The organism is Pseudomonas sp. NY11955, assembly GCF_048068035.1.
In the GTDB taxonomy this organism is placed as follows: domain Bacteria; phylum Pseudomonadota; class Gammaproteobacteria; order Pseudomonadales; family Pseudomonadaceae; genus Aquipseudomonas.
This window is the reverse complement of record NZ_JBLUPS010000007.1, coordinates 115344-225690: the sequence shown is the minus strand read 5'-3', so window position 1 is coordinate 225690 and position 110347 is coordinate 115344. Positions and strand designations below refer to the sequence as shown.

General features: G+C 62.3%; 108 protein-coding genes, 1 tRNA gene and 1 pseudogene (1 of these 110 running past the window's edge). 59 read left to right on the top strand and 51 right to left on the bottom strand.

The genetic code is table 11. The features are described from left to right. Window positions 1-32: 32 nt before the first annotated feature. The 6 genes from ACNFBR_RS15700 to ACNFBR_RS15675 are packed head-to-tail and all read right to left on the bottom strand — an operon-like array spanning window position 33 to window position 2705. Window positions 33-473, bottom strand: coding sequence for a RusA family crossover junction endodeoxyribonuclease (locus ACNFBR_RS15700; RefSeq protein ID WP_416735749.1), 441 nt, complete (start codon window positions 471-473; stop codon window positions 33-35). Beyond that, a complete protein-coding gene (locus tag ACNFBR_RS15695; RefSeq protein WP_416735748.1) occupies window positions 466-762 on the bottom strand; it encodes a hypothetical protein in 297 nt (98 codons plus the stop codon). The genes ACNFBR_RS15700 and ACNFBR_RS15695 overlap by 8 nt, the downstream gene beginning before the upstream one ends. Next, window positions 759-1232, bottom strand: coding sequence for a hypothetical protein (locus ACNFBR_RS15690; protein ID WP_416735747.1), 474 nt, complete (start codon window positions 1230-1232; stop codon window positions 759-761). Before ACNFBR_RS15690 ends, ACNFBR_RS15695 begins: the two co-directional genes overlap by 4 nt. 34 nt (window positions 1233-1266) lie before the next feature. After that, window positions 1267-2169 (bottom strand): DUF1376 domain-containing protein, encoded by a 903-nt coding sequence (locus ACNFBR_RS15685; RefSeq protein ID WP_416735746.1) that lies wholly within the window; start codon window positions 2167-2169, stop codon window positions 1267-1269. A gap of 3 nt (window positions 2170-2172) precedes the next feature. Further along, window positions 2173-2481, bottom strand: a complete 309-nt coding sequence (locus ACNFBR_RS15680; protein ID WP_416735745.1) for a transcriptional regulator — start codon at window positions 2479-2481, stop codon at window positions 2173-2175. A gap of 2 nt (window positions 2482-2483) precedes the next feature. Beyond that, the gene (locus ACNFBR_RS15675; protein WP_416735744.1) at window positions 2484-2705 is read right to left on the bottom strand and encodes a transcriptional regulator; all 222 of its coding nucleotides are present in this window, start codon (window positions 2703-2705) and stop codon (window positions 2484-2486) included. 99 nt (window positions 2706-2804) lie between these two features. On the opposite strand from ACNFBR_RS15675, the gene ACNFBR_RS15670 reads away from it, so the two are divergent. From ACNFBR_RS15670 to ACNFBR_RS15605, 14 genes are all read left to right on the top strand, one after another. Then, window positions 2805-3530, top strand: a complete 726-nt coding sequence (locus ACNFBR_RS15670; protein WP_416735743.1) for a LexA family transcriptional regulator — start codon at window positions 2805-2807, stop codon at window positions 3528-3530. Continuing rightward, the gene (locus tag ACNFBR_RS15665; RefSeq protein WP_416735742.1) at window positions 3509-3994 is read left to right on the top strand and encodes a PA3611 family quorum-sensing-regulated virulence factor; all 486 of its coding nucleotides are present in this window, start codon (window positions 3509-3511) and stop codon (window positions 3992-3994) included. Before ACNFBR_RS15670 ends, ACNFBR_RS15665 begins: the two co-directional genes overlap by 22 nt. A 386-nt stretch (window positions 3995-4380) precedes the next feature. Then, the gene (locus ACNFBR_RS15660; RefSeq protein WP_416735741.1) at window positions 4381-4713 is read left to right on the top strand and encodes a hypothetical protein; all 333 of its coding nucleotides are present in this window, start codon (window positions 4381-4383) and stop codon (window positions 4711-4713) included. A 13-nt stretch (window positions 4714-4726) separates the two neighbouring features. Further along, window positions 4727-4969, top strand: a complete 243-nt coding sequence (locus tag ACNFBR_RS15655; RefSeq protein WP_416735740.1) for a hypothetical protein — start codon at window positions 4727-4729, stop codon at window positions 4967-4969. A 159-nt stretch (window positions 4970-5128) separates the two neighbouring features. Next, complete coding sequence (locus tag ACNFBR_RS15650) at window positions 5129-5548, top strand: hypothetical protein (RefSeq protein ID WP_416735739.1); 420 nt, start codon at window positions 5129-5131, stop codon at window positions 5546-5548. Window positions 5549-5595: 47 nt separating this feature from the next. After that, complete coding sequence (locus ACNFBR_RS15645; protein ID WP_416735738.1) at window positions 5596-5748, top strand: hypothetical protein; 153 nt, start codon at window positions 5596-5598, stop codon at window positions 5746-5748. Continuing rightward, window positions 5745-5894 (top strand): hypothetical protein, encoded by a 150-nt coding sequence (locus ACNFBR_RS15640; protein WP_012271389.1) that lies wholly within the window; start codon window positions 5745-5747, stop codon window positions 5892-5894. The genes ACNFBR_RS15645 and ACNFBR_RS15640 overlap by 4 nt, the downstream gene beginning before the upstream one ends. Continuing rightward, window positions 5891-6100 (top strand): hypothetical protein, encoded by a 210-nt coding sequence (locus tag ACNFBR_RS15635; protein ID WP_416735737.1) that lies wholly within the window; start codon window positions 5891-5893, stop codon window positions 6098-6100. The genes ACNFBR_RS15640 and ACNFBR_RS15635 overlap by 4 nt, the downstream gene beginning before the upstream one ends. Before the next feature lie 118 nt (window positions 6101-6218). Beyond that, the gene (locus ACNFBR_RS15630) at window positions 6219-7022 is read left to right on the top strand and encodes a PD-(D/E)XK nuclease family protein (RefSeq protein WP_416735736.1); all 804 of its coding nucleotides are present in this window, start codon (window positions 6219-6221) and stop codon (window positions 7020-7022) included. Between the two features lie 8 nt (window positions 7023-7030). Further along, window positions 7031-8050 (top strand): hypothetical protein, encoded by a 1020-nt coding sequence (locus tag ACNFBR_RS15625; protein WP_416735735.1) that lies wholly within the window; start codon window positions 7031-7033, stop codon window positions 8048-8050. A 6-nt stretch (window positions 8051-8056) separates the two neighbouring features. After that, window positions 8057-8257 carry a hypothetical protein gene (locus ACNFBR_RS15620; protein WP_371044467.1) on the top strand — a complete coding sequence of 67 codons (201 nt, stop codon included), beginning with the start codon at window positions 8057-8059 and terminating at the stop codon, window positions 8255-8257. A 9-nt stretch (window positions 8258-8266) separates the two neighbouring features. Beyond that, window positions 8267-9286, top strand: a complete 1020-nt coding sequence (locus ACNFBR_RS15615; RefSeq protein ID WP_416735734.1) for a DNA translocase FtsK — start codon at window positions 8267-8269, stop codon at window positions 9284-9286. A 4-nt stretch (window positions 9287-9290) separates the two neighbouring features. Then, window positions 9291-11033, top strand: a complete 1743-nt coding sequence (locus ACNFBR_RS15610) for an AAA family ATPase (protein ID WP_416735733.1) — start codon at window positions 9291-9293, stop codon at window positions 11031-11033. Window positions 11034-11097: 64 nt separating this feature from the next. Then, on the top strand, window positions 11098-11709 hold the full coding sequence (locus ACNFBR_RS15605) for a 3'-5' exonuclease (protein ID WP_416735732.1): 612 nt from the start codon (window positions 11098-11100) through the stop codon (window positions 11707-11709). A gap of 2 nt (window positions 11710-11711) precedes the next feature. On the opposite strand, the gene ACNFBR_RS15600 is transcribed toward ACNFBR_RS15605, so the two are convergent. Further along, window positions 11712-12245, bottom strand: a complete 534-nt coding sequence (locus ACNFBR_RS15600; RefSeq protein ID WP_416735731.1) for a hypothetical protein — start codon at window positions 12243-12245, stop codon at window positions 11712-11714. An 82-nt stretch (window positions 12246-12327) separates the two neighbouring features. Between ACNFBR_RS15600 and ACNFBR_RS15595 the strand changes: the two genes are divergently transcribed. Genes ACNFBR_RS15595 through ACNFBR_RS15575 form a run of 5 tightly spaced genes read left to right on the top strand, consistent with a single transcriptional unit; the run spans window position 12328 to window position 15140 of the window. Further along, window positions 12328-12645 carry a hypothetical protein gene (locus ACNFBR_RS15595; protein ID WP_416735730.1) on the top strand — a complete coding sequence of 106 codons (318 nt, stop codon included), beginning with the start codon at window positions 12328-12330 and terminating at the stop codon, window positions 12643-12645. Further along, window positions 12642-13244 carry a hypothetical protein gene (locus ACNFBR_RS15590; RefSeq protein WP_416735729.1) on the top strand — a complete coding sequence of 201 codons (603 nt, stop codon included), beginning with the start codon at window positions 12642-12644 and terminating at the stop codon, window positions 13242-13244. Before ACNFBR_RS15595 ends, ACNFBR_RS15590 begins: the two co-directional genes overlap by 4 nt. Continuing rightward, window positions 13241-14629, top strand: coding sequence for a hypothetical protein (locus ACNFBR_RS15585; RefSeq protein WP_416735728.1), 1389 nt, complete (start codon window positions 13241-13243; stop codon window positions 14627-14629). Before ACNFBR_RS15590 ends, ACNFBR_RS15585 begins: the two co-directional genes overlap by 4 nt. Before the next feature lie 10 nt (window positions 14630-14639). Then, the gene (locus ACNFBR_RS15580) at window positions 14640-14852 is read left to right on the top strand and encodes a hypothetical protein (RefSeq protein WP_416735727.1); all 213 of its coding nucleotides are present in this window, start codon (window positions 14640-14642) and stop codon (window positions 14850-14852) included. A 9-nt stretch (window positions 14853-14861) separates the two neighbouring features. Then, complete coding sequence (locus ACNFBR_RS15575) at window positions 14862-15140, top strand: pyocin activator PrtN family protein (protein WP_371040027.1); 279 nt, start codon at window positions 14862-14864, stop codon at window positions 15138-15140. Here the strand turns inward: ACNFBR_RS15575 and ACNFBR_RS15570 are convergent. Continuing rightward, the gene (locus ACNFBR_RS15570; RefSeq protein ID WP_416735726.1) at window positions 15109-16251 is read right to left on the bottom strand and encodes a site-specific integrase; all 1143 of its coding nucleotides are present in this window, start codon (window positions 16249-16251) and stop codon (window positions 15109-15111) included. The two genes, ACNFBR_RS15575 and ACNFBR_RS15570, sit on opposite strands and share 32 nt — an antisense overlap. A 100-nt stretch (window positions 16252-16351) precedes the next feature. Between ACNFBR_RS15570 and dusA the strand changes: the two genes are divergently transcribed. The 3 genes from dusA (at window position 16352) to ACNFBR_RS15555 (ending at window position 20592) form a co-directional block, all read left to right on the top strand. After that, a complete protein-coding gene (gene dusA / locus ACNFBR_RS15565) occupies window positions 16352-17362 on the top strand; it encodes a tRNA dihydrouridine(20/20a) synthase DusA (RefSeq protein ID WP_416735725.1) in 1011 nt (336 codons plus the stop codon). 330 nt (window positions 17363-17692) lie between these two features. Further along, window positions 17693-18619 carry a transaldolase gene (gene tal, locus ACNFBR_RS15560; RefSeq protein ID WP_416735724.1) on the top strand — a complete coding sequence of 309 codons (927 nt, stop codon included), beginning with the start codon at window positions 17693-17695 and terminating at the stop codon, window positions 18617-18619. 122 nt (window positions 18620-18741) lie between these two features. Next, window positions 18742-20592: an alkaline phosphatase D family protein gene (locus ACNFBR_RS15555; protein WP_416735723.1), complete on the top strand. Its 1851-nt coding sequence runs from the start codon at window positions 18742-18744 to the stop codon at window positions 20590-20592. A gap of 77 nt (window positions 20593-20669) precedes the next feature. On the opposite strand, the gene rssC is transcribed toward ACNFBR_RS15555, so the two are convergent. Together rssC and rssB are read right to left on the bottom strand one after the other, a co-directional pair. Then, window positions 20670-21152 (bottom strand): anti-sigma factor antagonist RssC, encoded by a 483-nt coding sequence (gene rssC, locus ACNFBR_RS15550; protein ID WP_009686305.1) that lies wholly within the window; start codon window positions 21150-21152, stop codon window positions 20670-20672. Continuing rightward, the gene (gene rssB / locus ACNFBR_RS15545) at window positions 21149-22330 is read right to left on the bottom strand and encodes a two-component system response regulator RssB (protein WP_416735722.1); all 1182 of its coding nucleotides are present in this window, start codon (window positions 22328-22330) and stop codon (window positions 21149-21151) included. Before rssB ends, rssC begins: the two co-directional genes overlap by 4 nt. 282 nt (window positions 22331-22612) lie before the next feature. Between rssB and ACNFBR_RS15540 the strand changes: the two genes are divergently transcribed. Continuing rightward, complete coding sequence (locus tag ACNFBR_RS15540) at window positions 22613-22912, top strand: PilZ domain-containing protein (protein WP_416735721.1); 300 nt, start codon at window positions 22613-22615, stop codon at window positions 22910-22912. Window positions 22913-22946: 34 nt separating this feature from the next. Here the strand turns inward: ACNFBR_RS15540 and ACNFBR_RS15535 are convergent, their stop codons facing one another. Beyond that, the gene (locus ACNFBR_RS15535; protein WP_416735720.1) at window positions 22947-23654 is read right to left on the bottom strand and encodes a VacJ family lipoprotein; all 708 of its coding nucleotides are present in this window, start codon (window positions 23652-23654) and stop codon (window positions 22947-22949) included. Window positions 23655-23854: 200 nt separating this feature from the next. Here ACNFBR_RS15535 and ACNFBR_RS15530 point away from each other — a divergent pair, with 200 nt between their 5' ends. Together ACNFBR_RS15530 and ACNFBR_RS15525 are read left to right on the top strand one after the other, a co-directional pair. After that, entirely contained in the window at window positions 23855-24418 is a 564-nt protein-coding gene (locus ACNFBR_RS15530) for a phosphonoacetaldehyde phosphonohydrolase-related protein (RefSeq protein ID WP_416735719.1), read from the top strand. A 122-nt stretch (window positions 24419-24540) separates the two neighbouring features. Beyond that, window positions 24541-24804 carry a DUF4404 family protein gene (locus ACNFBR_RS15525; RefSeq protein WP_051098863.1) on the top strand — a complete coding sequence of 88 codons (264 nt, stop codon included), beginning with the start codon at window positions 24541-24543 and terminating at the stop codon, window positions 24802-24804. Window positions 24805-24934: 130 nt separating this feature from the next. Here the strand turns inward: ACNFBR_RS15525 and queF are convergent, their stop codons facing one another. Together queF and ACNFBR_RS15515 are read right to left on the bottom strand one after the other, a co-directional pair. Further along, window positions 24935-25765 (bottom strand): NADPH-dependent 7-cyano-7-deazaguanine reductase QueF, encoded by an 831-nt coding sequence (queF, locus tag ACNFBR_RS15520; protein WP_416735718.1) that lies wholly within the window; start codon window positions 25763-25765, stop codon window positions 24935-24937. 68 nt (window positions 25766-25833) lie between these two features. Then, window positions 25834-26343 (bottom strand): cupredoxin domain-containing protein, encoded by a 510-nt coding sequence (locus ACNFBR_RS15515; RefSeq protein ID WP_416735717.1) that lies wholly within the window; start codon window positions 26341-26343, stop codon window positions 25834-25836. 182 nt (window positions 26344-26525) lie between these two features. Between ACNFBR_RS15515 and cinR the strand changes: the two genes are divergently transcribed. Beyond that, window positions 26526-27206 carry a two-component system response regulator CinR gene (gene cinR / locus ACNFBR_RS15510; RefSeq protein WP_416735716.1) on the top strand — a complete coding sequence of 227 codons (681 nt, stop codon included), beginning with the start codon at window positions 26526-26528 and terminating at the stop codon, window positions 27204-27206. Beyond that, the gene (locus ACNFBR_RS15505; protein WP_416735715.1) at window positions 27203-28555 is read left to right on the top strand and encodes a heavy metal sensor histidine kinase; all 1353 of its coding nucleotides are present in this window, start codon (window positions 27203-27205) and stop codon (window positions 28553-28555) included. Before cinR ends, ACNFBR_RS15505 begins: the two co-directional genes overlap by 4 nt. A gap of 118 nt (window positions 28556-28673) precedes the next feature. Here ACNFBR_RS15505 and ACNFBR_RS15500 read toward each other — a convergent pair whose 3' ends face one another. From ACNFBR_RS15500 to ACNFBR_RS15490, 3 genes are all read right to left on the bottom strand, one after another. After that, entirely contained in the window at window positions 28674-29915 is a 1242-nt protein-coding gene (locus tag ACNFBR_RS15500) for a lipoprotein-releasing ABC transporter permease subunit (protein ID WP_416735714.1), read from the bottom strand. 61 nt (window positions 29916-29976) lie between these two features. Next, window positions 29977-30660 carry a lipoprotein-releasing ABC transporter ATP-binding protein LolD gene (lolD, locus tag ACNFBR_RS15495; protein ID WP_416735713.1) on the bottom strand — a complete coding sequence of 228 codons (684 nt, stop codon included), beginning with the start codon at window positions 30658-30660 and terminating at the stop codon, window positions 29977-29979. Between the two features lie 7 nt (window positions 30661-30667). Beyond that, on the bottom strand, window positions 30668-31918 hold the full coding sequence (locus ACNFBR_RS15490; protein WP_416735712.1) for a lipoprotein-releasing ABC transporter permease subunit: 1251 nt from the start codon (window positions 31916-31918) through the stop codon (window positions 30668-30670). A gap of 93 nt (window positions 31919-32011) precedes the next feature. Between ACNFBR_RS15490 and ACNFBR_RS15485 the strand changes: the two genes are divergently transcribed. Both ACNFBR_RS15485 and ACNFBR_RS15480 read left to right on the top strand, forming a co-directional pair. Continuing rightward, window positions 32012-32596 (top strand): PilZ domain-containing protein, encoded by a 585-nt coding sequence (locus tag ACNFBR_RS15485; protein ID WP_416735711.1) that lies wholly within the window; start codon window positions 32012-32014, stop codon window positions 32594-32596. A gap of 31 nt (window positions 32597-32627) precedes the next feature. Beyond that, complete coding sequence (locus ACNFBR_RS15480) at window positions 32628-33344, top strand: glycerophosphodiester phosphodiesterase (RefSeq protein ID WP_416735710.1); 717 nt, start codon at window positions 32628-32630, stop codon at window positions 33342-33344. Between the two features lie 48 nt (window positions 33345-33392). On the opposite strand, the gene sthA is transcribed toward ACNFBR_RS15480, so the two are convergent. The 3 genes from sthA to ACNFBR_RS15465 form a co-directional block, all read right to left on the bottom strand. Next, the gene (gene sthA, locus ACNFBR_RS15475) at window positions 33393-34787 is read right to left on the bottom strand and encodes a Si-specific NAD(P)(+) transhydrogenase (protein WP_416735709.1); all 1395 of its coding nucleotides are present in this window, start codon (window positions 34785-34787) and stop codon (window positions 33393-33395) included. Between the two features lie 204 nt (window positions 34788-34991). Beyond that, window positions 34992-35990, bottom strand: coding sequence for an FAD:protein FMN transferase (locus tag ACNFBR_RS15470; RefSeq protein ID WP_416735708.1), 999 nt, complete (start codon window positions 35988-35990; stop codon window positions 34992-34994). 347 nt (window positions 35991-36337) lie between these two features. Beyond that, window positions 36338-37801: a glyceraldehyde-3-phosphate dehydrogenase gene (locus ACNFBR_RS15465; protein ID WP_416735707.1), complete on the bottom strand. Its 1464-nt coding sequence runs from the start codon at window positions 37799-37801 to the stop codon at window positions 36338-36340. 167 nt (window positions 37802-37968) lie between these two features. Here ACNFBR_RS15465 and mfd point away from each other — a divergent pair, with 167 nt between their 5' ends. Genes mfd through ACNFBR_RS15450 form a run of 3 tightly spaced genes read left to right on the top strand, consistent with a single transcriptional unit; the run spans window position 37969 to window position 45319 of the window. Beyond that, window positions 37969-41418 carry a transcription-repair coupling factor gene (gene mfd / locus ACNFBR_RS15460; protein WP_416735705.1) on the top strand — a complete coding sequence of 1150 codons (3450 nt, stop codon included), beginning with the start codon at window positions 37969-37971 and terminating at the stop codon, window positions 41416-41418. Window positions 41419-41427: 9 nt separating this feature from the next. Further along, window positions 41428-42000: a CsiV family protein gene (locus ACNFBR_RS15455; RefSeq protein ID WP_416735703.1), complete on the top strand. Its 573-nt coding sequence runs from the start codon at window positions 41428-41430 to the stop codon at window positions 41998-42000. Between the two features lies 1 nt (window position 42001). After that, complete coding sequence (locus ACNFBR_RS15450; RefSeq protein ID WP_416735701.1) at window positions 42002-45319, top strand: SNF2-related protein; 3318 nt, start codon at window positions 42002-42004, stop codon at window positions 45317-45319. A 105-nt stretch (window positions 45320-45424) separates the two neighbouring features. Here the strand turns inward: ACNFBR_RS15450 and nagZ are convergent, their stop codons facing one another. Genes nagZ through ACNFBR_RS15435 form a run of 3 tightly spaced genes read right to left on the bottom strand, consistent with a single transcriptional unit; the run spans window position 45425 to window position 47719 of the window. Beyond that, complete coding sequence (gene nagZ / locus ACNFBR_RS15445) at window positions 45425-46423, bottom strand: beta-N-acetylhexosaminidase (RefSeq protein WP_416735835.1); 999 nt, start codon at window positions 46421-46423, stop codon at window positions 45425-45427. Between the two features lie 8 nt (window positions 46424-46431). Next, window positions 46432-46971 carry a L,D-transpeptidase family protein gene (locus ACNFBR_RS15440; protein ID WP_416735700.1) on the bottom strand — a complete coding sequence of 180 codons (540 nt, stop codon included), beginning with the start codon at window positions 46969-46971 and terminating at the stop codon, window positions 46432-46434. Window positions 46972-47011: 40 nt separating this feature from the next. Then, window positions 47012-47719 (bottom strand): TetR/AcrR family transcriptional regulator, encoded by a 708-nt coding sequence (locus ACNFBR_RS15435; protein ID WP_416735698.1) that lies wholly within the window; start codon window positions 47717-47719, stop codon window positions 47012-47014. A gap of 206 nt (window positions 47720-47925) precedes the next feature. Between ACNFBR_RS15435 and lexA the strand changes: the two genes are divergently transcribed. Together lexA and sulA are read left to right on the top strand one after the other, a co-directional pair. Next, complete coding sequence (gene lexA, locus ACNFBR_RS15430; RefSeq protein ID WP_416735697.1) at window positions 47926-48534, top strand: transcriptional repressor LexA; 609 nt, start codon at window positions 47926-47928, stop codon at window positions 48532-48534. Between the two features lie 13 nt (window positions 48535-48547). Further along, on the top strand, window positions 48548-49024 hold the full coding sequence (sulA, locus tag ACNFBR_RS15425; RefSeq protein WP_416735695.1) for an SOS-induced cell division inhibitor SulA: 477 nt from the start codon (window positions 48548-48550) through the stop codon (window positions 49022-49024). A gap of 50 nt (window positions 49025-49074) precedes the next feature. Here the strand turns inward: sulA and ACNFBR_RS15420 are convergent, their stop codons facing one another. The 7 genes from ACNFBR_RS15420 to ACNFBR_RS15390 all read right to left on the bottom strand — a co-directional run bounded on the left by ACNFBR_RS15420 (window position 49075) and on the right by ACNFBR_RS15390 (window position 57416). Then, window positions 49075-49308, bottom strand: a complete 234-nt coding sequence (locus ACNFBR_RS15420) for a hypothetical protein (protein WP_003248777.1) — start codon at window positions 49306-49308, stop codon at window positions 49075-49077. Between the two features lie 50 nt (window positions 49309-49358). After that, the gene (locus ACNFBR_RS15415) at window positions 49359-49874 is read right to left on the bottom strand and encodes a DUF6586 family protein (protein ID WP_416735694.1); all 516 of its coding nucleotides are present in this window, start codon (window positions 49872-49874) and stop codon (window positions 49359-49361) included. 89 nt (window positions 49875-49963) lie between these two features. Then, window positions 49964-52573 carry a type I DNA topoisomerase gene (topA, locus tag ACNFBR_RS15410; RefSeq protein WP_416735692.1) on the bottom strand — a complete coding sequence of 870 codons (2610 nt, stop codon included), beginning with the start codon at window positions 52571-52573 and terminating at the stop codon, window positions 49964-49966. Window positions 52574-52673: 100 nt separating this feature from the next. Then, entirely contained in the window at window positions 52674-52925 is a 252-nt protein-coding gene (locus ACNFBR_RS15405) for a DUF1653 domain-containing protein (RefSeq protein WP_023661154.1), read from the bottom strand. 78 nt (window positions 52926-53003) lie between these two features. Next, window positions 53004-54179, bottom strand: a complete 1176-nt coding sequence (fadA, locus tag ACNFBR_RS15400; protein ID WP_003248768.1) for an acetyl-CoA C-acyltransferase FadA — start codon at window positions 54177-54179, stop codon at window positions 53004-53006. A 31-nt stretch (window positions 54180-54210) separates the two neighbouring features. Continuing rightward, complete coding sequence (gene fadB, locus ACNFBR_RS15395) at window positions 54211-56358, bottom strand: fatty acid oxidation complex subunit alpha FadB (protein WP_416735690.1); 2148 nt, start codon at window positions 56356-56358, stop codon at window positions 54211-54213. Window positions 56359-56978: 620 nt separating this feature from the next. Further along, window positions 56979-57416, bottom strand: coding sequence for a hypothetical protein (locus tag ACNFBR_RS15390; protein ID WP_416735689.1), 438 nt, complete (start codon window positions 57414-57416; stop codon window positions 56979-56981). Window positions 57417-57526: 110 nt separating this feature from the next. Here ACNFBR_RS15390 and ACNFBR_RS15385 point away from each other — a divergent pair, with 110 nt between their 5' ends. Then, window positions 57527-57967 (top strand): universal stress protein, encoded by a 441-nt coding sequence (locus tag ACNFBR_RS15385; protein ID WP_133970875.1) that lies wholly within the window; start codon window positions 57527-57529, stop codon window positions 57965-57967. A gap of 125 nt (window positions 57968-58092) precedes the next feature. Here ACNFBR_RS15385 and ACNFBR_RS15380 read toward each other — a convergent pair whose 3' ends face one another. Then, entirely contained in the window at window positions 58093-60021 is a 1929-nt protein-coding gene (locus ACNFBR_RS15380) for an ATP-binding cassette domain-containing protein (protein WP_416735688.1), read from the bottom strand. A gap of 210 nt (window positions 60022-60231) precedes the next feature. Here ACNFBR_RS15380 and ACNFBR_RS15375 point away from each other — a divergent pair, with 210 nt between their 5' ends. After that, window positions 60232-62157, top strand: a complete 1926-nt coding sequence (locus ACNFBR_RS15375; protein ID WP_416735686.1) for a transglycosylase SLT domain-containing protein — start codon at window positions 60232-60234, stop codon at window positions 62155-62157. A 158-nt stretch (window positions 62158-62315) separates the two neighbouring features. Here the strand turns inward: ACNFBR_RS15375 and ACNFBR_RS15370 are convergent, their stop codons facing one another. Beyond that, a complete protein-coding gene (locus ACNFBR_RS15370) occupies window positions 62316-63119 on the bottom strand; it encodes an MOSC domain-containing protein (RefSeq protein ID WP_416735685.1) in 804 nt (267 codons plus the stop codon). A 56-nt stretch (window positions 63120-63175) separates the two neighbouring features. Continuing rightward, complete coding sequence (locus ACNFBR_RS15365) at window positions 63176-64111, bottom strand: chemotaxis protein CheV (protein ID WP_416735684.1); 936 nt, start codon at window positions 64109-64111, stop codon at window positions 63176-63178. Between the two features lie 351 nt (window positions 64112-64462). On the opposite strand from ACNFBR_RS15365, the gene ACNFBR_RS15360 reads away from it, so the two are divergent. The 3 genes from ACNFBR_RS15360 (at window position 64463) to ACNFBR_RS15350 (ending at window position 66883) form a co-directional block, all read left to right on the top strand. Beyond that, window positions 64463-64972 carry a histidine kinase gene (locus ACNFBR_RS15360; protein ID WP_416735683.1) on the top strand — a complete coding sequence of 170 codons (510 nt, stop codon included), beginning with the start codon at window positions 64463-64465 and terminating at the stop codon, window positions 64970-64972. A 365-nt stretch (window positions 64973-65337) separates the two neighbouring features. Continuing rightward, window positions 65338-66234, top strand: a complete 897-nt coding sequence (locus ACNFBR_RS15355) for a sensor histidine kinase (protein ID WP_416735834.1) — start codon at window positions 65338-65340, stop codon at window positions 66232-66234. Beyond that, the gene (locus tag ACNFBR_RS15350) at window positions 66224-66883 is read left to right on the top strand and encodes a response regulator (RefSeq protein WP_416735680.1); all 660 of its coding nucleotides are present in this window, start codon (window positions 66224-66226) and stop codon (window positions 66881-66883) included. The genes ACNFBR_RS15355 and ACNFBR_RS15350 overlap by 11 nt, the downstream gene beginning before the upstream one ends. Here ACNFBR_RS15350 and yegS read toward each other — a convergent pair. Next, complete coding sequence (gene yegS / locus ACNFBR_RS15345) at window positions 66867-67754, bottom strand: lipid kinase YegS (RefSeq protein WP_416735677.1); 888 nt, start codon at window positions 67752-67754, stop codon at window positions 66867-66869. The genes ACNFBR_RS15350 and yegS overlap by 17 nt on opposite strands. Window positions 67755-67983: 229 nt before the next feature. Here yegS and ACNFBR_RS15340 point away from each other — a divergent pair, with 229 nt between their 5' ends. Next, a complete protein-coding gene (locus ACNFBR_RS15340; RefSeq protein WP_416735676.1) occupies window positions 67984-69231 on the top strand; it encodes a glycosyltransferase family 4 protein in 1248 nt (415 codons plus the stop codon). Here ACNFBR_RS15340 and glp read toward each other — a convergent pair. After that, window positions 69220-70446: a gephyrin-like molybdotransferase Glp gene (glp, locus tag ACNFBR_RS15335; RefSeq protein ID WP_416735674.1), complete on the bottom strand. Its 1227-nt coding sequence runs from the start codon at window positions 70444-70446 to the stop codon at window positions 69220-69222. The genes ACNFBR_RS15340 and glp overlap by 12 nt on opposite strands. After that, on the bottom strand, window positions 70430-70969 hold the full coding sequence (moaB, locus tag ACNFBR_RS15330; RefSeq protein ID WP_416735672.1) for a molybdenum cofactor biosynthesis protein B: 540 nt from the start codon (window positions 70967-70969) through the stop codon (window positions 70430-70432). The genes glp and moaB overlap by 17 nt, the downstream gene beginning before the upstream one ends. 187 nt (window positions 70970-71156) lie before the next feature. Between moaB and ACNFBR_RS15325 the strand changes: the two genes are divergently transcribed. The 4 genes from ACNFBR_RS15325 to ACNFBR_RS15310 all read left to right on the top strand — a co-directional run bounded on the left by ACNFBR_RS15325 (window position 71157) and on the right by ACNFBR_RS15310 (window position 72963). Then, window positions 71157-71378 carry a YgdI/YgdR family lipoprotein gene (locus tag ACNFBR_RS15325; protein ID WP_416735670.1) on the top strand — a complete coding sequence of 74 codons (222 nt, stop codon included), beginning with the start codon at window positions 71157-71159 and terminating at the stop codon, window positions 71376-71378. 80 nt (window positions 71379-71458) lie between these two features. Then, window positions 71459-71535, top strand: a tRNA-Pro gene (locus ACNFBR_RS15320). Between the two features lie 417 nt (window positions 71536-71952). Further along, complete coding sequence (locus ACNFBR_RS15315; RefSeq protein WP_416735668.1) at window positions 71953-72138, top strand: hypothetical protein; 186 nt, start codon at window positions 71953-71955, stop codon at window positions 72136-72138. A gap of 39 nt (window positions 72139-72177) precedes the next feature. Further along, window positions 72178-72963 (top strand): hypothetical protein, encoded by a 786-nt coding sequence (locus ACNFBR_RS15310; RefSeq protein ID WP_416735667.1) that lies wholly within the window; start codon window positions 72178-72180, stop codon window positions 72961-72963. 243 nt (window positions 72964-73206) lie between these two features. On the opposite strand, the gene ACNFBR_RS15305 is transcribed toward ACNFBR_RS15310, so the two are convergent. The 5 genes and pseudogenes from ACNFBR_RS15305 to ACNFBR_RS15285 all read right to left on the bottom strand — a co-directional run bounded on the left by ACNFBR_RS15305 (window position 73207) and on the right by ACNFBR_RS15285 (window position 79320). Continuing rightward, on the bottom strand, window positions 73207-73722 hold the full coding sequence (locus ACNFBR_RS15305; RefSeq protein ID WP_416735665.1) for a hypothetical protein: 516 nt from the start codon (window positions 73720-73722) through the stop codon (window positions 73207-73209). 284 nt (window positions 73723-74006) lie between these two features. Next, window positions 74007-75581 carry a malate dehydrogenase (quinone) gene (mqo, locus tag ACNFBR_RS15300; RefSeq protein WP_416735664.1) on the bottom strand — a complete coding sequence of 525 codons (1575 nt, stop codon included), beginning with the start codon at window positions 75579-75581 and terminating at the stop codon, window positions 74007-74009. 187 nt (window positions 75582-75768) lie between these two features. Then, window positions 75769-76482, bottom strand: a complete 714-nt coding sequence (locus ACNFBR_RS15295) for a methyl-accepting chemotaxis protein (RefSeq protein ID WP_416735833.1) — start codon at window positions 76480-76482, stop codon at window positions 75769-75771. 171 nt (window positions 76483-76653) lie between these two features. Further along, window positions 76654-76812 (bottom strand): annotated as a pseudogene (locus ACNFBR_RS15290) (HAMP domain-containing protein); the annotation flags it as partial. A gap of 744 nt (window positions 76813-77556) precedes the next feature. Next, a complete protein-coding gene (locus ACNFBR_RS15285; RefSeq protein WP_416735663.1) occupies window positions 77557-79320 on the bottom strand; it encodes an ABC transporter transmembrane domain-containing protein in 1764 nt (587 codons plus the stop codon). A 212-nt stretch (window positions 79321-79532) separates the two neighbouring features. Here ACNFBR_RS15285 and ACNFBR_RS15280 point away from each other — a divergent pair, with 212 nt between their 5' ends. Continuing rightward, entirely contained in the window at window positions 79533-79706 is a 174-nt protein-coding gene (locus tag ACNFBR_RS15280; RefSeq protein WP_416735662.1) for a PA1571 family protein, read from the top strand. 164 nt (window positions 79707-79870) lie between these two features. Here the strand turns inward: ACNFBR_RS15280 and pdxB are convergent, their stop codons facing one another. The 3 genes from pdxB to rlmM all read right to left on the bottom strand — a co-directional run bounded on the left by pdxB (window position 79871) and on the right by rlmM (window position 82725). Next, entirely contained in the window at window positions 79871-81013 is a 1143-nt protein-coding gene (pdxB, locus tag ACNFBR_RS15275) for a 4-phosphoerythronate dehydrogenase PdxB (protein WP_416735661.1), read from the bottom strand. A 60-nt stretch (window positions 81014-81073) separates the two neighbouring features. Further along, window positions 81074-81316, bottom strand: coding sequence for a sulfurtransferase TusA (gene tusA, locus ACNFBR_RS15270; RefSeq protein WP_012271322.1), 243 nt, complete (start codon window positions 81314-81316; stop codon window positions 81074-81076). Window positions 81317-81660: 344 nt separating this feature from the next. Further along, window positions 81661-82725, bottom strand: coding sequence for a 23S rRNA (cytidine(2498)-2'-O)-methyltransferase RlmM (gene rlmM, locus ACNFBR_RS15265; protein WP_416735660.1), 1065 nt, complete (start codon window positions 82723-82725; stop codon window positions 81661-81663). A 225-nt stretch (window positions 82726-82950) separates the two neighbouring features. Between rlmM and acnA the strand changes: the two genes are divergently transcribed. Beyond that, a complete protein-coding gene (acnA, locus tag ACNFBR_RS15260) occupies window positions 82951-85692 on the top strand; it encodes an aconitate hydratase AcnA (RefSeq protein WP_416735659.1) in 2742 nt (913 codons plus the stop codon). Window positions 85693-85868: 176 nt separating this feature from the next. Then, window positions 85869-87434 (top strand): methyl-accepting chemotaxis protein, encoded by a 1566-nt coding sequence (locus tag ACNFBR_RS15255; RefSeq protein ID WP_104962217.1) that lies wholly within the window; start codon window positions 85869-85871, stop codon window positions 87432-87434. Window positions 87435-87587: 153 nt separating this feature from the next. Here the strand turns inward: ACNFBR_RS15255 and ACNFBR_RS15250 are convergent, their stop codons facing one another. From ACNFBR_RS15250 to ACNFBR_RS15230, 5 genes are all read right to left on the bottom strand, one after another. Further along, window positions 87588-88472, bottom strand: a complete 885-nt coding sequence (locus ACNFBR_RS15250) for a pseudouridine synthase (RefSeq protein WP_416735658.1) — start codon at window positions 88470-88472, stop codon at window positions 87588-87590. A gap of 51 nt (window positions 88473-88523) precedes the next feature. Beyond that, window positions 88524-88832 carry a transcriptional regulator gene (locus tag ACNFBR_RS15245; RefSeq protein WP_416735657.1) on the bottom strand — a complete coding sequence of 103 codons (309 nt, stop codon included), beginning with the start codon at window positions 88830-88832 and terminating at the stop codon, window positions 88524-88526. A 65-nt stretch (window positions 88833-88897) separates the two neighbouring features. Further along, entirely contained in the window at window positions 88898-89329 is a 432-nt protein-coding gene (locus ACNFBR_RS15240) for a D-Ala-D-Ala carboxypeptidase family metallohydrolase (protein WP_416735656.1), read from the bottom strand. A 108-nt stretch (window positions 89330-89437) separates the two neighbouring features. After that, window positions 89438-89677, bottom strand: a complete 240-nt coding sequence (locus ACNFBR_RS15235) for a glutaredoxin family protein (RefSeq protein WP_051098820.1) — start codon at window positions 89675-89677, stop codon at window positions 89438-89440. Between the two features lie 73 nt (window positions 89678-89750). Then, window positions 89751-90959: an ammonium transporter gene (locus ACNFBR_RS15230; RefSeq protein ID WP_416735655.1), complete on the bottom strand. Its 1209-nt coding sequence runs from the start codon at window positions 90957-90959 to the stop codon at window positions 89751-89753. A 313-nt stretch (window positions 90960-91272) separates the two neighbouring features. Here ACNFBR_RS15230 and ACNFBR_RS15225 point away from each other — a divergent pair, with 313 nt between their 5' ends. The 8 genes from ACNFBR_RS15225 to dacB all read left to right on the top strand — a co-directional run bounded on the left by ACNFBR_RS15225 (window position 91273) and on the right by dacB (window position 100257). Further along, a complete protein-coding gene (locus ACNFBR_RS15225) occupies window positions 91273-91587 on the top strand; it encodes a DUF883 family protein (protein WP_198750075.1) in 315 nt (104 codons plus the stop codon). A gap of 9 nt (window positions 91588-91596) precedes the next feature. Next, window positions 91597-91971, top strand: coding sequence for a phage holin family protein (locus ACNFBR_RS15220; RefSeq protein WP_416735654.1), 375 nt, complete (start codon window positions 91597-91599; stop codon window positions 91969-91971). After that, a complete protein-coding gene (locus ACNFBR_RS15215; protein ID WP_416735653.1) occupies window positions 91968-92297 on the top strand; it encodes a hypothetical protein in 330 nt (109 codons plus the stop codon). The genes ACNFBR_RS15220 and ACNFBR_RS15215 overlap by 4 nt, the downstream gene beginning before the upstream one ends. A gap of 43 nt (window positions 92298-92340) precedes the next feature. After that, entirely contained in the window at window positions 92341-93672 is a 1332-nt protein-coding gene (locus ACNFBR_RS15210; protein WP_416735652.1) for a deoxyguanosinetriphosphate triphosphohydrolase, read from the top strand. A gap of 283 nt (window positions 93673-93955) precedes the next feature. Next, window positions 93956-94573 (top strand): response regulator, encoded by a 618-nt coding sequence (locus ACNFBR_RS15205; RefSeq protein WP_416735651.1) that lies wholly within the window; start codon window positions 93956-93958, stop codon window positions 94571-94573. Between the two features lie 8 nt (window positions 94574-94581). Next, complete coding sequence (locus ACNFBR_RS15200; protein ID WP_416735650.1) at window positions 94582-98214, top strand: transporter substrate-binding domain-containing protein; 3633 nt, start codon at window positions 94582-94584, stop codon at window positions 98212-98214. 41 nt (window positions 98215-98255) lie between these two features. Then, a complete protein-coding gene (locus tag ACNFBR_RS15195; protein ID WP_003248695.1) occupies window positions 98256-98600 on the top strand; it encodes a YggL family protein in 345 nt (114 codons plus the stop codon). Between the two features lie 199 nt (window positions 98601-98799). After that, window positions 98800-100257, top strand: coding sequence for a D-alanyl-D-alanine carboxypeptidase/D-alanyl-D-alanine-endopeptidase (dacB, locus tag ACNFBR_RS15190; protein WP_416735649.1), 1458 nt, complete (start codon window positions 98800-98802; stop codon window positions 100255-100257). Between the two features lie 81 nt (window positions 100258-100338). On the opposite strand, the gene ACNFBR_RS15185 is transcribed toward dacB, so the two are convergent. Both ACNFBR_RS15185 and rlmKL read right to left on the bottom strand, forming a co-directional pair. Then, a complete protein-coding gene (locus ACNFBR_RS15185; RefSeq protein WP_416735648.1) occupies window positions 100339-102729 on the bottom strand; it encodes a diguanylate cyclase in 2391 nt (796 codons plus the stop codon). Window positions 102730-102823: 94 nt separating this feature from the next. Then, window positions 102824-105016: a bifunctional 23S rRNA (guanine(2069)-N(7))-methyltransferase RlmK/23S rRNA (guanine(2445)-N(2))-methyltransferase RlmL gene (rlmKL, locus tag ACNFBR_RS15180; protein WP_416735647.1), complete on the bottom strand. Its 2193-nt coding sequence runs from the start codon at window positions 105014-105016 to the stop codon at window positions 102824-102826. A gap of 561 nt (window positions 105017-105577) precedes the next feature. On the opposite strand from rlmKL, the gene rmf reads away from it, so the two are divergent. Then, window positions 105578-105793 carry a ribosome modulation factor gene (gene rmf, locus ACNFBR_RS15175; RefSeq protein WP_003248687.1) on the top strand — a complete coding sequence of 72 codons (216 nt, stop codon included), beginning with the start codon at window positions 105578-105580 and terminating at the stop codon, window positions 105791-105793. Window positions 105794-105890: 97 nt separating this feature from the next. On the opposite strand, the gene ACNFBR_RS15170 is transcribed toward rmf, so the two are convergent. Beyond that, window positions 105891-106916 (bottom strand): quinone-dependent dihydroorotate dehydrogenase, encoded by a 1026-nt coding sequence (locus ACNFBR_RS15170; protein WP_416735646.1) that lies wholly within the window; start codon window positions 106914-106916, stop codon window positions 105891-105893. 138 nt (window positions 106917-107054) lie between these two features. On the opposite strand from ACNFBR_RS15170, the gene ACNFBR_RS15165 reads away from it, so the two are divergent. From ACNFBR_RS15165 to ACNFBR_RS15155, 3 genes are all read left to right on the top strand, one after another. Further along, entirely contained in the window at window positions 107055-108269 is a 1215-nt protein-coding gene (locus ACNFBR_RS15165) for a CmpA/NrtA family ABC transporter substrate-binding protein (RefSeq protein ID WP_416735645.1), read from the top strand. Window positions 108270-108280: 11 nt separating this feature from the next. After that, window positions 108281-108856 (top strand): ANTAR domain-containing response regulator, encoded by a 576-nt coding sequence (locus tag ACNFBR_RS15160; protein WP_025338289.1) that lies wholly within the window; start codon window positions 108281-108283, stop codon window positions 108854-108856. Window positions 108857-109296: 440 nt separating this feature from the next. After that, window positions 109297-110347, top strand: the 5' portion of a protein-coding gene (locus ACNFBR_RS15155) for a nitrate/nitrite transporter (protein ID WP_416735644.1). It continues 161 nt past the right edge of the window; 1051 of the gene's 1212 nt are visible here — the first part of the coding sequence; the start codon lies at window positions 109297-109299; its stop codon lies beyond the right edge, outside the window.

Here is a 110347-nt window from a genome sequence, read left to right as displayed (position 1 = left end):
GCGTAGTTCCGCGTAGATCGTTGTGTTACGGGTCAAGCTGCGGCCTCCAGCGCCACGATGCGCACGTGCACGCCTGGCACTTCGCCGTAGCGCTTGCGCACGAATGCGTCGACCACCTGCACGTCGTCTTTCCAGACAACACCGTTGAGGCCGTCGTAGATCGCCTTGATGACGTTGTCCATGTCGGGCTTCTTGGTCGGGAACAGCTCGCCGGCAATTGCCATGGCCTTCCGCTTTTTCGACATGGATTGAGGGATGGCCAGGACGATGCGCATCTCGACCATGACGGCGCCTTCCAGCAGCGTGCGGCCGGCCATGGCTTCGGTACCGGCCAGCGCGATGAGGCCTTCGTAGCTGGCGGTCTTCTGCGGGGTGAACATGCGTGCGTGCCCACCGACGGTGCTGACGCGTGGCCTGCCCTTCCCCACGGGTTCGCCCGGGACCAGGAACTGAACTGGCTTGAGGTCAGACATCGTCAGCGCCTCCACCAATGGCCTGCTGCAGCACCAGCACATGGCAGCCCCTGCAGGTGTTGCCCATCATCGAGTCAATGCGGAATGAGCCACGGCACTGCACGCACTTGACCTTCCTGTCGCCCTCGGGCTCTTTCCAGCGAACAAAGCCAGCGGCCTGGCGGGCCTTCGAGCATTTGTCGTGCTTGTGATGTGCACGGGAGCGGTTGCAAACGTCGCAGCGCCCGCTCTGGTGGCGGACCTGGGGGTCGACGCCGCGTGGCGATCGAACTTGAGGTTCGTAGTTCATGCCGGCCTCCGAATGCCGAGCTTGGCCAGCAGCAGCTCACGTGCTGCCTTGCCGTCAGTGGGGATGTTCTGTGCAGTGACCAGGTCGCGTGCTTCCTGGTGGGAGCGAGCAAGCTGGGCCTTCATGCCGCTGTCGTGCTCGATGCCCTGGGCGATCTTGCCGCCGAGGGGCTGGGCGTTCTGGGCGCGGCGCTGGACGATGGCGTAGTTACGCTCGAATCGCTGACGCAGGGCCTTGTCGCTGTGCTTGGCCGATCTCAGGTCGAACGTGCTCGTGGCTTCGGCTGCGACCCTCACCGCTTCGTGGCTATACTTGCCAATCAGGGCCTCGGTCCATGCCTGGTCAATCGGTGGCAGGCCGGGCACGTGCAGGCACATGGCGCGGAATACATGAGCAGGCGGTGGCCAATCGAACTCATCACCACGCGCTACCAGGGCATTGAGCCCGTGGGCCAGCTGGTCCTTGTTCAACCCGCCAAGCACCGTTGCCCAGGAGTGATCAGGGTCAGCTGATACGCCGAAACTCGACGTCCAACGGTGGCCGTAGAGTTCCGTCATCTTCACCCAGAGCTTGTCCAGACCCTTCTGCGGCAGCTTCTCGGGCTTCTCGGTCTGCAATGGCAGCCTTGACGCGGTCGACGGCTGACATTGGAGCTTGGCGACCAGGTCGATTACCTGCGCCGGTGTTTGCTGATCCATGGGTGTTCCCCCCGGCTTGCGCCTGGCGAAGATTGCGTTTCAGGTGGCTGGCCAGTGCGTGTTCCCACTTGGCCTGGGTGCGGTGGTCATCGGGCGATGCACACCAGAACGAGCGAAATTCCAGGAACTGGTCCTGGTCGATCGCCTGCTGCGTGATGCCCATCTGGAGCAACACGGCTTGGAAGGTCTTCTGGCTGGGCTGCCAATCGGCAGTCATGGCGAAGCGGACGCGGGAATCGAAATCGTCCTCGCGCGCTGGTGGTGGTGTTTCTTTTAGATCTGTATCTGTATCTGTATCTATTATCGTTGGATTCTGTTCAAACGAACCTTCAACGGAATTTGAACGGTCGTTGCCTTCCCGTTGAGGTTCCGTTTGTTTTTTCCTCTTTCTCGCCTGTGCCGAGGCCTTTCCGGCTGCTGCCTTCTGCTCTTGGGCGGCATGAACGGCTGCCAGGTCGCGGTCAATGCGGTCGTGCTCCCACTCTGTGCCGTTGTCGTTGAAAAACTCTTTCAACGAGTCTTCAACGGAAATCCAACGGTCGTTGGTCAGCCGTGCAATACGTGCAAGCCTGACTTTCGGGATCGGCTTCCCTGTTTGCCAGTAGTTGAAGATCAGCAGCAGGTAAGCGCCATGCTCCTCAGTCGAGAGGTGCATGGTGTCGGCGAGGTAGTCAGCGACATAGAGCTGCATGTACGGCAGAGCGGCCATGGCTCAGCCCTCCTCGAGCTGGTCCAGGCCCTGGACGTGTTCCATCCAGCGCTTCGAACCGTGGATGAACATTTCGATGTCGCGCTCGTTGAAGCAGCGCATCTCGCTGGGCACGACCTTGAGGCCGAGCACCGCAAGGATCTGCGCGAACTGCTCGAACTTCTCCGGGCGCATGCGGCTGACAGTCGCCTCATCGCAACCGATTGCAAGCGCGATCGGCGCATTACCGACGGATGTCACGCGCTGCAAGATGAAGTGCAGATTCTTGCGGGCCCTTGCAGCCTGTTCCGGGCTTAATTGGGTCGTCGACATGATCAGGCCGCCGCCCCAGCCCACGGGAACGATGGGCACAGGGCCTCACGCTTCACCTGGCCTTTAGTCAGGGTTTCGATCTGGATGGCTCGCGCCGGGGGAATTGGGCGAACACCGGAACACCATTGGTTCACGGTTGGGGGGCGGACATCGAGCAGCTTGGCCATCTTGGCCTTGTTGCCCAGGATGCCGGCTGCCTTGGTGGCGGCCTCTGCAGGGTTCATGGCGAGGGTTCTCCGTTGAGTGACGGAGAAAAAATAAGGCATTGGCTAATTTATGTAAAGCCATTGCCTACTCAAATGGTCGATAGGCTTAATTAGGCAATGCTTACAGGAAAAGAATTAGGCGAAGCGATCGAAGCCGCTCGCATCGCCAAAGGGATCTCAAAAAAGAAACTCGCCGATGACTTCGGCGTGGCGCCTCCCTCTGTCCAGGGATGGGTGAAAAATGGGCGAATCGACAAGGCAAAGCTCATGCAGTTGATGGAGTATTTCTCATCGACTGTCGGGCCCAAGCACTGGGGGCTGACTGCTACTCCTGCCCAGGTCGCTAGCGGAAAAGGGGCGAGCTTGTCGATTGACGACATGATTATTGTTGATGAGGCGCACAGGTCACATGCCTATCTGACTATTCCCCAACTCGATGTCGCAGCGTCGATGGGACCTGGCATGGACGCACCTGGTCATGTCGATACGATCCGTGACATCACTGTCCGCATAGAGTGGTTGCGCGAGCAAGGCCTCTCTTACTCCAAGATAGAGAACCTGGCTATCATCACGGGCGACGGCGACAGCATGGCCGGAACCTTCAATGATGGCGACTCTCTGCTGGTTGACCGCGGTATCACCGAGATCCGTACCGATGCCATCTACGTCTTCACCCTTGACGGCCAGCTGTTCATCAAGAGGCTGCAGAGAATGGCAGGTGGTAACCTGCGCATGATCTCCGACAACCCGATCTACCCGGCCATGGTCATCGAAGGTGAGCAGCTGGAGCGCATTCACATCCAGGCTCGGGTGCTGTTGGCATGGAACGCGAGGAAGCTATGAAGCTCGAGACCATTTGGTTGAGGATCAAAAAACCTCTGTGGTGGATCATGATGCTGTTCGTAGTCTGCATAGCCAGTGCAGTCGGCAAGTTGATTGCAGGAATTGCAACCCAACCTGATCACTCGAAAATGCTATCTGAAATCGTTACCAAAGCTGCCCAGCAGATCAACGCCCAGGCACCCAAACAGATTGATGAAATCACGGTCTTGACTAAGGCTGAGGCAGTCGACGGTAAGATCCTGGCCACGCACTACACCCTTAAGAATTTTTCGTCGTACGAAAAAAACTTCGACTTCCAAGCTGCTAGGAAGTCGATTGTCGCCATGGTCTGCGGCAAGCAGGGGACGAAAAAGCAATCACCGCTCGCAAATGGAATGATCCATCAGTACATCTACGAGCGCGAGAACGGGCAACCCATCACTCGCTTCGAGGTTACAAAGAGGGATTGCCCAGGCCTGATGTAACAGTTTCATTCTTGCCAAGCCCGCCACCGTGCGGGCTTTTTCATGCCTGCAAGAAAAAAGTTAGGCATTACCTATTTACAGATATTAGGCGATGGCTTATTTTTGCCTCATCCGAACCTAACTGAGCGAAACCGGAAGGAATCGGATGGCAGCGAGCCGAAGCCAATTCGGTACAGGGGAAGCCTCACCCCGGGTGCGCAGCGTCGAGCACCGCATAAAAGAGAGCCGACAGCATGCAGAGCGTGGTCGGCTGTTGGGCCCACAGGGCCCCCGAACCAAGTCATCGCCCAGCCGGATGTGGCGCGTAACACCGGCCAGCTCCACGGAACATTTCACTTCTGCACCTGGTGACGGGTGCAGCGGGAAATCGACCGAGGATCACCCACATGAACACCAACTACACCGTCATCCGCCCGGATGGCAGCGAGACAACCCTGAACATCAACCTGCCGGCGGCGCCGACGCTACAGACGCTGCGCAGCCTGATCGTGCCTCACCTGGACGGCGGCGACCTGGAGCAGGTCGGCGTGCTGCACAACGGCAAGGGCACGGACATGTTCGTCGACGAAGAAGGCCTGCTAAAGCGCCTGCCCCGCAACGACAAGGCCACTGACATCTACCGCGCTCACTACCTCAAGCAGAACCCGGGCATTCAACCGGAAGAGCTTGGCTTCATCGCCGGCACCGCGGTCATCTTCGATCGCCGCGTCTGGTTCTGACAGGAGAACAGCCATGGTCACTCCTGAGATCGCTGAGCGCATGTGCAACAAGCTGGTTGAGGCCTACATCAACGCCTGCAAGCCCCGAGATCTGGACGATGTTCTTGGCCTGACCTTGAAGCTGATCAGCATGGCTGGTCTGTCGCTGGCAGCCACCCACGGCAAGGACGAGGCCGTGGCCCTGATCCACAGCGTTGCCGAACACGTCGGCGAAAACGCCCATCGCAGCCATGCGGAAATCATCAGCCGCCACTGATTTCCCTGACAGCCGGAAAGACGGCCCGGTGCACCTGGTTCCCCATCGCCAGGCTGTATCGGTCGTGACGCTCACCCTCCCCTGGTCCGGGAGGTTTACGGCTTAGAGCGTCACGACCCATGCAGAACCCATCCCACACCCACAATCACGGAGGCCGCCATGGGCGCACTTCGCAAAGCACAGTACCTGTACGACAACGCTGAGCCTGCGCCGGATGACGGCCAGGCCGAGGCTGAACGCATCTGGATCGACAATGGCGTGGCCGAGCTGATGGCTCGCCGCGACTACCAGTTTGCAATCCATGGGAAGTTGGTCGGTGTGACTTACGAGCGCTTCGCGCAAGCCGTGGACGAACACGCTATGAGCGAGTTGGGTCGCTCTGGCATCAGTGAGTCGGTGTTGGGGCGACTGATGCTCGCCGCACTTTTCAAGGTGCCCGGCGATGCCGCTGCTGCGGCTGAGGAAATCATGGCCTGTGCCAAGCCGGCAGCGGTGCTCGAGCAGCTGGCCCGCGACCTCCTGGCGCCCTTCGCTCTGCCAGGCACTCAGGCCGCATCCGAAGAGGCCCGCGAGCTATGAGCCCGCACAGCATTGCTGTGAGCGCGATTGAGGGAGCCATCGAAACGATGCTGCTCCCCAGCGCCGGCCCGGTCGAAGACGCCAAGGCCGAAACCCTGGTGGTGGCCTACTTCTCGCTGCTGGCCATCGATTCCGACGAGTTCAAACACTACTGCGAACGCATCCGGCGCATTGCCGAGCGCCGCAAGGAGGCCGCGTGACCAATAAATGCCGGGGCGTCATAGCCCCCACTTTCCCGCTCATCGTCGAAGCCCTGCACCGTCAGGGCTTTTTCTTGTTCCGCGATCTGCCACTGGGCACCACGATCCGCTTTCGCGGCGAGATGGTGGTTGTGAGGTTTCCATGAGCACCGGTACCGGAAAGCGATATCCCATAGAGGTCATGGGAAAGACATTCTCCCAAAGTGCTGAATTCCACGACTGGATCGACTCTCTGCATGACAAGCAAATGCTCAACACGCAAGAGCATGCGGCCGTTCAACACACCTACGACAGCGGCTTCCTGGCTCACTGGGATTACAAGCAGCTGATGAAAAAGCCTGTTCAACCATGACCGCCGCCCAACGCCGGCGCCGCCACCTGATCTGGCGCGGCGCCTTTCAATCCCTTCTTGGTTGGGCAGGCTGGCTGACGCTGGTTGCCCTGGCCGACCTCATCACACGGTAACAGCCATGTCCGTCACAACCATCCGGGCCTCTTCGTGGGGCTCGCTGTTTGACTGTGCCTACAAGTGGGAATACATCCACATCCTCAAGCACCGGTCGCCCAGCAGCGGTCGCTCGCATCTGGGCACAGCCATTCACGCCAGCACGGCTGCTTTCGACGTTTCCCGCATGAACGGCAGCAACCTGTCGGCCTTCGACACCGCCGAGCTCCTGGTGCACACGCTGCGCAACCCTGACCAGGACATCGACTGGAAAGCCGACAAGCTGACCCTGGCCGAGGCCGAGCGCATCGCCCTTCCCTTGCACACCCGCTACTGCAACGAAATCAGCCCGCGTTACGAGTTCGTGGCCGTTGAACGAACCACCGAGCCGCTGGAGATCGACTGTGGTGGGGGCACCATCATTCGCCTGACCGGTCAGCTCGACCGGTCACGGATCTGCAAAGCCGGTGACGGCAAGGGTATTGCCGACGTGAAGACCGGCGGCGCTGCCGTCGTGGACGGGGTCGCCAAGACCAAAGGCCACTGGGCCCAGATTGGCACCTACGAAATCCTCGAAGAGCACACCACCGGCGAGCCCTGCACCGCACCGGCCCACATCATCGGGCTCAAGACCAAGGGCAAGCCCGAAACCGGCATCGGCGAGATCGTCGGCGCCAAGCAAATGATGGTCGGCACCGAGGATTTCCCCGGGCTGATCCAGATCGGCGCCGACATGCTGCGCTCAGGCCTGTTCCCGCCAAACCCCCAGAGCTTCCTTTGCAGCGCGAAGTATTGCCCGCGCTGGTCCACCTGCCCTTACCACCAATGAGGTCCACCATGTCGCAACCCACCAACCTGGCGCAGATGCAGACCAGCGCTGTCGCCAAGCCTAACGATGCCCCTATGTCGCTGCTGACCGGTCAAGGCTTTGACCAGATCCAGCGTGTTGCCAAGGCCCTGTCGGCTTCCACCCTGGTGCCGGTGCAGTACCGCGCCTTCGCCGAGGTCAAGGAATACGGGAAGGTCGTCGGCCACAACCCGAACCCGGCCGGACTGCCCAACTGCATCGTCGCGCTCAACATGGCCCAGCGCATGGGCGCCGACCCGCTGATGGTTATGCAGAACCTGTACGTGATCGAGGGGCGCCCGTCCTGGTCCAGCCAGTTCATCATCGCCTCGATCAACAGCTGCGGCAGATTCAGCCCGCTGCGCTTCGACCTCAGCGAGCCAGCCAAAGAGCAGGAGATCACCTACAGCGCCACGGTCTGGAAGAACAAGCAGAAGGTGGAAGAGCAGCGCAAGGTGAAGATCCGACACCAAACCTGCCGCGCCTGGGTGATCGAGAAGGAAACCGGCGACCGCTTGGATGGGCCGCTGGTGTCCATCCAGATGGCGATTGACGAAGGCTGGCTCACCAAGAACGGCAGCAAGTGGCTGACCATGCCCGAGATTATGCTGCGTTACCGAGCCGCCAGCCTGCTGGGCCGACTGTATGCACCCGAACTGCTGATGGGCCTGCAAACCCGTGAAGAGGTCGAGGACTACATCGACGCTTCGCCTGACGGCGCCGGCAACTACGCGGTCGACATCAATGACCTGCGAAACAAGGAACCTGAACCGCCGGCGATCATCGAGGGTGATGATGATGCCGGCCTGGTTGTTGATGACGGTCCAGTCGACGAACAGGGCGAAGTGGTAACCGAAACTCCCAGAAAAGGTAAGAAAACTGCCGATTCTGTAAAGGAAAACGCCGAAAACGTCCGGGGAGAGCAGGAACCTGACCAGGTTTCCGACCCTGAACCGGATGCCGAAGATGACGCCCAGCCGGGCGATACCAGCAACCTGCAGTTCGAGTAAATCGCCATGGCCGCCCAGACCGTGGAAGAACTGTACGACCGGGTCGAGGAATTCACCTCTCTGCTCGCCGCCGCGGATCTCCACGCGTCGGGGGCCTGGGAACAAGAGTTCGTCGAAAACCTGCGGGCCAGCTTCAAGCGCTATGGCCCGCGCACCCTCCTGACATTCACCCAGCAGAAAAAGCTGGAAGAAATCGCCAAGTACTGAGGATCCCCAATGAAAGCTGAACACAAAGAGTTCATCGACCGCGCCTATCTGCACGGCGTTTCGCCAATGGTCCTGGCACATGAGCTGATGGTGCACGACCTGGTCGAAGCGGCGCTGTTCGAACTGCGCAACATCAAGATGCCCTTCACCCGCCTGGGCGAAGACGACCAGCAGGAAGTGATCGACCGCATCACCACGAAGGCAAGCGATGTGGTGCGGTCGGCGGTGAGCATCATTGCTGCGCGTGGCGCCACCACCATTGAACTGACCATGAAAGAGGTCAAGTTCGACGCCAAGAAGCTGACCGCCACCGGGATCATTGATGCCAAGGCTCCGAACCGAAAAGAGCTGATCGACAGCGCCGGCCACCTCTGCCTGCTGGTGATGGCGCCGGATGACTACCACGAAGGCACCGACTTCGTAAAACCAGAGCGCGATCAGCATGAACTGCCGTTGAGCGCTTCCGAGATCGTGGCCGGCATGGGTCTGGAGCGCCAGCAAGAGGAAGACGAACTGCAGGACGGCCCGGACCCGCTCTACCAGGAGGCAATCATCTTCGTGCGAGAAACCCGTCGCGCTTCAACCACGGCGATCCAGCGCCACTTGAAGGTCGGCTACAACCGGGCAACCCGGATGATCGAGCAGATGGAAGCCGAGGGCGTGGTTACCCCCATCAACTCCAACGGTGGCCGTGAGGTGATCGCCCAACGGCAAGAACTTCCGCCAGCCCAGGACGACAGCGACATTGTCGACGCTGAGTGGCCTGGCGACAGCCAGCAGATAAGTAAGGAGTTCGGTGATTTTGATTACAGCGAGGCTGCGCAGATCGTCTCCCTGCACGGCCAGGTCATCGACGCCGCCTGGCTGCAGCGCCGCCTGAGCATCGATAGTGACCGCGCCGCCTCGCTGCTGCTGCGCCTGCTGGAAAGCAACGTTATCCAGCTGGAAGCCGAGGGCGAATCTTCGCTCGAACACACCTACCGCGTCGTCGGCACCCTTGAACAGGCTGTCGACCTCAACCTGGAGTAACGCCATGCATCTCGAACACATCTTCGTCGAGAACTTCCAGGGCCTGCGCAGCGCCAGCCTGGACCTTGCCACGCCGATCACCCTGGTGGCCGGCTTCAACGGTGCCGGTAAATCGTCCTTGCGTGAAGCCATTGGCTTCGCCCTGGGCGGCTCGGGCCGCGTCCAGCACAAGAAGGACTACGGCAAGCTGGTCACCGAGGGTGAGAAGAAAGCCCAGATCATCGTGAGCCACGACGGCGCGGCAAGCAGCTTTTCCCTGCCCAAGGGCACAGCCGAGCGCCACAGCGTGCCCGGCGATGACTACCTGCCGTTCGTACTGACGCCCGGGGCCTTCGCGGCCCTAGACGAGAAAGCCCGACGCGCCCTGCTGTTCAAGCTAACCAAGTCCAGCGCCAAGCCCGACGTTGTTGTGGGCATGCTGGCCAAGCGCAAGGCCAACGCTGCCAAGGTCGAGAAAATCAAGCCGCTGCTGTTGAGCGGCTTCGGCGCTGCCCAGGAGCAGGCAAAGGCCTACGCCGCCGAGTCGCGTGGCGCTTGGAAAGCCATCACTGGCGAGCAGTACGGCAGCGAGAAGGCGGAGGACTGGGCGGTAGAGGTACCGGAAAACATCGCCGACGAAGCGGCACGCGAAGAGGTCTTCAAGAAGCACGCGAAGGTCCAGGCCGATATCGACAACGGCAATCGCTTCATTGGTGAACAGGACGCCAAGCGCCAAGCAGCGCAAGGCCTTGGCCAGCGTAAAGCCGAACTGGAGGAAGCCGCCGGCCTCTACGAACGCGCCTTAGCAAAGCGCACCACCACTGAGCAGGACCTGGCCAAGCTGGAACAGCAGCTGCCTGACCTTCAGGCCCAGTTGAAAGACCAGCAGGCCGGCTCTGGCGGTTGCGAATGCCCGGCTTGCGGAGTTGGGCTCAAGATCGTTGGCAGCAAGCTGGAGTTGTACAAGGGCCTCAAGCAGGACACCGCTTCCACCAGCACACTGGCGCTCGATATCACCAACATGCAGAAGAGCGTCGAAATGCTGCGCCGCACCCTGCAGAACGACATGGCGGCGGTGGCCAAGGCCGAAGCTGCTCGCAACGATCTGCAACAGCTCGAAGGCCAGCAGGCCGAAGCCTTTGACCAAGCCAAGTACGACCGGTCAATTGAATCGCTGAACGCCCTGCGCAAGTTGGAAGGCGAGCTGCGCGCCCAGTACAACGCGCTGTGTGATGCCGCGACCGAAGCCAAGAACGCCGAAGCCAATACCCAGAAGGCCGCCGGCTACCACCTCGACGTTCTGGAATGGGTGCTGATCGAGAAGGCCCTGGCACCTGATGGCATCCCTGGCGAGATCCTGGCCGGCGCACTGCAGCCCTTCAATGCCAGCCTGACCAGAACCTCGAAGCTCACCGGTTGGCCGGTCGTGCAGGTGTCCACCGAAATGGACATCACCGCCGGCGGCCGTCTGTACCAGCTGCTGAGCGAGTCGGAACAGTGGCGCTGCGACACGCTGCTGGCATTGGCCATCGCTGTGCACTCGGGCTTGAAGTTAGTGATGCTCGATCGCTTCGACGTTCTGGACCTGCCGGCGCGCGGCCAACTGCTCGGCATGTTGGTCAGCCTGGCCAAGGCTGGCGAGATCGAAAGCGCCATCGTGCTGGGCACCCTCAAGGCCAAGCCCGCCAAGCTGCCGCCCGAGATCAGCGCGGTATGGATCGAAGGTGGCGTCGCCCAGCAAGACCAGCCGATGCAGCAAGCCGGCTGACCCCATCCCCAGCAAGACCACAGGCGCCTCCGGGCGCCTTCTTTTCGCCTACAGGAAACCCGCCATGTCCGATCTGATCTGCGTCTTCGACACCGAAACAACTGGCTTCCCGAACTTCAAAGCCCCCAGCGACCACCCGGACCAGCCCCACATCGTTGATATCTGCGCCCTGCTCTACACCCCCGAGGGTGAGCTGGTCGACAGCTTCGAAGCCATGGTCCGCCCGGACGGCTGGAGCATCCCCAACGAAGTCGCCGTAATCCACGGCATCACCAACGAACTCGCCCTGGAGCACGGCATTCCCGAGGCCGTGGCCATCGAAGGCTTCTTGAGCATCTGGAACCAGGCCGGCCTGCGCGTGGCGCACAACTTGTCATTCGACGACCGAATCATGCGCATCGGCCTCAAGCGCTTCCAGGATGCATGGGTGGCCGAGGCATACCGCGAAGCCCCGAAGTTCTGCACCTGCACCTCTACCACCAGCATCGTGAAGTGTCCACCCACCGAGAAAATGATCGCCGCTGGCCGCGGGAAGCAGCACAAGCCGCCAACCGTCACTGAAGCATTGAAATTCTTCACCGGTGAGGACCTGGTCGGCGGGCACCGCGCCCGCCCAGATGCCGAGGCTTGCGCCCGCGTGTATTTCGCCCTTCAGGCCTTCCAGTCGGTGGCGTAGATTTACCTGCCCCCGGAAGGCTCCACCGCAATGGGCAGCTTGCCTGCCCGAATGTTCAAAAACAGCCCTTCAACCACCGGCCTAAACGCTGGATCTTTAAACATGCTGGTCAGGGTGCCCAGGGCCTGACCAGCTGGACCAATGAAAGTGAACCGTGGGTCATGGAATTCACAGCTATCGAAGTCAAACCGGTCTTGGCCATCAAGAACCATTTCACTGTGGTGGAATTTGCATTTTACAAAACGCTTACCGCTGACTACGACCTGCTCAGTCCCAAAAGTCTTATCTGCCACCAAAACCAACTCTTTTGCTTGAGTCCGATTGATTCGAGTTCCGTACAAGATCCACCCAAAAAAAGCAGAAATCACAATTAGAACAATGAGCCACGCGGGGACGCTTAACGATTTTGACAAATAGTCTCGATAGAGCACCTCCCATCCAAGAATAAGGCCAGCGATTGCTGAAAGCAGGGTAAGCACGAACATACCCACCACAACAATGGGATTGGTCATCAGGAAATTCGAAAGTCGCTTCATCCATCGGTCCTCATATGCCGGCCCCATGCCAGCACGCCAGTCATAGCCCAACTCACTGAACTTATCCAGCTGAGGTAGCACCATGAACCCAACCGCCCAGGCGGCCCTTGACCGGGCTCGCCGCTCTACCCCTGCGCCAGTTCCAGCCTATTCCACCGAAACCGCCATCCGCCCCAAGCCCATCCCGGTGCTGGTGGTACATGGCCCCATCAACGAATACATGCGCCAGCAGGCACGCAAGGAAGCCACCGACACGGTTCTGGCCATGCACCGCACGCTGGCCGCCACCAACGGCGTGGCCCTGGTGGTGGAACACCTCAAGCGCACCGCCGCCGACAAGCCCGGCAGCCATATCGCCGGTTACCTGGACGTCATTCAACTACTGGAGCAAGGGCAATGAAGAAACCACCACTGGCCGAGCGCGCGGTTGCCGCAGTTGCCCGGTACGAGCGCGCGGCCGCAGAGCTGACCAACATTAAAAGGGCCATCGTGGCGGCTCTGGACAAGTGCCCGATCACCATCGAGGCCTTCAGCGATTCTGGGATGGAGTCTTTCGACCGCGGGCATTCGCTGCTGTGGGATGGCACTCGCCCTAACACCCACCTGCACAGGGCTCTGACCAATACCGTCAGCGATTACTGCTCTGAGCGGCGCCTTGATCAAGAAGAGATAAGCGACCAGCTCACTGGTTGGGACGATGACGATCCAGACGCCTGCCCACACTGCCTTGCGGCCTGGAACCTGATCCTGTCGCGGAAAGCTGCTCGGGCAGAGCTCGGTCAAGCCAAACGGCTGGTCCGCGCCCTGGGCAAGTTGGCCATCAAATCAGAGCCCGCTGAGCCGGAGCGGTCCTGTGCTGCCAAGGAATGCCAGCAACCCCGCGTCGACGGGACGATGTTTTGCGGCGAGCACCAGTCGGTTAAAGGCCGGAGGCCGCAGCGCCATATCACCAACGAGCATCTCTCCCACATGATGCAACAGGATGGGTATCAGCAATGAGCATCTTATTCAAAGGCGACAACAAGGCCTTGATCATCAGTATCAACGCGCTGCTTGCGCTGGACGCCAAGGGAGCCCTGGCACCGCATGGCATAGGAGGGATGGCCCGGGATCTTCTGGAGACCTGCGCAGCACGACTGCCAACCGAGCAGCACAATGGCGAGCTGGTGGAACTACCAGTCTGCAACGCCAAGCTGAGCTATTCCCACGACTGGGACCAAGGCTATCGCGGCGGCTGGAGGGCCTGCCTCGACGAGGTCGCCAAGCTCGGCCCGCTCTACAACCACGCCGATCCAAGCGACATCCGCGCGACGAAGCAGGCGCTGGAGAGCCTAAAGGGTGAAGCCAGTGACTTGCGCACCCAGTTGGCCGAGCGCACTGCTGATCGCGATGAAAGACTTCGCAAGAACCTGAATTATCGGGATTTGCTCCGCGCGGTAATCAACGGTAAGTCTCGCACGCAGTTCGATGGCGATCTAATGCATCGAATCCTGATGGCCCTATCCGCCAGCGCAGAGCCGAGCTCGGCGAAATGCGAAGCCTGCAAAGGCAATGGCGTGATCGGATGGACCCGTGGACAGACTGCCGAATCCTTCGAACAGGGCGAGTCGCCCTGTGAAGACTGCAACGCTACCGGTTACGCCCACTCGAACGGTATGGCCGTTTCGGGGACATGCGCCACCTGCAATGGCCTCGGTACTGTGCCAGACGGTGAGATCAGTGGTCTGGATGGCATTGCGTTTGAGAACGGTCCTGTTGAATGCGTCAAGGACTGCCCGGATTGTGGATCTGGCCCTGATGCTCTAACCGACCTCGCCACCTGGAAGCGCCGCGCAATCGAGGCCGAGTCCAAGCTGCGTACCTATGACCCGAAGGTCCTGGAGCTGAGCCAGCAAGAGGTGGCATCGCTGCTGGCGGAACCCCGGCCGAGCGAGGTTGTGCTGATGAAGTGCGTGCTGTGCGACCAGTTGCAGGCCGACCTGACGGAGCGGGATCAACAGATAGACGCGTTGAGCATGGACGCCGGCCGTTACCGCTGGCTGCGCTCCCGCGATCTGGAAACGATCAGCAAGGGCGGCGTGTTCGCAGGCCTGACTCCGGACAACCTGGTGCTCAATGAGGAAACACTCGATCACGCCATTGATGCCGCAATGGCGAAGCCCAAGTGCCGGCATTGTGGCGACACCGGCCAGATCATGGTGGGCCGTAGCGGACAGGCTGAGGATGGCAACGCACCAATCATGGAGCCGTGCGAAGACTGCGACCGTGGCATGCCGGATCTGGCCAGCCGACCCGAAGAACGCGGGACGCCGGAAACCGAACCCTGCTCAGGCTGCGGAACACCCGGTTGGACCGGAGCCTGCAACAAGTGCGTTCCTTACTGAGGCCGGTGCCATGCGACCAGTTACCGTCTTCTGGGCCTGCCTCACCGCAGCAGCCTTTGCCTTCCTGATCGGCGTGGTGCTCACCATCTACGCCACCAACCAGCGCGTTACCCAGGCCGATGACCAGCACCCGCCACCACCCGCCGGCGACCAGTTCGATGAAGGCCCGGTGCTGGCCCGGTTGCCGGCCGCACACCTTGCCCCTGTCCGTTACATTTTCTGAGAGGTCAACATGAATACCGCCTTCCTGCTGATGGCCCAGTACAACGGCCAGGCCATCATCCCCATCGAGCTGGTCTGCAAAGACTACTTCGACATCACCCCCACCAAGCTCAAGGCCAAGGTGGCCAAGGGCGAAATCAACCTGCCGCTGGTCTGGATGGAGTCGAGCCAGAAGGGTGCACGCGGTGTGCACCTGAGCGATCTGGCTTCCTACATCGACAGCCAGCACGCGAAAGCCAAGGCCGAGCAGGACAAGCTCATGGGCCAGGGTTCTCGCCGCGCCTCTTGATTCGCCTCTGGGCCTCGATAACGGGGCCCGTTACCACCTCCTCCAGCATCTCCCACCCTTCATAAGGGTCTCCCTTCCCCCGCAGGTGCGTATAGCGCCGCATCGAGTTCCAATCCCGGTGGCCCGACACGCTGGCCACGCGCGGAATATCCCACCCTTTTTCGAACAAGCGGCTTACGCCATCGTGGCGCAGGTCGTGGAAGTGCAGGTCATCGATCTGCAAGAAGTGGCACGCCCTGGTAAAGGACGCCGATATCGACCTGGAGTTGTACGGGAACACCTCGTCGGCAACCCGCGGCATTGACTCCAGGATGCGCCAGGCCTCATCAGGCATATGGCACCACACGTCGTTGCCATACTTCTGGCCAGGGTTCTTCATGTCGGTGATGAGAGCCGACTGCTCCTGGTCGTTGAGCGCATCCCAGCGGATCCGCGTGATCTCTTCCTGGCGCCGGGTCGAGAAAAGCGCGAAGACCACCACCCGCACCATGTCGATCTCCTGCTTGCGGCGGTCGCGCATCTCCTGGAAGTACTTGATGATGCGTTGCAGCTCATCCATGGTCGGCCGGCGGTTGCGCTCCACGCTCTTGGTGACAGCGCCCATCTTCTTTAATACGCGCCGGGCATCAGGCATGGCCTGCGGATCAACCTCATAGCCCCAAGCCGGCCGGGCCACGGACAACACAGCGCCGAGGTGGGCAAGGTCGTTGCCGACCGTCTGCGGCTGGATGCCGTCCTTTTCGATCCGGTCCATGGCGTAGTCAACCAGCTTCTGGCTGGTCAGCTGTTGGTCTTCCAATTCTCCAAGCCAGCTTTCACCAATAGCCTTGAGGGTCGCGCGCTTGGTCTTGCCCAGCGGCCGCAGCTTCTCGTACTCCACCAGGTACTTGTCGATCATCTGCTTGATCGTTACGCCCTTGCGGTTGGCCTTCTCGATGGCACCCGGCTCGTACAGTTCGGCCTCACGCTTCCTGATCCAGGCCTGCGCCGTCGCCTTCCGGTCGAAGGTCTGGCTTTCCTGATAAACTGCCTTCCCTTCAATCATGATACGGATCTGGGCTGTAAAGCCGGATGACCCGTCCTTGCGCTTGCGCTGCGTGATGGTTCCCATGGTTTTGCTACATGACCGATTTGATTTGCTACATTGTAGCAACGCTTGTAGCAAAACCAGCAAAAACCGGAAAAAAGCGGCATCAAACAGAGAGCCACAAATGCTACAGAAACAAGCGGAAAACCCCGGAACCTCAGGCGATACGGTAGTTAGGAGGTTTTCTGTTGCACCGATGATGGACTGGACTGACCGCCACTGCCGGTTCTTCCTGCGCCTGCTCTCCAAGCAAACCCTGCTCTACACCGAAATGGTCACCACCGGCGCCCTGCTGCACAACGACGCCCACCGTTTCCTTCGCCACGATGCCTCCGAGCACCCGCTGGCGCTGCAGCTGGGCGGCAGTGTGCCAGCCGACCTGGCTGCCTGCGCGCGCCTGGCTGAAGAAGCGGGCTACGACGAAGTCAACCTCAACGTCGGCTGCCCGAGCGACCGGGTGCAGAACAACATGATCGGCGCCTGCCTGATGGCTCACCCGGCATTGGTGGCCGATTGCGTGAAGGCCATGCGCGATGCGGTGTCGACCCCGGTGACGGTGAAGCACCGCATTGGCATCAATGGCCGCGACAGCTACGCCGAACTGTGCGACTTCGTCGGCCAAGTGCGCGAGGCCGGCTGCCGGAGTTTTACCGTGCATGCGCGTATCGCGATTCTGGAAGGGTTGTCGCCAAAGGAAAACCGCGAAATCCCCCCCCTGCGCTACGACGTGGCTGCGCAGTTGAAGGCGGACTTCCCAGACCTGGAGATCGTGCTCAACGGCGGGATCAAGACCTTGGACGAATGCCAGACGCACCTTGAAACCTTCGATGGCGTGATGCTGGGGCGTGAGGCGTATCACAACCCTTATCTGCTGGCCGAAGTGGACCAGCAGCTGTTTGCCAGCGATGCGCCGGTGGTCAGCCGTAGCGAGGCGCTGGCGCAGTTGCGGCCTTATATCGTGGCGCACATGGAAGCTGGTGGCGCGATGCACCACGTTACCCGGCATATTCTGGGGCTGGCCCAAGGGTTCAAGGGGGCACGGCGCTTCCGCCAGTTGCTGTCGGCGGACATTCACAAGGCGGCTGAACCGTTGGCGGTGTTCGACCAAGCGGTGGAGCTGTTGCAGGGGCGGTGACTTGGCATGGCGGGCGCGATGGGCCAACGCCTGCGCGATACCTGTGGGAGCGGGCTTGCCCGCGAAGCATCCAACACGGTGAATGGCACCGGCTGCGCCGGTGTTCGCGGGCTCGCCCGCTCCCACAGTGATCGCGTGGATTTCTAGATTTTGAGCAAGCCAGCTGCATCCACAACGGCCCATGCCAGCAGATACGGAACCTCATGGCGGCTTGCGACTCGAATAATCACCTTTCGCACCGCCCTTGGCGGGCAAGCCCGTACCTACAGCCCTTGAGCGGCTGTCGGGGCTCGGGTAATGTCGAGTAAATGCACAGGACAGAGCACGCCCATGACCTCCAAGCTGGAACAACTCAAGCAGTTCACCACCGTGGTCGCCGACACCGGGGACCTGGACGCCATCACCCGCCTGAAGCCGGTCGATGCCACCACCAACCCGTCGCTGTTGCTCAAGGCCGCCGCCATCCCGGGCTACGCCGACTTGCTCAAGCAGGTGAAGGCCGACGCCAAGGGTAATGTCGACCTGGCCTGCGACCAGTTTGCGGTGGCCGTGGGCTCGGGCATTCTCAAGGTCATCCCGGGGCGCATCTCGACCGAGGTGGATGCACGCCTGTCGTTCGATGAGCCAGCCCTGCTGAACAAGGCACGCCAGCTGATCGCCCTGTACGAAGCTGCCGGGGTGCCAAAAGACCGCGTACTGATCAAGCTGGCCTCCACCTGGGAAGGCATTCGCGCCGCCGAGAAGCTGGAGAAGGAGGGCATCCAGACCAACCTCACCCTGCTGTTCTCCTTCGCCCAGGCCCAGGCCTGCGCCGATGCCGGGGTGTTCCTGATTTCGCCATTCGTGGGCCGTATCTACGACTGGTACAAGAAGAGCACCGGCCAGGAATACGTAGGCGCCGAGGACCCAGGCGTGCAGTCGGTCACGCGCATCTACAACTACTACAAGGCCAATGGCTACAACACCGTGGTCATGGGCGCCAGCTTCCGCAATATTGGCCAGATCGAACAACTGGCCGGCTGCGACCGCCTGACCATCAGCCCGGAACTGCTGCAGCAGCTCAGCGATGACCAAGGTGAGCTGCCGCAGGTGCTGAAGCCAGGCAATGCCGGTGAAGCCAAGCAGCAGCTGAACGAAAGCCAGTTCCGCTGGGCGATGAACGAAGACGCCATGGGCACCGAGAAGCTGGCCGAGGGCATCCGCCAGTTTGCGCGGGACCAGGAGAAGCTGGAGAAGTTGATGGCTGAAAAGGCCTGATACAGTTCTGGTTTGCCCGACGGGCGGAAAGTGTTCAGCATTTTCCGCCCGTTTTTCGTCTGGCACCCAGTAAGTGCCCGGCCTTAGCAGTTTGTTGATTTCACCGGCCCTCAGAGCTGTCGATGACCTCCTCCGCATCCTTACCTCTCGTTCTCGCCGGCCCGGTATTGCGCCGCCTGGAACCCCAGCGCCTGGCCATCTGGCTGGTCGCCACCCAACCGCTGCAACCCGAGTTCATTTGCCCGGCCAGCGAAACCCAGGTCGACTGCCAGGTAGTCGCGATCGGCCAGCACGCGTTCATCCACCTGCTGGATATCCAGTTCGCCACCCCTCTGCCGTGCAACCAGCAGCTCGACTATGACCTGCTCATCAACGGCCGAGGCATCGCAGACTGGGCAGCGCACCTGCTCTACCCCGGCACCCAACGTCCAAACCTGGTGCTACGCGAGCGCCTCGACCACTTGCTGCACGGCTCCTGCCGCAAACCGCATCATCCCGCTGCCGACGGCCTGCTGTGCGCCGATCGGCTGCTGCAGGCCTGCGCCAAGCCCGAAGACCGCCCCGCCGTGCTGCTGATGACCGGCGACCAGGTGTACGCCGATGATGTCGCCGGCCCCATGCTGCGGGCCATCCATAGCCTGATCACGCGCCTGGGCCTGTTCGACGAGCAGCTGGAGGGTGCCGTGGTAGCCGACAGCCAAGCGCTCTACCAGCACCCGGCCAGCTACTACCACCGCGCCGACCTGCTGCCGGCGCAAGCACTGAACGACACCCTGCGCGAACGCTTTTTCGGCGGCAAGCGCAAGCCAATCTTCTCCTCCAGCAATGCCGACAACCACCTGGTGACCTTCGCCGAAGTCATGGCCATGTACCTGCTGGTGTGGTCGCCCGTGCCCTGGCAACTGGTGAACATGGACATGCCCGGCGGGCTCAGCGACGAGCAGCAAGCCCGCTATCGACAGGAGTTGCCGCACATCCAGGCGTTTGCCGACAACCTCGGCCAGGTGGCGCGGGTGATGGCCCACCTGCCCTGCCTGATGATCTTCGACGACCATGACATCACCGATGACTGGAACCTCTCCGCGCAGTGGGAAGAAACCGCCTACGGCCACCCGTTCTCGCGCAGAATCATCGGCAATGCCCTGCTCGGCTACCTGCTCTGCCAGGCCTGGGGTAACCACCCGGACGGCTGCAAACCACTGATCGAACAGTGCCAGGCAACGACCAGCCACAACCCGGATGAACTGATTGACGCTCTGCTGCGCTTCCAGGGCTGGCAGTTCAGCCTGCCTACCGAACCGCCGCTGCTGGTACTGGACACCCGCACCCGCCGCTGGCGCAGCGAAAGTAACCTGGCCAAGCCTTCCGGCCTGCTTGATTGGGAGGCGCTGAGCGAGTTGCAGCACGCGCTGCTCGACCATCCGTCGGCGATCATCGTGTCGCCTGCGCCGATTTTCGGCGTGAAGTTAATCGAAACGGTACAAAAGGTGTTCAGCTGGCTGGGCTACCCGCTGCTGGTGGATGCCGAGAACTGGATGGCCCACCGCGGTGCGGCGCAGGTCATCCTGAATATCTTCCGCCACTCGCGTACACCGGGGCACTACGTGGTGCTGTCCGGGGATGTGCATTACTCGTTCGTCTACGAGGTGCTGATTCGCCATCGCCAACGCAGCCCACATCTGTGGCAGGTGACCAGCAGCGGGATCAAGAACGAGTTCCCCCGGCGCTTGCTGGATGTGCTCGACCGGCTCAACCGCTGGCTGTATGCGCCACGCTCACCGCTCAACTGGTTTACCAAGCGCCGCGAGATGCAGGTGGTGCCGCGTACGCCCAGCCATAGCAAGGCTGGCGAGCGGTTATGGAACGGCGCAGGGTTGGGGCAGGTGTTCTTTGATGAACTAGGGCGGCCGGCGCGGGTGTACCAGCTGGATGCGAGCGGGGGCGAGGCAACCGAGTTTGTTGGCAGGCACTAGTTCGGTAGGGGTATTACTGCTGCCTGCCCCGGCCTCTTCGCGTGGTTACCCGAGAAGAGGCCAACACACTCTCAGGGTCAGCTGCGCTCCAGCGCATTGACCAGGTCATGGAAGGCTTCGCGGTTGGAGTCGTTCAGCCCCATGAGGATCTTGTGCGCCTCCAGCACCTTGGAGCGCACCACGTCTTCGTTCTGGTCCTGCGACGGCAGGTCGGTCAGGCATTCAGGGCAAGGTATAGGCCGATCGACGATGTTGAACACCTGATCGAAGCCCATCGACTGCAACAGCCGGGAAATGTCCGGGTTGGTGGTGACCACGGTTGGCAGCAGACCCACTTTCTGCCGCGACAGAATCGACAGCTTGGCCAGCAGCCCCAGGGTGGTGCTGTCGATACTTTCGGTTTCGGTCAGGTCGATGACAATCGCCGAGAAGTTCAGCGCGGTGAAAATCTTCTCGATCGTCGCATCCAGCGCCGAACACAGGGTCAGGCGCACTTCACCGACGAATTTCAGTACGAAGGTACCGCTCTGCTCGGCGAACTGGATTCTACCGGTACTCATTGAAGGTTCCTGCTCAACACCAATAGGGCGATATCATCCGGCATCTCCCCAAGCGTAGCCAATCCAAATCGTTGACGCAGCCCATCCAGGCTGCCACCTGCTGCCTTGACGATCTCCGGCAAGGCGGCTTCTTTATCTTTGAGCGTATCACCCGGCAAAAGGTCCAGAATGCCATCGGACATCAAGCTGAGGCTGAACTGCGGGGGCAGCTCTACCACCAGGTCCTGGTAGGTGGCCTCGTCGAACAGCCCCACCGGCAGGCCACGGCCTTCCAGGTAGTGGGTGTGCTCGGGGGTGTGCAGCACTGGCAGCGGCAAGTGGCCGCCGACGGCGTAGGTCAGCAGCCCCGACTCTTCGTCGATCACCCCGCCGACCATGGTGACGTGTTTGCCCAGCTTGCTATTGATCAGGCCGCGGTTGATGTGGCTGAGCACTTCCGACGGCTTGAACTCACGCATCTTGCTGCGTTTGAGCTCGAACATGAGCCGCGTGGTCATGAACTTCAACAGCACGGTAACAAAGGCCGACGACGCGCCATGCCCGGAAACATCGGCAAGGTAGAAGGCAATACGCCGTTCGTCCACGCGGAAGTAATCGACGAAATCACCCGACAGGTACAACGACGGGATGATTTGGTGCTCGAAGGCGAACTCGCCGGCTGCCCAAGGGCTCTCCGGCAGCATGTTCATCTGCACCTGGCGACCGGCGGTCTGGTCCTCCTGCAACAGGTGCAGGCTAGCCTCCAGTTCGCGATTGGCAGCTTCGAGCTTGTCACGGTAGCGCTGGTTTTCCAGCACCAGCCGCGAGCGATCGAGCGCGCGACGCACCGAATGCTCGAGTACGGCCAGGTCTTCCAGCGGCTTGATCAGGTAGTCGGCGGCGCCCAGGCGCAACGCTTCCACCGCATCACTCATGACGCCGGCTCCCGACACCACGATCACCGGCAACTGCGGCGCGCGCTCGCTGACCTGACGGATCAGTTCGAGGCCGCCCATCTGCGGCATGCGCAGATCGCAGATCACGAGGTCGGGCTGGTGTTCTTCGAAGACCTGAAGCCCCTGCTGGCCATTGCCGGCCTGGAGGACGCTGAAGCCACTGTCTTCAAGGTAGGCGGCGAGGCTTGCACGGACCACGTCGTCGTCATCGATGATCAGCAGCGTTGCACTGGTTTTCTGCATGTGGGCGAACGGCGCCGATTTGGGTTGGTGCAGCGGTGTCGGCAAGGCAGACGGCCAGCTACGGGAATTCTTTATGGTCACACTCTACTTTGAGTTGTAGGACAAGAACACCTGCCCGGCAACTGTCCGGCAACTGTGAGAGCTACCTTGTAAGGCGCAGACGGTACTCCCATCCGCCAAGCGTTTCAAGCATGCAAGGGTCGACCTCGCTGCTCTTTACAGGGCAAATCACCGGGAGTTATAAGAAAGTCGACCAGCGCAACCCGATGGGAAGGATGCAGCATGCCCCACACGCCCTCCAGCCACAGCGAGAAACGCGACTTCATTCGCATGCGCATCGATACCGAGGTCAGCCTTTTGCACGAAGGCCAGGTGATTGCGGCGGTGTGCCTGGACCTGTCCAGCGGCGGCATGCAGGTGCAGGCGCAGCAGCATTTTCTGGTAGGGGATCATATCGAGGTGCGGATCGACTCCGACCACCCGGCGCTGAAGGGGCTGCATGCCAGCACCGAAGTGGTATGGATTGCCGACCAGCCGGGTGGGCAGCAGAAGTTCGGGCTGCGGATTCTGGCCATGCATTGAACCAGGGGCCGCATTGCGGCCCCCTGTTCATGCATCAGAAGTCGTCTTCGACCTCGCCATCCTTGACCTTGAACTCGCGGTTCTGCAGGTAGGCATTGCGGATGAAGATGTACTTGTCACCCTGAATCAGCTTCTCGGCCGAGAGCAAGCTGGCGCGGGTATCGATCACGTCCAGGGCGAAGATCGAGTTGCGCGTTGGCACATGGTCGATGTAACGGTAGGGTTCGGTATAGGTGTCCGGGTACTTGGCCACGCCATCACGCACGGTGCTTGGGCCCAGTAGCGGGATGACCACGTACGGGCCGCTCGGCACGCCCCAGTAGCCCAAGGTCTGGCCAAAGTCCTCGTCGTTGCGCTGCAGGCCCATCTTGGTACCCACATCGAAGAAGCCACCCAGGCCGAAGGTGGTGTTGACGATCAGCCGCGCAGTATCCACGCCCGCCGCATGGGGCTTGAGCTGCAGCAGGTCGTTGGCCAGGTTGGTCACGTCGCCCAGGTTGCGGAAGATGTTGTGGATGCCATCTTCGAGGAACTGCGGAGTGACTGCCTGGTAACCCTTGGCCAATGGCTTGAGGGCATAAGTGTCGAGGGTGTCGTTGAAGCGGAAGATCGGGCGGTTGACCGCTTCCCAGGGATCTTCCTCGGTGGCGGCCTGGGTGGCTGCCACGGGCGCCAGCAGCATGCTGGCGCAGACACAGGCCTGGGTGACTCGTTCGATCACACTGGCACCGATCCTACGCATAGGTGTTTCTCCATCGAATTTCTCGGTCGCAAGCGCAACGGGTCGCGCCGCTATCAAGGCGGCAGTATAGAGGCTTGCGGGCTGATAAACAGCTTTACACATTTTTGCTCAATATTTTGTGAACATCTGTTGCCAGGGGCCAGTGTCACAGGGCGGTAACAAACAGCGCTTAGCCTGCGGACTATTTGGGGGAATTTGCCATGGACGCTGCACCCGCCTTCACTGCTGTGTTGTTCGGCTTGCGCGGCTGCCTGGTGCAGGCCGCCAATGGCGCCCCCTCGCCCGCCCCCGGCGCCTTGGCCACCCTCGCCAGCCTGCACCAGCGCCAGGTGCCGTGCATCTGGCTGGACGACCTCAATACCACGCAAAGCAAGCGCCTGGCGCATGTGCTTCCCGAGTGGCTGCCGGGGCATTCGGTCAATGGTGTGCGCTGGCCTGCGCCAAATGCCTGCTGGCAGGCGCTGATGACCCTGGACAGCGAACGCCTGGACGGCTGCGTACTGGTCAGCGGCGACCCACGCTTACTGCAGTCGGGCCTGAACGCAGGGCTATGGACGGTGGGCCTGGCCGCCTGCAGCCCGTTCTGCGACCGCAGCTCCGAGCAATGGCAAGCCATGACTTCGCAAGAACAGGACCTGGCCCGCGGCAAGGCGACGCTGGAGCTGTTCGGCCTGGGCGTGCATTCGGTGATCGACCACCTGGAAGCACTGGACACCTGCCTGCAGGACATCGCCCAGCGCCGGCGCAAGGGTGAAAAACCCTGATACAGCACCTTTGACGCGGATCATGCAAATCGGCGGCAGGTGGATTACGCTGAAGGCAGGCCAGAACCTTTGCCGCTTCGCTGAGGTCCATGGCTTGCCAAGCCATTGATGGAGAAATGCCAATGCCTGCCCGCGAATTGCAAGAGCGCCTGAACAGCTTGCGCGAGCAACTGGACCGCAACGTACCGCTTTCGGAAGAAGAGCTGGCCGCACTGCACGAAGAAGCGCGCCAGATCGAGGCGCAACTGAAACTTGAGGAAGCCACGCCGGACCACAACCTGGTGGACGGCGTTAACCTGGCGATCGAACGCTTCGAGGCCGACCACCCCGACCTCACCGCCACCCTGCGCAGCATTGCCAACTCGCTGCATAGCATGGGGATTTGAAATAGCGGGGGGCTGCTTTGCAGCCCATTCGCAGCACAAGGCTGCTCCTACAGAGAGAACGCATGACCTCTGTAGGAGCAGCCTTGTGCTGCGAATGGGCCGCAAAGCGGCCCCCGCCTAAACGTGCCGCTTACTGCCGAACCAACCGCGTGTTATCCGGGCTGATTGCCCCGGTGCTGCGGTACGGGTTGATATCCAGCCCCCCTCGGCGCACATAACGCGCATACACCGTCAGGTGCTCCGGCTGCAGCAGGTTCTTCAAATCCAGGTATATCCGTTCCACGCACTGCTCATGGAAGTCGGCATGCTGGCGGAAGCTGACCAGGTAGGTGAGCAGGCTGGCGTGGTCCAGCGCCCTGCCCTTGTACTCGACCACCACGCTACCCCAGTCCGGCTGGCCGGTGACCGGGCAGTTGGACTTGAGCAAATGGCTGTGCAAGGTTTCTTCCACCACCTGCTCCGGGTTGCAGCGCAGCAGCTTTGGCTGCGGCTGCTCGTAATTGCTGATGGCCACGTCCAGCCCATCGATACACAGCCCCGGCAAGGCCACCACACCCTGGGCTTCAACCTCGGCCAGCGTGCGCACCTTCACGCCCACCGGCTTGCCGGCAGCGGCGGACAGGTCTTTCTCCAGGCAGGCCTGCAACTCGCCCAACGAGGCGAACACCGTCTGGTTCAGTGAGTTGAGATACAGCTTGAACGACTTGGACTCGATGATGTTCGGCGAGTCGGCCGGGATGGCGAACTCGCCGATCGCCACCACCGGCTTGCCCGAAGGCAGCAGCCAGCTCAACTCGAAGCAGTTCCAGTAATCCACGCCCTGCCAGGGCAAGGTCTGTGCAGTGACGCCCAGCTCGGCCCACTTGGCAGTACGCGGAATCGGGAACAACTGCTCCGGGGAATAGGTGGCGATGTATTCGCTGGATTTGCCCAGCGGGGAGTGTTCGGCAGCGGGATGCATGGAAACTGACCTGAAGGTTCGAAATTGCTCCTAGTCTACCGGTTTTGCACCCCGCCTTGCAGGGCCAGTCACTCGATGGTCAATGGCCCGACCATGCCGGCCTGGTAATGCCCCGGCACGTTGCAGGCAAACTCGATAGGCGCCGACTTGCGGAAGGTCCAGGTCAACTCGGCGCGCTGGCCGGGCATTACCAGCACAGTGTTGCCGCCACCGTGGCCGTGGCCACCGCCGTGCTCCATCATCTGGCCGTGGTCCATGCCATCGTGGTTCATGGCCTGGGAGAACATCTTGCCTTGCATCGCGACCATTTCCTTCTGGTGCTCGGTATGCATGGCCTTGTCGCCCAGGTTGAACTCGTGCGGCAGCTTGCCCTCGTTGACCAGCACGAAGCGCACCGTCTCACCGGCTTTTACCTGCAGGCTCTTGGGCTCGAAAGCAATGTCCTTGAGCACAACGTTGACCGTGCGGTTGGCCTTGGCCGCCGGGGCCGGCTCGCCAAAGGCGAAGGTTTGCGCCTCGCCAGCAAAGGTTGGCAGGCTGACCAGGGCAAGGGTGGCGGCGATAAACAGGCGTTTCATGATGACTCCGGGAATACACAACAGGATGGGGCCACCTTAGTCAGAGGCGACTGGCAGCTACCTGACAGGAAGATTACAACTTTGTCAGCTTGGGCGAGTCGGCATATCGTCACGTATCATTTGCGCCAAAGCCCTGCGCGATCCCTGTGGGAGCGCGATACACTCCGGAGCTGTACCCCTTCATGAAACTGCTGATCGTCGAAGACCAGGCCCGCACCGGCCAATACCTGAGCCAGGGGCTGAGCGAAGCCGGCTTCGCCACCGAGCTGGCCACCGATGGCGAGACCGGGCAGTTCCTCGCCCTGACCGGCGACCACGACCTGCTGATCCTCGACGTGATGCTGCCCGGTCGCGACGGCTGGCAGATCCTTCAAGCCGTGCGCCACGCCGGCCTGGACACACCCGTGCTGTTCCTGACCGCCCGCGACGCCGTCGAGGATCGCGTGCATGGCCTGGAGCTGGGCGCCGATGATTACCTGGTCAAACCGTTCGCCTTTTCCGAATTGCTGGCCCGCGTACGCAGCCTGCTGCGCCGTGGCGCCAGCCCGAGCCAGGACACGACCCTGAGCCTGGCCGACCTGCGCCTGGACCTGATCCGCCGCCGCGCCGAGCGCGCCGGACAGCGCATCGACCTGACCGCCAAGGAGTTCGCCCTGCTCGAACTGCTGCTACGCCGTCAGGGCGAAGTGCTGCCTAAGTCGCTGATCGCCTCGCAGGTGTGGGACATGAACTTCGACAGCGACACCAACGTGATCGAAGTGGCCATCCGCCGGCTGCGCCTGAAGATCGACGACCCGCACTCCAACAAGCTGATCCACACCGTACGTGGCATGGGTTACGTACTTGAAGAGCGCGCCGAGTGATGCGCCGGGTTTCGCTCGGCAGCCGCTTGGCCCTGCTGTTCGCCGCCTGCACCGCCGCCGTTTCGCTGGGCGCCGGCCTGTTGTTCAGCCGCGCCAGCGAGCAGCACTTCGTGGAACTTGACCAGCAACTGCTGGAATCGCGCCTGTCGCTGTTTCGTACGCAATTGGCCGGCATCTCCACCCCAACCGAGCTGCAGGCGCGCCTGCCCGCCCTGCGCGATGAGCTGAGCCACCAGGCCGACCTGGCCCTGCGCATCAACGGCAGCGACGGCGCCAGCTGGTTCGAAAGCCGCAACGGACTACCGCAGGCATCGCTGCCCACAGGCCTCGCCACCCTGCATGCGCAAGGCACCGACTACCGCAGCCTGGCTGTACCCCTGGCACAAGGCACCGTGCAGTCGCCACAGCTGACCCTGTACCTCGACATCACCCACCACCAGCACTTCCTGCAGGGCATGCAACGGTTGATCTGGCTGACTGTCGGCCTGTCGGCGCTAGCCACGGCGCTGCTTGGCGCCTGGGCCGTGCGCAGCGGCCTGCGGCCTTTGCGGCAGATGGGCCAGGTGGCCGCCAGCGTGTCAGCCCGCTCGCTCACCACCCGCCTGCCAGTGGCGCAGATGCCCGAAGAGCTGGCCGAGCTGGCCAGCAGCATGAATGCGATGCTGCAGCGCCTGGACGATGCTTTCCAACGCCTGTCAGCGTTTTCTGCCGATATCGCCCACGAGCTGCGCACGCCGTTGTCCAACCTGTTGACCCACACCCAGGTCACCCTCACCCGCCCACGCAGCCTGGAGGAGTACCGCGAGGCGCTGCATGGCAACCTGGAAGAACTGCAATGGATGGCGCAGATGATCAACGACATGCTGTTTCTGGCCAAGGCCGACCACGGCCTGCTGGTACCGGGCCAAGCGCCGTTGGCGCTGCATGACGAGGTGGATGCACTGCTGGAGTACTACGCGCCGCTGGCCGAAGACGGCGAAGTACACATGCTGCGTGAGGGTGAGGCCATGCTGCACGGTGACCGGCATATGCTGCGCCGGGCGCTGTCAAACCTGCTGGATAACGCCCTGCGCTTTACCCCGGCGGGTGGGCAGATAAGGGTGATGCTGGAGCCGGGGCCGAAAATCACCGTGGCCAATACCGGGCTGGCTATCGACCCGGCTGCATTACCCCGGCTGTTCGACCGCTTCTACCGGGTTGACCCAGCACGGCGCGAAGGCAGTAGCGAGCATGCGGGGTTAGGTTTGGCGATTACCCGCTCGATCGTGCAAGCCCATGGCGGACGCATACAGGCAGCGTGCAAAGATGGGTGGACCCAATTCATGATCGAGTTCACTGAAGACAGGTGAAATCAGGGCCCGATCCCTGTAGGAGCGGGCTTGCCCGCGAACACGGGCAAAGCCCGTGCCATGCACCGCGGTGCTTGCTTCACGGGCAAGCCCGCCGCCCTGGAATCTCAGGCAAGCATCAAACCGCCAGGCCGATCGCCGGCTGCACCTGGGACGCGCGGTAAGCGGGATAGATGGTCGCCAGGAAACTCATCACCAGGCCGGCCGTGCAAATAATCGCCACATCGCCCCACTGCAACTGCGACGGCAAGCTGCTGATGAAGTACACATCCGACGTGAAGATGTGCTGCCCACTCACACGCTCCAGCCATCCAACGATCTGGCTGACATTGAACGCCGCGATCACCCCCAGCACGCCGCCGATCAGCGTGCCGACAACGCCGATCAGGCTGCCCTGGACCATGAACGTGCCCATGATCTGCGCCGGCGTGGCGCCCAAGGTGCGCAGGATAGCAATGTCCGGCCCCTTGTCGTTCACTACCATCACCAAGGTGGCGATGATGTTGAATGCCGCCACCGCGATGATCATCATCAGCAGCAGGCCGATCATGGTCTTTTCCATCTTCATGGCGCTGAACAGGCTGCCCTGGGTGTGTGACCAGTCATCGGCGCGGTAAGCATCACCGAGCCCTGCGGCAATTGCCTTGGACACCTGCGGCGCAGCATACAGGTCATGCAGTTTCAGGCGTACACCCTGCACCTGGCCTGGCGCCCAGCGTTGCATCTCGGCGGCATCGGCCATGTGGATGTAGGCCTGCGAACCATCCAGCTCGGCGCCGACCTTGAAGATACCGACCACCGTCAGGCGCTGCATACGCGGGGTGATGCCACCCGGCTCCTTGCTGATTTCCGGCACGATCAAGGTCAGCTTGTCGCCAGTGTTCAGGCGAAAACGGCGTGCCGTCAGCTCGCCGATGACCACGCCGAACTCACCTGGCTGCAAGTCCTGCAGGCGGCCCTGGACGATGTGCTGGCCAACGATCGAGACCTTGCCCTCTTCGGCCGGGTCGATACCACCCACCTGAATCGGCTGCATCGCACCCTTGTACGACAGCATGCCTTCCATTTCGGTGATCGGTGCAGCAGCCATCACCGCCGGGTTCTGCATGGCCACGTCGGCCACCTTGTGCCAGTCATCCAGTGGCTGCACGCCAAGGATGGCGGCATGTGGCACCAGGCCGAGAATGCGCGAGCTCATTTCGCGCTGGAAGCCGTTCATCACCGACAGCACCACGATCATCGCCAGCACGCCCAGCGACAGGCCGATCATCGAGGTCATCGAGATGAACGAGATGAAGTGGTTGCGGCGCTTGGCTCGGGTGTAGCGCGCGCCGATAAAGATGGGCAAGGGTCTGAACATGTACTAAATCACCCAATGAAAACAGGAAAACGGGGCGGCACCAGCCACCCCGAGCAGTCGATCAGATCGCCACCAGGTGGCCGTCGTCGAGCTTCAATACACGGTCCATCTGCCGCGCCAGGTTGAGGTCGTGGGTGACCACCAGGAATGCCGTGCGCGAAGCGCTGGACAGCTCCTGCATCAACTCCTGGATGCCCTGGGCAGTATGGTGGTCGAGGTTGCCCGTCGGCTCGTCGAGCATCACCAGGCCAGGGCGGTTGACCAAGGCCCGGGCAATCGCCACGCGCTGGCGCTCGCCGCCGGAGAGCTCGGCCGGTTTGTGGTTCAAGCGGTGGCCCAGGCCCACACGCTTGAGCAGCGCCTCGGCCCGCTCACGGGCCTCGGGAATGGGCGTGCGGCCGATCAGCAGCGGCATGCACACGTTCTCCATGGCGGTGAACTCCGGCAGCAGGTGGTGGAACTGGTAGACAAAGCCCAGCTCACGGTTGCGCAGCAGGCCACGGGCACGCTCGCCCAGCGCCGACAGCTCTTCGCCAGCCAGCCACACACTGCCCTGGGTCGGCCGGTCGAGGCCGCCCAACAGGTTGAGCAAGGTGCTCTTGCCAGAGCCCGAGCTACCGACGATGGCGATACGCTCACCGGCATGCAGCTCCAGGTTGAGGCCGGACAGCACCTGCACCGACTCCGGGCCCTCGTCGTAGGACTTGCCCAGGTTGCGGCAACTCAGAACGGCTTTATCACTCATGCGCGACTCACTCATAACGTAGCGCCTCTGCAGGCTGGGTGCGGGCCGCACGCCAGGCCGGGTACAGGGTGGCGAAGAAACTCAGGACCAGTGCCGCGCCGCAGACCATGTACACGTCCTGGGCCTGGATCTGCGACGGCAGGTAATCGATGAAGTAGACGTCGGCATTGAGGAACTTGTGCCCGATCAGTTTCTCGATGCCGGCAATCGCCGCGCTCACGTACAGCGCGGCGACGATCCCGACCACGGCGCCGATCAAGGTGCCGATCACCCCGATCACCGTGCCCTGGACCATGAAGATGAGCATGATCTGCCCCGGCGTGGCCCCCAGCGTGCGCAGGATGGCGATGTCGCCGCGCTTGTCGTTGACCACCATCACCAGGGTGGAAATGATGTTGAACGCCGCCACCGCCACGATCAGCAGCAACAGCAGGCCGATCATGGCCTTTTCCATGCGGATCGCCTGGTACAGGTTGCCGTGGGTACGGGTCCAGTCACGGCTGTAGAACTCCTGGTCGCCCAACTGCTGGGCGATGCTCCAGGCTACTCGCGGCGCCTGGAACAAGTCGTCGAACTTCAGGCGCAGGCCCTGCACCTGGTCGGGCTTCCAGCGGTGCAGGCGGGACAGGTCGCTGATGTTGGTCAGGCCCAGGTAGCCGTCGATCTCACCCGCGCCAACGTGGAAAGTGCCAACCACGGTGAAGCGTTTCATGCGCGGGAACATGCCGGCGGGGGTCACACTGACCTCGGGGGCGACGAAGGTGAGCTTGTCGCCGATGGCCACGCCCAGCTTGGCTGCGGCCTTGTCGCCGATCATGATGCCCCACTCGCCCGGCGCCAGCTGGTCCAGGCGGCCTTGCTGGACGAAGTTGTCGATGATCGACACCTCGCGCTCGCGAGCCGGGTCGATGCCGTTTAGCAGCACCTTCTGCACCTTGCCATCGTGGGTCAGCAGGCCCTGCATCTGGGTGAACGGCGCTACCGCCACCACCTGCGGATTCTGCTTTACTTGTTGGGCAAGGGCCGGCCAGTCGGCAATGGGCTGGCCGCTCTCCAGCGTGGCATGGGGGATCATGCCCAACACGCGGGTGCGCATCTCGTGGTCGAAACCGTTCATCACCGACAGCACCACGATCATCACCACCACGCCCAGGGCGAGGCCGATCATCGAGGTCAGGGAAATGAACGAGACGAAGTGATTGCGACGTTTGGCACGGGTGTAACGCGTACCGATGAATGCGAAAAGAGGTCTGAACATGTCGGGGCTTGTTCGGATGAAAGGGAACGTCCTTGTGGCGAGGCGCCTACGGCGGCTTTACACTCGGACCACCGCCGCTACCTTGGGTTCGCCATGACGACATTAGACGAAGAAGATCGCCGCGAATACTACCGCATCGAAGATCGGATCGCACTTCAAATCAGCCCCCTCAGCGCGGCCGAAGCCCTTGACCCAGATGTATTGCAAGATGATTCCCCGCTGTTCAACCTGCTCAGCGAGCTGCACCTGTCCGACTTCGAGTCGCAGCACCTGCTGCGCCAGCTGAGCGACAAGGACCGCACCCTCGCCGCCTTCCTGCGAGCACAAAACAAACGCCTCGACCTGCTTAGCGCAGTGGTTGCGCAAACCTTGCTCGGTGAAGTCGGCCAGCCGCTGCCGGTGGTCATTTCGGAAGGCGGCATCGAATTCGCCCAGGCCACGCAGATTGCCCCCGGCACCCGGGTGAAGGTGAAAATGGTGCTGATGCCGCGCGCCCACGGCCTGCTGCTACGCGCCAGGGTGACCCATTGCGACCCACGCCCGGAGGGCGGCTTCGAGGTCGGCACCGAATTCATCGACATGACCGACGCCCAACGGCAACTGCTGGCTCGCTATATCCTGCAGCGCCAGCAGCAACAACGGCGCCAGCAGCTGGGGCAGACCGACCCCGCCTCCTAAGCCCATTTCTCTTTGATTTGAAGGAACGAACGTGACCCTGATCTACGGCCATCGCGGCGCCAAGGGCGAAGCGCCCGAGAACACCCTGACCAGCTTCCGCCAGTGCTTGTCGCACGGCGTCAACCGTTGCGAGCTGGACCTGCACCTGTCGGCCGACAACGAGCTGATGGTGATTCACGACCCCACCCTCAAACGCACCACCGGCAAACGCGGCAAGGTGGTCGAGCACCCGGCCGCCGACCTGGTGAAGATCGACGCCCGCAAAGGCGGCCCGGGCCACGTACAGCCCTGCCCCATTCCCAAGCTTGAAGAGCTGTTCGAGAAATGCCCGTTCGAGCACTGGCAGCTGGAAGTCAAGAGCGCTTCGCGCACCCGCGCCGCCACCACCGTGCTGGCGATCCGCGAACTGGCTCAGCAATATGGCCTGCTGGACAAGGTAACCATCACCTCCAGCTCACGGGAAGTACTGGGCGCCGCCCTGGAACTGGTGCCGGACGTGAAACGCGGGCTGGTGGCCGAATACGCCTGGCTCGACCCGCTGAAGGTGGCCCAGAACTACGGCTGCGAGCTGCTGGCACTGAACTGGACACTGTGCACCCCCGAGCGCCTGCTCAAAGCACAGGGCCAGGGTTTGCACGTGTCGGTATGGACGGTCAACGAACCGGCACTGATGCGCCGGCTCGCTGACTTTGGTGCGGACAGCCTGATTACAGACTTTCCCGGTTTGGCCAAGACCACCCTCGGGTAGGGTTGAAATCGGTCTCTCCGACCGGCTCAGGCCACCGGTCGGAGCCGCTCAAAAAAGCCGGTTCAGGCCGTCGTAGGCAGCTACCCGATAGGCTTCGGCCATGGTCGGGTAGTTGAACGTGGTGTTGACGAAGTACTTCAGGTTGTTGTGCTCACCCGGCTGGTTCATGATCGCCTGGCCGATGTGGACAATTTCCGAAGCCTGGTAGCCGAAGCAGTGCACGCCGAGGATTTCCAGGGTTTCGCGGTGGAACAGGATCTTCAGCATGCCTTGCGGCTCGCCGGCGATCTGCGCACGCGCCATGCCCTTGAAGAAAGCCTTGCCCACTTCGTACGGCACCTTGGCCTGAGTCAGCTCCTGCTCGTTCTTGCCGATCGAGCTGATCTCCGGAATGGTGTAGATGCCGGTTGGCACGTCATTGACGAAGCGCCAGCTGCCATTGTCGACGATGCTGCCAGCGGCCGAGCGGCCCTGGTCATGGGCAGCACTGGCCAGGCTTGGCCAGCCGATCACGTCACCGGCACCGTAGATGTTCGGCACGCTGGTGCGGTAGGCCTCGTCGACCTCGATCTGGCCACGGCTGTTGACCTTGATGCCGATGTTTTCCAGGCCCAGCTTGTCGGTGTTGCCAGTACGGCCGTTGCACCACAGCAAGGCGTCGGCCTTGATCTTCTTGCCCGACTTCAGGTGCAGGATCACCCCGTTGTCCAGGCCCTCGACGCGCTCATACTCTTCGTTGTGGCGCACGGTGATGTTGTTGTTGCTGAAGTGGTAGCTCAGCGCCTGGGAAATTTCCGAGTCGAGGAAGCTCAGCAGTTGGCCGCGGTTGTCCACCAGCTCCACCAGCACGCCCAGGCCGCTGAAGATCGAAGCGTATTCGCAACCGATCACGCCGGCGCCGTAAACGATCAGCTTACGCGGGGTGTGGCTGAGGCTGAGGATGGTATCGCTGTCGTACACGCGCGGGTGGTGGAAGTCGATATCGGCCGGGCGGTACGGGCGCGAGCCGGTGGCGATGATGATGTGCTTGGCGTTGAGCTTCTCGACCACGCCGTTGGGGCACACCACTTCCACGGTTTGCTCGTCGGCGAAGCTGCCGGTGCCGAAGAACACGTCGACGCGGTTACGGGCGTAGTAGCCAGTACGCGACGCCACCTGCTTGGCGATGACCTTCTCGGCGCTTTTCAGCACGTCCGGGAACGAGAACCAGCGTGGCTCGCCGATGGCCCGGAACATCGGGTTGGTGTTGAACTGCATGATCTGCCGCACCGAGTGACGCAGTGCCTTGGACGGAATGGTGCCCAGGTGGGTGCAGTTGCCACCGACTTGGCGACGGTCATCGACCATCGCTACCTTGCGCCCTGCTTTGGCGGCGTTCATTGCCGCGCCTTCACCGGCCGGGCCGGAACCCAGCACCACTACGTCGTAGTTGTAGACAGCCATGCGTACTCCTTCAGAACTGGCCCGCAAGCCACGGTCGCTCGCGGGGCGCGATCATGCCGCCGGGGCGTCATGAGAAAATTCGGGTGCAGTCTAATCAAGCGTGAACGCCGCGCACATTAACCCTTGGTCGCGTCGTAGGCCAATTTCGCCCGCACTACATATGGTTCACCCATTCCCTGGCGGCAATCATCCCTGCTTGTGCTTTCACTCGCCTTTCACCGCCCGTTCGAACGCAGGCGTAGCTCGGGAGACGAAGCCACCCTCGGCTCGAGTCACCAATACCGCGGCCAAGCCATGCGCCACGGCAAAATCCCAGCCACGCTCAGGGCCAAGGATCAACAGCAGCGTCGAATAGCCGTCGGCCTGCAGCGCCGAGGCGCTCAGCACTGTAACGGCCGCCAGGTCATGCTCGACCGGGCGCCCCAGGCGGGCATCGAAGGTGTGCGAATAGCGCCGGCCATTCTCCTCGAAATAGTGCCGATAGTCACCCGAGGTCGATACTGAAAGGCCATTGACCGGGATGATCTGGCGGGCGATCTGGCGGTCTTCGCGGGGCAGCTCCAGGGCAATGCGCCAGGGGCTGCCATCGGGCTTGCGGCCGACCGCTTTCAATTCGCCGGTAGCCTCGGCGACGAAGCTGACCACGCCCATGGCCTGAAGGCGTGCGGCGATCAGGTCGACAGCATGGCCGGCGGCGATGCTGTTGAAGTCGAGCTGTACCGGGGCGTCCTTGCACAGAGACTGGCCTTTGACGTGCAGGTGCTGGTAACCCACGCGCAGGCGTACCTGGGCCAGGGCTTGCGGGTCGGGCACCTGCTCGTGGCGGGCCTGGGGGCCAAAGCCCCACAAGTCGAGCAGCGGCTCGACGGTGAGGTCGAAGGCGCCATCGCTCTGCTCGGCCAGTTGTTGGCCAAGGGCTACCAGTTCGAGCATGTCGGGCGGCAGGGCCAGGCACTGATTGGCCGGTAACTGGTTGAAAAGGCTGACGACGGAGTCGCCGCGATAGGTCGAATAGTGCTGGTCGATGTCGCTCAGGATGGCTTCGACCGCTGCCTGCACCTGGGCCGGTGCCGGGCCGCCGGGCTCGCGGACGTATTGGATGCTGTAGCTGCTGCCCATGGTCGGGCCGCCCAGGCGCTCCAGGGTGGGGCCTTGGTTGCAGGCGGTCAGCAGCAGGAAGATGAACAGTAAGGCTGTGCGCAAAAATTCGGTTCCTGGGTGCTTGGCTTGAGTTTTTTGGTGTGGCACATATCGAGCGCCGCCCGCGCGGCGCATCGCGAGCAAGCTCGCTCCTACATTTGTTTCGGGCCAGTTATTCCTGAGGCAGAGGCGCGCGGCCTTTTGGCGTCCACCTCGATATTGTGTGGAACAAAAAATGGCGGTCGCGCGCGTAGGCACAGGCGATACTGGCCCGAAACAGATGTAGGAGCGAGCTTGCTCGCGATGCGCCGCGCGGGCGGCGCTCGATCTCACAGGCGCCACACAACTTACTCCAGGCAAAAAAAACGGGAACCCGAAGGTTCCCGTTTTTTCATTGCCTTACAAGCGAATCAGCGTGGAAACGCTGGCGGGTTCACACCGGCCATGTCTTCCATCACGCGAACCACCTGGCAGCTGTAACCGAATTCGTTGTCGTACCAGACGTACAGGACAACGCGGTTGTCGTTGGCGATGGTCGCCTCTGCGTCAACCACACCGGCGTGGCGCGAGCCCACGAAGTCGGTCGAAACCACTTCCTGCGAAGCCACGTAGTCGATCTGCTTGTGCAGTTCCGAGTGCATGGCGGTCTGGCGCAGGTACTCGTTGATCTCGTCGCGAGTCGTGGCCTTTTCCAGGTTCAGGTTCAGGATGGCCATCGAAACGTTCGGCGTCGGTACGCGAATGGCGTTGCCGGTCAGCTTGCCCTTGAGCACTGGCAGTGCCTTGGCAGCGGCGGTGGCGGCGCCAGTTTCGGTGATGACCATGTTCAGCGGCGCGGCACGGCCACGGCGGCTGCCCTTGTGGAAGTTGTCGATCAAGTTCTGGTCGTTGGTGAACGAGTGAACGGTTTCGACGTGGCCGTTAACGATACCGTATTGGTCGTTGATAGCCTTGAGCACCGGCACGATGGCGTTGGTGGTGCAGGAAGCAGCCGAGATGATCTTGTCATCGGCAGCGATGTCACCGTGGTTGATGCCGTGCACGATGTTCTTCAGCGCGCCCTTGCCAGGTGCGGTGAGGATCACGCGGGCAGCGCCCGGGCAGGCCAGGTGCTGGCCCAGGCCGTCGGCATCACGCCATACGCCGGTGTTGTCGACGATCAGCGCGTTCTCGATGCCGTACTGGGTGTAGTCGACTTCGCTCGGGCTCTTGGCGTAGATAACCTGGATCAGGTTGCCGTTGGCGGTAATGGTGTTGTTGGCTTCGTCGATGGTGATGGTGCCATCGAACGGGCCGTGCACCGAGTCACGGCGCAGCAGGCTGGCGCGCTTGACCAGGTCGTTCTCGGCGCCTTTGCGCACGACGATGGCACGCAGGCGCAGGCCGTCGCCACCACCGGTCTTCTCGATCAGGATGCGCGCCAGCAGGCGGCCGATGCGGCCGAAACCGTACAGCACAACGTCGGTGCCTTTGCGCGCCGAAGCGTTCTGCTGGCCAACCACGTCGGCCAGTTCTTCACGCACGAACTGCTCGGCAGTGCGGCCATTGCCTTCCTGCTTGAACTTGTTGGCCAGCTTGCCCAGGTCGACCGAAGCGGCGCCCAGTTTCAGCTCGCTCATGGCCTTGAGCAGGGGGAATGTCTCGTGGACGGACAGTTCGGTTTCGTCGGTTTGACGATGACGCGCAAAGCGGTGCGCCTTGAGGATCGAGATAACCGAACGGTTGATCAGGCTACGGCCATAAATCGAGCTCACCACGTTGTTGTTGCGGTAGAGCTGACCGATAAGCGGGATCATCGCTTCAGCCAGAGCTTCACGATCAATCCACTCACCAAGACACTGGTCGGGCTTCTGAGTCACGGGAACCTTCCACATGTAGGGACAGAAAAAAGGGGCTACATTATGACGCCCCAACGCGGAACCGGCAATGAGCGCCTGTCGCAGCGACGCAAGCCAGCGTTCACGCCCTTTCGAGCCTGACAGCCGGCACCGTCACCGGTACAATCGGTCTCTTTGCCGCAACGCTTGGAGTGCAATCTCCCGTGTCAGTTCTGCGCCTACCGCAAATGTCGGCCACGGCCGGCAAACAAACCTGGGGCAACCTGCCCGGTGCCGCCCTCAGCCTTGCCATCGCCGAGGCCGCCAGCAGCGCTGGCCGCTTCACCCTGCTGCTGACGGCCGACAGCCAGGCCGCCGACCGTCTGGAACAGGAGCTGCGCTTCTTTGCCCCGGACCTGCCGGTGCTGCCGTTCCCCGATTGGGAAACCCTGCCCTACGACCTGTTCTCGCCGCACCAGGACATCATCTCCCAGCGCATCGCCAGCCTGTACCGCCTGCCGGAGCTGAGCCACGGCATCCTCGTGGTGCCGGTCACCACTGCCCTGCACCGCCTCGCCCCCACGCGCTTCCTGCTGGGCAGCAGCCTGGTGCTGGATGTGGGCCAGACCATCGACGTGGAACAGATGCGCACGCGCCTGGAGGCCAGCGGCTACCGCTGCGTCGACACTGTCTACGAGCATGGCGAGTTCGCCGTGCGCGGCGCGCTGATCGACCTGTTCCCGATGGGCAGCAAGCTGCCCTACCGCATCGACCTGTTCGATGACGAGATCGAGACGCTGCGCACCTTCGACCCCGAGACCCAGCGCTCGATCGACAAGGTGGATTCGGTGCGCCTGCTGCCGGCGCGCGAATTCCCGATGCAAAAAGAGGAAGTGACCCGCTTCAAGGCACGCTTTCGCGAACGCTTCGACGTCGACTTCCGCCGCAGCGCGATCTTCCAGGACCTGGCCAGCGGCATCATTCCCGCTGGCATCGAGTATTACCTGCCGCTGTTCTTCGAAGAAACCTCGACCCTGTTCGACTACCTGCCAGCCGACACCCAGGTGTTCTCGCTGCCCGGCGTGGAACAGGCCGCCGAACACTTCTGGAACGACGTGCGCGGGCGCTATGAAGACCGCCGCGGCGACCTCAGCCGGCCGCTGCTGCCGCCAGCCGAGCTGTTCCTGCCGGTGGAAGACTGCTTTGCCCAGCTCAAACAGTGGCCACGGGTGGTGGTCAGCAGCGAAGACCTCGACCCAGGCGTGGGCCGCGAGCGCTTCCCGGCACGCGCCCTGCCCAACCTGGCCATCGAGGCCAAGGCCAACCAGCCGTTGGCCGAACTGGCCAACTTCCTCGACCAGTTCCCCGGCCGCGTGCTGTTCACCGCTGAATCGGCGGGCCGCCGTGAAGTGCTGCTGGAACTGCTCGAACGGTTGAAGTTGCGCCCGCATACCGTCGACGGCTGGGACGATTTCATTACCGGCAACGAGCGCCTGGCAATCACCATCGCCCCGCTGGACGACGGCCTGCTGCTGGACGACCCAGGCTTGGCCCTGATCGCCGAAAGCCCGCTGTTCGGCCAGCGGGTGATGCAGCGCCGGCGCCGTGACAAGCGCGGCGAAACCGCCAACGACGCGGTCATCAAGAACCTCACCGAGCTGCGCGAAGGCGCACCGGTGGTGCACATCGACCATGGCGTTGGCCGCTACCTGGGCCTGGCCACGCTGGAAATCGACGGCCAGGCCGCCGAATTCCTGACCCTGGAATACGCCGAGAACGCCAAGCTCTACGTGCCGGTGGCCAACCTGCACCTGATCGCCCGCTACACCGGCAGCGACGACGCCCTGGCACCGCTGCACCGGCTGGGCTCGGAGGCCTGGCAGAAGGCCAAGCGCAAGGCCGCCGAACAGGTGCGCGACGTGGCCGCCGAGCTGCTCGACATCTATGCCCGCCGCGCCGCGCGCAAGGGCTATGCGTTTGCCGACCCATCCGCCGACTACGCCACCTTCAGCGCCGGTTTCCCGTTCGAGGAAACCCCGGACCAACAGGCCGCCATCGAAGCCGTGCGCGCCGACATGCTGGCGCCCAAGCCGATGGACCGCCTGGTCTGCGGCGACGTGGGCTTCGGCAAGACCGAAGTGGCCATGCGCGCCGCCTTCATCGCCGTGCACAGCGGCCGCCAGGTGGCCGTGCTGGTGCCCACTACCCTGCTTGCCCAGCAGCACTACAACAGCTTCCGCGACCGTTTTGCCGACTGGCCGGTAACCGTGGAGGTGATGAGCCGCTTCAAGTCGGCCAAGGAAGTGGCCGCCGCCGCCGCCGACCTGGCCGAGGGCAAGATCGACATCCTCATCGGCACCCACAAGCTGCTGCAGGACGATGTGCGTTTCAAAGACCTGGGCCTGGCCATCATCGACGAAGAGCACCGCTTTGGCGTGCGCCAGAAAGAGCAGTTGAAAGCGCTGCGCAGCGAAGTCGACATCCTGACCCTGACCGCCACGCCAATTCCGCGCACACTGAACATGGCTGTGGCGGGCATGCGTGACCTGTCGATCATCGCCACACCACCGGCGCGCCGCCTGTCGGTACGCACCTTCGTCATGGAACAGAACAAGAGCACGGTCAAGGAGGCACTGCTGCGCGAACTGCTGCGCGGCGGCCAGGTGTACTACCTGCACAACGATGTGAAAACCATCGAGAAATGCGCCGCCGACCTGGCCGAACTGGTGCCCGAGGCACGTATCGGCATCGGCCACGGGCAAATGCGCGAGCGCGAGCTGGAACAGGTGATGAGCGATTTCTACCACAAGCGCTTCAACGTGCTGGTGGCCTCGACCATCATTGAAACCGGCATCGACGTGCCCAGCGCCAACACCATCGTCATCGAGCGCGCCGACAAGTTCGGCCTGGCGCAGCTGCACCAGCTGCGTGGCCGGGTCGGCCGCAGCCACCACCAGGCCTACGCCTACTTGCTCACGCCAACCCGGCAAAAAGTCAGCGCCGATGCCGAAAAGCGCCTGGAGGCCATCGCCAACACCCAGGACCTGGGCGCCGGCTTCGTGCTGGCCACCAACGACCTGGAAATCCGCGGCGCGGGCGAACTGCTGGGCGAAGGCCAGAGCGGGCAGATCCAGGCGGTGGGCTTCACGCTGTACATGGAAATGCTCGAACGTGCGGTGAAGGCGATTCGCAAAGGCACCCAGCCAAACCTCGAACAGCCACTGGGCGGCGGCCCGGAGATCAACCTGCGCCTGCCGGCACTGATCCCCGAGGACTACCTGCCCGACGTGCATGCGCGGTTGATCCTGTACAAGCGCATTGCCTCGGCCGCCGACGAAGAAGGCCTCAAAGACCTGCAAGTCGAGATGATCGACCGCTTCGGCCTGCTGCCAGAACCGACCAAGAACCTGATGCGCCTGACTTCGCTCAAGCTGCTTGCAGAAAAGCTCGGCATCAAGAAAGTCGACGCCGGCCCCAATGGCGGCAAGCTCGAGTTCGAAGCCGAAACCCCGGTCGACCCGCTGACCCTGATCAAGCTGATCCAGGGCCAGCCCAAACGCTACAAGTTCGAAGGCGCGACCCAGTTCCGTTTCCTGGTGCCAATGGAACGCCCCGACGAACGCTTCAACACCCTGGAGGCGCTGTTCGAGCGCCTGACCCCACAGCCTGCCTAAGGAAGATCCATGCGTGCCATCCGTTGCCTGACCCTGCTGCTGGCGCTGTTCGCCCCAGCCGCCTTCGCCGAAGGCCTCTATCAGGTAGAAATGATTCTGGTGCGGCAGAACAGCGTGCCCGCCTTCACCAGCCCGTTCGCCCCGGAAAACTGGAGCGCTGGCGCCCCACGCCTGGAAAAGGACGCCGAACGCCGCCTGGCGCTGGAAGACGAAGCCACCCGCCTGGAGGCCACCGCCGACTACACCGTGCTGCTGCACAAGGCCTGGCAACAACAGGTGGGCAGCGAACCCAGCCGCATCGCCCTGGGCGAAGGCACCGAGCAATTCGGCCACTTCCCTATCGAGGGCAACCTCAGCATCGCTGAAGGCCGCTTCATCGCGGTCGAGGCCAACTTCTGGGTCAACCAGCTGGACAGCAACGGCAACGTGCTGCAAAGCGAGCAGTTCAAACAAAGCAACAGCAACGTCAAAGGCAGCCAGCTGACCTTCCTCGACGGCGGTCACCTGGCCGTGCTGCTGAAGGTGACACCGCCGGGCACGCCGAAAATGCCGGTGATGGACCCGGAGATGATGGAGCAGTGATGTGAGCGACAGCGATGCGCAGCAGCTGCTGAGGGCCTATCCGGGCTGGGTCGACTTCATCGAGGCCGGCACGATGGCACGAGGCCGCAGCTATGCTGCGCAAGCGCGGGCACGCATTCTGTCGCAGCATGGCGCAACGATCGAAGCCATCTGCAAGGGCTCGCGAGGCGAGACTTACCAGCAAGACATCCGACTGGTCGTCAACCACGGGGACCTGCGCGTGTTTGGGCGCTGTACCTGCCCAGTTGCACTCAACTGCAAACACTGCGTTGCGGCACTGCTGCAACTGCAAGACGGCCTCGACGCCACAGCCCCCCAAGAGCAATCCGCCCTTTCACTGCCGCCGGACCTCAACCTGTGGGTTGAAGCCCTTGAGTCCCCCTCCCAACCTGCAACGCCTCAAGGGCCAGCGCGCAAAGGTCCGGCAATCTACTACCGCATTCACGTGGATCACGGACTTTGGCGAATCGAGCCGATCAAAGGTACCCGCCAGGCAGATGACACGCTGAAGACCGGCCGCATCACCTCAATGCCCGAAATGCTCTACTACACGCCTCGCTACGTCACAGAGGACGATGCGCGGCTGTTGCGCCTGATCGATGCTCGCAGCGAAACGACTGCGCCCACGGCGCAACTGGATGGCAAACAGGGCGGGGAGCTCTACAGCTATGCCCTGGCCACTGGCCGCCTGCTATTTGAAGACGACTTGGCGCCACTGTCTCCCGGGCCGGAGCTACATGCCGAATTCCGCTGGGTCAGGCTGGACAATGGCAGCTACCGTGGAGCCTGGTACCACAATGGCCACGAACAGTTGCAGGCGGTGCCCATCGAACCCATGCACTATGTCGACCGACAGCAGCATTTGACCGGCAAGCTGCGCCACGACCTCGACCCTTTCATTGCCAGCCAGCTTGCGCGCGCGCCTATTGTCCCCGAACACCTGATCATCCCCTTGAGTCATCGACTGAACGCCTTGAACCGCCACGTCCCCACGCCCACCAACGTGAGCACCGAGCACATCGAACACATCGCGCCAAGAGGGCGGCTGACCCTTGGCAGCCTCGAATTCAGCGCCTACATGCCCAAGACCGGCCGCATGCAGCGGCAGATGCAACACCGTGCCGCACTGGCGTTCGACTACGATGGCCTGTGCGCCACCGGCAACGAAGACAAGCCGCTGACACGCCTGATCGGCAATACCAGCCAGCGCATCCGCCGTCAGCCGCAGGCCGAGCAGGCGCTTCGCAAGGTACTGCGCGATCTCGGTTTCAAGGCCGCCACCCGGCAGAGCAAGGCCCTGCCCGACAGTGCCGGCGAAATGCACCAGCTGCCCGACGACGAAGCCTGGCTGCGCTTTGCCCGCGAAGGCCTGCCGCGCTTGCGCGAAGCCGGTTGGGACATCGACGTTCACCGCGACTTCGCCTTCAATCTGCATGAGGTGGACGACTGGTACGCCAGCATCGACGAAGCCCCCGGCCATGAATGGTTCGACCTGGAGTTGGGCATCGTGGTCGATGGTCAGCGCCATAGCCTGCTGCCGATCGTGCTGCAACTGCTGCGCAGCAACCCGGAACTGCTGCGCCCCAGCGAACTGGCCCGACGCAGCGACGACGAACACCTGCTGATCGACCTCAACCGCGGTCGCCTGGACGCCCCGGCCCTGCGCGTTGCCCTGCCCTACGGCCGCATCAAGGCAGTCATGGGTACTTTGGGCGAGTTGTACCTGCACGAAGACACCGCAGGCCCGAGCCTACGCATGGAGCGTGCCGACGCTGCACGCCTGAACGACATCGAAGGCCTGCCCCTGCACTGGGAAGGTGGCGAGCACGTACGTGACCTGGGCCGCCGTCTGCGCGATGCCCGCGACCTGCAAGTGGCCCCACCAACCGGGCTGCAGGCCAGCTTGCGCCCCTATCAGCAACAAGGCCTGAACTGGCTGCAAGCGCTGCGCGAGATGGGCACCGGTGGCATCCTTGGCGACGACATGGGCCTGGGCAAGACCCTGCAGGCCTTGGCCCACCTGTTACTGGAAAAAGAGTCTGGGCGCCTGAGCGCTCCGGCCCTGGCGGTGATGCCCACCAGCCTGATACCCAACTGGCTGGACGAAGCCCAGCGCTTCGCCCCCGACCTGCGCGTGCTGGCCTTGCAAGGCCCGGGGCGTAGCAAGCATTTTGCCAAGCTGCATGAATACGACCTGGTACTGACCACCTATGCCCTGCTGCCGCGCGACCTCGAACACCTGCGCAGCCAGCCCTGGCACGCACTGGTGCTGGACGAGGCGCAGAACATCAAGAGCAGCACCAGCAAGGCCGCCCTCGCCGCCTGCGAGCTTCAGGCCGGCCAACGCCTGTGCCTGACCGGCACGCCGATGGAAAACAACCTGGGCGAGCTGTGGTCGATCTTCCACTTCCTCATGCCCGGTTGGCTGGGCGACCTGAAGCGCTTCAACCAGGATTACCGCACCCCGATCGAACGCCACGGCGACACCGAGCGCCTGGCCCACCTGGTCACACGCATCCGCCCATTTCTGCTGCGCCGCACCAAGGAACAAGTGGCTACCGAGTTGCCGGCCAAGACCGAGATGGTGCACTGGGTCGAACTCAGTGATGCCCAGCGCGATACCTACGAGGCCGTGCGAGTGGCCATGGACCAGAAGGTCCGCGACGAAATCGCCCGCAATGGCGCCGCACGCAGCCAGATCGTGATCCTCGACGCACTGCTCAAGCTGCGCCAGGTGTGCTGCGACCTGCGCCTGGTCAAGGGCGTGGAAAGCAAAGGCAACCAGGCCGACAAGGGCAAGTTGGGCGCACTGCTGGAAATGCTCGAAGAGCTGCTCAGCGAAGGCCGCCGGGTGCTGTTGTTCTCGCAGTTCACCTCGATGCTGGCGCTGATCGAGCAGGAGCTGGAGAAGCGCAAGATCCGCTACAGCCTGCTGACCGGTGACACCCGCGACCGTCGCACGCCCGTGCAGCAGTTCCAGCAGGGAGACAGCGAAGTGTTCCTGATCAGCCTCAAGGCGGGTGGCGTGGGCTTGAACCTGACGGCCGCGGACACCGTGATCCACTTCGACCCCTGGTGGAACCCGGCCAGCGAAAACCAGGCTACCGACCGCGCCTACCGCATTGGCCAGGACAAGCCGGTGTTCGTGTTCAAGCTGATTACCCGGGGCACGGTGGAAGAGAAAATCCAGGTGTTGCAGCAGGAGAAGGCAGCGCTGGCGGCCAGCTTGCTGGACGGCGGCCAGGCCGGGCAGTGGCGGCTTGGCGACGAAGAAATCGAGGCGCTGTTTGCGCCACTGCCTGGAAAGCGCGGGCGTTGAAGCCTGCTGCCTGAACCGGCCTCTTCGCGGGCATGCCCGCTTCCACAGGGATACCAATGCCCTGTACCTGTGGGAGCGGGCGTGCCCGCGAAGAGGCCAGCGCGGTCAATCGACCAGCTGAGCATCCTTCAACGCACCCAACGCCTCCAGCCAGCGCGACTGCTGGCGATAATCGGTTCGCGCAAACCCTTGCCCACGCATCCGCGCAATCCGCGGCGACGGCTTGACCTTCATGCGCTGCGCCGCACTCAGCGCCAACTCCGCCGCTGCCCGGTCATTGCACACCAGGCCCATGTCACAGCCGGCGCTCAACGCCGCCTCGATACGGCTAGCCGCGTCACCCACCACATGCGCCCCGGCCATCGACAGGTCATCGCTGAAGATCACCCCGTCAAAGCCCAGCTCACCACGCAGGATGTCCTGCAGCCAACGCCGCGAGAAGCCAGCCGGTTGGTTGTCGACCTGCGGGTAGATGACATGCGCCGGCATCACCGCCGCCAACTGCCCACTCAGACGGGTGAACGGCACCAGGTCGGCCTGGCGCAATTGCTCCAGGCTGCGCTCGTCGGTAGGAATGGCCACATGCGAGTCCGCCTCGGCCCAGCCATGCCCCGGGAAGTGCTTGCCACAGGCCGCCATGCCCGCCGCATTCATCCCGCGAATGAACGCCCCGGCCAATTGCGTGGCACGCAGCGGGTCACCCTCGAAAGCGCGGCTGCCAACCACGGCGCTGCGCTGGTGATCCAGGTCGAGCACCGGGGCAAAGCTGAGGTCCAGGCCAACCGCCAACACCTCGGTCGCCATCAGCCAGCCGCACTGCTCGGCCAGGTATTCGGCATTGTCATTGTCGGCCAGCGCGCGCATGGCTGGCAGGCGCACAAAGCCCTGGCGCAGGCGCTGCACGCGGCCGCCTTCCTGGTCCACCGCCAGGATCAGCTCGGGGCGAATAGCACGGATCGATGCGCACAGCTCGCGCACCTGGCGCGGGCTGTCGATGTTGCGGGCAAAGATGATCAGGCCAGCCACTTCGGGCTGACGCAACAGGTGACGGTCTTCGGCGGTCAGCCATTTACCGGCGATGTCCACCATCAGGGAGCCTTGCAGGCTGACGGTCATGGGTAATCCTTCATTGAAGACTTCAGAGAAGCCCACTGGGGGCAGGCGGCCTGTTCGATGCGGACCGGGCAATGGACCGGCACCCGCTCGAACAGGCTCAGCAAGTCGGTGTTGCGCAGGCGTATGCAGCCATGGGACAACGCTATGCCCATGGGTTCCGTGTCCGGGGTGCCGTGCAGGTAGATATAGCGGCGAAACGTATCGACCGCGCCCAGGCGGTTGACGCCGGGTTCGCAGCCGCTGAGCCAGAGGATGCGGGTGAGGATCCAGTCGCGATCGGGATGCCGTGCGTGCAGCTCCGGCGACCACACCTCGCCAGTCCAGCGCCGCCCGGACAATACCGCATTCAGCGGCAGGCCCGCGCCGATCTTCGCCCGCACCTGATGCATGCCACATGGCGTGCAGCCCGAGCCATTGCGCTGACCAGCACCGTTGCGCGCCGTGGAAACCGGCAGGCGCACGCGCAGCTGGCCACGGGCAAAACCGTACAGGCATTGGTCGGCAAGGGAGATGTGCAGCAGATCGAGATCGGGCATGGGCGCTAGCTTAGCGGAAGCGCCCTGCCTCGCCCAGCCTTCAGGCCTTCGCCGTGGCGGTACTGGTCTTGGTGCGCGGGCGCAGTTGCGCAGTGGCCATGGCATCGTCGGTGACACCGCTGTCAGCACGCATGCCTGCCGCCAGGAACGGCACCATCAGGCGCATCACCTGCTCGATCGAGGTGTTGATGCCAAAGTCGGTCTCGGCGATCGCCCGCAGGGCCTTGATACCGGACATGCTGAAGGCCGCGGCACCGAGCATGAAGTGGACGCGCCAGAACAGCTCCAGTGGCGGAATGCGTGGTGCAGCCTCGTTGACCAGCAGCATGTAGCGGCGGAACACCTTGCCGTACATGTCTTCAAGGTAGCGCCGCAGGTGACCCTGGCTCTGGCTGAATGCCAGGCCCAGCAGGCGCATGAAGATCGACAGGTCATTGTTGCTGCGCGGCTGCACGGCCAACGCCTGCTCTACCAGCATTTCCAGCAGCTCTTCGAGGGTCGGCTTGTGCTCCGGCTTGGCCTGGCGCCGCTCCAGCTCACGCTCGAGGCTGGCGCAAAACGGGCCGAGGAAGCGCGAGAACACCGCCTGGATCAGTGCCTTCTTGGAGCCGAAATGATAGTTGACGGCCGCCAGGTTGACCCCGGCCTTGCTGGTAATCAGCCGCAACGAGGTTTCGGCGAACCCCCTTTCCGCGAACAGCTGCTCGGCAGCATCGAGAATGCGTTCAACGGTTTCCGATTGGGCCATGACTACTCCGCCAGACAAACAAGTGTTTGAAACATACGTTTCAGCCCTGCTTCTGTCAAGGCTCGGTGACCGGGCGGTCGCCATTTAAAAGTGCCAGAGGACAGGCTGCAAGCGCCACTTCTGTTGTTTGATGCGCCTTTTGGCTTGCAGCGCATCCAGTACTGTATATAATTCCAGTCACTGTACAAAAAGACAGAGCGCTCACCATGTTGAAACTGACGCCACGCCAAGCCGAAATTCTCGCGTTCATCAAGCGCTGCCTGGAAGACAACGGCTTCCCGCCGACTCGTGCCGAGATCGCTCAGGAGCTGGGCTTCAGGTCGCCCAATGCCGCCGAAGAACACCTCAAGGCCCTCGCCCGCAAGGGCGCGATCGAAATGACGCCGGGCGCTTCCCGCGGCATACGCATCCCTGGCCTTGAAGCCAAGGCCGAAGAAAGCGGCCTGCCAATCATCGGCCGGGTCGCTGCCGGTGCGCCGATTCTTGCCGAACAGCACATCGAGCAATCCTGCAACATCAACCCCGCCTTCTTCCACCCCCAGGCCGACTATTTGCTGCGCGTACACGGCATGAGCATGAAGGACGTCGGCATCTTCGACGGCGACCTGCTGGCGGTACACACCTGCCGCGAAGCCCGCAACGGCCAGATCGTGGTGGCGCGCATCGGCGACGAAGTCACCGTCAAACGCTTCAAGCGCGAAGGCAGCAAGGTCTGGCTGCTTGCCGAAAACCCCGAATTCGCCCCCATCGAAGTCGACCTGAAAGAACAGGAGCTGGTGATCGAGGGCTTGAGCGTCGGCGTCATTCGCCGCTGATCCAGGAGGCGTCATGCAGCAGTTCATTCACGCACCCGAGCAAGCCCAGTTGCCCCTGTTCGAAGCATTCCTTGCCCAACCCGTGCTACCTGGCCTGAAAACCAGCGAACTGGCGCGCAAAAGCAACCAGCCCGAACTGTTCAGCGAGCTGTCGCTGCGCGGCGCCCCTGGGCACTGCCAAAGCCTGCTGGCACCGGTGCTGCGCGAGCTTAGCGAAGAGGACGAGGCCCGCTGGCTGACCCTGATCGCCCCACCGTCGAGCCTGACCCAGGCCTGGCTTCGCGATGCAGGGCTCAACCGTGAACGTATTCTGCTGCTGCAACCGCGCAGCAATCAAAGCCCGCTGCAACTGGCCTGCGAGGCTTTGCGCCTGGGTCTCAGCCACACCGTGGTCAGCTGGTTGGGCAACGTCAATGCCACTGCACGCCAACAACTTCTACGTGCAGCCAGTGCCGGAAACGCACAAAGCCTGAACATCCGCCTTGGCTGATGTTCAGGCTTCGCCTGACACTTCAAAAAGCCTGATACGCTGCTGCACCCTCAGTGCAGCACGCGCGGCCCTTCATCACGTTCGAGCTCGCCATCCATAAGGCGGCCGGCCATCTGCACGCCCACACTGAGCATGGCTTTGGCCACTTCCACATGCTGCCCCTGCAGGAACACCTTGGCGTCTTCCGAGAAATCCAGGGTTACCAGAGAGCCCTCATCCTCGGCGCGACGCAGTTCGATGCGGCCATCAGGCAACTCGACAATTTCCAGAAAAGACGTAGACATAAATGGCAGTTCTCCGCGAAAGGCCGTTATTGTACCAGCCGTTGCGGCTATCAGCACTCACTCAACGCGTCGCGGAAACGTCTCACCAAGCCCTTGAGGTTGTTGCGCCAGCTTTCCAGCTCGGCACGGGACAGCGCAGGATGCTCGGGCTCATCGAGATTGACGGCTTGGATCAGGGGCTGAGTAACGTCAGTTTTCGGCGCCTTCTTCGCGACAGGTGGTCGGAACAAATCGGCATATGCACCCAGCATTTGCGCCAGCCAGGTCTCGCGCTGGCGGGCCAGCTCCAGCAACTCGGCCACTTCAGGGATGGCGATGCCGTTCAAGGCATCGTCGGCCAGGGCTTGCTCGACCGTTGCAACAACCGGCAGCCGATAGAAGCCGCCGATTTCATGGCACAGGCCCAGCAGTGCGCCATACAGGTGAAACAGCGACGACTCGCGTTCAGCCTGGACCAGGCCCTGAGCGTTCATCGCCTGGCTTTGTTCGGCCTTGGCCATGGACTCCAGGGCGAGACCGGCGAAGAACAGTTTCTGGTTGGTGCGGGTGTAGAGTTCCTGGGCCATATCATTGCCCTCCCATGAGGCTGCAAGGCGAATACATGCATCATAAATGATTGGGGCCGCAAAGCGGCCCCAATTACTGCACTGAAGAGTCAGCGCTTGTCTTCAACCTTCCACGCACCACCGTCGTAGAACGCCTTCCAGCCGGTCGGCTTGCCATCGACCTCGGACTGCACATACTGCTCTTTAGTCTTGCGGCTGTAGCGGATGACCGCCGGGCGGCCATCTGGGTCCTTCTGCGGCGCATCGCACAAGAAGTGATACTTCGGGTCGATCTCATGCTTGTGCGGCACGATCTCCAGCACCAACGGCGCACGGGTTTCGCGGTTTTTAGGGAACTGGCTGGCCGCCAGGAACAGCCCCGAAGCACCGTCGCGCAGCACGTAGGTGTCGTCGACCTTCTCGCACTTGAGCTCCGGCATGTCCACCTTGTCCATCTTCGGTGGCGCCGCCTCGCCGCTCTTGAGCAGCTTGCGGGTGTTCTTGCACGTCGGGTTGGTGCAGCCGAAGAACTTGCCGAAACGACCCGTCTTCAATTGCATCTCGCTACCGCACTTGTCGCACTCCAGGCTCGGCCCTTCGTAGCCCTTGATGCGGTAGTTGCCTTCCTCGATCTCATAACCCGCACAATCCGGGTTGTTACCGCAGATATGCAGCTTGTGCTTTTCGTCCAGCAGGTAGGCATCCATGGCCGTGGCGCAGATCGGGCAACGGTGTTTACCCAACAGCACCCGCGATTCCGACTCGCCCTCGTCGTCAGCGGCAATCTCGTCACCCGGCACCAGGTTGACGGTTGCCTTGCAGCGCTCTTTCGGCGGCAGGCTGTAGCCCGAGCAACCGAGGAACACACCCGTGGAGGCGGTGCGAATCATCATCGGCCGGCCGCATTCCTTGCACGGAATGTTGGTCATGGTCGGCTGGTTGGCGCGCATACCGTCTTCGTTGGACTCGGCAGTCTGCAGCTTCTTGCTGAAGTCGCCGTAGAACTCGTCGAGCACGTTCTTCCAGTCACGCTCGCCCTGAGCCACGTCGTCGAGGTTCTCTTCCATATCGGCGGTAAAGCCGTAGTCCATCAGATTGGAGAAGCTCTCCGACAGGCGTTCGGTGACGATGTCGCCCATCTTCTCGGAATAGAAGCGGCGGTTGTGCAGGGTCACATAGCCACGGTCCTGGATGGTGGAAATGATCGCCGCGTAGGTCGACGGGCGGCCAATGCCACGCTTTTCCATTTCCTTGACCAGGCTGGCTTCGGTGAAGCGTGCCGGCGGCTTGGTGAAGTGCTGGCTCGGGTCGATCTGGATCAGCTTCAGCGCTTCACCTTGAACCATCTCTGGCAGCACGTCATCTTCGCCCGGTTTGCTCTGCTGTGGCAGCACACGGGTGTAACCGTCGAACTTGAGGATACGGCCCTTGGCACGCAGCTCGAAATCGCCGGCGGCCACGGTAACGCTGGTAGACAGGTACTGCGCAGGCGGCATCTGGCAAGCCAGGAACTGGCGCCAGATCAGCTCGTACAGGCGCTCGGCGTCACGCTCCATGCCACTGAGCTTGGTCGGGTGGGTATTCACGTCAGAAGGACGAATCGCTTCGTGCGCCTCCTGGGCGCCTTCCTTGCTGCCGTATACCAGCGGCGCATCCGGCAAGTACTGTTTGCCGAATTCGCGCTCGATGTAGCTGCGCGCCATGTCCAGCGCATCGGCCGACAGGTTGGTCGAGTCGGTACGCATGTAAGTGATGTAGCCGGCCTCGTACAAGCGCTGGGCCATCATCATGGTTTTCTTCACGCCAAAGCCCAGACGGTTACTGGCCGCTTGCTGCAGGGTGGAGGTAATGAACGGTGCCGACGGCTTGCTGCTGGTCGGGCGGTCTTCGCGCTTGACCACGCTGTAGCTGGAAGCCTTGAGCTTCTCCAGCGCAGCCATGGCCTGGGCTTCGTTCAGCGGTTTGAAGGCCTCACCCTTCTCGCGCGCCACCTCGAAACGTACCTTGGCGTTCTTGGCGGTGCCGAGGTCGGCGTGGATCTCCCAGTATTCTTCCGGGATGAACGCACGGATTTCACGCTCGCGCTCAACCACCAGCTTTACCGCTACCGATTGCACACGGCCAGCGGACAGGCCACGGGCAATCTTGGCCCACAGCAGCGGCGAAACCATGTAACCGACCACGCGGTCGAGGAAACGCCGCGCCTGTTGGGCGTTGACCCGGTCGATGTCGAGCTCGCCCGGCTGCGAGAACGCCTCCTGAATGGCCTTCTTGGTAATTTCGTTGAACACCACGCGCTTGTAGCGGGTGTCGTCGCCGCCGATGGCCTCGCGCAGGTGCCAGGCAATGGCTTCCCCCTCGCGGTCCAAGTCGGTTGCGAGATAGATGGTGTCGGCGTCCTTGGCCAGGCGGCGCAGCTCTTCGATCACCTTTTCCTTGCCAGGCAGGATCTCGTACTTGGCCTTCCAACCATGATCAGGGTCGACACCCATGCGAGCCACCAGCTGGCGGCGAGCCTTTTCTTTCGGCGAAAGCGCCGGCGCCTCACCCGCGGCCTTGCCACGCTTGGCGGCCGGCTCTTTGCTCGCGCTGGCCGAACCGCTGGTGGGGAGGTCTCGGATATGGCCGATACTCGACTTCACCACGTACTGGTTGCCCAGGTACTTGTTGATGGTCTTGGCCTTGGCCGGGGATTCCACAATGACCAGCGATTTGCCCATGGATCGGAGTATTCCTGAATCTGAAGATGAAAAACGCGTCAGGTGCCAGACGCGGCACCGCTATATATAGTGGCAAAAGTGTGAGGTCAAGCTCGGACGATCACTCGTGCGACTTGCCCAGCAACCCAGGCAGCCCCTCTTCGGCCTTGACCAAAGCAAAGCGTGGCACCTGCTCGCCGTCAACCTCGACAGACTCCTGGAACATCGAAAGGGGGCGTACCCAGAAGCTGTAATCACCATACAGGCACTGGTAGAACACCATCCACTCTTCGCTTTCGGAGTGCCGCGCAACACTGAAGACACGGTACTCAGGCCCTTTGTAATGCCGGTATACGCCTGGTTGTATCTGCATGTTGCACACCCTCTTGAATAAAACCTGAAAAAAACAAAAACCGGGGCACAAGGCCCCGGCTGCTGTCCCGCTACGCGATCAGACGCGTTCGAAGACAGTGGTGATACCTTGGCCCAGGCCGACGCACATGGTCGCCACGCCCAGCGTACCGCCATTCTGCTTCATGACGTTGAGCAGGGTGCCGGAAATCCGCGCCCCGGAGCAACCGAACGGGTGGCCCAAGGCAATCGCGCCGCCGTGCAGGTTAACCTTCTCATCCATCTTGTCGAGCACTTTCAAGTCTTTCAGCACCGGCAGGGCCTGTGCGGCAAAGGCTTCGTTGAGCTCGATGAAGTCGATGTCGGCCATGGTCAAGCCGGCACGCTTGAGGGCTTTCTGGGTCGATGGCACCGGGCCGTAGCCCATGATCGCCGGGTCGACACCAGCCACCGCCATCGAGCGAATCACCGCCAATGGCTGGATACCGAGGTCCATGGCACGCTGGCCGGACATGACGATCATGCACGACGCACCGTCGGTGATCTGCGACGAAGTACCGGCCGTGACAGTGCCCCCTTTCGGGTTGAACGCCGGCTTGAGCGACGCCAGGCCTTCGAGGGTGGTTTCCGGGCGAATGGTTTCGTCGAAATCGAACACCTTCAGGAAGCCGTTCTCGTCATAGCCCTGCATCGGGATGATCTCGTCCTTGAACTTGCCTTCGACCGTGGCCTTGTGGGCCAGCTGGTGCGAACGCAGGCCGAACAGGTCCTGCTGCTCACGGGTGATGCCGTGCATTTTGCCGAGCATTTCCGCAGTCAGGCCCATCATCCCGGAAGCCTTGGCGGCATGCAAGGACAGGTGCGGGTTGGGGTCGACGCCGTGCATCATGCTGACGTGGCCCATGTGCTCCACACCACCGACCACGAACACATCACCGTTGCCGGTCATGATCGCCTGGGCGGCGGTGTGCAGCGCGCTCATCGACGAACCGCACAGGCGGCTGACGGTCTGCGCCGCGGAGGTGTGCGGGATCTGGGTCATCAGCGAAGCCATGCGGGCGATGTTCCAGCCCTGCTCCAGGGTCTGGTTGACGCAGCCCCAGATCACGTCCTCGACTTCTTTCGGGTCGACTTTGCCGTTGCGTTCCAGCAGTTTGCTGATCAGGTGCGCCGACATGTCTTCGGCGCGGGTATTGCGGTGCATGCCACCCTTGGAGCGGCCCATTGGCGTGCGACCGAAGTCGACAATCACCACGTCTCTTGGATTCAGGCTCATATCAAATCTCTCGCTCTAGCTCGTTGACCGCTCAGTTGAAGAAGCGCTGGCCGTTCTTGGCCATTTCACGCAGCTTGGCGGTCGGGTGGTACAGCGGCCCCAGGTCGGCGTACTGATCGGCCAGGGCGACGAATTCGGCCACACCGATCGAGTCGATGTAACGCAACGCACCACCGCGGAAGGGAGGGAAACCAATGCCGTAGACCAGGCCCATGTCAGCTTCGGCAGCGGTTTCGACGATGCCGTCTTCCAGGCAACGCACAGTCTCCAGGCACAGCGGGACCATCATCCAGTTGATGATGTCTTCGTCGGTGACTTCACGCTGCTCGAACACCACAGGCTTGAGCACATCGAGCACAGTGGCGTCGAAGACCTTCTTCGGCTTGCCGCGCTTGTCGGTTTCGTAGGCGTAGAAGCCTTTGCCGTTCTTCTGGCCCAGACGGTTGGCCTCGTACAGCGCATCGACGGCCGAGCGGCGCTCGTCCTTCATGCGGTCAGGGAAGCCTTCAGCCATCACGTCGCGACCATGGTGGCCGGTGTCGATGCCGACCACGTCCATCAGGTAGGCCGGGCCCATCGGCCAGCCGAACTTTTCCATGACCTTGTCGATGCGCACGAAGTCGACACCGGCGCTGACCAGCTTGGCGAAACCGCCGAAGTAAGGGAACAGCACGCGGTTGACCAAAAAGCCTGGGCAGTCATTGACCACGATCGGGTTCTTGCCCATTTTCTTGGCATAGGCAACGGTGGTGGCAACCGCCACTTCACTGGACTTCTCGCCACGGATCACTTCCACCAGCGGCATCATGTGCACCGGGTTGAAGAAGTGCATGCCGACGAAGTTTTCCGGGCGCTTGAGCGCCTTGGCCAACAGGTTGATGGAGATGGTCGAGGTGTTGGAGGCGAGGATCGCGTCGTCCTTCACCTGGCCTTCCACTTCAGCCAGTACCGCCTGCTTGACTTTCGGGTTCTCGACCACGGCCTCGACGACGATGTCGACATGGGCGAAATCGCCGTAGGACAGGGTCGGGCGAATGGCGTTGAGTGCCTCGGCCATCTTGGCCGGGGTCAGGCGGCCCTTCTCGACGCGGTTGCCGAGCAGCTTGGAGGCTTCGTTCAGGCCCAGCTGGATGGCTTCTTCGCGGATGTCCTTCATCAGGATCGGGGTGCCCTTGACCGCCGACTGATAGGCGATGCCACCCCCCATGATACCGGCGCCAAGTACGGCGGCCTGCTTCACGTCATGGGCGATTTCGTCATGCGCCTTGGCCTTGCGCTTGAGTTCCTGATCGTTCAGGAACAGGCCGATCAGGCTCTCGGCGACCGAGGTCTTGGCCAGCTTGGCAAAGCCTGCGGCTTCGACTTCCAGCGCCTTGTCGCGGCCAAAGTTGGCGGCTTTCTGGATGGACTTGATGGCTTCAACCGGGGCCGGGTAGTTCGGCCCGGCCTGGCCGGCGACGAAGCCCTTGGCGGTTTCGAAGGCCATCATCTGCTCGATGGCATTGAGCTTGAGCTTTTCCAGCTTGGGCTGGCGCTTGGCCTTGTAATCCAGCTCGCCACTGATGGCGCGCTTGATCAGGTCGAGAGCGCCGGCCAGCAGCAGCTCAGGGGCGACCACGGCGTCGACGGCACCCACTTTCAGGGCGTCTTCGGCACGGTTTTCCTTGCCGGCGGCAATCCACTCGATGGCGTTGTCCGAGCCAATCAGGCGCGGCAGACGCACGGTGCCACCGAAGCCTGGGTAGATACCCAGCTTGACTTCCGGCAGGCCGATCTTGGCGCTGCTGGACATGACCCGGTAGTCGGCCGCCAGGCACATTTCCAGGCCGCCGCCCAGGGCGATACCGTTGATGGCGGCAACGGTCGGCACTTCGAGGTCTTCGAAGGCGTTGAAGATGCGGTTGGCTTCCAGGTTGCCAGCGACCAGTTCGGCCTCGGGCAGCTTGAAGTTGTCGACGAACTCGGTGATGTCGGCGCCGACGATGAACACGTCCTTGCCACTGCTGACGATCACGCCCTTGACCGAGGCGTCGGCCTGGATGGCTTCGACGGCCTGGCGCAGCTCGTTCAGGGTCAGGCGGTTGAACTTGTTGACGGACTCACCCTTGAGGTCGAACTTGAGCTCGACGATGCCACTTTCAAGAGCCTTAACCGTGATGGCTTTACCTTCGTAAATCATCAACTGATCTCCACGATATGGAAGCTGAACTGTACACGCCGATCGCTGCAGCAAAAGCAGGCCAAGCTGCCCTGCCCCAGGCACACCCGTCAGCGCGCTAGTCGGAAGTATGGCTTGGCGTCATGACATACAAACGCTCAATTCATACGCCCGTTTGATTTGGGTGTGCACACATTCTCCGAAAAGATCGGCGTTGTCAAATGCTCACGAGCGTGTCGAAAATGCGACTTTCCAGTCATTTTGTATCGGCTGGGTACAAAACATGATGACAGTGATCGCCGCCCATTCATGTCAGCGATTGACCACAAGCATTGCCAGTGTGCTGCAACTTTGCGCTTGCGCAGCAAGCACAGGCGGCTACACTGGCACTTGCTTGAATGAATACCCGGCCTGCCTGGCCTTTTCTGCGCAGCAGAACGCAAAGCGGCGACTTGGCACCCCACCCCTTCAGGGTTCTGCCAAGCCGCCGCTTTGTCGTTTCAGGCCGTTAATGGTTACGCCATACCTGTAGGAGCAGCCTTGCGCTGCGAAAGGGCCGGCAAATCTGGCAATGCTCTATCAGGCATACCGACCTCTTCGCAGCACAAGGCTGCGCCTACAGACACCGTTAACCCATGAGTTCAGGCCAGGGTTTCGAGGACGTAGGCAACATCCTGCAATACCGCCGTATCGCCCCGCTCGGTCCAGTAAAGGGCAATCATCCGCGCATCGGCCTCGACCTTGTACACGCTTGCCGGCAAGCGCGCCAAGGCGTCCATGAAGCGCGGGTCTTCGCAAGGTTCGCGCCACTGGTTGCACCACACCCCCGGGCTGACCTGCCAGAAACTGAAGCTGTCCTCATGCCCACGCCGCCGGGCTCGATGGTACTGCGGGCAAGGGCTTGGCGGCTCCTTTTCCAGCCAGTGAGGCCACTGCTGCGGCGCGAGTTGCATGGCCAGACCCATGCGCCGAGCCTCCAGGCGCAGCTTCATCTGCTCGCTCTGCTTGCGCGAGCTGCGCAGCCAGGAAAGCGGGCTGAGAATCAGCGCAAGGATTGACACCACCAGCAATACCGTCATATCAGTAGTTCCCATAAAGCGTTGCAAATGAGCTGGTTAGCCATTTTTCACGGTAGACCCGCCCGAAAGCGACCATACTTCTTCTATCGCGATTGTCAGGAGTACCGCTCATGTCCTACGAACATCTTCTGGTTGCCGTCGACCTGACCGAAGAATGCGACCCGGTGATCAAGCGCGCCATGGCGCTGGCCGCACCGTCGAATGCCAAGGTTTCACTGGTGCATATCGTCGAGCCTATGGCCATGGCATTTGGCGGTGACGTGCCAATGGACCTGTCGCAACTGCAACAACAGCAGTTCGACCAGGCCAAGGAGCGCATGGACCGCCTGTTCAACAAGTACCCGGACATCCACCGCGGCGACTCGCACCTGACCTACGGCCAACCGCGCCAGGAAATCCACCAACTGGCCAAGGACCAGAAGTGCGACCTGATCGTGGTCGGCAGCCATGGCCGCCACGGCCTGGCATTGCTGCTGGGCTCAACCGCCAATGACGTGCTGCATGGCGCGCCGTGCGATGTGCTGGCGGTGCGCTTGCTGAAGAAGGAATGATTTAACCCGACCCGGCCTCTTCGCGGGCTTGCCCGCTCCCACAGGCTCTCCACAGCCCTTGAAAACTGTGGTGATCCTGTGGGAGCGGGCAAGCCCGCGAAGAGGCCGGGCCAGGCTAGCGCCTATCAGCCTTCCAGCTCAGCCCAGCGCTCTACCAACGCATCCAGCTCACCTTGCAGCTTCTCGATCTTGGCCAGCACTGCCGAGGTTTCCGCGATCGGCCGCTGATAGAAGCCCGCCGCATTCACTTCTTCCTGAACCTCAGCCATGCGCTGTTCGACTTCGTCGATCTGCCCCGGCAGCATCTCCAGTTCCCGCTGCAGCTTGTAGCTGAGCTTCTTCTTCGAAGCCTCTTCCGCCACCGGTGCGGCCACCGGTGCAGGCTTGGTTTCGACCTTCTCCACCACGGCACTATTCAGCTCGGACTTGCCGCCCTTGCTCTCGGTCACGCCCAGCAGCTTCGGCGAACCACCCTGGCGAATCCAGTCCTCATAGCCGCCCACGTATTCACGCACCTTGCCCTCGCCTTCGAACACCAGGGTGCTGGTAACGACGTTGTCGAGGAAGGCCCGGTCGTGGCTGACCATCAGCACGGTACCTTTGTAGTTGGACAGCACCTCTTCAAGCAGCTCGAGGGTTTCCACATCCAGGTCGTTGGTCGGTTCGTCGAGCACCAGCAGGTTGGCCGGTTTGCTGAACAGCTTGGCCAACAGCAGGCGCGCACGCTCACCACCGGACAGCGCCTTGACCGGCGTACGTGCACGCTGGGGGCTGAACAGGAAGTCGCCCAGGTAGCTCAGCACGTGCCGGTTCTGGCCATCGATCTCGATGAAGTCGCGGCCTTCGGCCAGGTTGTCGATCACGGTCTTTTCCAGCTCGAGCTGGTGGCGCATCTGATCGAAATAGGCCACTTCCAGCTTGGTGCCGCGCTCGACCTTGCCCGAAGTCGGCTCCAGGTCGCCGAGCATCAGCTTGAGCAAGGTGGTCTTGCCCGTGCCGTTGGCGCCCAACAGGCCGATGCGGTCCTCACGCTGCAGGACCATGGAGAAGTCCTTGACCAGCATCGGCCCGCCCGCGTGATGGAAGCTGACGTTCTCCAGCACCATCACCTGCTTGCCGGACTTTTCCGCCGCTTCGATCTGGATGTTGGCCTTGCCTTGGCGTTCGCGGCGCTCGCCACGCTCCACACGCAGGGCCTTCAATGCACGCACGCGGCCTTCGTTGCGGGTACGCCGGGCCTTGATGCCCTGGCGGATCCACACTTCTTCCTGGGCCAGGCGCTTGTCGAACAGCGCGTTGGCGGTTTCCTCGGCGGCCAATGCGGCCTCCTTGTGCACCAGGAAGCTCGCATAATCGCCGTTCCAGTCGATCAGGCCGCCGCGGTCCAGCTCAAGGATGCGGGTGGCCAGGTTCTGCAGGAAGGAACGGTCGTGCGTGATGAACAGTACCGCGCCGTTGAAGCCGCGCAGCGCCTCTTCAAGCCAGGCGATGGCACCGATGTCCAGGTGGTTGGTCGGCTCGTCGAGCAGCAGCAGGTCGGGTTCGGACACCAGGGCCTGGGCCAGCAACACGCGGCGGCGCCAGCCGCCGGACAGCTCGGCCAGGGTCTTGTCGGCCGGCAGTTGCAGGCGGCTGAGGGTGCTTTCCACCACCTGCTGCAGTCGCCAGCCGTCGCGGGCTTCCAACTCGTGTTGGACGTGCATGAGTTTTTCCAGGTCTTCGTCGCCCTGGATGTTCATGCTCAGGTGATGGAACTGCGCCAGCAACTCGCCCACGCCGTCCAGGCCAGCGGCCACCACGTCGAACACGGTGCGCGCGTCGGCCACCGGCAGCTCCTGTGGCAGCTCGCCGATCTTCAGGCCTGGGGCACGCCAGATTTCACCGTCGTCGCCCTTCTGCTCGCCCTTGACCAGGCGCAGCATGCTCGACTTACCGGTGCCATTGCGGCCGATGATGCACACCCGCTCGCCACGAGCGATCTGCCAGGACACTTTGTCCAGCAGCGGCATGGCGCCGAATGCGAGGGACACATCGCTGAATTTGAGCAGGGTCATGTTGGTCTCCATAAATCGGGCGCGCATTCTACCTGACTTGGCCCCCGACGGCACCCGCCAGACCAACCAGTGACAGCTGGTCGAACTTAATATCCCGATACAAGCACAGTGCTTTCACCCGCTGCCGGCAAACGGCTAAGCTAAGGCAATAGCTTCCAACAGTGCTGGCTCCGCCGTCACTTTCCCATGGTTCAACTGCCCGGACGTATCATGCGCAGCCGCCTGTTACATATTGCATCCTGCCTGCTGCTCACCGCTGCCACCTGCGCGGCGCAGGCTACCGACCTGACCCTGCAACGCCAGTACTACGACGAGGCCAAGCGTGCGCTGGCCAAAGGCGACAAAGGCCCGTACCTGCGCTATGCCCAGGCCCTGAGCGACTACCCGCTGACGCCCTACCTGGCCTACGACGAGCTCACCGCCCGCCTGAAAAGCGCCAGCAACCAGGAAATCGAAAGTTTCCTCGCCAAGCATGGCGACCTGCCCCAGGCCAACTGGATGAAGCTGCGCTGGTTGCGCTGGCTGGCCGAACGCGGCGAGTGGGACACCTTCGTCAAGTACTACGACCCCAAGCTCAACTTCACCGAACTGGACTGCCTCAACGGCCAATACCAGCTCAGCCACGGCCTGCGCGCCGAAGGCTACGCCACCGCCGACAAACTGTGGAACGTCGGCAAGTCGCAACCTGCCGCCTGCGACACGCTGTTCGGCATGTGGGCAGCCGAAGGCCAGCTGACCGAGGCCAAGCGCTGGGAACGTACCAAGCTGGCGGCCCAGGCACGCAACTATGGCCTGGCCAACAACCTGGTCAAAACCCTCACCACCCTCGCCCCGCAGGGGCGCCTGCTGGTCGACGTGGCGCAGAAGCCCGAGCTGCTCAACCAGCCCTCGCGCTTCACCCCGGTCAACGAGGCCATGTCCGACGTGGTCAGCCTCGGCCTGCGCCGCCTGGCCCGTCAGGACCCGGAGCGGGCCATGGCACTGCTCGACGACTATGCCCAGCGCATGCACTTCTCGCGCGACGAAAAGGTGGCCATCGCCCGCGAAATCGGCCTGACCCTGGCGCGCCGCTATGACCCGCGCGCGCTCGACCTGATGACCCGCTACGACCCTGAACTGCGTGACAACACCGTCAGCGAATGGCGCCTGCGCCTGCTGCTGCGCCTGGGCCGCTGGGAGGACGCCTACGAGCTGACCAAGCGCCTGCCCCAGGACCTGGCCAGCAGCAGCCGCTGGAAGTACTGGCAGGCTCGCAGCCTGGAGCTGGCACAACCAAACAACCCGCAGATCCCGCTGCTGTACAAGACCGTGGCACGTGAGCGCGACTTCTATGGCTTCCTCGCCGCCGACCGGGCACAGACACCGTATCAGTTGAACAACAAGCCCTTGCTGCTGAGCCCGCAACTGGTCAAGAAAGTCCGCAACACACCCGGCATCCAGCGCGCACTGGAATTCCACGCCCGCGGCCAGATCGTCGAAGGCCGCCGCGAGTGGTACCACGTCAGCCGTCACTTCACCCGCGACGAAATGGTTGCCCAGGCACGCCTGGGCTACGAGCTGCGCTGGTACTTCCCGGCCATCCGTACCATCAGCCAGGCGCAGTACTGGGACGACCTGGACATCCGCTTCCCGATGGCCCACCGCGACACCCTGGTGCGCGAGGCCAAGGTTCGCGGCCTGCATTCAAGCTGGGTATTCGCCATCACCCGCCAGGAAAGTGCCTTCATGGAGGACGCACGCTCGCCGGTGGGCGCCAGCGGCCTGATGCAGCTGATGCCGGCCACCGCCAAAGAGACCGCGCGCAAGTTCAGCATCCCGCTGGCGTCACCGGCGCAGGTGCTGAACCCGGACAAGAATATCCAGCTGGGTGCGGCCTACTTGAGCCAGGTACACAGCCAGTTCAACGGTAACCGGGTGCTGGCTTCGGCCGCTTACAACGCCGGCCCCGGGCGCGTGCGCCAATGGCTCAAAGGCGCCAAGCACCTGAGTTTCGATGTGTGGGTGGAATCGATCCCGTTCGACGAAACACGCCAGTATGTACAGAACGTGCTGTCGTATTCGGTGATCTATGGGCAAAAGCTGAATTCGCCACAGCCGCTGGTGGATTGGCACGAGCGGTATTTCGATGACATGTAAGGGTTACTGAGCCCACACTGGCAGCGCTCCCGTGTAGGAGCAGCCTTGTGCTGCGAAGGGGCCAAGAAGTTGTACCGCCGTACAGGCCTCTTCGCAGCGCAAGGCTGCTCCTACCAGGAGCGGGCTCACCCGCCAAGAGGTCGGTACAGGCAACGCCGTTATTCCAGGATTTCGACTTCCATCCCGACTTCCAGCCACCCATCGCCATCCACCGCCAGGTTCTGCCCAAACAACACATCCCCCTCCTTCTCGCGAAAGGTTTTGAGCGTCGCCATCGGCTCGCGGTCGGCACTGCGCTCCCCGGTAGCCGGATCGATAGTCGTGAAAATGCAGCGCACACTGGGTTTGAGCACACGAAACTCCAGGCTGCCGATGCGAACCCGCTTCCAGCCATCCTCGGCAAAAGGCTCCGCCCCCTGCACCACCAGGTTGGGCCGAAATCGCAGCATCTCCATGGGCCGGCCAATACGCCGGTTGAGCTCGTCCAGCGAGCCTTGACCAATCAGCAGCAAGGGGAAACCATCTGGAAACGCCGCGCGGTCGCTGTTGAAGCCGTAACCATTGGGCAAGTAACGCGCACGCTGCTCCGGGCAATGCACCAGGCGCACGGCCTTGCCCAGCAATTCGCTCAACCAGGCCGCCGCGGCATCGCCAGCGTCCGGCACGCGCAGGGTATCGCGCCAGATGGTCACGCCACGCAGGGCGTCATCGGCAGGCGGCACAGCCACCCGCAACGGCACCTGCCCAGGGGCCTGCAGCAGCAACTGGCCGCTGTCGTCATCGCAGGCGTTGATCTGACCAAGTTGTGGCCAAGCACGCTGGGTCAGGAAGCGTCCGTTTTCTTCCTCGACCACCATCCAGCGCCGGTCGCCCTGCAAGCCCAACAACCCCACATTCGATGCCTGCAGGCTTTGCGCCTGCCCTGACTTCACCGGGTATCGATACAACTCACTGAGAAACATCCCTGCCGCCTCGCGTCATGCCAAAAAACCAAGCTTATACCTGGCCGGCTCAACGTTCACGCCGTGGTGACATCCAGTAGCAGACGTTGTTTGACCACGTCGACCAGCCGATCGGGCTGGAACTTGGACAGGAAGTTGTCGCAGCCCACCTTCTTCACCATGGATTCGTTGAAACTGCCCGACAGCGAGGTATGCAGCACCACATAAAGCTGGCGCAGGCGCGCATCGCTGCGGATCTCGGTGGTCAGCCGATAGCCATCCATTTCCGGCATTTCGGCATCGGTAAATACCATCAGCAGCTTCTCGCACACGTCCTCGCCGGCATCGGCCCAGCCCTTGAGCAGGCGCAGCGCCTTCAGGCCATCACTGGCCACATGCAACTTCATACCCAATTGGGACAGGGTGTCGCGCAATTGCGCCAAGGCCACACTGGAGTCGTCCACCAGCAGCACCTCGCGGCCTCGGGCCCGGGCCAGGACCGGGTCGGCGAGTTTATCGCCAGAGACCCGAGCGTTGTACGGCACGATCTCGGCCAGCACCTTCTCCACGTCGATCACCTCCACCAGCTTGTCATCGACCTTGGTGATAGCTGTCAGGTAGTGCTGGCGACCGGCGCTGGTAGGCGGCGGCATGATCGATTCCCAGTTCATGTTGACGATGCGGTCGACACCGCCCACCAGAAAAGCCTGCACCGAGCGGTTGTACTCGGTGACGATGATGGTGCTGTCCGGCCCTGGCTGCAGCGGGCGCATGCCAATCGCCTGGGACAGGTCGATCACAGGCAGGGTCTGCCCGCGCAGGTTGACCACACCGCAGACGAAGGCATGGCGCTGGGGCATCAGCGTCAACTTGGGCAGCTGCAGCACTTCCTGCACCTTGAACACGTTGATCGCGAACAGCTGGCGACCGGCCAGTCGAAACATCAGAATTTCCAGGCGGTTCTCACCCACCAGTTGCGTGCGTTGGTCTACCGTGTCGAGAATGCCAGCCATTGGAAAACCCCCAGGCTCAAGTCGGAAAAAGTAAAATCATCTACCCTGTATCGGCGGCACCCCACACACCTTGACCCCTGCGGGAAAATGCCGCCAGGGCAATTGATATCACCATGCCATCATGCTTTACTGCGGGCATTGTGGATCAAATCAAGGGCGCTGCAAAAGTTCCCCACCTTAGTTGCACATCAGGGAAACCCTTAGCAGCAATCGGGTGCAACCTGATGTTCGCGATATCCTTTAGCCATTAATGTGACGTCATTCTCATTGCATGAATGGAGTCAGGCTTTTGCTAGCTATCGTTTTGGCGTGCCCGCCCCTTGCGCCTACCCCACGCACGGGGACCTGATGATGGACACTGCCTTATCGTTCGATGGCGCCCTGCAGGGGTTCCTGCTGGATGCCCAAGTGCTGCTGACCCAAGCCCAGGAATGCCTGCAGCACCTGGAACTGTTCGACAATGACCTGGATGCCTGCCGCTGCCTGGACAATGCCCTCGACAGCCTCGCCCGACAGGCCGCACAGCTGGGGCTGCGTGAAGTTGCCCACTACACCGCTGCCCTGCAACAGTTGCTCGCCCCAGCCTGTCACGAGGGTTGCCTGCAACGTACGGCCCTACCCGCGATAGGGGCATGCCTGACCCTGCTGGACTGGCAACTGGAGCTGGTCGACACCCGGACCGGGCGGTTGAACCTGGACATCGGCGAGCAGTTGGTACTATTGGGTGAGCTGGCCAAGGCCGTGCAACAGCCCGCTGAGCCAGCCTGCGCGCCCTGCAATGAACAAGGCAGCGTATGCATTCACCCGCGCAGTCACGTGGCTGCCGGCACGCCTCCCAGCCGCTCTACTCCCACGCATTGACCTTACGCAAAGTGCAACTAAGCCCCTTATTCAAGCGCCACCATGGTCGAACTTGAAAAGTGCTTCGAGTTTTCCAGGGCTACGTTGAAACATGGCCGCGCTAGTTGCAACACAAGTGCATACGACGCGATCAAGGAGATGGCAATTTGCTACTCGAAACCGCCCGACCAGCAGGCGTTTCAAAGCGTTACCCAGCCGCGACCGATGCACTGTGAAGTGGTAATATGCGCCCCCACAAACGCTTGCTGCCGGAAGAAAGGTTGCAAGATCACGTGTTGAAAAAAACATCGAAAGTACTGCGCCAAAGCCTCTGACCAGCATTGTGCAAGGCCTCCATCAGCAATACTTCAGTGGCTTCCCTATCTATGTTCCCACGCATCAAGACTTCTCTGCGTTGCCGCTCCCGCGCTGCCCTGCTGCGTTGGGCAACGGTCGGGCTGTGCGTGGCTTCTCTGGTTGCCAACCTGGCGCTGTACCTGAACAACCAGGCAATCTCCTCCGGCCTGCTGACATTGCAACTGGCCGCCACGCTGTGCGCCGTCGCGCAGTTGGGCCTGGGCGCCAGATCGATCAGCCTGCGCCCGGCTGAACTGGCCGAGCGCATGCTCAAGGTGCAGGAAGACGAGCGTCAGCACCTGAGCCGGGAACTGCACGACGACATCGGTCAACTGCTCACCGCCGCCAAACTGCAATTGCAGTGGCTGCAGCGGCGCATGCCCGACGACCTGCAGAACCACTGCGACGCCCTGCGCAGCACGCTGGATGACACCTTGGGCAACGTGCGCGATGTGTCTGCCCTGCTCAACCCGCGGCAGTTGGCCAGCCTGGGCCTGGAAGCCAGCCTGCGCGCACATCTGGTACGTACCCTGGCCAGCGGCGGCGTGCACTGGAGCCTGGCATGCAACCAGCGCCTTGGCGGCATCGACGAAACCGTAGCCATGGCAGTGTTCCGTATTACCCAAGAAGCGGTGACCAACATGCTGCGTCACGCCCAGGCACACAACCTGGTCATCCGCCTGCAGCGCACCCCCGAGGGGCTGACGCTGTCGATCCACGACGACGGCCAAGGTTTCGTACCCGCACGGCACCCGGCCGTGGCTGGCCAGCGCGGCCTGGCCGGCATGCAGGAGCGGGTCACCGCACTGCAGGGTAGCCTCGACATCACCAGCCAACTTGGTCTGGGCACGCACATCAAGGCCACCTTCCCGTGGCCGCCGCGCACCCAGCAGCGTGCCAGGAGTACTGCCCCCCATGACCTGTAGACTGCTGCTGGTAGATGACCACTCGCTGATCCGTGCCGGTGTACGTGCGCTGGTCTGCGACATCCCCGGCTATGCTGTGATCGGCGAAGCCGACGATGGCAACCAACTGCTCGAACAGGTACGCACACTGGCCCCCGATATCGTCTTGCTGGACATCTCCATGCGTTCGACCAGCGGTCTGGACGCCCTTACCCAGCTGCGGGCCAGCACCAGTACCTGCAAGGTGCTGATCCTGTCGATGCACACCGACCCGGACCTGATCATGCGGGCCCTGGAAGGCGGCGCCCATGGCTATTTACTCAAGGACACCAGCGCCACCGAGCTGGAACAGGCCTTGGCCGCAGTGCGCAACGGCGAACGTTACCTCAGCCCGGCCATCGCCCACACCGTCATCAACCAGGCACTGCGCCACGCCAAACATGGCAAGCAAGGCGCTGGCGAACGGCATAACCTGACGGCTCGGCAGCTGGAGATCCTGCGCCTGATCGTGCGTGGCAAGTCCACCCGGGAAATCGCTACAGGCCTGGGCCTGTCGATCAAGACCGTGGAAACCCACCGCTCGCAAATCATGAAGCGCCTGCAGATTCACGACGTGGCCGGGCTGGTGCTGTTCGCCGTGCGCGAGAAAATCATCAGCCTGGACGATTGAGCAACGGCGACCCGGCCGGCAGGTGCAGGCGCAACGCTGCAGGCTTGGCCTGAAAGCGCAGGTTGGCAGCCTGCAATGGCTCGCCATCGAGGTTGATGTCCAGCCCCTGCGAACTCTTGATCTCGACCCACGGCAACCTGGCGCGAACGAACAGGCCGTCACCGGCAAACAGATCTCGCAGGGCGCCTACCACTTCCTGTGGCGCAGGCAGGATGGCGATATCGAGCAAACCGTCATTGACCACGGCGTCGGGACAAAGCGCCTGCCCGCCCCCAGCCTGACGGCCATTGCCGATACCCAGCGCGAGCAAATCCCCTTGCCAGTGAAAGCCCGGCCCCTGCAACTCCACCGATGCCGCCTGCAGCTCACTGAAGCGGGACAACCCGGTGAACAGGTAGGCCGCCGCGCCAAGGACTTTCTTGAGGTCTTCCGAGGTATTGGCCGTGACCTGGCTGCCAAAGCCGCCGGTAGCCATGTTGAGGAACAGTTGCTCGCCAGCTTGCCCCAAATCTATGGGCTGTGGCTCGACATTCAGCAGGGCCAGCGCCGCCGCTGGCTCCACTGGGATGCCAGCGGCCTTGGCAAAATCGTTGGCCGTGCCCAGTGGCAACAAGGCCAGGCTAGCGTTGGTGGCCGCCTGCCCCATCGCCTCGGCTACATCGCGCAACGTGCCATCCCCGCCACCGGCAACGATATGGCTGTAGCCCGCCGCCAGCGCCTCGGCGACCAGCCGCTGGGCGTCCCCCGCCTCCCAGGTGACCCGCACATCCAGCATCCAACCGCTATCGCGCAGCTCGCGCACAGCGCCGCGCACCTCTTCGTTCATCGCCTGCTTGCCATGCAGCACCAGCATTGCCTTGCGCCCATGCATGTGCGCGTCTCCCTAAAGTTGGCCAACCCAAATCTCGACCACCGGCAAGCCCGGATCGTTGCATGCCCGCAAAAAAATCGCGTTGCCCGGCCAATTCCCCCACACCTGGAAATGCGCGGCTATGCTCAGCAAATACACCTTCAGCCATGGACGCGCCCCGGCGGTGGTTTCACCACGGCTGAAAAGGGGCGCGCCTTGCTATCTGCAGCCTTCGCGAGGATCCCGGGTGATGCGCATTCTCTGGACACTGCCCTACCTGCCCTGGCCTACCACCAGCGGCCACAAGACCCGGCAATACCACTTGCTGCGCGCACTGGCCGAACGCGGCCACCGGATTACCCTGCTGGTCCAGTCGAAGATCCCCCTCAGCGATACCGCTCGCGATGCCCTGGAACCACTGCTCGAACGCCTGATCGTACTGCCCCGCCGGCCACTGCACAGCCCGCTGAACCTGCTGGCCTCACCCATCATCGACTACCCCATGCGGGCAATCATCAATGGCCTTTCCTCGTGCCTGCGGCACCGCTTCGAGCAGTTGCTGGACGAACCTTGGGACGTGATCCAGATCGAGCACAGCTACAGTTTCCAGCCATTCGAAAAAGCCCTGCAGGCCCGTGGGCTGCCCTACATGCTCAGCGAGCACACCCTGGAATCGGTAATGGGCGGCGCCTGCCACGACCGCCTGCCGCTGTGGCTACGCCCGCTCAACGCCTTCGACCGTTGGCGCTACCGGCGCTGGGAACAGCGTGTGCTGCGCCAACCTACCGAGCTGGTGGCGGTCAGCGCCCACGATGCCGAGCTGATCGCGCAAATCAGCGGGCGCCCGGTGAACGTGGTGGTCAATGGTGTGGATTGTGACTTCTACCAGCAGGTGCAACCAGCGCTGCACAGCCAGCGCCTGCTGTTCGTCGGCAACTTCGAGTATGGCGCCAACCTGGAGGCCATCGAATGGGCGCTGGAAGACATCATGCCGCAGGTATGGATGAGCAACCCAGCAGTGCGTTTGGCCATTGCCGGGCATGCCATGCCGGCCAACTGGAAACTGCACTGGAACGACCCACGCATCGAATGGTTCGGCTACCGCCCCGACCTGCGTGAACTGCAGCGGCGCTCGGCGCTGTTCTTCGCACCACTGCGCTATGCCGGTGGTTCGAAGGTGAAAATCCTCGAAGCGATGGCCGCCGGTTTGCCAGTGATCACCACCGGCAAGGGCGTTTCAGGCCTGGCCGCGAATAACGGTGAGCACTACCTGGGCAGTGATGACGGTGATCAACTGGCCCTGCTGATCACCCAACTGCTCAACCAGCCCTGGCGCATGAGCCAGTTGAGCGCGGCCGGGCGCCAGTTCGCCCGCCAACGCCACGACTGGGGCGTGGTCGCCCAGCAACTGGAGAACGTGCACATGCGCCTGACCCAGGCGGTGCCGGCAGAGGCAGCACCGCCCGCCAATGCCTGGCTGGGCCGCTCAGCCAAGTAGCTCGCTGAAAGGGATGAACGGCACGCTGTCACCGTGCTTCGGTGTACTGCCTTCGCGCACCTCCACCAACCCCTCGGCCCAGGCCGCACTACGCAGCACACCCGAGCTCTGGTTCTTGTAGATACGCACTTGACCCTGTTCGATGCGCGCACGCAGGTACTCGCGGCGCGTGCCGGGCTTGGGCCAGTCAAAGCCCGCCGGCATGTCGAAGCGCAATGGCGTAATGTCGGCCACACCCTGGCGCCGCAGCAGATAGGGCCGGGTCAACAGGCCAAAGGTGACCAGGGTCGAGGCCGGGTTGCCTGGCAGACCGATCACCGGCACGCCCTGGAAGTGGCCAAACGTCAGCGGCTTGCCCGGCTTGATCGCCAGCTTCCACAATGCCAGCTCGCCGGCTTCGCGCAGGGCAGCACCGAGGTAGTCGGCCTCGCCCACCGAGACACCACCGGTGGACAGGATCAGGTCTACGCCTCCCAGGGCTGCCAGGCAGGTGCGGGTACGCGCCAGGTCATCCGGCAAGATCCCGGCATCGACCACTTCGCAGCCCAGTCGCTGCAACCAGCTGACCAGCAACCTACGGTTGCTGTTGTAGATTTGCCCGGGCCCCAGAGGCAGGCCGGGCTCGACCAGTTCGTCACCGGTGGACAGCACCGCCACTTTCACCTTGCGCACCACGTCCAGGCGGCCGTATCCCAGGGTCGCCGCCAGGCCAAGCTCGATCGGCCCAAGGCGGGTGCCAGCGCTCATTACCTGCTCACCCTTGCGGGTTTCCTGGCCCTGAGGGCGTATGTTCTGCTCAGTTTGCAATGCTTCGAGAAAACGTACCCGGCCATCTTCGAGTACTTCGGTGTTTTCCTGCATCTCGACGCAATCGGCCCCTTCCGGTACCGGCGCACCGGTGAAGATCCGCGCGCAGGTGCCCGGTTGCAGCGGCTGTGGCGCGTGGCCAGCGAAAATACGCTGGCTGACCGGCAGCGGCTGGCCCTGCCAGTCGGCTTTACGCAAGGCATAACCGTCCATGGCGCTGTTGGGCCAGGGCGGTAGATCGAGCGCAGCCACCAGGTCGGTGGCCAACACGCGGCCTTCAGCCTCGGCCAGTGGCAGGTGTTCGGTCTCGCGGATCGGCGCCGCCTCGGCCAATGCCAGCAACTGCTCCAAAGCCTGTTCCACCGGCATCAGTGGCCGGGCCTGACTGACCTCAGCCACGGCTGTCACAGGCCGCTGCCTGCTTCAGATGCGCTACGAAATTGCATGGGCGATGACGGGCATCGAGCTGCTCGGCGAGGATACCATCCCAACCGGTGCGCACCGCGTTGGTCGAACCCGGCAGGCAGCACACCAGGGTGCCGTTGGCAAGCCCCGCCAAGGCACGCGACTGCACGGTGGAAGTGCCAATGTCGGCCACGGAGATCTGCCGGAACAGCTCGCCAAAACCCTCCACCTGCTTGTCCAGCAGGCAAGCCACCGCCTCAGGGGTGCTGTCGCGGCCGGTAAAACCGGTCCCCCCGGTAATCAACACCACTTGCACGCTGTCATCGGCTATCCAGGTGGCGACCTGAGCGCGGATCTTGTACAGGTCGTCCTTGAGCAGCACACGTTCGGCCAGGCGGTGGCCGGCGGCGCTCAGGCGGTCAACGAACAGCTGGCCAGAGGTGTCGGTGTCGAAGGTACGGGTGTCGCTGACCGTGAGCACGGCGATATTCAGCGCCACGAAGGGGGTATCTGCCTTGGCTTTCATGGGTGTCCGTCACAACAAGATGAGATGGCCGCAGTTATATCACAGCGCGCCTTTTCCGGCGTCGCGCCCATCAGCCTTGCCTTGGATCAAGGGGGCGAATAAGTCGCTATGCTGCACTTGGAGTGAACTTGCACTAACGTCCTGCGTCATAAATGTCATCTAGCACCATCGCACTTGGAGAAACACGATGATCAAACGGACCCTTCCCGCCTTCCTGCTCGCCTTGGGCCTGGGCGCTCTTGCCGGCTGTGCATCGCCGACTGTCATTACCCTCAACGATGGTCGCGAAATCCAGGCCACCGACACGCCGAAGTACGATGAAGACTCCGGCTTCTACGAGTTCGAGCAGTTGGACGGCAAGCGCACGCGCTTGAACAAGGACCAGATTCGCACTGTGAAAGAGCTCTGATCCAGGCCCCGTTTCGGCAATGGCCCTATAAACAACAAGGGCTTGCGGGCCAAAACGGGATGCAGTAGGATTTTCTTCATCGGAGTGTAGCGCAGCCAGGTAGCGCGTCTCGTTCGGGACGAGAAGGCCGCAGGTTCGAATCCTGTCTCTCCGACCAAATCCTCATAAAGAAGCCCGCATAGTGCGGGCTTTTTCGTTCTCTAGCCCAGTAAATATGGGCCTTTCCGCCGACTTCAGTTAGCCAGCTTAGTCCGAAAAAACTCGATAGCATCCGTGGTCAAACAGTTGTGAGTGTAGTGGTAGAGGATTACCACGGTTCGGGAGTTACCACGAGATGGCCACCGTCATGGCTACCAATCTACCGCTCAGAATTATGCGTGGCAGTTGACCAAGGACACATTGATCTGTGATATCACGACCTACCCTGGCTCGCCCGGCGAACAAGGCACCGAGCAACCGACCCCTGTGGTGCGGACCAAGCGTGGACGCGATCTGCTGTAGCCTTCAAACGACCAACGGTGATGCCCCGGCGTAGGTGAGCACCTATAGTGTCATCCATAAAGAGGAGACTGATATGAAAGTCCCACTGTCAGAAAATGCAAAGCTCATGCTGGCGGACCCTAAAGCCGTTCGGGAGTTCATGACCGGCCTTATTGCCCAAGACGATGCTACCCAGCCTGAGCCTGCCGAAATCCCAGTCATCACAGTGCACACCAGTGAAAAACAAAACTTTGAACTAAAGTTTGAGAAGGTGGATTAGAGCTATCTAATCCACCTTTTAAAACAAAGAAGACCGAAAATGGAAATCGCACTCCCAGCGATTATAATATTTCTCATAGTCTCGCCAGGATTTATTTTCCGTGCGCAGTTCAAAAAAGCGGAACGTGAGACCTTCGACTACTCACCGTTCGGTAGAGTTGTCGGGCAAGCTTTCCTTTGGACCTTGGTGCTGCATGTATTATGGCTAATAATAGCATGGTGGTTTTTTGATTCCACGCTCGACATAAAAATACTAATGAAGCTGCTATCATCAGTGTCTCAAGATGATGCTTCATTATTCGATGCCGTATATAAAGACACTGCAAAAATTACATCTTACTTCCTAAGCCTGTATTTTTTCTGCTGGCTTGTCCCTCCATTTCTCCGCACGATGATCGTTAAACATCGCCTAGACCGAAAAGATTATTGGTTTGGCTGGCTACTACGCATGGATGCCCCTTGGTACTACATGCTACAGGGCGCCGACCTAAAGCATGAGGCAAATGTTATAACTATTTCAGCCATAGTGAATGTCGCCGATAAACCAATCCTCTATTACGGGGTGCTGGTCGATTACGTAGTGGACAGGCATAACGGAGAGCTGAACAGGCTAATTTTAAAAGGCGCATTTCGGTGGGAGCTAGATAAATTTGACCAAGCCAAGACTACAGCAGAAAGAATGAAAATAGGTGTGCCCATAGATGGCAATTATCTTGTGATTAGTTATGACGAAACAATAACGTTAAACATAAAATTCCTTCAAGTGTCCATACATATTAAGCCGCCGTCCGACCCAGGCAACGCCGACGCCCAGCCTGAACTGTGAGCAGACCCAGCCCCCACAGCCGATCCGGCCATCCACCGCCACAACGGGCCGACAGAGCAGGAGCCCAGCTTAGGCCTCCGCCGCGAGTCCGCCGCCCCCCAGCCCGAATCGCCAAGGGCCTGCACCGCTCCGTTGACGACGGGCCGCACACGGGCCTTTGCAGACATTGATATCGCTTATGCTAACTGATGCGATTCCAGTGAGCGAAGCAAATGGTGTTTAAAGGCACTGACATGTAAACCTTTACTGTGGGCATGTAGTTTCTCTGACTCTGAGCCAACCGCCATTTTTTGCATTACGAAGCTCACCAGCAGCCAGTTCTCGGTCTATTTTTAGTATTGTAAAGCACTGACCTTTGCCAAGCACGCGAATAAAATCTTCATCTGTTGTTGGTTTGGGCCTGAGGTAAACCTTGTCGGTTGCTTGTAAAACAAGACCTTCAGTCAGGGTGTTAAAATCTGGTAACTCCCCCCCAGGCAGAACAACCAACTTCCCGTAAGACGTTTGTTCGCCTTTTCTGCCAACCTCATAGTACAAGAAGCCCTCCGAAAAGCGCTGCGTGGCTACGAATGGGTCACCCGCGCCGGCAAACAATGCGCCTATGGCGCTTGTTGGAAAATAATTAACAGCTACAGCATACGCTGCTGTTATAAATCCGAGGATGGCTCCCAAGCTTTTAATTAAATTCGCTAATGCATGAATAAAATTTATGAGCTTTTGGACCGTGCTGGCTGATGGTGTGTTTGATGGTGTGTCCATCACTGTTCCCTGACATGTTCTGTCGCGTTTTCTGGCCCAACAGCAGTAGAGATTCAGCGTAGCAGAGCGCCACCCATTTGCTATCACCTGTGCCGCCCAGCGTCACCCCCGAAGCCCGCACGCCGATCCGACCAGTGGTAGTAAGAGTGGTAACTCCACAGATCCACATTGAGCGAAGCTAGTAGCTACGCGCCTTGTAGGTCAGAGTTCAGCCGATGTCTCTCCGACCAGATACTGCGAAAAAGCCCGCTTTATGCGGGCTTTTTGTTGTGCGCGAGAAAACCTCAGTGCGCGGCTTCAGCCTCTACCGGCACGTGCAGCAACTGCAAACGCTCGCTGCTCCACGCACGGGTCTGGTTGGTCAGCGCCAGGTCGTTGTTCAGCTTCTGGCCATAGCTCGGCACAATCTCCTTGAGCCTGGCCTGCCACGCCGGCGTCTGGATGCGGTCCTTGAAGGTCTTTTCCAGCACGGTCAGCATGATCGGCGCGGCGGTCGAGGCGCCAGGCGAGGCGCCCAGCAGCGCGGCGATGCTGCCGTCCTGCGCCGCCACCACTTCAGTACCAAACTGCAGCACGCCTCCCAGTACTGGGTCCTTCTTGATCACCTGCACCCGCTGGCCAGCCTGCAACAGCTTCCAGTCTTCGTTCTTGGCGTTGGGGAAGTACTCGCGCAGCGCGTTCATGCGGTCATCGAAGCTGAGCATCAACTGCCCCATCAGGTAGGTGCTGAGGTCGATGTTGTCGATACCGGCGTTGAGCATGGGCAACAGGTTGTGGCTGTTCAGCGAGGCGAACATGTCCAGCAGCGAACCGTGCTTGAGGTACTTGGTGGAGAAGGTGGCGAATGGGCCGAACAACAGCACTTGCTTGCCATCGATCATTCGCGTGTCCAGGTGCGGCACCGACATGGGCGGTGCGCCGACCGAGGCCTTGCCATACAGCTTGGCCTGGTGACGGGCGACCAGGTCAGGGTTGTCGGTCATCAGGAACTGGCCACCCACCGGGAAGCCGGCATAGCCTTCGGCCTCGGGGATGCCCGATTTCTGCAACAGCTTCAGTGCGCCGCCACCGGCACCAATGAAGACGAAGCGGGCGTTGACCGCCTTCTCCTGGCCACCCTTGGCCAGGTCGGCCACTACCACATGCCAGGTGCCATCCTCGTTGCGCACGATGTCACGCACTTCATGGCGCAGATTCAGCGACACATTGGGGTTGCGAACCATTGCAGCGAACAGCTGGCGAGTGATTTCGCCAAAGTTCACGTCGGTGCCGATGGCCATGCGCGTGGCAGCGATCTTCTGCCCCGGGTCACGGCCCTCCATCACCAACGGCGCCCACTGGCGAATCTGCTCGTGGTCCTCGGAGATTTCCATGCCGCGGAACAGCGAGCTGTGTTGCAGCGCTTCTACCCGCTTGTGCAGGAAGGCGATGTTTTCGTCTCCCCAGACGAAACTCATGTGCGGCACATTGTTGATGAACGACTTCGGATTGCTCAGCACGCCCTGCTCGACCTGGTAGGCCCAGAACTGCTTGGACACTTCGAACTGCTCGTTCACCCCCACGGCCTTGCTGATGTCGATGCTGCCATCCTTGCCGACGCTGGTGTAGTTCAGCTCGCAGAATGCGGAGTGGCCGGTGCCGGCGTTGTTCCAGGCATTGGAGCTTTCTTCGGCCACCTGGTCCATGCGCTCGTAGACGTCGACCTTCCAGGACGGTTCCAGTTCGGTGAGGTAAGTGCCCAGGCTGGCACTCATGATGCCGCCACCGATCAACAGCACGTCGACGGTCTTTTCCGGCTCGGCAGGTTTGGAGCAGCCGATGACGCCCAGGCAGAGGAACGTCAGCAGAAATTTCTTCATTGATGTTATCCAGTTGTTGTGTGCACGCGCGCCGCCTGGAGCAGGGATTGTGCCAACTGGGGTGGGGGCAATGAATAGGGGGTAAATCGAAGGGTTGCATGGCGATAATCCGCCACAGGGCAATGTTTCGTACCCATCGGATGGCGGGTTTCCCCCCAAAGGGCCGCACAGCGGCCCTCTTGAAAGGTCAGGCAGTCAGGCGTGAGGTGACTTCGCCCAGTTGCCCCGACAGCCCATGCAGGCGTTGCCCCGCTTGCTCGGTATGCTGTACCGCTTCCTGGTTGGCCGTGGCAATGCGGGTAATTTCGATCAGGTTGCGCGAGATGTCTTCGGCCACGCTGGTCTGCTCTTCAGCCGCGGTGGCGATCTGCCGGTTCATGTCGCGGATCGCTTCCACCGCCTGGGTGATACGTTGCAGCATCTGCCCGGCCTGCTCGACCTGTTCGGCCCCTTCCTGGCTACGTTGCTGGCCGCTTTCGATGGCCTTGACCGCTTCCACCGCCCCGGACTGTACCGCTTCGATGATCTGGTGAATCTCGGCAATCGACGCCGCCGTGCGCTGAGCCAGGCTGCGCACCTCATCGGCGACCACCGCAAAACCACGCCCGGCTTCGCCAGCACGGGCCGCTTCGATGGCCGCGTTGAGCGCCAGCAGGTTGGTCTGTTCGGCAATGCCGCGGATCACTTCCAGCACTTTGCCAATGCGCGTGCTGTCATGCTCCAGGTCGCGGATCACCGCTGCGGTGCCAGCGATTTCGCGGTTGACCACGCCAATGATATCGATGGTCTGCTGCATCACCTGCTCGCCCGCCTGGGCGCTGTGGTCGGCATCATCCGCCGCGCGGGCAGCCTCGGCGGCGTGGCGGGCGACTTCCTGGGCGGTGGCGGACATCTCGTGCATGGCCGTGGCCACCTGATCGGTACGCTGGAACTGGTCATGGGTACCACGGGCCATGTCGCCGGCAATACTGCGCAGCTGGCCACTGGCGCCTTCCAGCTCCTGGGCGTTGTCCTGCAGCCGGCCAACCGTATCGGCAAGGAAGTCGCGCAGGGTGTTGGCCGCCCGCGCCAGCCGCCCTAGTTCGTCTTCACGGCGGCTGTCGACCTGGGCGGCAAAGCGGCCCTGACTGAGCTGCGCCACATACTCGATCAACTGACGGATCGGCTCGATCAGGCTACGGTTGACCAACCACAGGCTAAGCAGCCCCACCAACACTGCAGAAGCCAGCATCACCAACAGGCCCAGCCATACCGTGCGCTCGGCACGGGTGTTGATGTGGTCTGCACGCTGGCGGGCATCGGCGCGCAGTTGCTCGACCAACTCACTCATCTGCTCGCTGGCGGCGCGGTCCACGCCTTTGACCGCCTGGTCGCCCACCACCGGGTCGCCACCTGCGGCAAGGAAGGCCTGGCGCCCCTGCGCATAGGCCTGGCCCAACTGGCGGTGGCTGTCGCGCAATTGCTGCAGCGGCGCCTTGAGCTTGCCATCGCTGTTATCGATCAGTTGCCCGAGCAGTTGTTGCACCTGCTGTTCGCGGGCCTGGAACTGCTGCCAGTACTTGTCCATTTCCGCAGGCTGGCGTCCGCGCAGCAGCACGTTCTTCCATTCCTGTACCTGGACCTTGAACTGCAGGTTGGCTTCGTCAATCAATTGCGAGGCCCGCAGCGGCCCGTCGACCAGCTCGGCGTAGCCGCGTACGCTGGACGACAGGAACTGGAAGCACACCAGGGCAATCAGCAGCATCGCCACCACGCTACCGCCAAGCAGCGAGAGAATTTGCACTCTGAGGGATTTACGCAACATCGAGGGTCTCGGAACCAGAGGGGGTAGGCTGAGGCCGTTGTATGGCCCCATTACTGGCAGGCCAAAAAAAAGCTGCCATCAAGCGATGGCAGCCAGGTCGAGCACTTACGCAACAGTTGGAACAGATTCTCTCAGGCAATCACTACAAAAATGTTACAAAGCCAAGACAAGCTATCCGGTGGTGAACTGCAGCGCCGCCAGCCGTGCATACAGCGGGCTTTCTTCGATCAACTGGCGATGAGTGCCCACCGCCACCAGCCGGCCCTTGTCGATGACGGCAATGCGCTCGGCATGCTGCACCGTGGCCAAACGATGGGCGATCACCAGCGTGGTACGCCCTGCCATCAGGCTAGGCAGCGCTTGCTGAATCAAGTGCTCGCTTTGCGCGTCGAGGGCGCTGGTGGCTTCGTCCAGCAACAGGATCGGCGCATCCACAAGCAATGCCCGGGCTATTGCCAGGCGCTGGCGCTGCCCGCCGGAAAGGCCTATGCCGCCCTCCCCCAGCGATGTCTGGTAGCCCTGCGGCAGTTGCCGAATGAATTCGTCGGCATGGGCACCGCGGGCTGCAGCTTCGACTTCGGCCAGGGTCGCCTCGGGCCGGCCATAGCGAATGTTGGCCTCCACCGTGCCACGGAACAGCGAGGGGTTTTGCGCCACCAGGGCGAATTGCCGGCGTAGCTGGTCAGGATCGAACGCGGTAAGCGCCTGGCCGTCGAGCAGGATGCGTCCTTGCTGAGGGTCGTAGAAGCGCAGCAGTAAATCGAACAGGGTCGACTTGCCTGCTCCCGAGGGGCCTACCAGCGCTACGGTCTGCCCGGGCTCGATGGTTAAGCTCAGGCCATCGACGGCCGCCACCGTTGGCCGTGACGGGTAGGCGAACACCACCTGTTGCAGCTCGATACGCCCGCTGGCCCGCTGCTGTGGCAGCATCTGCGCCGCGCTGGGCGGCAGAATCGCACTGTGCGCGGCCAACAGCTCGGCAATGCGCTCGGCGGCACCGGCCGCACGCTGCAGCTCGCCAATCACCTCACTGAGCGTACCGAAGGCGCTGCCGACGATCAGGCTGTAGAACACAAATGCAGCCAGCTCGCCTGCGGAAATTCGCCCGGCGATCACATCCATGCCGCCGACCCACAGCATCACACCCACCGCCCCCAACACCAGCACGATCACCAAGGTGATCAGCCAGGCGCGCTGGGCAATGCGCTTGCGGGCCACGGTAAACGCTGCCTCGACCGTGCCGGCGAACAACTCGCGGTCGTGGGCCTGGTGGTTGTAGGCCTGCACGGTCTTGATCTGCCCCAGCGTCTCGGCCACGTAGCTGCCCACATCGGCGACCCGGTCCTGGCTCTGCCGCGACAGGCTGCGGACCCGCCGGCCGAACAGCAGAATCGGTGCCAGCACCAGTGGCAGGGCCACCACCACGATGCTGGTGAGCTTGGGGTTGGTGATGAACAGCAGCACCACGCCGCCGATAACCATCAGCGCGTTGCGCAGGAACATTGACAGCGATGAACCGATGACCGATTGCAGCAAGGTGGTGTCCGCTGTCAGCCGTGACTGGATTTCGGAGCTGCGGTTGTCTTCGAAAAAGCCTGGGTGCAGGCCGATCAGGTGATCGAACACGGCACGACGGATATCGGCCACGCAACGCTCGCCAATCCACGACACCAGGTAGAAGCGGCTGAAGGTGCCCACCGCCAGGGCCAGCACCAGCAGCAGGAACAGCCCGATGGTCTGGTTGAGTTGGTGCGCGGAACGCGTCATGAAGCCCTGGTCCACCAGCAAGCGGATGCCCTGGCCCATGGACAACGTGATGGCGGCGGTGACCACCAGCGCCAGCAAGGCCAGCAGCACCTGCCGGCGATAGGGACGAACGAACTGCCAAGCCAGACGCAAGGCGCGGCGTTGACGTGGAGAAACCGATTCGGGCATGGCGTGACGACCACAAAAGGTGGGGAAACCGCAGCCTAACACTCATCTCGACCCGGGGAATGCTTGCAGGGTGCTATAACGCATCGGTCTAAACAGATCATGGAGCTTTCTCGGGGTTTCTGTTGGACTGTTGCTGCCGTGACACAGAAGCTGTCACAGGCCAGTCACGGCCCAGGGCTACCCTGACCTTGAACCTGAAGAGGAGACAGTGCATGAGTGTGCAGCATGGCAGTGACAACCCGAAGCCTCAGACCGCCCCGCAACCACAGGTGTGCGGTTCGATCATCGACGCCAAGGGGCGCGAAGTGCCGATCACCGAGCAGATGATCCAACAGGCCTGCAAGGCCTTGGAAGAAAGCCGGGGCAAGCGCGTAGCCAAAGGTTGATCGGCGATTTTTTGCAACCCGGCGCAGGGATACCCTGGCAAATCAGCGCTGGCTTCTTCGCGGGCGCGCCCGCTCCCACAGGGACTGCACAGCTCTTGAGCTCAGTGGGGGCTTGTGGGAGCGGGCATGCCCGCGAAGAAGCCAGCAAAGCCGCAAAAGTCCAATCAGACCAACACCCCACCCAAGGCGCTGACCAGTTGCGCCAACTGCGGCGACTCCCCGCGCAAGCGCACGGCCAACCCCTCGATCTCGCGCCGTGGCGGGTAGTGCTTGCGCAACTGGTCGAACGCCGCTCGCTGTAGCTGCGGGTCATCGCTCAAGCTACGGCGGAAATCGGCATCGTCGCGGCGCGGGTCGTACACGGCGCGGCACAGCGTGGCCAAGGCCCAGGCAGGGTCGCTACTGGCATCCAGTTCGATCTGCGCCAGCGGTGGTCGGGGCAGCAGGTCGGCCAGTTGCACCTGCTCGTCCACCCGCAGGAAGCGGCACAGCGCCTGGTAGATCTGCGCCGTGCCACGCTGACGGCCATCCAGGCTGTAGCCGGCAATGTGTGGCGAAGCCAGGGTGCACAGGTCGGCCAACTGCACATCGACCTGCGGCTCGCCCTCCCACACGTCCAGCACCGCATGCACGTCTTCGCGGTCCAGCAGCAGCTCGCGCAGGGCCACGTTGTCCACCACCGGGCCACGGCTGGCATTGACCAACCAGGCCCCCGGGCGCAACTGTGCGAGCTGCGCCTGCCCCAGCAGGTGCCAGGTCGGGTAATCGCCGCCGCGCTGCAACGGGGTGTGCAGGCTGATCACATCGCACTGTTGCACGATGGTTTCGAGGCTGACGTAGTCGCCGCCCTCGGCGGCCTGGCGCAGCGGGTCGCACACCAGCACCTTCCAGCCCAAGCCGTGCAGCACCCGCACCAGGCGGCCACCCACCTCTCCTGCGCCAACAACGCCGTAGACACGTTCGGGCAGCGCCACACCGTCCAGCTCGGCCAAGGTCAGCAGGCTGCCCAGCACGTAATCGACCACACCGCGGGCATTGCAGCCCGGCGCGCTGCTCCAGTGGATGCCGGCTTCGGCAAAGTAGTCCAGGTCCAGGTGATCGGTGCCGATGGTGCAAGTGCCGACAAAGCGTACACGGCTGCCTTCGAGCAACTGACGGTCGACTTTGGTCACCGAGCGCACCAGCAGGATGTCGGCATCCCTGACGCTGGCGGCATCGAGGCTTCGGCCGGGGTAACGGCGAATTTCACCGAAGCCCTGGAAGAAGGCATCGAGCAGCGGGATGTTCTCGTCGGCAACTATCAGCATGGCGCTCTCCTGTCTGGGGAACGCAGTGTAGGCGCTACGCTGGGCTTGATCCAGAGCGATTCAGTCGGCTTTTTTGCGGATCCAGTACAGGAAAGTGCCGGCGTCTTCTTGCTGCTGTAGCAGCTCGTGGCCAAGGAAGTTGCAGAACTTGGGAATGTCACGGCGGGTGGACGGGTCGGTGGCGATGACTTTGAGCAGGCCGCCGGCGGCCAGGTTACGCACGTGTTGGTGCAGCATCATTACTGGTTCTGGGCAGTTCAGGCCGGTGGCGTCGAGGACGGCGTCGGGGGTGAAATCGGTCATGGGGGGCTCCGCAAATGATCGCTATTGTCGCGCATAGCGCCGTTTCGACCAAGGGGCTGCAATGTAGGGTTGCGTGTGCATTGAGATCGAGCGCCGCCCGCGCGGCGCATCGCGAGCGAAGCTCGCTCCTACATTTGTTTCGGGCCAGTATCGCCTGTGGCGGTAGCGTGCGACCGCCTTGTTCGTACGACGCGATATCGCGCCATGCGCCAAAGGGTCGCGCGCCCTTGCCACAGGCATAATTGGCCCGAAACAAACGTAGGAGCGAGCTTCGCTCGCGATGCGCCGCGCGGGCGGCGCTCGATCTCAACACAATCCGAAATCTCAAGGCATGCACATAGCACTCAGCGCGGCTTCAAATCAAGCCGACGCAGGTGACAAGTCACTTCCTCCCGGTCGTGATACAGCTGCTTGCAGGCAATCGACACCCGAATCTTGCGCGCCTTGAACGTCGCCTCCATGCGATCAAGCAACCGCCGTACCTCGGCATAACGCTGCTTCATCGGCAATTTCAAGTTGACCACCGCCTCGCGGCACAGCCCCTCACCCAGCCAGGTTTCGATCAGCGAGGTAGTGCGCGCCGGCTTCTCGACGATGTCGCACACCATCCAGTCCACCGGCTGCTTCGGCTGCCAGGTAAACCCATCGGCCATCAGGTGCTGAACCAGCCCGGTATCCATCAGGCTCTCGGCCATCGGCCCGTTGTCGATCGCCGTCACCAGCATGCCGCGGCGCACCAGTTGGTAAGTCCAGCCACCCGGTGAAGCCCCCAGGTCGACGCCGGTCATGTCATCACCCAAGCGCTGCTCCCACTGCTCACGTGGGATGAACTGGTGCCAGGCTTCTTCCAGCTTGAGGGTCGAACGGCTAGGCGCCTCGCGGGGGAACTTCAGGCGTGGGATGCCCATGGGCCACAACGCACTGTTGTTGGCTGCAGCAACCCCGGCAAATACCCGCCGGCCACTGATGAAGCTGAGCAGCAAGCGTGGGCGGCTGGCGTCGTCGACCAGGCGGCCGGCCTTCTCCAGCGCCTTGCGCAGCGGCACTTCGAACTTGCGGCAAAAGGTGGACAACTCCTTGCCTTCGTTGCTGTCCAGCACTTCCAGCCACAGACTGCCGAACACCGGGAAATCGGCCAGTTGCGCCAACAACACACTGATGCGGTCAGTTTCCGGCAGCTCGATAAAACCACCACGGGCCCACTGCCGCGGGAAAATCAGCTGATTGAAGCGCAGCTCCCCCATCAACCGCTCGGCACCGCCCTCCTCGCTGCAGACAAACTCGGCGCTGGCACTTTGCGGCTTGCCTTTGGCATAGCCGGCAACACCCAGGCGGGCGGCATGTTCGCTGATTTCGGCGCAAACCTCACCCTCGAAACCGGGCCGGCAATGCATGAACAGGGTATTCATCTCTCACTCCACTACGGCTGGCGCACCACAGGCGCCGGCAGGGCGGCGATGATAAAGGAAGTTCGGAACCTGCGACACGCCCCGCCGGTCCAGAAAAGGGTCAGTTGGCCTAAACCGGTCTAACCTGACCATTCAGCCAGGTCCGTACCGTGCGGGCCGATACAGAGCGGTGCCACCGGCAACACCGTGAATCGTTGCCGGGCACCGGTGCAGAAGGAGTTGGCAATGCCCTCGCTCGATAGCCTGAACACCCTCAAGCCCCTCAAGGTAGGCGACCAGACCTACCACTACTTTAGCCTCACCGAGGCTGCCCGCCAGTTGGGTGACCTGCAGCACCTGCCCATGTCGCTGAAGGTGCTGCTGGAAAACCAGCTGCGTTGGGAGGACGGCAATACCGTCACCGGCGACGACCTGCGCGCCCTTGCCCAGTGGCTGCGCGAACGGCGTTCCGACCGCGAAATCCAGTACCGCCCGGCGCGGGTGCTGATGCAGGACTTCACCGGCGTACCGGCCGTGGTCGACCTGGCCGCCATGCGCGCCGCCATGGCCAAGGCCGGTGGTGACCCGCAACGCATCAACCCGCTGTCACCGGTCGACCTGGTGATCGACCACTCGGTGATGGTCGACCGCTACGGCACGCCGCAAGCCTTCAGCGAAAACGTCGACATCGAAATGCAGCGCAATGGTGAGCGCTACGCCTTCCTGCGCTGGGGCCAGAGCGCCTTCGACAACTTCCGCGTGGTGCCACCGGGCACCGGCATTTGCCACCAGGTCAACCTGGAGTACCTGGGCCGTACGGTGTGGACCCGTGAGGCCGATGGCCGCACCTATGCCTTCCCCGACACCCTGGTCGGCACCGATTCGCACACCACCATGATCAACGGCCTGGGCGTGCTCGGCTGGGGTGTCGGTGGCATCGAAGCGGAGGCGGCCATGCTCGGCCAGCCGGTGTCGATGCTGATCCCCGAAGTGATCGGCTTCAAGCTGACCGGCAAGCTGCGCGAGGGCATCACTGCCACCGACCTGGTGCTGACCGTAACGCAGATGCTGCGCAAGAAAGGCGTGGTGGGCAAGTTCGTCGAATTCTACGGCGATGGCCTGGCCGAACTGCCGCTGGCCGACCGCGCCACCATCGCCAACATGGCCCCGGAATACGGCGCCACCTGTGGTTTCTTCCCGGTCGATCAGGTCACCCTGGACTACCTGCGCCTGTCGGGCCGCCCCGAAGCGACCGTGCAACTGGTCGAGCAGTACTGCAAGGCCCAGGGCATGTGGCGCCTGCCCGGCCAGGAGCCGCTGTTCAGCGACACGCTGGCACTGGACATGCACGAGGTCGAAGCCAGCCTGGCCGGGCCAAAACGCCCGCAAGACCGCGTAGCGCTGGGCCAGGTCAGCCAGGCCTTCGACCACTTCATCGAGCTGCAACCCAAACCGCTGGCCAAAGAGGTTGGCCGCCTGGAAAGCGAAGGCGGCGGTGGTGTGGCGGTGGGCAACGCCGACCAGGCCGGCGAGATCGACTACAACCATCAGGGCCAAACCCACACCCTGCGCGATGGCGCCGTGGTGATTGCCGCGATCACCTCGTGCACCAACACCTCAAACCCCAGCGTGATGATGGCTGCCGGGCTGGTGGCAAAAAAAGCGCTGGAAAAAGGCCTGCAACGCAAGCCCTGGGTCAAGAGCTCGCTGGCGCCAGGCTCCAAGGTGGTCACCGACTACTTCAAGGCAGCCGGGCTCACGCCCTACCTCGACCAGCTTGGCTTCGATCTGGTCGGTTATGGCTGCACCACCTGCATCGGCAACTCAGGCCCGCTGGACGAAGCGATCGAGCAAGCCATCGGCAGCGCCGACCTCACCGTGGCTTCGGTGCTTTCGGGCAACCGCAACTTCGAAGGCCGCGTGCACCCACTGGTCAAGACCAACTGGCTGGCCTCACCGCCGCTGGTGGTGGCCTATGCCCTGGCCGGCAGCGTGCGCGTGGACCTGACCCGCGACCCACTGGGCTTTGGCAAGGACGGCCAACCGGTGTACCTGCGTGATATCTGGCCGAGCCAACAGGAAATTGCCGAGGCCGTGGCCAAGGTCGATACGGCGATGTTCCACAAGGAATACGCCGAAGTGTTTGCCGGTGATGCGCAGTGGCAGGCCATCGAGGTGCCACAGGCCGCCACCTACGTGTGGCAGGCTGACTCCACCTATATCCAACATCCACCGTTCTTCGACGGCATCGGCGGGCCGCCTCCAGCAATCGCCGACATCCACGGCGCGCGGGTGCTGGCGCTGCTGGGCGACTCGGTGACCACCGACCACATCTCCCCTGCCGGCAACATCAAAGCCGACAGCCCGGCCGGGCGCTACCTGCGCGAGCAAGGTGTGGAGCCACGCGACTTCAACTCCTACGGCTCGCGGCGTGGCAACCACGAAGTGATGATGCGCGGCACCTTCGCCAATATCCGTATCCGCAACGAAATGCTGGGAGGTGAAGAAGGTGGCAACACCTTGCACGTGCCCACTGGCGAGAAGCTGTCGATATTTGAGGCGGCCATGCGCTACCAGCAGGAAGGCACACCCCTGGTGGTGATTGCCGGCCAGGAATACGGCACCGGTTCGAGCCGCGACTGGGCAGCCAAGGGTACTAACCTGCTGGGGGTCAAGGCCGTGCTGGCAGAAAGCTTCGAGCGTATTCACCGCTCCAACCTGGTGGGCATGGGCGTGCTGCCGTTGCAGTTCAAGGCCGGGCACAACCGCAAGCAATTGGCGCTGACCGGCAAGGAGCAAATCGATGTGCTGGGTTTGAACGGCGCGCAGATTCGCCCGGGCATGAGCCTGCCCTTGCGCATTACCCACGAGGATGGCCAGCAGGAACAGATCGAAGTGCTGTGCCGGATCGACACCCTAAATGAGGTGGAGTACTTCAAGGCCGGGGGGATTCTGCATTATGTATTGCGCCAACTGATTGCTGGCTGAGGTGCCCGGCTGAGATTTTGCAGCGTCCTTGTAATCGAGCGCCGCCCGGGCCGGCGCTCGATTTCACAGGCACCATGGCGCCAACGACGAACCCCAAACCCAGGCAAATTAATTAATCATTCAATAAAACCCGCAGCTTGCCGATAACGGTCGAAAGCCCTGCGGACTATCAACCCATGCGTAACAACCAGCCGATTACCCAGAGAGAACGGACTTTCCCTGCCCAGCAGCGGTTGATCTCCACCACCAATGCCAAGGGTGTGATCACCTACTGCAACGATGCCTTCATCGAGATCAGTGGTTTCACCCGCGAGGAGCTGACGGGCGCGCCGCACAACCTGGTACGCCACCCCGACGTTCCGCCTGCCGTGTTTGCCCACATGTGGCAAACCCTCAAGCAGGGCCAGCCATGGATGGGTATCGTCAAGAACCGCTGCAAGTCCGGCGACCATTACTGGGTCAACGCCTACGTCACGCCCATCTTCGACAACAACCAGGTTGTCGGCTTCGAGTCAGTGCGGGTCAAGCCCACCGCCGAGCAAATTCGCCGCGCCGAAGCCCTGTACCAGCGCATCAACCAGGGCAAGCCGCCAGTGCCGCGCCGCGACAAGTGGCTGCCGGTACTGCAGGACTGGCTGCCGTTCATCCTGATCAGCCAGGTGGGTTTCCTGATCGGCAACTGGTTGGGGCATTCCTGGGGCTTCGCCCTGGCCGCCGGGCTGTCCGTACCGCTGGGCCTGCTCGGCCTGAGCTGGCAGCAGCGCGGACTCAAGCGCCTGCTGCGCCTGGCCGAACAAACCACCTCCGACCCGCTGATCGCGCAGATGTTCACCGACAGCCGTGGCGTGCAGGCGCGCCTGGAAATGGCCATGCTCAGCCAGGACGCGCGCATGAAAACCTGCCTGACCCGCCTGCAGGACAGTGCCGAGCACCTCAGCGACCAAGCGCGCCAGTCCGATGCCCTGGCGCACAAGAGTTCCTCGGGGCTGGAGCGCCAGCGGGTGGAGACCGAGCAGGTCGCCGCCGCGGTAAACCAGATGGCCGCCACCACCCAGGAAGTGGCCAACCACGTGCAACGCACTGCCGATGCCACCCAGGAAGCCAACCGCCTGACCAGTCAGGGCCGGCAGATTGCCGGGGAAACCCGCGAAGCCATCGAACGCCTGTCGGCGGCAGTGGGCGAGACCGGCCAGACGGTTACCCAACTGGCCAAGGACAGCGACGAGATTGGTGGCGTGGTCGATGTGATCAAAGGCATCGCCGACCAGACCAACCTGCTGGCGCTCAATGCCGCCATTGAAGCCGCGCGTGCCGGTGAAATGGGCCGTGGCTTTGCCGTGGTGGCCGATGAAGTGCGTCAGCTGGCCCAGCGTACCGCCGAATCCACCGGGCAGATCCACGGCCTGATCGCCAAGCTGCAACAAACCGCCAGCAACGCCGTGCTGACCATGGAAACCGGCCACCGCCAGGCGCAGGAAGGCGTCGATCGGGTAATGCAGGCTGACGAGGCGCTGGTGGGAATCAGCGAAGCGGTCGCCAACATCACCGACATGGCCACGCAGATTGCTGCAGCGACCGAGGAGCAGACCGCTGTGGCTGACGAGATCAGCCGCAACATCAGCACCATTGCCGAACTGGCTGACCAGACCGCCGAACAAGCGCAGCACTCGGCACTGCTGAGCGAAGAACTGACCAGCACGGCGGGCAGCCAGTATTCGCTGGTGGAGCGGTTCAACCGCTAACGGGCTTACCCTGCTCAGGCCACCGCATCACCCTGTAGGAGCAGCCTTGTGCTGCGAAGAGGCCGTAACTGGCAAAGACATTCTTTGGCCTTACCGGCCTCTTCGCAGCACAAGGCTGCTCCTACAGCGACCGAGTGAATCCGAGTTACAGCGTTACCAGTCCAACCGCAAGCGGCTTTCGAAATAACGCGTTTCACCGCTCAGCGGGTCCTCGAAACTCAAGCTCTGCGCCAGCAGTTTCAGCGGCCGCTGATAGTCATCTTCTTGGTTGAGTAGCTGCGGATAGAACGGGTCATTGCTGATCCCCGCCCCCAAGGCCGCCATGTGCACGCGCAACTGATGGGTCTTGCCAGTTACCGGCGACAGCCCATATCGCCACAGCCCACCGTTCTTCTCCAGTACTTCGGCCAGGGTTTCGCTGTTAGCCTCGCCCTCCACCTCATGCATGCGGAAAAACGGCTCGCCATGCACCAGGCGGCTTTTGTGCACCAATGGGAATTCATGCTGTGGCATGGCGGCGGCAATGGCCTGGTAGCGCTTGTCGATACGCCGTTCGGGGAACAAGCGCTGATAGGCGCTGCGGCTGTCCGGGTTGGCGGAAAACAGCACAAGGCCGGCGGTGTGCCGGTCGATGCGGTGCAACGGCACCAGGTGCGGGTTGCCAAGGCGACGGATCAAGCGGCGCAACAAGGTCTGCTCGACGTATTCACCCGTCGGCGTCACCGGCAAAAAATGCGGTTTGTCCGCCACCACCAGGTGCTCGTCCACATGCAGCACCACTTCCTGCACCGGGATCGGCCGTTCGTTCGGCACTTCACGGAAATAGTGCAAACGCATGCCACGCTTGTAAGGTAGCTCGGCGCCAACCGCCTGCCCCTCGGCATTCAGCACCCGGCCACGGGCAAAGCGGTCAAGCCACTGGGCGCGATCAATGGCCTTGAAATGGTCACACAAGCAATCGAGTACCGTCGCCCAGTTACCGGGTGGCAGGCACACCGTGCTGGCTTGCTGGCGGGCGGGGTCGAAGGGCGCGGTCATGGCAGGGCTCGAAACGTTCACGGCCGCGCATTATCGCCCAAGCCCGCGCCCTCAACCAGCCTGGGCTGTCGCCTCGCTGCGTTCCTTCAGCCAGCGCAACACCTGCACCGGCTCCCAGCGGCCAGGGTCATAGAGGGCATAGAGCAACCCCTGATAGCCCACCACATCCAGCCCGCGGTGGTAACCGGCACGCTGGAACAAGGCCTCGATCTCGGCGAAGCAGGTATTGAAGTGGACTTTGCCGAACGGTGTGCGGTCGTCAGTCACCAGGCCTTCGAGGCGCAGTTCCAGAACGGCGTCGGCCACCCGCTCCACGGGCATGCGGTTAACGCTGTACTTGAGTTGCTCGACGTTGAGCATGGCTTTACCTCGATACTGTATTTATATACAGCATACGAATATCCCCTTGGCGCCGTCAATGCGCTTCATTGCAGCCCCGCCATGTAGCCACTGCCTTTGCGTATGGTCAGCACCTGCCTACGCGGCGCGCCCCGGGTCACCGACAGATGCACCCAGCTGTCGAACTCCAGGATGAGTTGGTCGAAGGGTACGGTACTTTCGCTGATCCGCCGCACAGTCTCGCGCGGGCTGATCTCGATTACCGTGAAGTCCGCCGCCAGCCCCTGCACATGCTGGCTGTTCGATGAGCCACCGATCAGCCGGTTGATCTTTTCACTGCGATATCCACTGCTGACGATGATGGGCGCGTCGAACAAGGCGCGGACCTGCTCCAGCGCACAACACAACAATTGCAGGTTGGCCCTGGCTTCAGGGGGCGGGGTGTTGGCGAGTCCGTCCCTGGCGGCGAGCTGGGAGACGGTCATTTCATCGAACGTGAAATGGGGAGTAATCAACATGGCGAGCTATTCCGATGATGGTGATGGTTACCGGCGCCCGTGCACCGGCACCTGATCATCAGCTCGCTTCACTGGCCATGGAGCAGGGTTGCAACTCCTCCGTTGCCCTCATTGCCCAAGAAAGGCCACCACCTGTTCAGCATCGAACGGCCAGTGCAGCTCGGCGCCGTTGTCGCAGCGCCGCAGCACCGGGATGATCAGGCCATAACGCTCGAACAAGGGCTCGCTCTCGGCGATGTCGACCAGCTCCACCAGCAAGCCGTGATCGACGAAAGGCATCAGCACAGCTTCGGCCACTTCGCACAGGTGGCAGCCGAGGGTGCCGAACAATTGGCATTCAGGCAGCATGGGGCAGGTCCCGGGTTGGCATGCAGAGAAACCTATTCTAGGTCCGTCGCCCGCGTCATGCACCTGACCTGGCTCAATCCTGGCTAGTGGCGCCAATACGGTGCAGCGACAGGTCCGCACCCTGGAACTCCTGCTCGTGGCTCAAGCGCAAACCGTGCAGCGTCCGGATTGTGCCGTAGACGGCAAAGCCACCAGCCAAGGCTACCAGCACGCCCATCAGGCTACCCAGCAGCTGGCTGACCAGGCTGACACCGCCCATGCCGCCCAGCGCCACCTGGCCGAAGATACCGCAGGCAATGCCGCCCCATACACCGCACAAGCCGTGCAGTGGCCATACGCCGAGTACGTCGTCGATCTTCCAGCGGTTCTGCGCCGCGGTAAAGGTCCAGACAAACAACGCACCCGCCACCAGGCCGGTGGCCAGTGCGCCAATCGGGTGCATCAGGTCGGAGCCGGCACAAATCGCCACCAGCCCGGCCAGCGGCCCGTTATGCAAGAAGCCGGGGTCGTTGCGCCCGGCCAGCAAGGCCGACAGGGTGCCACCGGCCATGGCCATCAGCGAGTTGATCGCCACCAGGCCGCTGACGCCCTGCAAGGTCTGGGCGCTCATGACGTTGAAGCCGAACCAGCCAATGATCAGGATCCACGACCCCAGTGCCAGGAAGGGAATGCTCGATGGCGCAAACGCCACCAGCCGGCCATCGCGGTAGCGCCCACGGCGCGCGCCCAGCAACAGCACCGCCGCCAGCGCCAGCCAGCCGCCCATGGCATGCACCACCACGGACCCGGCAAAGTCATGGAACGGCGCACCAAAACGGGCCTGCAGCCAAGCCTGCACGCCCAAGTTGCCGTTCCACACCACACCCTCGAAGAACGGGTAGACGAACGCCACGATCAACGCCGTGGCACACAGTTGCGGAACGAAGCGCGCCCGCTCGGCAATACCCCCGGAAATGATCGCCGGGATCGCCGCCGCGAAGGTCAGCAGGAAAAAGCACTTGACCAGCGCATAGCCATGGTCGGCAGCCAGCGTTGCCGCAGGTTGGAAGAAGTTGACCCCATAGGCGATCCAGTAGCCTATAAAGAAGTACACCAGCGCCGAAACGGCAAAGTCGCTGAGGATCTTCGACAAGGCGTTGACCTGGTTCTTGTGGCGCACCGTGCCCACTTCGAGGAACGCGAAGCCGGCGTGCATGGCCAGCACCAAAATGGCGCCCATGAGGATGAACAGGGTATTGGAACCGTGGACCAGGGAGTCCATCGCGCTGTGCATGTTTTCCATGAAATAGGCAGACCTGCTGAAAAAGGCACCAGGACAGTTCAAAAACCTGCATCCCTGCACCGAATCGGTGCCAGCCCCCTGCCCTGCTTCGGTGAGCCGGGCGAAGCCTGCGTGGTTTTTTCTTCGGTTTGTCGTGGATTGGGTTAAGGTTTATCGGTATTCGCTGCGTTGACGCCCTGAATAGGCGCATGAGCCGCCAGAGGCGCCCTGCAACGTGGCAAAGACATAGCAAGGCCCATACCAGCACCAACACTTGAACCTTCCGCGCGTGCTGTCACTCGAATTACCAACACACATCCACAGGGAGAGACCCATGGCCAGCAAATCGGCAAAGACTGCACAAGAGATATTGATGGCTGACTTCCAGGCCTTGGTGCGCGACACCGAGAAGCTGCTGGCCGACACTGCCAATCTGGCCGGTGACCAGGCCGACGAATTGCGCGAACAGATTCACGACCGCCTGGCCCAAGCCCGTGAAACCTTGCAACTGACCCAGGACTCGGTGCGTGAACGCGGCCAGGCGGCGCTGGGCAGTGCCGAGCAGTACGTACAGGAAAACCCGTGGCAGGCAATCGGCATCGCGGCCGGCGTCGGCCTGTTGATCGGCCTGCTGGCCAACCGGCGCTAAGGGGTTCCCATGGAGAACGAAGCCAACGCCACAGGCGCCTCGGGCAGGCGCCTGGGCGCGGCCATTCTGGGGCTGCTGCACAGTCATATCGAGCTGTTCGGCATCGAGTTGCAGGAGCAGAAAGGCCGAACCCTGAGCCTGCTGCTGTTCGCCGGGCTGGCGCTGGTGTTCGCCCTGCTGCTGCTGACGGCACTTTCCGGGCTGCTGCTGGTGCTGCTGTGGGACAGCTATCGACTGGCTGGCATCATCGGCCTGTGCGTGTTCTATGGCATTGCCGCCCTGTATTGCGGTGTGCGCCTTAAGGCGGCGGTGTTCGACGAGTCATCGCCCTTTGGCGCCACCCTCGAAGAACTTGCCAAGGACCGGGAGCGCCTGTTGCCATGAGCCTGCCTGAACTGCCGAATACGCGGAACCCGCGTGAACTGCGCAAGGCGCTGCTGCGCCTGCGCATGGAGATGCACCGCCAGCAAATTCGCCACGAATCCGGGCAGTTGCTCGAACCGCTGCGCCGCGTGCGTGGCATGGGCAGCTCGCTGCACGAAGGCCTGGGGATCAAGCATGCGCCCCTGTGGGGCATAGGTGCCGTGGTGGCGCTGGGTTTCCTCACCGGCAAGGGCGTACGCAGCGGCAACCTGGCGCGCCTGGTACGGTTGGGCACCAGCCTGTTGCCACTGGTACGCCTGTACCTGCAAGGCAGCCGCCGCCCCTGAATACAGGGTATGCTGGTGCCTTCGAATTACAGGAGACCGCGCCTTGGACTGGCATACCCTGCTTACCCGCGAACGCCTGGGCAAAGCCCTGTACAGCGCCGATGAACTCGGTCGCAGCCCCTTCCACAAAGACCACGATCGCATCATCTTCTCCGGTGCCTTCCGCCGCCTCGGGCGCAAGACCCAGGTGCACCCGGTTTCCAGCAATGACCATATCCACACGCGCCTGACCCATTCGCTGGAGGTCAGCTGCGTCGGTCGCTCGCTGGGCATGCGCGTCGGCGAAACCCTGCGCGACAGCCTGCCGAACTGGTGCGCCCCCAGTGACCTGGGGATGATCGTGCAGTCGGCCTGCCTGGCCCACGACATCGGCAACCCGCCATTCGGCCACTCCGGCGAAGACGCCATTCGCCACTGGTTCCAGCAGGCCGCCGGGCGTGGCTGGCTGGATGACATGAGCGACGACGAGCGGGCCGACTTCCTCAACTTCGAAGGCAATGCCCAGGGCTTTCGCGTGCTGACCCAACTGGAGTACCACCAGTTCGACGGTGGTACCCGGCTGACCTATGCCACCCTTGGCACCTACCTCAAGTACCCCTGGAGCGCCCGCCATGCCGATGCCCTGGGCTACAAGAAGCACAAGTTCGGCAGCTACCAGAGCGAGCTACCCCTGCTAGAGCAGATTGCCCGCAAGCTCGGCCTGCCGCAACTGGAGCACCAGCGTTGGGCGCGCCACCCATTGGTGTACCTGATGGAAGCCGCCGATGACATCTGCTACGCGCTGATCGACCTGGAAGACGGGTTGGAAATGGAGCTGCTGCAATACGCCGAAGTCGAAGCGCTGTTGCTCGACCTGGTCGGCGAGGACTTGCCGGAAACGTACCGCCAGCTCGGCCCACGCGACTCGCGCAGGCGCAAACTGGCAATCCTGCGTGGCAAGGCCATCGAACACCTGACCAACGCCGCCGCCCACGCTTTCGTCGAACAGCAGCAGGCATTGCTGGCCGGGCAACTGGCGGGTGACCTGGTCGAGCACATGCACGGCCCGGCCAAACGCTGTGTGTTGCAGGCCAAGGACATGGCACGCAACAAGATCTTCCAGGACAAGCGCAAGACCCTGCACGAAATTGGCGCCTACACCACCCTGGAGATTCTGCTGAATACCTTCTGCGGTGCGGCACTCGAGCAGCACGGCGGGCGCACACCATCGTTCAAGAGCCGCCGGGTGCTGGACCTGATCGGCAACAATGCGCCAGACCCTCACGCCTCCTTGCACAGCGCTTTCCTGCGCATGATCGACTTCATCGCCGGCATGACCGACAGCTATGCCAGCGAAATGGCCCGGGAAATGACCGGGCGCTCCAGCCCGACTTGAACCTCACCGGTGCAGCCTGGGCTCGGCCCAGCGCTGCACTGCGGATTGCAGGAAACTTCCTACATATACTGACGGCAGTCTAAACAACACGTGTAGATATCACTGGAAAGTTGCAAACCGTGCTTCGGCACTGCGTTAAACACGCCGACTTCGTAGCCCGTTTTGTTTTATCTTGTAAGCCGTTTCCCATATAGCGCTAACAGCCCTTCTTTCCATGCCCGACGACTTCTAACTGCGATAAGGTGCCACCTGTCACCCTCAATCGATCGCAGGGAAGTTGAACATGCACTCCATCTTTATTGTTGACGACCATCCGGTCATTCGCCTGGCCGTCCGTATGCTGCTGGAAAACCAGAATTACAAGATTGTCGGCGAGACGGACAACGGCGTAGATGCCATGCAAATGATCCGCGAGAGCAACCCCGACCTGGTCATCCTCGACATCAGCATTCCCAAGCTAGACGGCCTGGAGGTGCTTGCCCGCTTTCAGGCCATGGCACTTCCCACGAAGGTGCTGGTGTTGACAGCACAGTCCCCGGCATTGTTTGCCGTACGCTGCATGCATTCGGGTGCCGCAGGTTACGTGTGCAAGCAGGAAGACCTGAGCGAGTTGCTCAGTGCTATCAAGGCCGTACTGGCCGGTTATAACTATTTCCCCAGCCAGGCCATCAAGCACAACCAGGCGATCGATACCGACCTGCAACTTTTCCGCCAGGTAAATGATCGCGAACTGATGGTACTGCAGCTCTTCGCCCAAGGCCGCAGTAACAAGGAAATTGCCAGCGGCATGTTCCTCAGCAGCAAGACTGTCAGCACCTACAAGAAACGCCTGATGCACAAACTACAGGTCGATACGCTGGTCGACCTGATCGAGATGGCCAAGCGCAACGCACTGGTCTGAAGGTGGTGATGGCCCGTCCTCTCGCCCGCCTGCTGCTCGCTCTGCTGCTGTTCAGCAGCGCGGCACAGGCTACCTTTCTCGAAGCCTCGTCCTTTACGTTGCTGGCACGCTCATCGGCCCCTCCAGCCCAGCCCCTGCTCACGGCCGAACAACGGCAATGGCTGCAAAGCCGCCAGGAACTGGTGCTTGGGACGTCGGCACCCGACTACCCACCCTTCGACATCACCAGTGGCGGCCGCGATTACCAGGGCCTGACCGCCGACTATGCAAGCCTCATCGGCAAGGCCTTGCAATTGCCTGTACGGGTACTGCGATTCGCCAGCCGACAGGCAGCGGTGGAGGCGCTCAGGAACGGCGATATCGACCTGCTGGGCAGCGCCAATGGTTACGAAGCGAACAACGACGGCGTGGCGCTTTCCCAGCCTTATGCCATCGATCAACCGGTACTGGTAACGCGTGAAGACGAAAACCGGGCGCAGGACCTGGACTTGACCGGCATGCGCCTGGGCATGCTCTACCACTATTTGCCCCGACAGGAAGTGCTCAGCGCCTACCCCCAGGCCGAGCTGTTGGCCTTCGGATCGTCCAGCCAGGCACTGAACGCCGTGGCGTTCGGCCAGGCCGACGTATTCATCGGCGACACCATCTCTACGCACTACCTGCTCAACCGCGGCCATCTGCCGCGTCTGCGCATGGCCAACTTCGGCAAGCACAAAGCCATCGGCTTCAGCTTTGCCCTGCGCCAGCAAGACACCCTGCTGATGGAGATGGTGAACGCCATCCTCGACAGCCAGACCCCCGCCCTGCGTGCCAGCATTTTCAAGCGCTGGAGCGCAGGCAGCGACCTGCTGTTGAGCGAGCGTAACCTGCAACTGAGCGAAACCGAGGCGCAATGGTTGCGGGATCACCCGGTGATGCGTGTGGTCATCGACGACACAGCAGCCCCGTTATCCTATTTCGACGACGCCGGGCATTTTCGCGGCATCACCGCCGACCTGCTGGAGCTTATTCGCCTGCGCACCGGTTTGCGTTTCGAAGTGCAGCGCGCCAGCGGCATTGCCGACATGATTGCCCGCTTGAAGGATGGCCGTGCAGATGTGATCGCTGCACTGGCTACCACGGAGGTGGCCAAGGACAACCTGCAATTAAGCCGGCCCTACCTGGAAAGTACCTATGTGCTGGTCAGTCGCAAGGACAACCCTGCGTCCAGTTCGCTGGAACAGCTGCAAGGACATCGCATCGCCATTACCCGCTACAGCGCCATGGACACCATGCTGTCGCGGTACCATCCACACGTCGGCTGGGTCGAGACCGAAAGTGCGTTCTACTCCACGGCATTGCTCAACAGCGGCGCCGTGGACGCGGTGATCACCACCCTGATCGATGCCAACCACATCCTGGCCAGCAACCCCGACCTGGTGATCCGCAGCTCGGTCGGCAGCGAACCGGTCAACTTCGCCATGGCCACCACCGCCCCCTCACCGGCGCTGGTGTCGATCCTCGACAAGGCACTGCTGAGCATCTCGCCAGAGGAACTGGGGGTGATCAACAACCGCTGGCGCGGCTTTGGCCGGCACGCGGATAGCAGCGCCAAGGGCTACAGCCGCCTTGCCCTGCAGGTCGTGCTGGGTACGGCTCTGCTTCTGCTGCTGGCCTTGCTGTGGAACGCCCGCCTGCGCCTGCGGATTCGCCAGCGCCAGCATGCCGAACGCGCGCTGAACGACCAACTGGCGTTCATGCGCGCCCTGCTCAATGGCACGCCCCACCCGATGTATGTACGCGACCGCGAGGGCTGCCTGAAAAGTTGCAACTACAGCTACCTCGAAGCTGTGCAGGCCCGTTCCGATCAGGTTATCGGCAAGCAACTGGACGGCAGCTTGTTCGCCGATGGCGAGCAGACTCGGCAGATCCAGGCTGATTACCTGAAAGTCATGGCCGCGGGCTCACCGCTGATCAAGGACCGTCCGCTGCGGATCAAAGGCCGTGAACTGACCATCTACCACTGGATCTTGCCGTACCGCGACTCCCTGGGCGAAGTACAGGGGATCATCGGTGGCTGGATCGACATCAGTGATCGCCGCCAGCTGGTCATGGAACTGCGCCAGGCCAAGCAGCAGGCCGACGATGCCAACCGCGCCAAAAGCACGTTCCTGGCCACCATCAGCCACGAAATCCGTACACCGATGAACGCCGTCATCGGTATGCTCGAACTGGCTGTCAAACGCGCCGATCAGGGCCGAGTGGACCGCGGTGCGCTGGAACTGGCGCACCATTCGGCCAAGGACCTGCTGGGGCTGATCGGCGATATCCTCGACATCGTGCGCATCGAGTCCGGGCACTTGTCGCTAGCGCCTGAAGTGGTCGACCTTGCGGACCTGATCGAATCGGTGGGGCGCATTTTCGAGGGGCAGGCGCGAGAAAAAGGCCTGGCCCTGGAGGTGATGATCGCCCCCGCCGCACGCAACCACGTCCTGCTCGATCCACTGCGCTTCAAGCAGGTGCTGTCCAACCTGGTGAGCAACGCCATCAAGTTCACCGAGCACGGCCAGGTGCGCATCGGTGTCAGCCTGCTGGATGGAGACACCGGTATGCCTGCGGTATTGGAGCTGGAAGTGCGCGACAGTGGTATTGGCATTCACGCTGACGACCTGCAACGCCTGTTCAACCCGTTCATCCAAGCCAACCCGCACAGCCAGGGCGCCCGCGCAGGTACCGGCCTGGGCCTGGCCATCTGCCGCAATCTCTGCGAAATGATGGGTGGCAGCCTGTCCATCAAGAGCCTGGAAGATGTGGGCACCCAGGTACGCCTGAAGATGCCAGTGCAACGGGTCAATGGCGCGGCGCAGCCGGCACCGTTGCCCGAGCACCTCGATGTACCCGACCCTCGGCTTAACGTGCTGGTGATCGATGATCACCCGGCCAACCTGCAACTGATGGAGCAACAGCTTGGCTACCTGGGCCTGGAACACACCAGCGCCCGCGATAGCCGCGAAGGCCTGACCACCTGGCGGGCAGGAGACTTCGATGTGCTGGTACTCGACTGCAACATGCCGCACATGAACGGCTACCAACTGGCGGCTGCCGTGCGCACCGAAGAACGCCATGGCAAGCGGCCACGCTGCACCATCCTTGGCTATACCGCCAACGCGCAGCCGGAAGTACGCCGCAAGTGCCTGAGCGCAGGCATGGATGATTGCCTGCTCAAGCCCATCAGCCTGAGCACCCTCAGCCAGCACCTGGCTGGCATTCGCCCACGCCGCCAGCAACGCCCCCGGCGCAAGCTGTACCAACTGGACGGCCTGGCCGCAGTGGTCGGGCCTGACCCGCGCGACCGCCAGCGCTTCCTGCAGGCCTTGCAGCAGAGCCTGCAGGCCGACCTGGCCAGCTTGATGATGCTGCATCCGCAACATGACAGCGGCGCCATTGCCGAGCAGGCCCACAAAGTGCTCAGCGCCGCACGCATGCTGGCAGCCCCCTACCTGATGGCGGCCTGCGAAGCGCTTGAAGCCGACGGCTTGCCCACTGCCCAGGTGCGTCTGCGACGCCAGGCACTGGCACGGCATATGTGCCGAGTGGAACGTGCCCTGGCCAAGGAATTGGCCCAAAGCACAGATACTCAGGCAGGCAGCCAGGCGTGTTAACTGGTAGACTGCGCGGCGTTATTACCTAAGAGGATTGTTTCATGGCCACAAACCGCTCCCGTCGTCTGCGCAAGAAGCTGTGTGTCGACGAGTTTCAGGAATTGGGCTTCGAGCTGAACCTGGAATTCAAGGAAGATCTGGATGACCAGGCAATCGATGCTTTCCTCGACGCGTTCCTGGAAGAAGCCATGGACGCCAACGGCCTGGATTATGTAGGCGGTGACGATTTCGGCCTGGTGTGCTCGGTCAAACGTGGCTCGGTCAGCGAAGAACAGCGTGCAGCCGTTGAAGCCTGGCTCAAAGGCCGTAGCGAACTGACCAAGATCGAAGTCAGCCCGCTGCTGGACGCCTGGTACCCGGAAAAGCCGATCAACAAGGCTGAGTAAGACTTGTCGGCTTCGCGCTGAAAGGTTGATTGTTGAAAAGGCCACCCCTTGGGGTGGCCTTTTTATTGGCGATGCTTTTCCGTCGAACGTGGCGCATCGACGCTGCGCTTGGGGCATAATGCGTACTCTTTACGTCGTGGGGTTATCATTTCTTACAGCCCCAAAGCCCTTTTCCCTCGCCGCAGGGTATTTAATCACTATGATCAAAACGCTTCGTCCCCTTGTTTTTGCAGGCTTGCTGTTGCCACTTGCCTTGCCCAGCCACGCCGCCGCCGTCAATACCACCCTGCCTGCCAAAGTGCAGCAGGCGCTCAAGGCCAACAAGCTGCAGGACACGGCGCTGTCGCTGGTGATGCTGCCGCTGGACGGCCCCGGCACCCCGACCGTGTTCAATGCCGATGTTTCGGTGAACCCGGCCTCGACCATGAAACTGGTCACCACCTACGCCGCCCTCGAACTGCTTGGCCCGACCTTTCAGTGGAAAACCGAGTTCTATACCGACGGCACCCTGAGCAACGGCGTGCTCAACGGTAACCTCTACCTCAAAGGTGGCGGTGACCCCAAGCTGAACATGGAAAAGCTCTGGCTGCTGATGCGTGACCTGCGCGCCAACGGCGTGCGCACTATCACCGGTGACCTGGTGCTTGACCGCAGTCACTTCGTGCAACCTAACCTGCCGCAGTTCAACGACGACGGCGGCGATGAAAACAAGCCGTTCCTGGTCAAGCCCGACTCGCTGCTGGTCAACCTCAAGGCCCTGCGCTTCGTGGCCCGTAACGACGGCGGCAAAGTCACCATCGCGGTCGAACCACCAATTGCCAGCATCCGCATCGACAACCAAGTCAAGGCGGTGGCGTCGAAACAGTGCACCGGCGACGTGCGTTACAACCCGGTACCTCAGGCAGACGGCATCAGCGTGACAGTGAGCGGTCAGCTGGGTGACGGCTGCAACTCGCAGACTTACCTGTCGCTGCTCGACCACCCAACCTACGCCGCCGGTGCCGTGCGCGCGATCTGGAACGAACTGGGCGGTAGCATTCAGGGGGGCGACCGCATCGAAAATGTACCCAAAAGTGCTCGCCTGCTGGCGCGCGCCTTCTCGCCAAACCTGGTGGAAGTGATCCGCGACATCAACAAGTACAGCAACAACACCATGGCCCAGCAGCTGTTCCTGAGCCTTGGCGCGCAGTTCCGCACCGACGCCGATGGCGACGATGCCCGCGCTGCCCAGCGCGTGGTGCGCCAATGGCTGGCCAAGAAGGGTATTACCGCGCCGCACCTGGTGATGGAAAACGGCTCAGGGCTGTCGCGTGCCGAACGGGTGAGTACCCGAGAAATGGCCGCAATGCTGCAGGCCGCGTGGAAGAGCCCTTACGCGGCCGAGTTCATGAGTTCGATGCCACTGGTGGGCATGGACGGCACCATGCGCAAGCGCCTGAAGCGCACCGCCATGACCGGTGAAGGGCACATCAAGACCGGTACGCTGAACACCGTGCGTGCAATTGCCGGCTTCAGCCGCGACAGCAACGGCCATACCTGGGCGGTGGCGGCGATCCTCAATGACCCGAAACCGTGGGGTGCCTCGCAGGTGCTGGACCAGGTGCTGCTGGACCTGTATCGCCAGCCGAAGTTGACCGGTAGCACGGCAGCCAACTGATCGGTCAGGCAGTACCGGGCTCTTCGCGGGCAAGCCCGCTCTCGCATGCCCGCGAAGAGGCCAGTACTGACAGGGTGACCATCAGGCCGACTCCCCCTCCACCCGGTCCCGCCCGGCCTGCTTGGCTGTATAGACGCCTGCGTCAGCCCGCAGCAACAAGGCATCGGCGCCCTCCCCTGGGCGCCAGCCCGCCACACCAAAACTCGCGGTTACCCTGCCCACGCCCTCCACCGGCACATTGCGTACGCCTTGCCACAACTCCAGCGCCAACAGCCGCGCCTGCTCGGCATCGCTGCCTGGGCACAGCACCATGAACTCCTCCCCGCCCAAGCGGCAGAACACGTCAGTACGCCGCAACCGTTGGCCGATACGCTGGCACAGGCTACGCAGCACGCGATCACCGACGGCATGGCCGAAACGGTCGTTGATGCGCTTGAAGTGATCGATATCGAGCATGATCACCGCCAGCGCCAGGCCATCGCGCTGGGCCCGTTCCAGTTCGACCTTGAGCCGCTCTTGAAAGTAGCGACGGTTGTGGATACCCGTCAGCGAATCGGTAACCGACAGCGCCCGCAACTCTTCCTCCACGCCCTTGAGGTCAGAGATGTCCGTCAGATACCCGTGCCACAGGGTACAGCCCTGCTCGCCCACTTCCGGCGTCGCCTCGCCACGTACCCAACGCAATCCGGCCCGCGGCAGGCAGACCCGATACTCTTCTCGCCAAGGTGACAGGTGTTCGGCCGAGTAGCGCACTGAACGTCGCACACGCTCCAGGTCATCGGGATGGATGCGCTCGAACACCACCGAGGCATCCTCGCGCAATTGCTGCAGGTCGACCTCGTAGATGTCATACAGGCCCATGCTGGCATACGGAAAGCACGAATGGCCGTTCGCGTCCAGGCGATACTGGTAGATACCGCCCGGCACCTCGGCGCTGAGCTTTTCCAGCAAGCGGTCACGGGCCTCCAGCGCCTCATGCACCCTACGCCGCTCGGTGACATCAATGCAGATGGCCAGGTAACCAACCCACAAACCCTGTTCATCGAGCATGGCGGTAACCAACATGTTGGCTATCAGCTGGCTGCCATCGGCGCGCAACAAGGTCCACTCGCCAGGCTCGGCGCCATGCTCCTGCACCGTTTCGGCGAACATCGCCTGGCCGCCGGCAATCGGCCGACCAAAGCGCAAGCTCAAGGCATGGGCACGCAGGCTCAGTTCCTCGGGCAGCACCAGGTCTTCAAGGCGCAATAGGCCGATCGCTTCGCTGGCCGAGTAACCAAGCATCCTCTCGGCACCGGCATTGAAGGTGCTGATCACTCCCTTGAGGTTGGTGGCGACGATCGCCACCTGGGTCGCGGCATCCAGCACACTGCGCAGCTGGTTGTGGGTACCCCGCAACGACTGCTCACTGACCTGCAGCTCGGCAGTACGCTGCTCGACCAAAGCCAGCGCGCGCTGACGCTGGCTGAACAGGCTGTAGAGCAGCGCGCTGAGCAGCAGGCTCAACAACCCACCCAGAAAACTGACCGCCAGCACCGCCGAGGAGCGGTTGGCCCGCACGAACGCCTCGCTCGGCTGGATGCTCAGCTGAAAATGGTGATCGGCCAGGTGCAGCAGCTGGTTGCTGGCCAGCGCCAGAGGGGCAACCGGGTTCTGCGAATCGAACATCAGTTCGGGGCCTTGCAACCCGGACGGGTCGGTGATGCGCACGACCAGGTTGTCATCGGCCGCTACCGGCCGACCGTCGCTGACCAGTTCACGCATACTCAACAAGGCCATCACATAGCCCGCTGCCGCGCCGTGAGGATTGGCATCGGAAAACACGGGCGCCACCATCAGCAGGCCACGCGCATAAGAAGGAATATCGTACATGGCCAAGGGTTCGGACACCGCTATGCTGCCAGGCCCGAGCGCACGCGCCAGGGCTGACTGGGCCGCACCCTGGCCGGCGAGATCCAGCCCATAGGGCAGCCCGGGCATGTCACCGGATTGGGTATACAGCACAGGGAAGTAATGATCGCGCAGCGGCGCAGGCCGCCACTGGCCCTGTGCGTCCTGGTCACGGATCACATAGCCCGGGCCGGAATGCTCGCTGGCATGGCGCTCGAACTCGGCGCGCTGCGCGGCTTCGACGCGGGGCGCCCAAGCGTAGGCCAAGGTGCGCTGCAGCAACGGCCGGGCGTAACCGTCGAATTCGACCAGGGTTACTTCGTTGGAAAAGCTGAAGAATCGCCGTAGGCCGTCCAGGCGCTGCTGCTGCTCGTCAAAACGCTCGGCAATGCGGCTGGAGCGTTCGCTGGCCAGCAACTCGAAACGCTGGCGCAGCTGCTGCTTGTAGAACGTCTGCGCGGCAAGCGCCAGGGCAGCCGTCAACAGGCCGCCCGCCACCAACGCCACCAGCGCCACCACCCAGGCGGACACCGCTTCTGTGCACAGGCCAAATAACCGCGCACGCACGCCATACTTTGACATACACCCATCTCGTCACGTCAGCGTCCTGCGGATTATCTTGCCCTGCCCTCAGTTATAGCTATTGGCCATTAGCCGCGCAATGTACCTCGTCGGTTCAACGAAGCTGCAAACGCCAGGCGCGATGGATACGGTTATTGCGGGCGAAGTCCGGGTCCAGGGTCTGGGCGCTGATTTCTTCCACGGCATAACGTGCCATCAGGTGCTCATCGAGCTGGAACTTGCGGAAGTTGTTGGAGAAATACAGCACGCCACCCGGTGCCAGGCGGGCCATGGCCAGGTCCAGCAGTTGCACATGGTCACGCTGCACGTCGAACACGCCTTCCATGCGCTTGGAGTTGGAGAAGGTTGGCGGGTCGATGAAGATCAGGTCGTAGCTGTCACGGTTGCCTTCCAACCAGGCCATCACATCGCTCTGCTCCAGGCGATTGCGCTCGGAGTAGCCATTGAGTGCCAGGTTGCGCCGCGCCCAGTCCAGGTAGGTTTTCGACAGGTCAACGCTGGTGGTGCTGCGCGCACCCCCTTTGGCCGCATGCACGGTGGCCGTGGCGGTGTAGCAGAACAGGTTGAGGAAGCGCTTGCCAGCGGCCTCGCGCTGGATGCGCATACGCATCGGGCGGTGGTCGAGGAACAACCCGGTGTCGAGGTAGTCGGTGAGGTTGACCAGCAGCTTGACGCCCCCTTCGTTCACCTCCTGGAACCGGCCCTCGGTTGCCTGGCGTTCGTACTGGCGTGTGCCGCTCTGGCGTTCGCGACGCTTGAGTACTACACGCTGTGGCGAAATGCCCAGCGCCTGCGGGATAGCCGCCAACGCATCGAGCAGGCGCGCCTGGGCTTTGTCCGGGTCGATCGAACGTGGCGCGGCGTACTCCTGCACATGTACCCAGTCCTGGTACAGGTCGACCGCCAGGGCATATTCGGGCATGTCGGCATCGTACAGGCGGTAGCAATCGACCTGCTCGCGTCGGGCCCACTTGCCCAGTTGCTTGAGGTTTTTCTGCAGGCGATTGGCAAACATCTGTGCCCCTTCCGACAACCGCGCCGGCTCGATGGCCTGCGGAGCCTGCTGGCGAGCTTGCGTGGCTTCAGGCTGCGATTCGCGGCGTTCACCCGTGACGAACTGGTCCGGCTGCACCTTGAACAGCAGCAACTTGCACGGCAATGCACCGTTCCAGAACGCGTACTGTTTGTGGCTACGAATGCCCATGCGCTTGCCCAGTTGCGGCGCACCGGTGAATACCGCTGCCTCCCAGCCCATGCAGGCCTGGCGCAGACGCTCGCCAAGGTTCTGGTAGAGGTACAGCAGGCTCGCCTCGTCACCCAAACGCTCGCCGTAGGGCGGGTTGCTGATGACCAGGCCTTTTTGGTTCTGGTCCGGACGTGGCTCGAAGGTGCTGACTTCGCCCTGGTAGATCTTCACCCAGTCGCCCAGGCCGGCACGCTCTACGTTGTTGCGCCCTGGCTGAATCAGCCGCGGGTCGGCCTCGTAGCCACGGATCCACAACGGTGGCTTGGCCAGGCCGGCTTGCGCGCGCGCCTGCGCTTCGTCATGTACTTTGCGCCACAGGGCCGGCACATGGCCCAGCCAGGCACTGAAGCCCCAGCGTTCACGCTTGAGGTTGGGGGCGATATCGGCAGCGATCATCGCGGCTTCCACCAGGAAGGTACCCACACCGCACATAGGGTCGGCCAGCGCGCCACCTTCGGCGGCAATGCGCGGCCAGCCAGCACGGATCAGCACCGCTGCCGCCAGGTTCTCCTTCAGTGGCGCGGCGCCTTGCTGCAGGCGATAGCCACGCTGATGCAGGCTGTGCCCGGACAGGTCGAGGGAGAGAATGGCCTCGCCGCGATCCAGGCGCAGGTGCACGCGCACGTCAGGGTCGATCTTTTCCACCGACGGGCGCAGGCCTTCACGGTTGCGCAGCTTGTCGACGATCGCGTCCTTGACCTTCAGCGCACCGAAGTGGGTATTGTCGATGCCCGAGCCATGGCCGCTGAACTCCACCGCCAGGGTGCCGTCAGCCGCCAGGTGATCGGCCCAGTCGACTGCATTGACGCCGTCGTACAGGTCGTCGGCGTTCTTCATGCTGAAGCGCTTGAGTACCAGCAGTACCCGGTTGGCCAGACGAGACCATACGCACAGGCGGTAGGCGGTTTCCATGTCGGCGGCGCCGCGAATGGCCGAGGTGTGCTCGCGCACGTCTTCAAGGCCAAGGCCCTTGGCCTCATCGGCAAGCAGGCCTTCAAGGCCTTTGGGGCAGGTGAGATAGAGTTCGAAACGGTCCGACATGAGTATTCCAGAGCCTTGGGCTATATGACTGACGAGGCAACGCATCGCCCCGCGATGTTTGCCCGCATGCCTTTCCAGCAGGCGTGCGGGTGACCTTTGCTGGCACACAAGCGTGCCACTGGAGGCCGGGCCACCTGATCGATTTGCGCTTGGCCAAGTGGCAAAGACAGCTTAGATCATCAGGCAGTACGAGAAATTCTGGCGATCGCCGAGCCAATGTGACCCTTCGTCGCATTTCAAATTATTTCTGTCATCCGCGAGCAACGCTGGCCAAATGACGTCAATGATCGGCAAACCCCGATCATAGCGGGCTCAACGCTAAACAAGGTTGAGTCGCATTTATTTACTTATCCCCTCACCACTAGAAAGATTACGTGCTTATGACAAATCGATCATTCACACCGTGACTCGCATTCGATAGAACTGGTCTCAGGCCGCTTCGCAACGAGGCGGCACCTTCAGCTCGCCACGCCGGCAGCGAGCGCAAACCGGCAGAAAGACTCTGCCCGGCCTCGGAGAGGCCGACGGGACATTACAGTCAACAAGTGAGGGCAACACCCTATGAGAAGACTTAAGCGTGATCCGTTGGAGAGAGCATATTCACGTGGCTACCAATACGGGGTCACCGGCAAATCCCGCGAACTTTGCCCCTTCAATCTTCCTTCTGTTCGCCAAGCCTGGATCAACGGCTGGCGTGAAGGTCGCGGTGATAACTGGGACGGAATGACTGGCACCGCTGGCATCCATAGACTCAACGAAAATCACGCCGTTGGCTGAACGAGGACACTGAATTCGATTCACCATGCACGCCCCATCCGGGCGGCGGGCGAAGGCCCAGGGGCCCCTTGATGGGGCCCTTTTTTTCACCCCTCGATCATGCCCGAGGCATCGCCGCAATAGCGTCCACCGCCTCGCGGATCAGCGCAGGCCCCTTGTAAATGAAGCCCGAGTAGATCTGCACCAGGCTCGCCCCAGCGGCGATTTTCTCGGCAGCGTGACGGCCTTCGGTAATGCCGCCGGCGGCAATGATCGGCAACTTGCCGCCCAGCTCGCCTGCCAGCACCTTGACGATGTGGGTGCTCTTCTCCAGCACCGGCGCACCCGACAGGCCGCCCGCCTCGCCACCGTACGGCAGCGTTTCGACACCTTCACGGCCCAGCGTGGTGTTGGTGGCGATCACCGCATCCATGCCCGATGCCATCAACGCGGCGGCCACCAATGCGGTTTCTTCGTCGCTCATGTCCGGGGCAATCTTGATCGCCAACGGCACGCGCTTGCCATGCGTGGTGGCCAACTGCTCGCGACGCTCGGCCAAGGCATCGAGCAACTGCTTGAGCGAATCGCCGAACTGCAGGCTGCGCAAGCCCGGGGTATTGGGCGAACTGACGTTGACCGTAATGTAGCTGGCGGCGGTGTACACCTTGTCCAGGCAGATCAGGTAATCATCCACGGCACGCTCGACTGGCGTGTCGAAGTTCTTGCCGATGTTGATGCCCAGCACGCCCTTGTAGCGCGAGGCACGTACGCGCTCGAGCAAGTGATCGACGCCCAGGTTGTTGAAGCCCATGCGGTTGATGATGGCCGTGGCTTCTGGCAAACGGAACAGCCGCGGCTTGGGGTTACCCGGCTGCGGACGCGGAGTGACGGTGCCAATTTCGACGAAGCCGAAGCCCAATTGGGCGAAACCGTCGATGGCCGCGCCGTTCTTGTCCAGGCCGGCCGCCAGCCCCACTGGGTTGGCGAAGTTCAAGCCCATGACCGAAACCGGCAATGCCGCCGGTTGCTTGCACAGCATGCCGTTGAGGCCGAGACGGCCACCGGCGCCGATCAGGTCCAGGGACAAGTCGTGGGAAGTTTCCGGAGAAAGCTTGAACAGCAGCTGGCGGGCCAGGGTATACATGGGCGGGCAAGGCTCAGGGTGAGTGAGGGTGCGATTATAGCCAGCACCGGCGTTGCAGGACAGTAAATCGTAGGCGCGCTTGGCACATGGGTTGCACCGGTTTGGCCCACAGCCTTATCAGTACCGGCGAGGACCCTTGTGAACACCGCACCCCGAGCAACGCCCCTGGCCTGGGTCAACGGCAGCGACGCGCCGGAAAAGCCCAGCCTGAACATCGGCTACATGGCCCTGACCGACTGCGCGTCGGTCGTGGTCGCCGCCACGCAAGGTTTCGCCCAGCAGCACGGCCTTACCCTCAATCTCAAGCGCCAGGGCTCATGGGCCGGGCTACGCGACAAGCTGGTCAGCGGAGAACTGGACGCCGCCCATTGCCTGTACGGGCTGGTCTACGCCGTGCACCTGGGCATTGGTGGCGTGCCCGCCAACGACATGGCTGTGCTCATGGGGCTGAACCAGAACGCCCAGGCTATCAACCTGTCCCCGACCCTGCAGCGCAGGGGCGTGACCAACCCTGAAGCACTGGCGCGCCTGGTGCACCAGCATGGCGCACGCCTGACGTTCGCCCAGACCTTTCCCACCGGCACCCACGCCATGTGGCTGTATTACTGGCTGGCCAGTCAGGGCATCCACCCGCTGCGCGACGTCGACAGCGTAGTGGTGCCCCCGGCGCAGATGGCCGCACACATCCAGGCCGGGCGCATTGACGGTTTCTGCGCGGGTGAGCCTTGGGCCGCCGACGCTGTGGCCAAAGGCCAAGGCTTCACCTTGGCCACCAGCCAGTCGATCTGGCCGGACCACCCGGAAAAGGTCCTGGCCTGCGCGCGCGCCTTCGCCGAGCAATACCCCAACAGCGCCCGCGCGCTGATCAAGGCGATCCTCGCCGCCAGCCGGTTCATCGAACAAAGCCCGGAGAACCGCCGTAGTACCGCGCAACTGCTCAGTGGCAGCGCCTACCTGGACACCGCGCTGGACAGCATAGAACCCCGCCTGCTCGGCCACTATCAGGACGGCTTGGGTAACCACTGGCAAGACCCGCACGCCTTGCGCCTGTTCGACCAGGGGCGGGCCAACCTGCCGTACTTGTCCGACGGTATGTGGTTCATGACCCAATTCCGCCGCTGGGGGCTGCTGCGCGAAGACCCCGACTACCTCGATGTGGCCCGCCAGGTCCAGCAGCTGCGGTTGTACAACGAGGCCGCGCAAAGCCTGGGCATCGCCTGCCTGGAGCTGCCGATGCGCAGCAGCCTGCTGATCGACGGCACCCGCTGGGACGGCAGCGACCCCTACGGCTATGCCCGCAGTTTCAGCCTGCACGCCTTGGGCGACCAGCCCAATGCCCGTGTCGGCCTGTGAGAGGGACCAGCATGTTGCGCATCCTGCTGATCGACGACACCCAGAGCAAACTCGGCCGCCTCAAGGCAGCATTGAGCGAGGCAGGCTTCGAAGTCATCGAAGCCCCAGACCTGACCATCGACCTGCCCGCCTGCGTCGAAACGGTGCGCCCGGATGTGGTGCTGATCGATACCGACTCGCCGGACCGCGATGTGATGGAGCAGGTGGTGCTGGTCAGCCGTGACCAGCCACGGCCCATCGTGCTGTTTACTGACGAGCATGACCCTGGGGTGATGCGCCAGGCGATCCAGGCCGGCGTTAGCGCCTATATCGTCGAGGGCATCCATGCGGCGCGTTTGCAGCCGATTCTGGATGTGGCCATGGCCCGGTTTGAAAGTGATCAGGCACTGAAGGCGCAACTGCTGGCGCGCGATCAGCAACTGGCTGAACGCAAACGCATCGAACAGGCCAAGGGCTTGCTGATGAAGATGAAGGATTGCAACGAAGAGCAGGCCTATACCTTGATGCGTCGCCAGGCCATGAGCCGCCAGCAGAAGCTGATCCAGGTGGCCGAACAGATCATTGCCATGCACGAGATGCTGGGGTGATGCGCCTGGCATGAGATTTACAGCGCCTGTGAGACCGAGCGCCGCCCGCGCGGCGCATCGCGAGCGAAGCTCGCTCCTACGTTTGTTTCGGGCCAATTACGCCAGTGGGATTTGCGCGCGAACGCCTGGGCGCATGACTGGGTATTGCGTCGTACAGACCAGGCGGTCGCGCGCGCCTGGCACAGGCGTTACTGGCCCGAAACAAACGTAGGAGCGAGCTTCGCTCGCGATGCGCCGCGCGGGCGGCGCTCGATCTCACAGGCGCTGAAAATCTAAAGCCAGACCAACAGTTGGCCCATCTCTTGCTGAACAAACATCACCGGTAGCCAACGGCGGTTGCCCCACCTAAATCCCGACAAAGACGTCGCTCTCCCCTCCACCCCCGTGGAGCGGGTAGCGGCGTCTTTTTCGTTCCGTTGCATTGCCGAGTGAGGTGTTCGATGAGTACCAGCTTCTGGAAATCCGGGCATGTGCCCACGCTGTTCGCCGCGTTCCTGTACTTCGACCTCAGCTTCATGGTGTGGTACCTGCTGGGCCCGCTGGCCGTGCAGATTGCTGCCGACCTGCAACTTAGCCCACAGCAGCGGGGCCTGATGGTGGCCGTGCCGATCCTAGCCGGGGCGATCCTGCGCTTTGCCATGGGCGTGCTGGTCGATCGCCTGTCGCCCAAGACCGCCGGCCTGATCGGCCAGGTGGTGGTTATCGTCGCGCTGGCCGCCGCCTGGCACCTGGGCGTGCACAGCTATGAACAGGCGCTGCTGCTAGGCGTGTTCCTCGGGTTCGCCGGTGCCTCGTTCGCCGTCTCGCTACCACTGGCCTCCCAGTGGTACCCGCCACAACACCAAGGCAAGGCCATGGGCATCGCCGGCGCCGGCAACTCCGGCACGGTGTTCGCAGCCCTGCTGGCGCCGGCCCTGGCGGCAGGCTTTGGCTGGAACAATGTGTTCGGCTTTGCGCTGATCCCCCTGTCACTGGCGCTGGTGGTGTTCGCCCTGCTGGCGCGCAACGCCCCGCAACGGCCCAAGGCAAAAGCCATGGCCGATTACCTCAAGGCTCTGGGCGACCGCGATAGCTGGTGGTTCATGTTTTTCTACAGCGTCACCTTCGGCGGCTTCATCGGCCTGGCCAGCGCCCTGCCCGGCTACTTCAGCGACCAGTATGGCCTGAGCCCGGTCACCGCTGGCTACTACACCGCCGCCTGCGTGTTCGCCGGCAGCCTGATGCGCCCGCTCGGTGGCGCCCTGGCTGACCGTTTTGGCGGCATCCGCACCCTGCTGGGCATGTATGGCGTGGCCGCTATCTGCATTGCCACGGTCGGTTTCAACCTGCCCTCTGCCGCGGCCGCACTGGCGCTGTTCGTCAGCGCCATGCTCGGCCTGGGCGCTGGCAATGGCGCAGTGTTCCAACTGGTACCGCAACGCTTCCGTCAGGAGATCGGGGTAATGACCGGGCTGATCGGCATGGCCGGTGGCATCGGCGGCTTCCTGCTGG

What these genes read in the sequence shown, in the direction of transcription:
- dacB (WP_416735649.1), top strand. Translation starts at nt 98,800, where the DNA reads ATGATCAAAACGCTTCGTCCCCTTGTTTTTGCAGGCTTGCTGTTGCCA.
- ACNFBR_RS15630 (WP_416735736.1), top strand. Translation starts at nt 6,219, where the DNA reads ATGTCCGTCACAACCATCCGGGCCTCTTCGTGGGGCTCGCTGTTTGAC.
- ACNFBR_RS15280 (WP_416735662.1), top strand. Translation starts at nt 79,533, where the DNA reads ATGAGTGTGCAGCATGGCAGTGACAACCCGAAGCCTCAGACCGCCCCG.
- pdxB (WP_416735661.1), bottom strand. Translation starts at nt 81,013, where the DNA reads ATGCTGATAGTTGCCGACGAGAACATCCCGCTGCTCGATGCCTTCTTC.
- ACNFBR_RS15465 (WP_416735707.1), bottom strand. Translation starts at nt 37,801, where the DNA reads ATGTGGAAGGTTCCCGTGACTCAGAAGCCCGACCAGTGTCTTGGTGAG.
- ACNFBR_RS15420 (WP_003248777.1), bottom strand. Translation starts at nt 49,308, where the DNA reads ATGTCTACGTCTTTTCTGGAAATTGTCGAGTTGCCTGATGGCCGCATC.
- ACNFBR_RS15625 (WP_416735735.1), top strand. Translation starts at nt 7,031, where the DNA reads ATGTCGCAACCCACCAACCTGGCGCAGATGCAGACCAGCGCTGTCGCC.
- ACNFBR_RS15390 (WP_416735689.1), bottom strand. Translation starts at nt 57,416, where the DNA reads ATGACGGTATTGCTGGTGGTGTCAATCCTTGCGCTGATTCTCAGCCCG.
- fadB (WP_416735690.1), bottom strand. Translation starts at nt 56,358, where the DNA reads ATGATTTACGAAGGTAAAGCCATCACGGTTAAGGCTCTTGAAAGTGGC.
- ACNFBR_RS15605 (WP_416735732.1), top strand. Translation starts at nt 11,098, where the DNA reads ATGTCCGATCTGATCTGCGTCTTCGACACCGAAACAACTGGCTTCCCG.
- ACNFBR_RS15555 (WP_416735723.1), top strand. Translation starts at nt 18,742, where the DNA reads ATGACCTCCTCCGCATCCTTACCTCTCGTTCTCGCCGGCCCGGTATTG.
- ACNFBR_RS15285 (WP_416735663.1), bottom strand. Translation starts at nt 79,320, where the DNA reads ATGCCCGAATCGGTTTCTCCACGTCAACGCCGCGCCTTGCGTCTGGCT.
- ACNFBR_RS15665 (WP_416735742.1), top strand. Translation starts at nt 3,509, where the DNA reads ATGGAACGCGAGGAAGCTATGAAGCTCGAGACCATTTGGTTGAGGATC.
- ACNFBR_RS15485 (WP_416735711.1), top strand. Translation starts at nt 32,012, where the DNA reads ATGACGACATTAGACGAAGAAGATCGCCGCGAATACTACCGCATCGAA.
- rlmM (WP_416735660.1), bottom strand. Translation starts at nt 82,725, where the DNA reads ATGAATACCCTGTTCATGCATTGCCGGCCCGGTTTCGAGGGTGAGGTT.
- ACNFBR_RS15570 (WP_416735726.1), bottom strand. Translation starts at nt 16,251, where the DNA reads ATGGGAACCATCACGCAGCGCAAGCGCAAGGACGGGTCATCCGGCTTT.
- ACNFBR_RS15195 (WP_003248695.1), top strand. Translation starts at nt 98,256, where the DNA reads ATGGCCACAAACCGCTCCCGTCGTCTGCGCAAGAAGCTGTGTGTCGAC.
- ACNFBR_RS15635 (WP_416735737.1), top strand. Translation starts at nt 5,891, where the DNA reads ATGAGCACCGGTACCGGAAAGCGATATCCCATAGAGGTCATGGGAAAG.
- ACNFBR_RS15365 (WP_416735684.1), bottom strand. Translation starts at nt 64,111, where the DNA reads ATGGCTGGCATTCTCGACACGGTAGACCAACGCACGCAACTGGTGGGT.
- ACNFBR_RS15650 (WP_416735739.1), top strand. Translation starts at nt 5,129, where the DNA reads ATGGGCGCACTTCGCAAAGCACAGTACCTGTACGACAACGCTGAGCCT.
- ACNFBR_RS15500 (WP_416735714.1), bottom strand. Translation starts at nt 29,915, where the DNA reads ATGTTCAGACCCTTGCCCATCTTTATCGGCGCGCGCTACACCCGAGCC.
- ACNFBR_RS15440 (WP_416735700.1), bottom strand. Translation starts at nt 46,971, where the DNA reads ATGCCCGATCTCGATCTGCTGCACATCTCCCTTGCCGACCAATGCCTG.
- ACNFBR_RS15380 (WP_416735688.1), bottom strand. Translation starts at nt 60,021, where the DNA reads ATGACCCTGCTCAAATTCAGCGATGTGTCCCTCGCATTCGGCGCCATG.
- ACNFBR_RS15220 (WP_416735654.1), top strand. Translation starts at nt 91,597, where the DNA reads ATGGAGAACGAAGCCAACGCCACAGGCGCCTCGGGCAGGCGCCTGGGC.
- ACNFBR_RS15455 (WP_416735703.1), top strand. Translation starts at nt 41,428, where the DNA reads ATGCGTGCCATCCGTTGCCTGACCCTGCTGCTGGCGCTGTTCGCCCCA.
- ACNFBR_RS15215 (WP_416735653.1), top strand. Translation starts at nt 91,968, where the DNA reads ATGAGCCTGCCTGAACTGCCGAATACGCGGAACCCGCGTGAACTGCGC.
- ACNFBR_RS15360 (WP_416735683.1), top strand. Translation starts at nt 64,463, where the DNA reads ATGGACACTGCCTTATCGTTCGATGGCGCCCTGCAGGGGTTCCTGCTG.
- ACNFBR_RS15325 (WP_416735670.1), top strand. Translation starts at nt 71,157, where the DNA reads ATGATCAAACGGACCCTTCCCGCCTTCCTGCTCGCCTTGGGCCTGGGC.
- ACNFBR_RS15685 (WP_416735746.1), bottom strand. Translation starts at nt 2,169, where the DNA reads ATGGCCGCTCTGCCGTACATGCAGCTCTATGTCGCTGACTACCTCGCC.
- mqo (WP_416735664.1), bottom strand. Translation starts at nt 75,581, where the DNA reads ATGAAGAAATTTCTGCTGACGTTCCTCTGCCTGGGCGTCATCGGCTGC.
- ACNFBR_RS15435 (WP_416735698.1), bottom strand. Translation starts at nt 47,719, where the DNA reads ATGGCCCAATCGGAAACCGTTGAACGCATTCTCGATGCTGCCGAGCAG.
- ACNFBR_RS15590 (WP_416735729.1), top strand. Translation starts at nt 12,642, where the DNA reads ATGAAGAAACCACCACTGGCCGAGCGCGCGGTTGCCGCAGTTGCCCGG.
- fadA (WP_003248768.1), bottom strand. Translation starts at nt 54,179, where the DNA reads ATGAGCCTGAATCCAAGAGACGTGGTGATTGTCGACTTCGGTCGCACG.
- ACNFBR_RS15375 (WP_416735686.1), top strand. Translation starts at nt 60,232, where the DNA reads ATGCGCAGCCGCCTGTTACATATTGCATCCTGCCTGCTGCTCACCGCT.
- ACNFBR_RS15310 (WP_416735667.1), top strand. Translation starts at nt 72,178, where the DNA reads ATGGAAATCGCACTCCCAGCGATTATAATATTTCTCATAGTCTCGCCA.
- ACNFBR_RS15525 (WP_051098863.1), top strand. Translation starts at nt 24,541, where the DNA reads ATGCCTGCCCGCGAATTGCAAGAGCGCCTGAACAGCTTGCGCGAGCAA.
- ACNFBR_RS15530 (WP_416735719.1), top strand. Translation starts at nt 23,855, where the DNA reads ATGGACGCTGCACCCGCCTTCACTGCTGTGTTGTTCGGCTTGCGCGGC.
- ACNFBR_RS15610 (WP_416735733.1), top strand. Translation starts at nt 9,291, where the DNA reads ATGCATCTCGAACACATCTTCGTCGAGAACTTCCAGGGCCTGCGCAGC.
- sulA (WP_416735695.1), top strand. Translation starts at nt 48,548, where the DNA reads ATGCAGCAGTTCATTCACGCACCCGAGCAAGCCCAGTTGCCCCTGTTC.
- ACNFBR_RS15235 (WP_051098820.1), bottom strand. Translation starts at nt 89,677, where the DNA reads ATGCTGCCTGAATGCCAATTGTTCGGCACCCTCGGCTGCCACCTGTGC.
- lolD (WP_416735713.1), bottom strand. Translation starts at nt 30,660, where the DNA reads ATGAGTGATAAAGCCGTTCTGAGTTGCCGCAACCTGGGCAAGTCCTAC.
- rssB (WP_416735722.1), bottom strand. Translation starts at nt 22,330, where the DNA reads ATGCAGAAAACCAGTGCAACGCTGCTGATCATCGATGACGACGACGTG.
- ACNFBR_RS15205 (WP_416735651.1), top strand. Translation starts at nt 93,956, where the DNA reads ATGCACTCCATCTTTATTGTTGACGACCATCCGGTCATTCGCCTGGCC.
- ACNFBR_RS15200 (WP_416735650.1), top strand. Translation starts at nt 94,582, where the DNA reads ATGGCCCGTCCTCTCGCCCGCCTGCTGCTCGCTCTGCTGCTGTTCAGC.
- ACNFBR_RS15595 (WP_416735730.1), top strand. Translation starts at nt 12,328, where the DNA reads ATGAACCCAACCGCCCAGGCGGCCCTTGACCGGGCTCGCCGCTCTACC.
- ACNFBR_RS15230 (WP_416735655.1), bottom strand. Translation starts at nt 90,959, where the DNA reads ATGGAAAACATGCACAGCGCGATGGACTCCCTGGTCCACGGTTCCAAT.
- ACNFBR_RS15340 (WP_416735676.1), top strand. Translation starts at nt 67,984, where the DNA reads ATGCGCATTCTCTGGACACTGCCCTACCTGCCCTGGCCTACCACCAGC.
- ACNFBR_RS15370 (WP_416735685.1), bottom strand. Translation starts at nt 63,119, where the DNA reads ATGTTTCTCAGTGAGTTGTATCGATACCCGGTGAAGTCAGGGCAGGCG.
- acnA (WP_416735659.1), top strand. Translation starts at nt 82,951, where the DNA reads ATGCCCTCGCTCGATAGCCTGAACACCCTCAAGCCCCTCAAGGTAGGC.
- ACNFBR_RS15535 (WP_416735720.1), bottom strand. Translation starts at nt 23,654, where the DNA reads ATGCGTAGGATCGGTGCCAGTGTGATCGAACGAGTCACCCAGGCCTGT.
- ACNFBR_RS15350 (WP_416735680.1), top strand. Translation starts at nt 66,224, where the DNA reads ATGACCTGTAGACTGCTGCTGGTAGATGACCACTCGCTGATCCGTGCC.
- ACNFBR_RS15305 (WP_416735665.1), bottom strand. Translation starts at nt 73,722, where the DNA reads ATGGACACACCATCAAACACACCATCAGCCAGCACGGTCCAAAAGCTC.
- ACNFBR_RS15170 (WP_416735646.1), bottom strand. Translation starts at nt 106,916, where the DNA reads ATGTATACCCTGGCCCGCCAGCTGCTGTTCAAGCTTTCTCCGGAAACT.
- ACNFBR_RS15580 (WP_416735727.1), top strand. Translation starts at nt 14,640, where the DNA reads ATGCGACCAGTTACCGTCTTCTGGGCCTGCCTCACCGCAGCAGCCTTT.
- ACNFBR_RS15670 (WP_416735743.1), top strand. Translation starts at nt 2,805, where the DNA reads ATGCTTACAGGAAAAGAATTAGGCGAAGCGATCGAAGCCGCTCGCATC.
- lexA (WP_416735697.1), top strand. Translation starts at nt 47,926, where the DNA reads ATGTTGAAACTGACGCCACGCCAAGCCGAAATTCTCGCGTTCATCAAG.
- ACNFBR_RS15315 (WP_416735668.1), top strand. Translation starts at nt 71,953, where the DNA reads ATGAAAGTCCCACTGTCAGAAAATGCAAAGCTCATGCTGGCGGACCCT.
- ACNFBR_RS15250 (WP_416735658.1), bottom strand. Translation starts at nt 88,472, where the DNA reads ATGACCGCGCCCTTCGACCCCGCCCGCCAGCAAGCCAGCACGGTGTGC.
- rlmKL (WP_416735647.1), bottom strand. Translation starts at nt 105,016, where the DNA reads ATGTCGGACCGTTTCGAACTCTATCTCACCTGCCCCAAAGGCCTTGAA.
- ACNFBR_RS15655 (WP_416735740.1), top strand. Translation starts at nt 4,727, where the DNA reads ATGGTCACTCCTGAGATCGCTGAGCGCATGTGCAACAAGCTGGTTGAG.
- ACNFBR_RS15615 (WP_416735734.1), top strand. Translation starts at nt 8,267, where the DNA reads ATGAAAGCTGAACACAAAGAGTTCATCGACCGCGCCTATCTGCACGGC.
- ACNFBR_RS15680 (WP_416735745.1), bottom strand. Translation starts at nt 2,481, where the DNA reads ATGTCGACGACCCAATTAAGCCCGGAACAGGCTGCAAGGGCCCGCAAG.
- ACNFBR_RS15600 (WP_416735731.1), bottom strand. Translation starts at nt 12,245, where the DNA reads ATGAAGCGACTTTCGAATTTCCTGATGACCAATCCCATTGTTGTGGTG.
- ACNFBR_RS15225 (WP_198750075.1), top strand. Translation starts at nt 91,273, where the DNA reads ATGGCCAGCAAATCGGCAAAGACTGCACAAGAGATATTGATGGCTGAC.
- ACNFBR_RS15355 (WP_416735834.1), top strand. Translation starts at nt 65,338, where the DNA reads ATGTTCCCACGCATCAAGACTTCTCTGCGTTGCCGCTCCCGCGCTGCC.
- ACNFBR_RS15575 (WP_371040027.1), top strand. Translation starts at nt 14,862, where the DNA reads ATGAATACCGCCTTCCTGCTGATGGCCCAGTACAACGGCCAGGCCATC.
- ACNFBR_RS15245 (WP_416735657.1), bottom strand. Translation starts at nt 88,832, where the DNA reads ATGCTCAACGTCGAGCAACTCAAGTACAGCGTTAACCGCATGCCCGTG.
- ACNFBR_RS15255 (WP_104962217.1), top strand. Translation starts at nt 85,869, where the DNA reads ATGCGTAACAACCAGCCGATTACCCAGAGAGAACGGACTTTCCCTGCC.
- cinR (WP_416735716.1), top strand. Translation starts at nt 26,526, where the DNA reads ATGAAACTGCTGATCGTCGAAGACCAGGCCCGCACCGGCCAATACCTG.
- ACNFBR_RS15695 (WP_416735748.1), bottom strand. Translation starts at nt 762, where the DNA reads ATGAACTACGAACCTCAAGTTCGATCGCCACGCGGCGTCGACCCCCAG.
- ACNFBR_RS15675 (WP_416735744.1), bottom strand. Translation starts at nt 2,705, where the DNA reads ATGAACCCTGCAGAGGCCGCCACCAAGGCAGCCGGCATCCTGGGCAAC.
- ACNFBR_RS15540 (WP_416735721.1), top strand. Translation starts at nt 22,613, where the DNA reads ATGCCCCACACGCCCTCCAGCCACAGCGAGAAACGCGACTTCATTCGC.
- rssC (WP_009686305.1), bottom strand. Translation starts at nt 21,152, where the DNA reads ATGAGTACCGGTAGAATCCAGTTCGCCGAGCAGAGCGGTACCTTCGTA.
- ACNFBR_RS15645 (WP_416735738.1), top strand. Translation starts at nt 5,596, where the DNA reads ATGCTGCTCCCCAGCGCCGGCCCGGTCGAAGACGCCAAGGCCGAAACC.
- ACNFBR_RS15240 (WP_416735656.1), bottom strand. Translation starts at nt 89,329, where the DNA reads ATGTTGATTACTCCCCATTTCACGTTCGATGAAATGACCGTCTCCCAG.
- ACNFBR_RS15660 (WP_416735741.1), top strand. Translation starts at nt 4,381, where the DNA reads ATGAACACCAACTACACCGTCATCCGCCCGGATGGCAGCGAGACAACC.
- yegS (WP_416735677.1), bottom strand. Translation starts at nt 67,754, where the DNA reads ATGCATGGGCGCAAGGCAATGCTGGTGCTGCATGGCAAGCAGGCGATG.
- dusA (WP_416735725.1), top strand. Translation starts at nt 16,352, where the DNA reads ATGCTACAGAAACAAGCGGAAAACCCCGGAACCTCAGGCGATACGGTA.
- ACNFBR_RS15515 (WP_416735717.1), bottom strand. Translation starts at nt 26,343, where the DNA reads ATGAAACGCCTGTTTATCGCCGCCACCCTTGCCCTGGTCAGCCTGCCA.
- ACNFBR_RS15620 (WP_371044467.1), top strand. Translation starts at nt 8,057, where the DNA reads ATGGCCGCCCAGACCGTGGAAGAACTGTACGACCGGGTCGAGGAATTC.
- queF (WP_416735718.1), bottom strand. Translation starts at nt 25,765, where the DNA reads ATGCATCCCGCTGCCGAACACTCCCCGCTGGGCAAATCCAGCGAATAC.
- sthA (WP_416735709.1), bottom strand. Translation starts at nt 34,787, where the DNA reads ATGGCTGTCTACAACTACGACGTAGTGGTGCTGGGTTCCGGCCCGGCC.
- tal (WP_416735724.1), top strand. Translation starts at nt 17,693, where the DNA reads ATGACCTCCAAGCTGGAACAACTCAAGCAGTTCACCACCGTGGTCGCC.
- ACNFBR_RS15585 (WP_416735728.1), top strand. Translation starts at nt 13,241, where the DNA reads ATGAGCATCTTATTCAAAGGCGACAACAAGGCCTTGATCATCAGTATC.
- ACNFBR_RS15385 (WP_133970875.1), top strand. Translation starts at nt 57,527, where the DNA reads ATGTCCTACGAACATCTTCTGGTTGCCGTCGACCTGACCGAAGAATGC.
- ACNFBR_RS15700 (WP_416735749.1), bottom strand. Translation starts at nt 473, where the DNA reads ATGTCTGACCTCAAGCCAGTTCAGTTCCTGGTCCCGGGCGAACCCGTG.
- tusA (WP_012271322.1), bottom strand. Translation starts at nt 81,316, where the DNA reads ATGACCGATTTCACCCCCGACGCCGTCCTCGACGCCACCGGCCTGAAC.
- ACNFBR_RS15415 (WP_416735694.1), bottom strand. Translation starts at nt 49,874, where the DNA reads ATGGCCCAGGAACTCTACACCCGCACCAACCAGAAACTGTTCTTCGCC.
- rmf (WP_003248687.1), top strand. Translation starts at nt 105,578, where the DNA reads ATGAGAAGACTTAAGCGTGATCCGTTGGAGAGAGCATATTCACGTGGC.
- ACNFBR_RS15160 (WP_025338289.1), top strand. Translation starts at nt 108,281, where the DNA reads ATGTTGCGCATCCTGCTGATCGACGACACCCAGAGCAAACTCGGCCGC.
- topA (WP_416735692.1), bottom strand. Translation starts at nt 52,573, where the DNA reads ATGGGCAAATCGCTGGTCATTGTGGAATCCCCGGCCAAGGCCAAGACC.
- ACNFBR_RS15405 (WP_023661154.1), bottom strand. Translation starts at nt 52,925, where the DNA reads ATGCAGATACAACCAGGCGTATACCGGCATTACAAAGGGCCTGAGTAC.
- ACNFBR_RS15295 (WP_416735833.1), bottom strand. Translation starts at nt 76,482, where the DNA reads ATGCACGAGATGTCCGCCACCGCCCAGGAAGTCGCCCGCCACGCCGCC.
- ACNFBR_RS15490 (WP_416735712.1), bottom strand. Translation starts at nt 31,918, where the DNA reads ATGTTCAGACCTCTTTTCGCATTCATCGGTACGCGTTACACCCGTGCC.
- moaB (WP_416735672.1), bottom strand. Translation starts at nt 70,969, where the DNA reads ATGAAAGCCAAGGCAGATACCCCCTTCGTGGCGCTGAATATCGCCGTG.
- ACNFBR_RS15185 (WP_416735648.1), bottom strand. Translation starts at nt 102,729, where the DNA reads ATGTCAAAGTATGGCGTGCGTGCGCGGTTATTTGGCCTGTGCACAGAA.